This is a genomic window from Dactylosporangium sp. NPDC006015, from assembly GCF_040614215.1.
Lineage (GTDB): Bacteria > Actinomycetota > Actinomycetes > Mycobacteriales > Micromonosporaceae > Dactylosporangium > Dactylosporangium maewongense.
Map to the genome: position 1 here is coordinate 1 of NZ_JBEXUD010000056.1, position 83102 is coordinate 83102.

An 83102-nucleotide genomic window follows, 5' to 3' on the forward strand; every position below is an offset into this window, starting at 1 on the left:
GGCCCCGCGGCGCCGCGCTCGTCACCGGCGGCACCACCGGCCTCGGCGCCCAGACCGCCCGCTGGCTCGCCGGGCACGGCGCCACCCACCTCGTCCTGCTCAGCCGCCGCGGCGAGGAGGCGCCCGGCGCCGCCGCGCTGCGCGACGAGCTCACCGCCCTCGGCGCCGGGGTCACCGTCGCCGCCTGCGACGTCGCCGACCGGGACGCCCTCGCCGCCGTCGTCGAGGCGGTCGAGGCCGAGCACGGCCCGATCCGCACCGTCGTGCACGCCGCCGGCGTCGGCGTCCTCGGCCGGCTCCGCGACACCACCCCCGCCGACCTGGCGGCCGCGACCGCGGCGAAGCTCGGCGGCGCCGCGAACCTCGACGCCGTCTTCGACCGCGACACCGTCGACCGGTTCGTCATGTACGCGTCCGTCGCCGGGGTCTGGGGCAGCGGCGACCACGGCGCCTACGCCGCCGCGAACGCCTACCTCGACGGGCTCGTCCAGGCCCGGCGCGCCCGCGGCCGGGCCGGCACGTCGATCGCCTGGGGCATCTGGAGTCCGGAAAGCGGCGGCATGGCCCGCGCCGACGTCCGCACGTCGGCGAACTGGCACGGCATCGAGTTCATGGACCCCGCCGCCGCCCTCGACGCCCTGCACCACGTCCTGGACCGCGACCCGGTTACTGCCGTCGTCGCCGCCGTCGACTGGGCCCAGTTCGCGCCGCTGTTCACCGCCGCACGGCACCGCCCGCTCATCGTCGACCTGCCCGAGGTCGCGTCGCTGCTCGCCCCGCCCGCCGCGCCCGCCGCCGGCGGGGTGGACGCCCGGCGGCTCGGGCTCGGCGCGCTGGAGGACCTCGTCCGGGCCGGCGCCGCCGAAGCGCTCGGCCACCGGGGCGCCGACGCGGTCAACGGCACCCGCTCGTTCCGGGACCTCGGCTTCGACTCCCTGACCGCCCTCGAACTGCGCGACTCCCTGGCCCGGTCCACGGGCCTGCGGCTGCCGACGACCGTCATCTTCGACTACCCCAACGTCGACGCCCTCGCCGCGCACCTGCACCGGGAGCTCGGCGGCGCGATCACCGCCGCGCCGGCCGCCGCCGTCCAGGCCGCCGCCACCGACGAGCCGATCGCGATCGTCGGCATGAGCTGCCGGTTCGCCGGTGGCGTCGAGTCACCCGAGGACCTGTGGGCGCTGCTGAGCGACGGCGGCGACGCGATCGGCCCGATGCCCACCGACCGCGGCTGGGACGTCGACGGCCTGTATGACCCGGACCCGGACCGGCCGGGCCGCAGCTACGTCCGCGACGGAGGCTTCCTGCGCGACGCCGTCCGCTTCGACCCGCAGCTGTTCGGGATCTCGCCGCGGGAGGCCGTCGCCATGGACCCGCAGCAGCGGCTGCTGCTCGAGGTCGCGTGGGAGGTGTTCGAGGCCGCCGGCATCGACCACACCACGCTGCGCGGCACCCCCACCGGGGTGTTCGTCGGTGCCGCGGGCGGCGACTACGGCAGCCGCCTGCAGCAGGTCCCCGACGGCGCCGAGGGCCACCTCATCATCGGCACCGAGAGCAGCGTCGCGTCCGGCCGCATCGCCTACACGTTCGGGCTCGAAGGGCCGGCCGTCACCGTCGACACCGCCTGCTCCTCGGGGATGGTCGCCACCCACCTGGCCGCCCAGGCGCTACGCCGCGGCGAGTGCGACCTGGCCCTCGCCGGCGGGGTAGCCGTCATGTCGTCGCCGGCGGCGTTCGTCGGGTTCAGCCGGCAGCGCGGCCTCGCCGCCGACGGCCGCTGCAAGGCGTTCTCCGAGGACGCCGACGGCATGGGCCTCGCAGAGGGCGCCGGCATGCTCGTGCTGGAGCGGCTCAGCGACGCCCGGGCCCGCGGCCACCGCGTCCTGGCGGTCGTGCGCGGCTCGGCCCTCAACCAGGACGGCGCCTCCAACGGCCTCACCGCCCCCAACGGCCCGGCGCAGCAGCGGGTGATCCGGGCTGCCCTGCGCGCCGCCGGCCTGGAGGCGTCCGATGTGGACGCGGTCGAGGCGCACGGCACCGGCACCGCCCTCGGCGACCCGATCGAGGCGCAGGCGCTCCTCGCCACCTACGGCGCGGACCGGCAGACCCCGCTGTGGCTCGGGTCGCTGAAGTCCAACGTCGGGCACACCCAGGCGGCCGCCGGGATCGGCGGGATCATCAAGATGGTCCTCGCGATGCGGCACGGCACCCTGCCGCGGACGCTGCACGTGGGGCGGCCGTCGACGCACGTCGACTGGACCGCCGGCGCCGTGGAGCTGCTCGCCGAGGCCCGCGACTGGCCTGAGACCGGCCGCCCGCGCCGCGCCGGGGTGTCGTCGTTCGGGGTGTCCGGCACCAACGCCCACCTCATCCTGGAGGCCGCCGAGGAGCCGGAGGCCGCCCCCGTCCCGGCCGCCGGACCCGCAGCCGTGCCGGTCCTGCTGTCCGCGCACAGCGACGAGGCGCTGCGCGCGCAGGCCGCCCGGCTCGCGGCGCACCTGGCGGCGACCGGCGACGACCTCGCCGACGCCGCCTGGACGCTGTTCAGCGCACGGGCCGCCCTGACGCACCGGGCGGTCGTCGCCGGCACCGACCGGGACGGCGTCGTGCGGCAACTGGACGGGCTCGCCACCGGTACACCATCCGCCGCCACCGTCACAGGAGTCATCCGGGCCGGCGGGAAGGTCGCGTTCGTGTTCCCCGGGCAGGGCTCGCAGTGGCTCGGCATGGGGGTGGAGCTCCTCGACGCCGAGCCCGTGTTCCGGGAGGGGATCGAGGCGTGCGAGGCGGCCCTCGCGCCGTTCGTCGAGTGGTCCCTCACCGCGGTCCTGCGCGGCGACGCCGGCGCGCCCGGCCTCGACCGCGTCGACGTCGTGCAGCCGGTCCTGTGGGCCGTCATGGTGTCCCTCGCCGCGTGGTGGGAGTCCCGCGGCGTCACCCCCGACGTCGTCGTCGGCCACTCGCAGGGCGAGATCGCGGCGGCCTGCGTCGCCGGGATCCTCACCCTGAACGACGCCGCCCGGGTCGTCGCGCTGCGCAGCCAGGCGCTGTCGGTCCTCGCCGGTCGCGGCGGCATGCTCTCCGTCGCGCTCCCGCCGGAGCAGGCGACCGACCGGCTCGCCCCGTGGGCGGACCGGCTCAGCGTCGCCGCCGTCAACGGCGTCGGCTCCGTCGTCGTCTCCGGCGACGTCGACGCGCTCACCTCGCTCGCCGACGCGTGCGCCGCGGACGGGGTCCGGACCCGCCGCGTCGAGGTCGACTACGCCTCGCACTGCGCGCACGTCGAGGCGATCCACGACCGGCTCCTGGAGGTCCTCGCGCCCGTTGCGCCGCGGCCGGCGCGGGTCGAGTTCCACTCCACCGTCGGCGCCGACATCACCGGCATCGACGTCGGCGGCGCCGAGTACTGGTACCGCAACCTGCGCCACAGCGTCCAGTTCGCGCCGGCCGTGCGCGCGCTCGCCGACGCCGGCGTCACCGTCTTCGTCGAGGTCAGCGCCCACCCGGTGGTGACACCCGGCATCCAGGAGACCGTCGACGCCGCCGGGGTCGACGCGGTGGTCACCGGCACGCTGCGCCGCGACGACGGCGGGCCGGTCCGGCTGCTCACCGCGCTGGGCACCCTGCACGCGCACGGCACCGCCGTGGACTGGACGACCGCGTTCGGCGCGGGGCGACGGACCGTCGACCTGCCCACGTATCCGTTCCAGCGGCAGCGGTACTGGCTGGACGTCCCACCAACCATGAGCGCCGGCGACGGTGTCGACGCCCGGTTCTGGCAGCTCGTCGAGCAGCAGGACCTTCAGGAACTGGCCGCGACCCTCGCGGTGGCGCCCGATGCCGTCGAAGGGCTCCTGCCGGCGCTGTCGCGCTGGCGGCGGGAGCAGGCCGGCCGGGCGGCGCTGGACGGGTGGCGGTACCGCATCCGCTGGCAGCCCCTCACCGACCTGCCCACCACCCCGGCAGGACGGTGGCTGGTCGTGCTGCCCGCCGCCGACCGGGCCGACGCCTGGACCGAACACCTCGTCGTCCAGCTGCTCGCCGCCGGCGTGCGCGCGGACGTGCTGACGCTGCCCGCGCAGGCGGACCGGGCGACGACCGCCGCGCACCTGCGCGCCGCCCTGGACGGCAACCCCGCCCCCGACCGGGTCCTGTCGCTGCTCGCCCTCGACGAGCACCCGTGCCGCGTCGGCACCGCGCTGCCGTCCGGGCTCACCGCGACGGTCGCGCTGCTGCAGGCGCTCGGCGACGTGGCGTGCCCCGCTCCACTGTGGACGGTCACCCGGGGCGCCGTGCAGGTCGGCGCCGCCGACGCCGTCACCGCACCGCTGCAGGCGATGACGTGGGGCCTGGGCCGCATCGCCGCCCTCGAACACCCCGACCGCTGGGGCGGCCTCGTCGACCTGCCCGCGGAGGTCACCACCGCGACCGTCGCCAGGCTCGCATCGGTCGTCACGGGCCACGACGGCGAGGACCAGGTCGCCGTCCGTGGCGCCGCGACCTACGCCCGCCGCCTCGTGCGCGCCGGCAGCGGCTCCCCGGCGGCCGGCCGGTGGCGGCCCGACGGCACCGTGCTGGTCACCGGCGGGACCGGCGGGATCGGGGCGCACCTGGCCCGGTGGCTGGCCGCCGAGGGCGCCGGGCACCTGCTGCTCACCAGCCGGCGCGGACCGGAGGCGCCCGGCGCCACCGAACTCGCCCAGCAGCTGCGGGACGCCGGCTGCGACGTCACCCTCGCCGCCGTCGACGTCGCCGACCGCGCCGCCCTCGCCGGCCTCCTCGCGAGCGTTCCCGAGGACCGGCCGCTGCGGGCGGTGTTCCACGCCGCCGCGATCCTCGACGACGGCGTCATCGACGGCATCACCGCCGAGCGGGCCGCCGCCGTCGCCGCGCCGAAGGCGGACGCTGCCCTGCACCTGGACGAGCTCACCCGCGAGCTGGACCTGACCGCGTTCGTGCTGTTCTCGTCGCTCGGCGGCACCCTCGGCGGCCCCGGGCAGGGCAGCTACGCCGCCGCCAACAGCCTCCTGGACGCCCTCGCGCAGCAGCGGCACGCCGCGGGGCTGCCCGCCACCGCCGTCGCCTGGGGCGTGTGGGCCGGCGGCGGCCTCGCCGGCGGTGAGATCGGCGAGTCCGCCCGCCGCCAGGGCATGCTGCCGATGGACCCGGGCAAGGCGATCAGTCTCCTGCACCGCGCTCTCGACGACGGCGACACCTGCGTCGTCGTCGCCGACGTCGACTGGCCCAGGTACGCGCCCGCGTTCACCGCGTCCCGGCCCAGCCCCGCGCTGCGCGACCTGCCCGAGGCGGCACCGGCCGAGGACGGCGCCGCTGCCGGACAGGGCGTCCCGCTCGGCCGCGAGCTCGCCGGACTCCCCGTCGCCGAGCGGGAGGCGCGGCTGCTGCAACTCGTGCGCCGGCACGCCGGCGCCGTCCTCGGCTTCCCCGACGACACCGCCGTCGACCCCGGCCGGGCGTTCCGCGATCTCGGCTTCGACTCCCTCACCGCCGTCGAGCTGCGCAACCGGCTCGGCGCCGCGACCGGGCTCCGGCTGCCGGTGACGCTCGTCTTCGACCACCCGACCGCGACGTCCCTCACCCGGCACCTGCTGGGGGAGCTCGTCGGCGGCGAGGCCCCGGCACCCGAGACCGCCGCGCGGGCGGCTGACGGCGACGACCCGATCGCGATCGTCGCGATGACCTGTCGGCTGCCCGGCGGCGTCGCCGGCCCCGAGGACCTGTGGCGGGTCCTCATCGACGAGATCGACGCCGTCGGCCCGTTCCCCACCGACCGCGGCTGGGACCTCGACGGGCTCTACGACCCGGACCCCGAGCGGTCCGGCACCTTCTACACCCGCGAAGGCGGCTTCCTGCACGACGCCGCCGCCTTCGACCCCGCGTTCTTCGGCATCTCCCCGCGCGAGGCCCTCGCCATGGACCCGCAGCAGCGGCTGTTGCTGGAGACGGCGTGGGAGGCGTTCGAACGCGCCGGGATCGACCCCGCCGCCGCCCGCGGCAGCCGCACCGGCGTCTTCGTCGGCTCCAACTACCACGACTACGTCTGCCGGTTGCACGTCGCGCCCGAAGGCTTCGAGGGGCAGCTTGCCCTCGGCAGCGCCGGCAGCGTCGCGTCCGGCCGGATCGCGTATCTGTTCGGGCTCGAAGGACCGGCGCTGACCGTCGACACCGCGTGCTCGTCGTCGCTGGTCGCGCTGCACCTCGCCATGCAGGCGCTGCGCCGCGGCGACTGCACCCTCGCCCTCGCCGGCGGGGTCACGATCATCTCCTCGACCGACACGTTCGTCGAGTTCAGCCGGCAGCGCGCCCTGTCGCCCGACGGGCGGTGCAAGGCGTTCTCCGCGTCCGCGGACGGCGCCGGCTGGGCCGAGGGCGTCGGCCTGCTCCTGGTCGAGCGGCTCTCCGACGCGGTCGCCAACGGCCACCCGGTCCTGGCCGTCATCCGCGGCTCCGCGGTCAACCAGGACGGGGCCTCCAACGGGCTCACCGCCCCGAACGGTCCGGCGCAGCAGCGGGTCATCCGCGCCGCGCTCGCCGACGCCGGGCTGCGCCCCGCTGACGTGGACGTGGTGGAGGCGCACGGCACCGGCACCAGCCTCGGCGACCCGATCGAGGCGCAGGCCATCCTCGCCACCTACGGGCAGGGGCGCGACGAGCCGCTGTGGCTCGGGTCGGTGAAGTCGAACCTCGGCCACACCCAGGCCGCGTCCGGCGTCGCCGGGCTGATGAAGATGGTCCTGGCCCTGCGCCACGGGACGCTGCCGCGCACCCTGCACGTCGACGCGCCCTCCCCGCACATCGACTGGTCGTCCGGCGCCGTCGAGCTCGCCACCGAGGCGCGGCCGTGGCCGGCCAACGACCGGCCGCGCCGGGCCGGGATCTCGTCGTTCGGCATCTCCGGCACCAACGCCCACGTGATCGTCGAGGAGCCGCCCGCGGTGATCGCCGCGGCGGGCTCGCGCGCCGTGTTGCCGCTGGTGCCGTGGCCGGTGTCGGCCCGCACCGCGGACGCCCTCGACGGCCAGGTGTCCAGGCTGCGTGAGGTCACCGAGAATCCAATGGACGTTGGATTTTCCCTGGCTACCGGCAGGTCGATGTTCGAGCACCGGGCGGTGCTGCTCGATGACACGCAGGTCCGGGGGCGGGTCCGCGACGGCGGCAACGCGATGCTCTTCACCGGCCAGGGTGCGCAGTGGTCGGGCATGGGTCGCGGCCTCTACGAGGCGTTCCCGGTGTTCGCTGCGGCGTATGACGAGGTGTGCGCGCACATCGAGGGGCTGCGGGACGTCGAGGGCGCCGACCTGGATGAGACGCAGTGGACGCAGCCTGCGCTGTTTGCTGTTGAGGTCGCGGTGTACCGGTTGCTGGAGTCCTGGGGTCTGCGCCCCGACTTCCTGCTCGGTCATTCGATCGGTGAGCTGGCCGCCGCCCATGTCGCAGGGGTCTGGTCCCTGGAGGACGCCTGCAAGGTGGTGTCGGCGCGGGGCCGGTTGATGCAGGCGCTGCCGGCCGGTGGTGCGATGGTGGCGATCCAGGCTTCCGAGGAGCAGGTCGGCACAGCGCTGGTGGACGGCGCCGAGATCGCCGCCGTCAATGGCCCGGACGCGGTCGTCATCTCCGGCGACGAGAGCGCGGTCGAGGCGGTGGCGGCGGGGTTCGCCAAGACGCGTCGGTTGAAGGTGAGTCATGCGTTCCATTCGGCGCGGATGGACGGGATGCTCGACGCGTTCCATGAGGTTCTGGCCGCTGTGAAATTCAACGAGCCGGGGATTCCGATCGCGATCACGTCGGCCGGTGATGTCACCGACCCGGAGTACTGGGTCAGGCAGGTTCGGGGGACGGTCCGGTTCGCCGAGGCCGCTTCCAGGTTGACCGCGAGTGGCGTGACCAGGTTCCTGGAGGTCGGTCCGGACGGGGTGCTGTCGGCGATGGTCGACGGGGTCCCCGCGATGCGCAAGGGCCGCGACGAAGCCAGCACGCTGATGACCGCCGTCGCGCAGATGCACGTCACCGGCTGGTCGCCGGACTGGACGCGGCTCCTGGCGGGCGGGCGCCGCGTCGACCTGCCGACGTACGCGTTCCAGCGGCAGCGGTACTGGCTCGACGCCCCCGCCGGCACTGGGGACCCCGCCGCGCTCGGCCTCGGCACGGTCAGGCACCCGCTGCTCGGCGCCGGCGTCCCCCTCGCCGACACCGGCGGTCACCTCTTCACCAACCGGCTGTCGATCGCCGACCAGCCGTGGCTCGCCGACCACCGGGTCATGGACACCGTCCTGCTGCCCGGCACCGCCCTCGTCGAGCTCGCCCTGTCCGCCGGCGACGCCGTCGGCTGCGACCGGATCGAGGAGCTCACCCTGCAGGCGCCGCTGGTCCTGCCGGAGCCCGGCGCGCTGCAGCTGCAGGTGACCGTCGGCGCCGCTGACGGCTTCGGCACCCGCACGGTCCAGGTGCACTCCCGCGACGCCGGCAGCACCGACGACACCGATCCAGCCGCCTGGACCGCGCACGCCACCGGCCGCGTCGCCGCCGCCCGCACCTGGGACGCCCCGGACTTCACGCAGTGGCCGCCCGCGGGTGCCGAACCCGTCGACATCGGCGGCCTCTACGACACCCTCGCCGACGCCGGGTTCGAGTACGGGCCGGCGTTCCGGGCCCTGCACCGGGTGTGGCGCCGCGACGGCGTCGTCTACGCCGAGGCCGCCCTCGCCGACCCCGAGCGCGCCGAGGCCGGCCGGTTCCTGCTGCACCCGGCGCTGCTCGACGCCGCCCTGCACACCCTGGCGTTCGCCGACGGCGTCGCCGGGCGCGGGGTGCTGCCGTTCTCGTTCGAGCGGGTGGCGCTCAGCGCCGTCGGGGCCACCGCCGTGCGGGTCCGGCTCACCGGCAGCGGCACCGACACCGTCGCCGTCGACCTCGCCGACCAGACCGGCCGGCCGTTCGCGGCCATCGGCGCGCTCGCGCTGCGCCCGGTCACCGCCGGCCAGGTGAAGGCGGCCCGCTCGCAGCACCACGACTCGCTGTTCCGGGTCGACATGGTCATGAACCCGGTCGTGCCGGCCCGCGACCACACCGGGCAGCGCTGGGCGGTCCTCGGGCTCAGCCCGGTCAAGCTCGTCAAGGCGCTCGGCGCCACCGGCGCCGCCGTCGAGACCTACCCGGACCTCGACGCGCTCCGCGACGCCGTGGCCGCCGGCGCGCCGGTCCCCGACCGGGCCGTCGTCTCCTGCGCGGACCGGCCCGAGGGCGCCGACATGGCCGCGCGGGCCCGCAACGCCACCTACTGGGCGCTCGACCTCGTCCAGGGATGGCTCGCCGACGAACGCCTCACCGGGTCCCGGCTGGTGTTCGTCACCCACAGCACCGGCGGCGACACCGTCGACGACCTCGCCTGGGCGCCGGTGTGGGGCCTGGTCCGGTCGGCGCTGACCGAGAACCCGGACCGGTTCGTCCTGCTCGACCTCGACGACCGCGACGTCTCCTACGCCGCGCTGCCCGCCGCCCTCACCTGCGGCGAAGGCAACGTCGCCGTGCGCGTCGGCGGCGTCCACGTGCCGCGGCTCGCCCGGGTCGCCGCCACCCCCGGCGTGACCCCGTCGGCGACGTGGGACCCGAAGGGCACCGTCCTGATCACCGGCGGCACCGGCGACCTCGGCGGTCTCATCGCCCGGCACCTCGCCGCCGAGCACGGCGTCCGGCACCTGCTGCTCACCAGCCGCCGCGGCCCCGCCGCCGAGGGCGCCGCCGAGCTGCGGCAGGCGCTGCTCGACCTCGGCGCCGAGGTGACGATCGCCGAGTGCGACGTCGCCGACCGGGACGCCCTCGCCGCGGTGCTCGCCGCGATCCCCGCGGACCGGCCCCTCACCGGTGTCGTGCACACCGCCGGGGTCGTCGACGACGGGGTCGTGTCCGCGCTGACCCGCGAGCAGGTCGACACCGTCCTGCGGCCGAAGGTCGACGCCGCTCTCAACCTCGACGAGCTCACCCGCGGGCTGCCGCTGTCGGCGTTCGTGCTGTTCTCCTCGATGGCCGGCACGTTCGGCGGCACCGGCCAGGCCAACTACGCGGCCGCGAACACGTTCCTGGACGCCCTCGCTCACCAGCGCCGCGCCGCCGGCCTCCCGGCGCTGTCGCTCGCCTGGGGCCTCTGGGAGCAGGGCAACGGCATGACCGCCAAGCTCGACGGCGGCGACCTGCGGCGGATGGCCCGCGGCGGGCTCGCCCCGCTGTCGCACGCCGAGGGGCTCGCCCTGTTCGACGTCGCCTGCGTCGTCGACGAGGCCGTGCTCATCCCGGCCCGCCTCGTCGTCGACGCGATCCGGGCGGCCGCCGGGACCGAGGCGGTGCCGGCCATCATGCGCGGCCTCGTCGGCCGCCCCGCCCGGCAGGCCGTCACCACCGGACCGGCCGCCGCCGAGGCGGAGACCCTCGCCGTCCGGCTGGCCCGGCTGAGCACCGCCGAACGGCAGCGCACCCTCCTGGACCTGGTCCGGGCCGAGGCCGCCGTCGTCCTCGGGTACCCCGGGCCGGACGCGGTCGAGCCGGACCGCGGGTTCCTCGAGCTCGGCTTCGACTCCCTCACCGCCCTCGAACTGCGCAACCGGCTCGCCGCCGCCACCGGGCTGCGGCTGCCGGCGACGCTGCTGTTCGACTACCCGTCGCCGGACGCGATGGCCGGGCACGTCCTCGGCCAGCTCGTCCAGGACGACGCCGACGCGCCGTTCGCCGTCCTCGACGACCTCGAGGCCAGGGTCGACGCGATCGACGACGACACCCGGGACCGCCTCACGGACCGGCTGCAGCTGCTGCTCACGAGGCTCACCGACCGCGGGGTCGGCTCCGGGGCGGGCGTCGCCGAACGCCTCGACTCGGCCAGCGACGACGACATCTTCGCGTTCATCGACAACGACCTCGGTCTGTCGTAGCGACGCCCACCGCTTTCAGAAAGGTCCGGTCACCGATGAACGAAGACAAGCTGCGCGAGTACCTCAAGCGCGTGACGGTTGATCTGCACCGGACCAGGGAGCGGCTCAAGGAGGTCGAGGACCGGGCGCAGGAGCCGGTCGCGATCGTCGCGATGAGCTGCCGGTACCCCGGCGGCGTCCAAACACCCGAGGACCTGTGGCGGCTCGTCGCCGACGGCCGCGACGCCATCGGACCGTTCCCGGACAACCGCGGCTGGGACCTGGAGAACCTGTTCCACCCCGACCCGGACCACCGCGGCACCTCGTACGGCAGCGAAGGAGGCTTCCTCTACGACGCCGACGAGTTCGACCCGGCCCCGTTCGGCGTCTCACCCCGAGAGGCGCTCGGCATGGACCCGCAGCAGCGGCTGCTGCTGGAGACGGCGTGGGAGGCGTTCGAACGCGCCGGCCTGGACGCGGCCACGCTGCGCGGCAGCCGCACCGGCGTGTTCGTCGGCGTCATGTACAACGACTACGGCGCCCGCCTCCGCGAGATCCCCGAAGGCATGGAAGGGTACGTCGGCAACGGCAGTTCACCCAGCATCGCCTCCGGCCGCATCGCCTACACGTTCGGCCTCGAAGGACCCGCGGTCACCGTCGACACCGCCTGCTCGTCGTCGCTGGTCGCGCTGCACCTGGCGGCGACGGCGCTGCGCCGCGGCGAATGCGGCCTCGCCCTCGCCGGCGGCGTGACGGTCATGTCGACCCCGAACACGTTCATCGGCTTCAGCCGGCAGCGTGGCCTGGCCGCCGACGGCCGCTGCAAGTCGTTCTCCGACGACGCCGACGGCACCGGCTGGGGCGAGGGCGCCGGCCTGCTGCTCCTGGAGCGGCTGTCGGACGCCGTCGCCAACGGCCACCCGGTCCTCGCGGTCCTCAGAGGCTCCGCCGTCAACCAGGACGGCGCGTCCAGCGGCCTGACCGCCCCGAACGGCCCCTCCCAGCAGCGCGTCATCAAGGCCGCCCTGGCGAGTGCCGGCCTCGCCCCCGCCGACGTCGACGTCGTGGAGGCGCACGGCACCGGCACGAGCCTCGGCGACCCGATCGAGGCGCAGGCGCTGCTGGCCACCTACGGTCAGGGGCGCGACGAGCCGCTGTGGCTCGGGTCCGTGAAGTCGAACCTCGGCCACACCCAGGCGGCGTCCGGCGTCGCCGGCGTCATCAAGATGGTCCTTGCCATGCGGCACGAGCGGCTGCCGAGGACCCTGCACGTCACCGCCCCGTCGTCGCATGTGGACTGGTCCGCGGGCGCGGTCCGGCTGCTGACCGAGGCACAGCCGTGGCCGTCCACCGACCGCCCGCGCCGGGCGGGGGTGTCGTCGTTCGGGGTGTCCGGCACCAACGCCCACGTCGTGATCGAGGAGCCGCCGGCCCGAGCGGACACGGCCGCCCCGGCGGGGGAGCGGGTCGCACCGCCGGTCGTGCCGTGGCTGCTGTCCGGCCGCACCGCGGCGACGGTGCCCGCGCAGGCCCGCCGGCTCGCCGCCGCCCTGGACGCGGCGCCCGGCCTCGAACCGGCCGACGTCGCGTTCACCCTCGCGACGGCGCGGACCACGACGGAGCACCGGACGGTCGTGCTCGGCACCGACCGGACCTCGCTGCGGGCGGCACTCGACGACCTCACGGTCACGGGTGTCGTGACGCCCGGCCGCTCCGCGATGCTGTTCACGGGTCAGGGTGCGCAGTGGTCAGGGATGGGTCGAGGTCTCTACCAGGCGTTCCCGGTCTTCGCGGCGGCGTATGACGAGGTGTGCGCCCACATCGAGGGTCTGCGCGACGTTCAGGGCGACCTGCTCGACGAGACACAGTGGACGCAGCCTGCGCTGTTTGCCGTTGAGGTCGCGGTGTACCGGCTGCTGGAGTCCTGGGGTCTGCGCCCCGATCACCTCCTCGGTCATTCGATCGGTGAGCTGGCCGCCGCCCACGTCGCTGGGGTCTGGTCGCTTGAGGACGCCTGCAAGGTGGTGGAGGCTCGCGGCCGCCTCATGCAGGCGCTGCCGGCCGGTGGTGCGATGGTGGCGATCCAGGCTTCGGAGGAGCAGGTCCGGGCGGCGTTGGTCGACGGTGTTTCGCTGGCCGCCGTCAACGGCCCGGACGCCGTGGTCGTGTCGGGTGACGAGGAAGCGGTCGAAGCGGTCGCCGCGGGGTTCGCCAAGACGCGCCGGCTGAAGGTGAGTCACGCGTTCCACTCGGCACGCATGGACGGGATGCTCGACGCGTTCCGTGAGGTCCTGGCCGCCGTGAAATTCAACGAGCCGGGGATTCCGATCGCGACCACGTCCACTGGCGACGTCACCGACCCGGAGTATTGGGTGGGTCAGGTTCGCGGGACGGTCCGGTTCGCCGAGGCCGCTTCCAAGTTGACCGCGAAAGGCGTGACCAGGTTCCTGGAGGTCGGTCCGGACGGGGTGCTGTCGGCAATGGTCGACGGGGTCCCCGCCATGCGGAAGGGTCGCGACGAGCCGCTGACGCTGATGACCGCCGTCGCACAGATGCACGTCACCGGCTGGTCCCCGGACTGGACGCGGGTCCTCGGCGGCAACGTCGTCGACCTGCCGACGTACGCGTTCCGCCGCACCCGGTTCTGGCTCGACGACCCCGCCGCCCGCGCCGACGCCGCCGCGGCCGGGCTGCTGCCCGTCGACCATCCGCTGCTCGGCGCCGCGCTCGGCCTCGCCGACGGCGGCGGCTTCGTCTTCACCAGTCGGCTCTCGCTGCGCGACCAGCCGTGGCTGCGCGACCACGTCGTGCTCGGCGTGCCGCTCGTGCCCGCCACCGCCCTCGTCGACCTGGCGCTGCGCGCCGGGGAGATGCTCGACTGCGGGCGCCTCGACGAGCTCGCCGTGGAGGCCCCCCTGGCGCTGCCCGACCCGGGCGCCGTGCACCTGCAGCTCACCGTCGGCGCTCCCGACGACACCGGGGCCCGCCCCGTCGCCGTGTACTCCCGCGGCGCCGACGACACCACCGCCGACTGGACCCGGCACGCGACCGGACGGCTGCAGCCCGGGCAGAACCGGGACACCACCGACCTGACCGCCTGGCCGCCGCCCGGCGCGACCCCGGTCCCCGTCGACGGCTTGTACGACACGCTCGCCGGCGCCGGACTCGACTACGGTCCCGCGTTCCGGGGCGTGCGGGCCGTCTGGCGCCGCGACGGTGACCTGTTCGCCGAGGTCGCGCTCCCCGAGACGGCCCGCGACGACGTGAACCGCTTCGGCGTCCACCCCGCACTGCTCGACGCCGTCCTGCACACCCTGAGCCTGGCGGAGCACGCCGCCGGCGACACGCTGCTGCCGTTCGCGTTCCGTGGCGTCTCCCTGTGTACGACCGGCGCCGTCACCGTCCGCGCCCGCCTCACGCTCACCGGCGCCACGACCGTGGCCGTCGACGTCGCCGACCAGACCGGCCGGCCGGTGGCGTCGATCGACGCGCTCGACCTGCGCCCGGTGACCGCCGGGCAACTGGCCGCGGGCCGCGCCGCCGACCTGTTCCGGCTCGACCTCGTCCCCGCCCGCCCCACCGGCGGACACCGGCACCGCTACGCCGTGCTCGGCGCCGACCCGTCCGGGGCCGCCGCGGCGCTGGCGGAGGCCGGTGCCACGGTCGACGCGTACGCCGACCTCACCACGCTCCGCGCCGCCGTCGCCGGGGGAGCTTCCGCGCCGGGCCGCGTCGTGGTCACCATCGACGACGCCCGCGACGACCTCGTGGCGGCCGTGCACCGGCGGACCTCCGCCGCCCTCGCAGTCGTCCAGGAGTGGCTCGCCGACCCGCCCGCCGGGGCCGCGCTGCGGGTCGTCGTGCCCGCCTCCGGAGCGGACGCGGTCGCGTCGGCCGGCGTGGCCGGGCTGATCCGCTCCGCGGAGGCCGAGCACCCCGGGACGTTCGGGGTCATCGAGGTCCACGACCAGGAGCCCGCCGGCGAGGCCCTCGCCACCGCCTTTGCTGTTGACGAGCCGACCGTCACGGTCCGCGGCGACGACGTGCTCGTCCCGCGGCTCGCCCGGGCCGTCGCCGCCGCGGCGGAAGCAGCGCCGGCAGCCACGTTCCACGGTGACGGGACCGTGCTCGTCACCGGCGGGCTGGGAGGGCTCGGCGCCCTCGCAGCCCGGCACCTCGTCACCGTCCACGGTGTCCGGCACCTGCTGCTCGCCGGCCGCCGCGGCCTCGACACCGACGGCGCCGCCGCGCTGCGCGACGAGCTGGCCGGGCACGGCGCCACCGTCACCGTCGCCGCCTGCGACGTCGCTGACCGGGCCGCCGTCGCCGCGCTCCTCGCCGCCGTGCCCGCCGAGCATCCCCTGACCGCCGTCGTGCACACCGCCGGGGTCGCCGACGACGCCGTCGTCACCGACCTCACCGCCGACCGGGTCGCCGCGATCCTGCGCCCCAAGGCCGACGGCGCCCTGCACCTGCACGAGCTGACCAGGGGCCTGCCCCTGACCGCGTTCGTGCTGTACTCGTCGCTCGCCGGGATCCTCGGCGGCGCCGCGCAGGCCGGGTACGCCGCCGCCAACAGCGTCCTGGACGCCCTCGCCGCCCAGCGCCGCACCGAAGGGCTGCCGGCGCTGTCGCTCGCCTGGGGGCTGTGGGACACCGCCAGCGGCATCACCGCCCACCTGGACGACGCCGACCGCCGCCGTCTCGCTCGCAACGGCGTCGCGCCACTGCCGGCCGCGGACGCGCTCGACCTGCTCGACCTCGCCTGCGCCGCCCCCGCCGCCCTGGCGGTCCCGGCCCGGCTGCACCCCGCCGCCGGCGGTCCCGCGGTCCTCAGTGGACTCGCGGGCGCCGCCGGGCGGCGGGCGGCCCGCGGCGATGACGACGACACGCTCCGGCAGCGGCTGCGGCGGATGCCCGACGGCGACCGGATCCCGGCACTGCTGCGGCTGGTGCGCGGCGAGGCGGCGACCGTCCTCGGGCACGCCGCCGGCGACGACGTCGACCCGCACCGCGGGTTCCTGGAGGCCGGGTTCGACTCCCTCACCGCCCTCGAACTGCGCAACCGGCTCGCCGCCGCGACCGGGCTGACGCTGCCGGCCACCGTCCTGTTCGACCATCCGGCGCCGGCGGCGATGGCCCGGCACCTCCTCGACGAGCTGCACCTGGCGCCCGCCGCGGTCACCGCACCGCCCGCCACCGGCACCGCGCCGGCCGCCGACGAACCGGTCGCGATCGTGGCGATGAGCTGCCGGTACCCGGGCGGCGTCGGCAACCCGGAGGACCTCTGGCGGCTCGTCGCCGACGGCATCGACGCCGTCGGACCATTCCCCGGCGACCGCGGGTGGCCCGTCGACCGGCTCTACCACCCCGACCCCGATCACCGCGGCACCAGCTACGCGCGTGAGGGCGGCTTCCTGTACGACGCGGCGGCGTTCGACGCGGACTTCTTCGGCATCTCGCCCCGCGAGGCCCTCGCCACCGACCCGCAGCAGCGGCTGCTGCTGGAGACGTCGTGGGAGCTGCTGGAGCGCGCCGGGATCGACCCTGCCACGCTGCGCGGCACCTCGACCGGGGTGTTCGTCGGCCTCATGTACAGCGACTACGCCGCCCGCGTCCACGACGTCCCCGACGGCCTGGAAGGGCACCTCGGCAACGGCAGCGCCCCGAGCGTCGCCTCCGGCCGGGTCGCCTACACGTTCGGGTTCGAAGGACCCGCGGTCACCGTCGACACCGCGTGCTCGTCGTCGCTGGTCGCGCTGCACCTGGCGGCGGCGGCGCTGCGCCGCGGCGAGTGCGGCATGGCCCTCGCCGGCGGGGTCACCGTCATGTCGACGCCCGGCACGTTCGTCGGCTTCTCCCGCCAGCGGGGCCTGGCCCCCGACGGGCGCTGCAAGGCGTTCTCCGACGACGCCGACGGCACCGGCTGGGGCGAGGGCGTTGGCCTGCTGCTCCTGGAGCGGCTCTCCGACGCCGTCGCCAACGGCCACCCGGTCCTCGCGGTGATCAAGGGCTCGGCCGTCAACCAGGACGGCGCCTCCAGCAGCCTCACGGCCCCGAACGGCCCGTCGCAGCAGCGGGTGATCCGGGCCGCGCTCGCCGCCGCGGACCTCCAGCCGTCCGACGTGGACGCCGTCGAGGCGCACGGCACCGGCACGAGCCTCGGCGACCCGATCGAGGCGCAGGCGCTGATCGCCGCGTACGGACCCGGCCGGCGGACGCCGCTGCTGCTCGGGTCGGTGAAGTCGAACCTCGGCCACACCCAGGCCGCGTCCGGCGTCGCCGGCGTCATCAAGATGGTCCTCGCCATGCGGCACGGCCAGCTGCCGCGGACCCTGCACGTCGCCGCCCCGTCGTCGCACGTCGACTGGTCGTCGGGCGCCGTCGAGATCCTCACCGACGCCCGGCCGTGGCCCGCCGCCGACCGTCCGCGCCGGGCGGGGGTGTCGTCGTTCGGGATCTCCGGTACCAACGCCCACGTCATCATCGAGGAGCCGCCCGCCGCCGTGCCCCCAGAGGGGGAGCGGGTGGCGTTGCCGCTGGTGCCGTGGCCGGTGTCGGCCCGCACCGCGGACGCCCTCGACGGCCAGGTGTCCAGGCTGCGTGAGGTCACCGAGAATCCAATGGACGTTGGATTTTCCCTGGCGACCGGCAGGTCGATGTTCGAGCACCGGGCGGTGCTGCTCGGCGACGCGGTGATCCGCGGCCGGGCCCGTGACGGCGGAAACGCGATGCTGTTCACGGGTCAGGGTGCGCAGTGGTCGGGGATGGGTCGCGGTCTGTACGAGGCGTTCCCGGTGTTCGCCGCGGCGTATGACGAGGTGTGCGCGCTCGTCGAGGTGGATGATGCGCGGCTGGACGAGACGCAGTGGACGCAGCCTGCACTGTTCGCCGTTGAGGTCGCGGTGTACCGGCTGCTGGAGTCCTGGGGGCTGCGACCCGATCACCTCCTCGGTCATTCGATCGGTGAGCTGGCCGCGGCGCACGTTGCTGGGGTTTGGTCCCTTGAGGACGCCTGCAAGGTGGTCGAAGCGCGGGGCCGGTTGATGCAGGCGCTGCCGGCCGGTGGTGCGATGGTCGCGATCCAGGCCTCGGAGGAGCAGGTCCGCGCAGCTCTGGTGGACGGTGCGGAGATCGCCGCGGTCAATGGCCCGGACGCGGTCGTGGTCTCCGGTGACGAGGCCGCGGTCGAGGCGGTGGCGGCGGGGTTCGCCAAGACGCGGCGGCTGCAGGTGAGCCATGCGTTCCATTCGGCACGCATGGACGGGATGCTCGACGCGTTCCGCGAGGTCCTGGCCACCGTGAAATTCAACAGGCCTGGGATTCCGATCGCGACGACGTCCACTGGGGACGTGACCTCTGTTGACTATTGGGTGGCGCAGGTCCGCGGGACGGTCCGGTTCGCGGATGCGTTCGCCACGCTCAGCGCGCAAGGCGTCAACCGGTTCCTGGAGGTGGGTCCCGACGGGGTGCTGTCGGCGCTGGTCGACGGCATCCCGGCGATGCGGAAGGGCCGCGACGAAGTCAGCACCCTGATGACCGCGGTCGCCCGGGCCCACGTCGCCGGCTGGTCCCCGGACTGGACCCGCGTCCTGGCCGGCGGACGCCGTGTCGACCTGCCCACGTATGCGTTCCAGCGGCAGCGGTACTGGCTGGACGCCGGCACCCCTGCCCTTCCGACCGTCGACGGCTGGCTGTACCACGAGACGTGGACGCCGCTGCCGCACCGGGATGCCACGCTGCACGGCACGTGGCTGGTGGTCGGTGGCGGATCCGAGGCGGTGGTGGCGGCGCTGGCGGCGGCGGGCGCCGAGACGGTCACCCTGCCGGTCCGCGAAGGACGCCTGCGGGAGGAGTCGTTCGCGGGCGTGGTGGCGTTGCCCGCCGATGCCGCCGAGGCGCTCACCTTCGTGCAGACCCTCGGCGACATGGGGCCGCTGTGGTGTGTGACCCGGGGTGCTTCGACGGATCCGGTGCAGCGCGCGGTCTGGGGTCTCGGCCGGGTCGTCGCGCTGGAGCACCCGGACCGGTGGGGCGGCCTCATCGACATCGACGACACGGACGTGGCGCTGCTGCCGGGCATCCTCGCCGGCACCGAGGACCAGGTGATGGTCCGGTCCGGCACGGTCCACGCCCGGCGTCTCGCCCGGGCCGCGACCACGGCCGGGTGGCGCCCCTCCGGCACGGTCCTGGTCACCGGCGGCACCGGCGCCCTCGGCCTCCACGTCGCCGGGTGGCTCGCCGCGGAAGGCGCTTCCCGGATCGTGCTGGTCAGCCGGCGCGGCCCTGACGCCGTACAGGTGGACATCCCCGGCGTCGAGATCGTGGCCGCGGACGTCACCGATCCTGCCGCCGTCGCCGACCTGGTCGCCCGCTACACGCCAAACGCGGTCATCCACGCCGCCGGTGTCCTGGACGACGGCACCGTGGATGCGTTGACGCCGGAGCGGATCGCGACGGTGATGGCGGCGAAGGTCGACGGCGCCAGACACCTTGACGCGGCCACCAGGGATCTGCCGCTGGACGCGTTCGTGCTGTTCTCGTCGTTCGCGGGGTCGGTGGGGTCGGCGGGTCAGGGCAACTACGCGGCCGCGAACGCCGCCCTGGATGCGATCGCCGAGGAGCGCCGCGCCGCCGGACTTCCGGGCGTCTCCATTGCGTGGGGGCCGTGGGCCGGCGATGGCATGGCGGGGGATCTCGGCGAGCGGCACCGCCGCGGCGGCGTACGCCCGATGCACCCCGCCACCGCCGTCACCGCGCTCGCCCGTACCGGAGCCGACGCCACGCTCGTCGTCGTCGACATCGACTGGGACACGTTCGGGCCCGCATTCACCGCGACCCGGCCCGCGCCGCTCATCGACGGCCTCGCCCCGGTCAAGGCACCCGCGTCAGAGCGGCACTTCGCGGACGTGCCCGACGGTGAGCTCGCCGGGCACCTCCTCGACCTGGTCCGCGGCCACGCCGCCACCGTCCTCGGCCACGCCGACGCCGCCGCGATCCACCGCGACCGGGCATTCCGCGACCTCGGCTTCGACTCGCTGACCGCCGTCGAGTTCCGCAACGCGCTGACCGCGGCCACCGGCGTCACCCTGCCGACCACCGTCGTCTTCGACCACCCGACGCCGGAGTCCCTCGCCGGGCTGCTGCTGTCCCAGATCACCGGAGCCCGGGCCACGGACACCGTCCGGGCCGCGGTCCCGGCCGACGAGCCGGTCGCGATCGTGGCGATCGCCGGCCGGTTCCCGGGCGCGGCGACCCCGGAAGCGCTGTGGGAGCTGCTCGCCGAGGGGCGCGACGGGGTCCGCGAGTTCCCCGCTGACCGCGGCTGGGATCTCGACTCCCTCTTCGACCCGGACCCCGACCAGTCCGGCACCTCGTACGCGCGGGTCGGCGCGTTCCTGCCGGACGTCGCCGGGTTCGACGCGGGGTTCTTCGGCATCTCGCCGCGTGAGGCCCTGGCGATGGATCCGCAGCAGCGGCTGCTGCTGGAGTCGTCGTGGGAGCTGTTCGAACGAGCCGGGATCGACCCCGCCTCGCTGCGCGGGACCGCCACCGGCGTGTTCGTCGGCACCAACGGCCAGGACTACCCGACGATGCTCGCCGCCGCCGAGGAGAACGTCGAGGGCTACCTCGGCACCGGCAACGCCGCCAGCGTCGTTTCCGGGCGGCTCTCCTACACGTTCGGGCTCGAAGGACCGGCGGTCACCGTCGACACCGCCTGCTCCGCGTCGCTCGTCGCGCTGCACCTCGCCGCGCAGGCGTTGCGGCGCGGCGAGTGCGGCCTCGCCCTGGCCGGCGGCGTCACGGTCATGTCGACACCGGGCGCCTTCGTCGAGTTCTCCCGCCAGCGGGGCCTCGCCCCGGACGGGCACTGCAAGGCGTTCTCCGACGACGCGGACGGCACCGGCTGGGGCGAGGGCGTCGGCCTGCTCCTTGTCGAGCGGCTCTCCGACGCCGTCGCCAACGGCCACCCGGTCCTGGCGGTCGTTCGCGGAACTGCGGTCAACCAGGACGGTGCGTCCAACGGTCTGACGGCCCCGAACGGCCCGTCACAGCAGCGGGTGATCCGGGCCGCCCTGGCCGCCGCAGACCTGGACCCGTCCGACGTGGACGTGGTGGAGGCGCACGGCACCGGCACCAGCCTCGGCGACCCGATCGAAGCCCAGGCACTTCTCGCCACCTACGGGCAGCACCGGCAGACCCCGCTGTGGCTCGGGTCGGTGAAGTCGAACCTCGGCCACACCCAGGCCGCCGCCGGCGTCGCCGGGATCATGAAGATGGTCCTCGCCCTGCAGCACGAGGTGCTGCCCCGGACCCTGCACGTCACCGCCCCGTCGTCCCATGTGGACTGGTCGGAGGGTGCGGTCGCGCTGCTCACCGAGGCGCAGCCGTGGCCCTCCACCGACCGGCCGCGCCGCGCCGGGGTGTCGTCGTTCGGGATCTCCGGCACCAACGCCCACGTGATCCTGGAGGAGGCGCCCGCGACCCCGCCGGCCGCCGCGCCCGAACCGCTGCCGATGGTGCCGTTGCCGCTGTCGGCGCGGACCCCGGAGGCGCTCGACGCGCAGGTGACCCGGCTCCGGCAGGCGACCCTCGCCGATCCCGTCGACGTCGGCTATTCCCTCGCGACCGGACGGTCGGCGTTCGATCACCGGGCCGTCGTGCTCGGCGACGCGGTGATCCGCGGCCGGGTTACTGAGGGCGCGTCGGCGATGCTGTTCACGGGTCAGGGCGCGCAGTGGTCCGGCATGGGCCGCGGTCTCTACGAGGCGTTCCCGGTGTTCGCCGCGGCGTATGAAGAGGTGCGCGCCCACGTCGAGGTGGACGATGCGCGGCTGGATGAGACGCAGTGGACGCAGCCTGCCCTGTTCGCGGTTGAGGTCGCGGTGTACCGGCTGCTGGAGTCCTGGGGTCTGCGCCCCGACTTCCTCCTCGGTCACTCGATCGGCGAGCTGGCCGCGGCCCACGTTGCCGGGGTCTGGTCGCTTGAGGACGCCTGCAAGGTGGTGGCCGCCCGCGGCCGGCTCATGCAGGAGCTGCCCACGGGTGGCGCGATGGTGGCGATCCAGGCCTCCGAGGAGGCGGTCCGGGAGGTGCTGGTCGGCGGTGCGGAGATCGCCGCCGTCAACGCCCCGGACGCCGTGGTGGTCTCCGGCGACGAGGACGCCGTCGAGAAGGTCGCGGCGGGGTTCGCCAAGACGCGGCGGCTCAACGTGAGTCACGCGTTCCATTCGGCGCGGATGGACGGGATGCTCGACGCGTTCCGCGAGGTCCTGGCCACCGTGAAATTCAACAAGCCTTGGATTCCGATCGCGACGACGTCCACCGGCGAGGTGACCGACCCGGAGTACTGGGTGGGGCAGGTCCGGGGGACGGTCCGGTTCGCCGACGCCGCCGATCGTCTCAAGCAGAAGGGCGTGACGCGGTTCCTGGAGGTCGGCCCCGACGGGATCCTGTCGGCGCTGGTCGACGGCATCCCGGCGATGCGGAAGGGCCGCGACGAAGTCAGCACCCTGATGACCGCGCTCGCCCGGGCCCACGTCGCCGGTTGGTCGCCCGACTGGACCCGGCTCCTGGCCGGTGGCCGGCGCGTCGACCTGCCCACGTACCCGTTCCAGCGGCAGCGGTTCTGGCCGACGGTCCGCCGCGGCACTGCCCCCACGTTCGCGAGGTGGTTGCAGCGGGAATCCACTGTGGATGGCTGGCTGTACCGCGAGGACTGGACGCCGCTGCCGCACCGCGAAGCGACGCTCACCGGCACCTGGCTCGTGGTCGGTAGTGGCTCCGATGCGGTCGTGGCGGCGCTGGCGGCGGCGGGTGCCGAGACGGTCGTTCACAGCGACCTCCCTGACGCTTCGTTCACGGGTGTGGTGGCGTTGCCTGCCGATGCGGCCGAGGCGCTCACCATCGTGCAGTCGTTTGGTGACAAAGGGCCGCTGTGGTGCGTGACCCGGGGTGCGGCGACGGATCCGGTGCAGCGCGCGATCTGGGGTCTCGGCCGGGTCGTCGCGCTGGAGCACCCGGACCGGTGGGGCGGCCTCGTCGACCTCGACAGCGACACCGACCTGTCCCTGCTGCCCGGGGTGCTTGCCGGGGCCGAGGACCAGGTCACCGTCCGGTCCGGCACACCCTACGGCCGGCGCCTCGTCCCGGCGACCGCGACGCAAGGGTGGCGCCCATCGGGGACGGTGCTGGTCACCGGCGGCACCGGTGCCCTGGGCGGGCACGTCGCGAGGTGGCTGACCGCGGAAGGCGCGTCGAGGGTTGTGCTGGTCAGTCGCCGCGGCTCTGACGCTGTACAGGTGGACGGTGTCGAGGTTGTTGCCGCTGACGTCACCGATCCCATCGCTGTCGCCGATCTGGTCGCCCGGTTCACGCCGAACGCGGTCATCCACGCCGCCGGTGTCCTGGACGACGGGACCGTGGATGCGTTGACGCCGGAGCGGATCGCGACGGTGATGGCGGCGAAGGTCGACGGCGCTAGACACCTCGACGCCGCCACCAGGGATCTGCCGCTGGATGCGTTCGTGCTGTTCTCGTCGTTTGCGGGGTCGGTGGGGTCGGCGGGTCAGGGCAACTACGCCGCGGCGAACGCTGCCCTGGACGCGATCGCCGAGGAGCGCCGCGCCGCTGGGCTCCCGGCGGTGTCGATCGCGTGGGGGCCGTGGGCGGGTGACGGCATGGCGGGCGACCTCGGCGATCGGCACCGCCGCGGCGGCGTCCGGCCGATGGACCCGTCCGTCGCCGTCACCGCCCTCGCGCGGACCGGCGCCGCCGCGACCGTCGTCGTCGCCGACATCGACTGGGGACGGTTCGGGCCCGGGTTCACCGCAGGACGCCCCGCACCGCTCGTCAGCGGGCTGTACACGCCGCCCGTACCGCAGAACGACACCGAGACGTGGGACCTGGCCGGCATGCTCGACCTGGTGCGCCGGCAGGCCGCCGAAGTCCTCGGGCACGGCGGCACCGAACTCGTCGAGCCCGGACACGCGTTCCGGGACCTCGGGTTCGACTCGCTGACCGCCGTCGAGTTCCGCAACGGGCTCGCCGCCCGCACCGGCCTGAAGGTGCCGGCGACCGCCGTCTTCGACTACCCGACGCCGGCCGCGCTCGCCGCCCACCTGCACGCCGAGGCGACGGGCGGCGCACCGGAAAACCCCCAGCTATCGATCCTCGCGGACCTCGACAAGGTCGAAAACCTGATTTCGGTGATTTCCCCAGAGGATGACCTGCACGCTGCCGTGCGCACCCGGCTGCATGTGATGCTTTCGAAGCTCGACAAGGCGCGCACGACGGAATCAGAATCGGCCACCTCACTGCGGTTCGACGCGGCGACGGACGACGAGCTCTTCTCGTTCATCCACGAGGAACTCGGTCGGTCATGAGGTGAGCCCGGGGCGACGGGTGGGGTTGTCATGAACGAGGACAAACTCCGGGACTATCTGAAATGGGTGACCGGAGACCTCCACCAGACCCGGTTGCGGCTGCGGGAGCTGGAAGCCGCACAGCAGGAGCCCATCGCGATCGTGGCGATGGGCTGCCGATTCCCCGGCGGCGTCGCGTCGCCGCAGGACCTGTGGCAGCTGCTGGTGGACGGCCGGGACGCGATCGGTGACTTCCCGGCCGACCGCGGCTGGGACCTCGACGCGCTCTTCGACGACGACCCGGACCGGCCGGGCAGCACCTACACCCGGGTCGGCGGGTTCCTGGACGACGCCGCCGGGTTCGACGCCGCGCTCTTCGGCATCTCGCCGCGCGAGGCCCTGGCGATGGACCCGCAGCAGCGGCTGCTGCTGGAGACGTCGTGGGAGGTGTTCGAACGCGCCGGCCTCGACCCGCGGGCCATGCGCGGCACCGCCACCGGTGTCTTCGTCGGCACCAACGGCCAGGAGTACCTGAACCTCCTCACCCACGCCGAGGAGAACGTCGAGGGCTACCTCGGCACCGGCAACGCCGCCAGCGTCGTCTCCGGGCGGCTGTCGTACACGTTCGGGCTCGAAGGTCCCGCGGTCACCGTCGACACCGCGTGCTCCGCGTCGCTCGTCGCCGTGCACCTGGCGACGCAGGCGCTGCGCCGCGGCGAGTGCCGGCTCGCCCTGGCCGGCGGCGTCACCGTCATGTCGACCCCGGGCGTGTTCGTCGAGTTCTCCCGGCAGCGCGGCCTGTCCGTCGACGGCCGCTGCAAGGCGTTCTCCGACGACGCCGACGGCACCGGCTGGGGCGAGGGCGTCGGCGTCCTGCTCCTGGAGCGGCTGTCGGACGCCGTCGCCAACGGCCACCCGGTCCTCGCCGTCGTGCGCGGCTCCGCCGTCAACCAGGACGGCGCCTCCAACGGTCTGACGGCCCCGAACGGTCCCGCGCAGCAGCGGGTCATCCGCGCCGCACTCGCCGCCGCCGGGGTCGCCGCCACCGAGGTCGACGTCGTCGAGGCGCACGGCACCGGCACAAGCCTCGGCGACCCGATCGAGGCGCAGGCGCTGCTCGCCACCTACGGGCAGGGCCGCGACGAGCCGCTGTGGCTCGGGTCGGTGAAGTCGAACCTCGGCCACACCCAGGCCGCCGCCGGCGTCGCCGGGATCATCAAGATGGTCCTCGCGCTCCAGCACGGCGCCTTGCCCCGCACCCTCCACGTCACCGCCCCCTCGTCCCACGTGGACTGGTCCACGGGCGAGGTTCGGCTGCTCACCGAGGCCCGGGCCTGGCCGGACACCGACCGCCCGCGCCGGGCGGGGGTGTCGTCGTTCGGTGTCTCCGGCACGAACGCCCACGTGATCCTGGAGCAGGCGCCCGCACCAGTCCCGGCCGACGCTCCGCCGTCGCTGCCGGTGGTACCGTGGCCGCTCTCGGGGCACACCGCCGACGCCCTCGACACACAGGTCGACCGGCTGCGGACCGTGGCAGGACTCGACCCCGTCGACGTCGGCCACTCCCTCGCCACCGGCCGGTCCGCACTCGATCACCGGGCCGTCCTGCTGGACGACGCGGTCATCCGCGGGCAGGTCACCGCCGGCGGAAACGCGATGCTGTTCACCGGTCAGGGTGCGCAGTGGTCGGGGATGGGTCGCGGTCTCTACGAGGCGTTCCCGGTGTTCGCCGCGGCGTATGACGAGGTGTGCGCGCTCGTCGAGGTGGATGATGCGCGGCTGGATGAGACGCAGTGGACGCAGCCGGCGTTGTTCGCGGTTGAGGTCGCGGTGTACCGGTTGCTGGAGTCGTGGGGTCTGCGCCCCGACTTCCTGCTCGGTCATTCGATCGGTGAGTTGGCCGCGGCGCATGTTGCGGGGGTGTGGTCCCTGGAGGACGCCTGCAAGGTGGTCGAAGCGCGGGGCCGGTTGATGCAGGCGCTGCCGACGGGTGGCGCGATGGTCGCGATCCAGGCTTCCGAGGAGCAGGTCCGTGCGGCGCTGGTCGACGGTGTTTCGCTGGCCGCCGTCAACGGCCCGGACGCCGTGGTCGTGTCCGGTGACGAGGAAGCCGTCGCAGCGGTAGCCAAAGGGTTCGCCAAGACGCGCCGGCTGAAGGTGAGTCACGCGTTCCATTCGGCACGCATGGACGGGATGCTCGACGCGTTCCGCGAGGTCCTGGCCACCGTGAAATTCAACAAGCCGGGGATTCCGATCGCGACCACGTCGACCGGTGACGTCACCGACCCGGAGTACTGGGTCAGGCAGGTCCGCGGGACGGTCCGGTTCGCCGACGCCGCCGAGCGAATCAAGCAGCAGGGTGTCACGAGGTTCCTGGAGGTCGGCCCGGACGGGGTGCTGTCGGCGATGGTCGACGGGATCCCCGCCATGCGGAAGGGGCGCGACGAGCCGCTCACGCTGATGACCGCCGTCGCCCGCGCCCATGTCACCGGCTGGTCGCCCGACTGGACCCAGCTGCTCGCCGGGGGACGCCGCGTCGACCTGCCCACGTACCCGTTCCAGCGACAGCGGTACTGGCCGACCGTCCGCCGGAGCATCCAGGTCGACGCCGAATTCTGGAACGCCGTCGAGTCCGGCGACCTCGACGCCCTCGCCAGGTGGCGGCACCGGAAGTCCACTGTGGACGACTGGTTGTATCGCGAGGACTGGGCACCGCTGCCGCACCGCGAAGCGACGCTCACCGGCACGTGGCTCGTGGTCGGTGGCGGCTCCGAGGCGATAGTGGCGGCTCTGGCGGCGGCGGGCGCCGAGACGGTCACCGTGCCCGCCGTTCACAGCGGTCTCCCTGACGGCTCGTTCGCGGGTGTGGTGGCACTGCCCGCCGACGCGGCTGAGGCGCTCACCATCGTGCAGTCGCTCGGCGACAAAGGCCCGCTGTGGTGCCTGACCCGAGGCGCGGCCACCGACCCGGCCCAGCGCGCCGTGTGGGGCCTCGGCCGGGTCGTCGCCCTGGAGCACCCGGACCGGTGGGGCGGCCTCGTCGACCTCGACGGCGACGCCGACCTGTCGCTGCTGCCGGGCGTCCTGACCGGCACCGAGGACCAGGTCACCATCCGGTCGGGCATCGGTCACGGTCGGCGCCTCACCAGGGCCGCCGCGACGCAAGGGTGGCGCCCATCCGGGACGGTGCTGGTCACGGGTGGTACCGGTGCCCTGGGCGGGCACGTCGCGAGGTGGCTGTCCGCGGAGGGCGCGTCGAGGGTTGTGCTGGTCAGTCGCCGCGGCTCTGACGCTGTACAGGTGGACGGTGTCGAGGTTGTTGCCGCTGACGTCACCGATCCCGTCGCTGTCGCCGACCTGGTCGCCCGGTTCACGCCGAACGCGGTCATCCACGCTGCCGGTGTCCTGGACGACGGGACCGTGGACGCGTTGACGCCGGAGCGGATCGCGACGGTGATGGCCGCGAAGGTCGACGGCGCCCGCCACCTTGACGCCGCCACCCGGGACCTGCCGCTGGACGCGTTCGTGCTGTTCTCGTCGTTCGCCGGGTCGGTTGGGTCGGCGGGTCAGGCCAACTATGCCGCCGCGAACGCCGCCCTCGACGCGATCGCCGAGCAGCGCCGCGCCGCCGGGCTCCCCGCCGTCTCCATCGCCTGGGGCAGCTGGGCCGGCGCCGGCATGGCGGGCGACCTCGGCGACCGGCACCGCCGCGGCGGCGTACGCCCGATGCACCCCGCCACCGCCGTCACCGCGCTCGCCCGTACCGGAGCCGACGCCACGCTCGTCGTCGCCGACATCGACTGGGACACGTTCGCGCCCGCGTTCACGGCCAACCGGCCCGCACCCCTCATCGCCGGCCTGGCCCCCGCCCGCGACACCACCGCCGAGGCGGCGTCGCCGCTCGCCGCGCTGCCCGCGGCCGAACGGCGGGCGATGCTGCTCGACCTCGTCAGGGAACGCGCCGCCGCCGTCCTCGGCCACGCCGGCACCGGCGCCGTCGGCGTCGACCGGGCGTTCCGCGACCTCGGGTTCGACTCGCTGACCGCGGTCGAGCTCCGCAACGCGATCGGCAGTGCCACCGGGCTCAGCCTGCCGTCGACGCTGGTGTTCGACTACCCGACACCCGAGGTGCTTGCCCAGCACCTCTTCGACACCCTCGTCGGTGCCGACCCGGCCGCAGCAAAGCCCGCCGCGGCCACCCGCACCGACGAGCCGATCGCGATCGTCGCCATGGCCGGCCGGTTCCCCGGCGGCGTCACCTCCCCGGAGACCCTGTGGGAGCTGCTCGCCGCCGGCCGCGACGCGATGGGGGAGTTCCCCGCCGACCGCGGCTGGGACCTCGACGGCCTCTTCGACCCCGACCCGGAGCGGACCGGCACCTCGTACACGCGCGCAGGCGCGTTCCTGCCCGGGGTCGCGGGGTTCGACGCGGGGTTCTTCGGCATCTCGCCGCGTGAGGCCCTGGCGATGGATCCGCAGCAGCGGCTGCTGCTGGAGTCGTCGTGGGAGCTGTTCGAACGCGCCGGGATCGACCCCGCCTCGCTGCGCGGGACCGCCACCGGCGTGTTCGTCGGCACCAACGGCCAGGACTACGGCGCCGTCCTCGCCCACGCCACCGAGAACGTTGAGGGCTACCAGGGCACCGGCAACGCAGCCAGCGTCGTCTCCGGGCGGCTCTCCTACACGTTCGGGCTCGAAGGACCCGCGGTCACCGTCGACACCGCGTGCTCCGCGTCGCTCGTCGCGCTGCACCTCGCCGCGCAGGCGCTGCACCGCGGCGAGTGCGGCATGGCCCTCGCCGGCGGCGTCACCGTCATGTCCACGCCCGGCCTGTTCGTCGAGTTCTCCCGGCAGCGCGGCCTGTCCGTCGACGGCCGTTGCAAGGCGTTCTCCGACGACGCCGACGGCACCGGCTGGGGCGAGGGCGTAGGCCTCCTACTGGTCGAACGGCTCTCCGACGCCGTCGCCAACGGCCACCCGGTCCTGGCCGTCGTTCGCGGCAGTGCGGTCAACCAGGACGGCGCCTCCAACGGTCTGACGGCCCCGAACGGCCCGTCCCAGCAGCGGGTGATCCGGGCCGCGCTCGCCGCCGCGGACCTCCAGCCGTCCGATGTGGACGCCGTCGAGGCACACGGCACCGGCACGAGCCTCGGCGACCCGATCGAAGCCCAGGCACTCCTCGCCACCTACGGCCAGGACCGGCAGACCCCGCTGTGGCTGGGATCGGTGAAGTCGAACCTCGGCCACACCCAGGCCGCCGCCGGCGTCGCCGGGATCATGAAGATGGTCCTCGCCCTGCAACACCAGATGCTGCCCCGCACCCTGCACGTCACCACCCCCTCGTCCCACGTCGACTGGTCCGCGAGCCGGGTCGAGCTGCTGCGCGAGGCGGTCGCGTGGCCGGAGACCGGCCGCCCGCGCCGCGCCGGGGTGTCGTCGTTCGGCGTCTCCGGCACCAACGCCCACGTCATCCTCGAGCAGGCCCCAGAACAGGCCCCAGAACAGGCCCCGCAGCAGGATCAGTCCACGGTGGACCTGCCGGCGGTGCCGTGGCTGCTGTCCGCCCGGTCCTCCGGCGGGCTCCGCGGCCAGGCGGAGCGGCTCCACACGTACATCAGCGAACACCCGGAACTCGGCGCCACCGACATCGGGCACAGCCTCGCCACCGCCCGCGGCGCCCTCCCGCACCGCGCCGTCGTCACCGGTCCCGACCGCGACACGCTGCTGCGACACCTCACCGACCTCGCCCACGGCACGCCCACCACCGGCGCCGTGACAGGCCACGCCACACCGGCGGGGAAGGTCGCGTTCCTGTTCCCCGGGCAGGGCTCGCAGTGGGCCGGCATGGCCGTCGACCTCCTCGACACCGCGCCCGTGTTCCGGGACCACATCGGCCGCTGCGAGGAGGCACTCCAGCCGTTCGTCGACTGGCGGCTCACCGACGTGCTGCGCGGCAACCCCGGCGCGCCGTCCCTCGACCGGGTCGACGTCGTCCAGCCGGTCCTGTTCGCCGTCATGGTCTCCCTCGCCGAACTGTGGCGCGCCCACGGCGTCGAGCCGGCGGCCGTCGTCGGCCACAGCCAGGGCGAGATCGCCGCCGCCTGCGTCGCCGGGCTCCTCACGCTGCCCGACGCGGCCCGCGTCGTCGCGCTGCGCAGCCAGGCCCTGCTGGACCTCGCGGGGCACGGCGGCATGATGTCGGTGTCCGCGCCCGTCGAGGAGGTCCAGCGCCGCATCGCCGCCTGGCCCGGGCGGCTGTCGGTCGCCGCGGTCAACGGACCCACCTCGGTCGTCGTGTCCGGCGACGTCGACGCGATCGGCGAGCTGCTGGCCGCCTGCGCGGCCGACGACGTGCGGGCCCGCCGCATCGACGTCGACTACGCCTCGCACTCCGCGCACGTCGAGGCGATCCGCGACACGCTGCTCGACGTGCTCGCCCCGGTGACACCCACCGAGCCGCGCATCCCGTTCCACTCGACGGTCGCCGGCGCGGGCGACGTCGTGCCCGGCTCGGCGGCGTACTGGTTCACGAACCTGCGGCAGACCGTGGAGTTCGAACCCGCCATCCGCGCCCTCGCCGGCGCGGGGTTCACCGCGTTCGTCGAGGTCAGCCCGCACCCCGTGGTGACCGTCGGGGTCCAGGAGACCCTCGACAGCGCCGGGTCCGAGGCGGTCGTCACCGGCACGCTGCGCCGCGACGACGGCGGGTCGGGCCGCTTCCTCACCGCCCTCGCCCAGCTGTGGGCCGGCGGCGGCACGGTCGACTGGAGCGCGGTCTTCGCCGGCAGCGGCGCCCGGACCGTCGAACTGCCCACGTACGCCTTCCAGCACACCCGCTACTGGCCCACCCTCAAGCCTGTCGCGGCCCCGGCGGGCACGCTCGACGGCCGCTTCTGGGACGCCGTCGAACACGCCGACCTCGAAGGCCTCGCCACCACGCTGCGCGTCGAGCCCGAGACGCTCGGGCCGCTGCTGCCCGCCCTCACCGCCTGGCACGCCGAGCAGCGCACCGGCGCCGCGATCGCGGACTGGCGGCTCCGCACGACCTGGAAGCCCTTCGAGCCGCCCGCCCCGAAGGCGTCGGGTCCGTGGCTGGCACTGATCCCGGCGGGGCACACCGCGACCGACGGGTTCGGCCGGCTCGGACTCGACGTCACGCCCGTGACCGTCGACACCGCCACGGCGGACCGCACCACGCTTGCCGTGGCATTGGCGTCGGTACCGGCAACCGCCGGCATCCTGTCGCTCCTCGCCCTCGACGAACGGCCCCACCCGGACCAGCCGCACGTCACCGCCGGGACCGCCGCGACGCTGCTGCTCGCCCAGGCCCTCGGCGACCTCGCCGTCGACGCCCCGCTGTGGTGCGTCACCGCCGGCGCGGTCTCGACCGGCCCGGGCGACCCGCTCCGCGCCGTGGCGCAGGCGGCCGTCTGGGGTCTCGGCCGCGTCATCGGCCTGGAACACCCCGGCCGCTGGGGCGGCCTCATCGACCTGCCCGCGAACCCGGCACCCACGCCCGCCGAGACCGGCGGCACGACGCCGGACGGCCTCGACGACGCGGCGCTGCGCAGGCTCGCCGCCGTGCTCACCGGCGGCGGCGACGAGGACCAGGTCGCGATCCGGCCGGGCGGTGTCTTCGGCCGGCGTCTCGTCGCCGCGCCGCCCACCGACGCCGTCGGCGACTGGCAGCCCTCCGGCACCGTCCTGGTCACCGGCGGCACCGGCGCGCTCGGCGGCCGCGTCGCCCGCTGGCTGGCGGGCCGCGGCGCCACCCACCTCGTCCTCGCCGGCCGCCGCGGCCCGGACGCCCCCGGCGCCGACGAGCTCCGCGCGGAGCTGACCGCCCTCGGCGTGGGCGTCACAATCGTCGCCTGCGACCTCGCCGACCGCGACGCCGTCGCCACCATGCTCACCGAGGTCGAAGCGACCCTGACCGCCGCCGACAGCGCGGCCGTCGGCAGCACCAGCGCCGACAGCACGGCAGCCGGCAGCACGAGCGCGATCAGCACAGGCGTCGGCAGCACAGACGGAGGCAGCACTAGCGCCATCAGCACAAGCGCCGTCAACACAAGCGTCGCCGGTACCGGCGTGGCCGGACCGATCAGGGCCGTCGTGCACGCCGCCGGGCTGCCGCAGTCGCAGGCGCTGCCGGACATGGACCTCGGAGGCTTCGCCGCCGTCTACGCCGGGAAGGCCGCCGGGGCACAGCACCTTGACGAGCTCCTCGCCGGCCGGGACCTCGACGCGTTCGTGCTGTTCTCCTCGATCGCGGCCGCCTGGGGCAGCGGGGGACAGGCCGCGTACGCCGCCGGCAACGCCGTCCTCGACGCCGTCGCCGAGGACCGCCGGGCCCGTGGCCTCGCCGCGACCGCCGTCCAGTGGGGCGCGTGGGCCGGCAGCGGCATGGCCGCCGACGACGCCAGCCGCGACGCCCTGCTCCGCCGGGGGATCCGGCCGATGCCGCCGGAGACGGCCCTGGCCGCGCTCGCCGGTGCCGCCGCGGGCCGCGACGCCGTCATCACGGTCGCCGACATCGACTGGACCCGGTTCGTGCCCGCGTTCACCGCCGCGCGACCCAGCCCGCTGCTGGGCGACCTGCCCGGCGTCGCCGAGCTGACCGCCGCCGGTACAGCAGCCGCCGCCACCGACGGGAACGCGGCACTGCGGGACCGCCTCGCGCCGCTGACCGCCACGGAACGCGACGCCCTGCTGCTCGACCTGGTCCGGGCCGAGGCCGCCGCCGTCCTGCGGCTCGGCGGAGCGGGCGACCTCGAGGCGGGCCGCCCGTTCCGGGAGCTCGGCTTCGACTCCCTCACCGCCGTCGAGCTGCGCAACCGGCTCGGCGCGGCGACCGGGCTGCGGCTGCCGATGACCCTCGTCTTCGACCACCCGACTGCCCGTGCCGTCGCCCGCCACCTCGCCACCGTCCTGCAGCCGGACGGGATCGGCGAGACCGTCATCGCCAACGTCACGAGCGGCCCGACCGACGAGCCGATCGCGATCGTCGCCATGAGCTGCCGCTTCCCCGGCGGCGTCAGCGACGCCGAGAGCCTCTGGCAGCTGGTCGTCGACGGCACCGACGCCGTCGCCGGTATGCCAGGCGACCGCGGGTGGGACGTCGCCGGCCTGTACGGGCCGGGGCACGAAGGCCACAGCACCACCACCGAGGGCGGGTTCCTCGACACCGCCGCCCTCTTCGACGCCGGGCTGTTCAACATCTCGCCGCGTGAGGCCCTGGCGATGGACCCGCAGCAGCGGCTGCTGCTGGAGACGTCGTGGGAGCTGTTCGAACGCGCCGGGATCGACCCCGCGTCCCTCAAGGGCAGCGGCACCGGGGTGTTCGTCGGGGCGTCGCCGTCCGGGTACGCGTCGAACCTCACCACGGTCCCCGACGAGCTCGCCGGCCACCTGCTCACCGGCAACTCGGGCAGTGTCCTGTCCGGCCGGCTCTCCTACACGTACGGGCTCGAAGGACCGGCCGTCACGATCGACACCGCGTGCTCGTCGTCGCTGGTGGCGCTGCACCTGGCCGTGCAGGCGCTGCGCCGCGGCGAGTGCACGCTCGCCGTCGCCGGCGGCGTGACGGTCATGGCGACCCCTGGCGTGTTCGCCGAGTTCAGCCGGCAGGGCGGCCTCGCCGCGCAGGGCCGCTGCCGGGCGTTCTCCGACGACGCCGACGGCACCGGCTGGGGCGAGGGTGTCGGCCTCCTGCTGGTCGAGCGGCTCTCCGATGCCGTGGCGAACGGACACCCCGTCCTGGCCGTCGTTCGCGGAAGTGCGGTCAACCAGGACGGCGCCTCCAACGGTCTGACGGCCCCGAACGGTCCCGCGCAGCAGCGGGTCATCCGAGCCGCGCTCGCCGACGCCGGCGTGCGCCCCGCCGACATCGACGCGGTCGAGGCACACGGCACCGGCACCAGCCTCGGCGACCCCATCGAGGCGCAGGCGCTCCTCGCCACCTACGGCGCGGACCGGCAGACCCCGCTGTGGCTCGGGTCGCTGAAGTCGAACATCGGCCACACCCAGGCCGCCGCCGGCGTCGCCGGGGTCATCAAGACCGTCATGGCGCTGCGGCACGGCGTCCTGCCCCGCACGCTGCACGTCAACGCCCCGTCCAGCAAGGTCGACTGGTCCGAGGGGGCGGTCGAGCTGCTCACCGAGGCCCGCGACTGGCCCGCCCTGGACCGGCCGCGCCGCGTCGGCGTGTCCGCGTTCGGCGTCAGCGGCACCAACGCCCACGTCATCATCGAGCAGGCAGTCGAGCAGGCACCGGCGGCGGATGAGCCGGCCGGCCCGCCGCTGCCGGTCGTGCCCCTGGTGCCCCTGGTGCCACTGGTGCCTCTGCCCGTTGCGGCGCACACCGCGGACGCCCTCGACGCCCAGCTGGACCGGCTGCGCACGGTCGCCGACCTCGACCCGCTCGACGTCGGCTACTCCCTCGCCACCGGCCGGTCGGCGCTGGAACACCGGGCCGTCCTGCTCGGCGACACGGTGATCCGCGGCCGGGACCGCGACGGCGGGAACGCGATGCTGTTCACCGGTCAGGGTGCGCAGTGGTCGGGGATGGGCCGCGGCCTGTACCAGGCGTTCCCGGTGTTCGCCGCGGCGTATGACGAGGTGCGCGCCCACGTCGAGGTGGACGATGCACGGCTCGATGAGACGCAGTGGACGCAGCCTGCACTGTTCGCGGTTGAGGTCGCGGTGTACCGGTTACTGGAGTCCTGGGGTCTGCGCCCCGACCACCTCCTCGGTCATTCGATCGGCGAGCTGGCCGCCGCCCACGTCGCTGGGGTCTGGTCGCTTGAGGACGCCTGCAAGGTGGTGGAGGCTCGCGGCCGCCTCATGCAGGCGCTGCCATCCGGTGGCGCCATGGTGGCGGTCCAGGCTTCCGAGGAGCAGGTCCGCGCGGCTCTGGTCGACGGTGCCGAGATCGCCGCGGTCAACGGGCCGGACGCGGTCGTGGTCTCCGGCGACGAGAGCGCGGTCGAGGCGGTGGCGCAAGGGTTCGCCAAGACGCGCCGGCTGAAGGTGAGCCACGCGTTCCACTCGGCACGCATGGACGGGATGCTCGACGCGTTCCGCGAGGTCCTGGCCACCGTGAAATTCAACAAGCCTTGGATTCCGATCGCGACGACGTCCACCGGCGAGGTGACCGACCCGGAGTACTGGGTCGCGCAGGTCCGCGGGACGGTCCGCTTCGCCGACGCAGTCGACAGCCTGAAGGCGAAGGGCGTGACCAGGTTCCTGGAGGTCGGCCCGGACGGGGTGCTGTCGGCGATGGTCGACGGGATCCCCGCCATGCGGAAGGACCGCGACGAGGTCGTCACCCTCATGACCGCCGTCGCTCGCGCCCACGTCACCGGCTGGTCGCCGGACTGGACGCGGCTCCTGGCCGGCGGGCGCCGCGTCGACCTGCCGACGTACGCGTTCCAGCGGCAGCGGTACTGGCTCGACACCCCCGAGCGGGGCGGGCCCGGCATCGGGCACCCGCTGCTGACGACGGTCGTCCCGGTCGCCGGCGGCGACGGGATCCTCGTCACCGGCAAGGCCTCCGTCCACCGGCACCCGTGGCTGGCCCAGCACGTCGTCCACGGCGTCGCGTACGTGCCCGGCGCCGTCCTCGTCGACCTCGCCGTGCGCGCCGCCGACGAGGCCGGCTGCGACCGCCTCGACGAGCTCGTCCTCGAGGCGTCCCTGCCGGTCCCCGGATCCGGGACGGTGGAGCTGCAGGTCGCGGTCGGCGACCTCGACCGGCTCGGCGCCCGGCCGGTCACGGTGTTCAGCCGCGCCGACGACGGGCCCTGGACCAGGCACGCCCACGGCAGCGCCTCCACCAGCTCGGCGCCTGCGGGAGAGCAGCTGGCGCAGTGGCCGCCGGCGGGCGCGGAGCCCGTCGCCGTGGAGTCGCTGTACGAGCGGTGGGAGGAGGCGGGATTCGCCTACGGCCCGGCGTTCCAGGGGCTGCGCGCCGCGTGGCGGTCCGGCGACAGCCTCTACGCCGAGGTCGACGTCGAGCCGCAGCCCGGCGACGACGAGTTCTGGCTGCGCCCCGCGCTGCTCGACGCGGCCCTGCACGGTCTCGCCCTCGACGTGCTGCCGGGCCTCGACGGTGACCTGCTGCCGTTCGCGTGGAACGGGTTCACGCTCCACGCCACCGGCGCCCAGCGGCTGCGGGTGCGCCTCACCCCGACGGGTCGCCCGGGCGCCGTCACCATCCTGGCCGCCGACCCGACCGGCGCCCCGGTCGTCTCCGTCGACGCGCTCGTGATGCGGCCGACCGGCAAGGCCCCGACCGGCAAGGCCTCGACGGTCGAGGCCCCGACCGGCACGGCCCCGACCGTCGAGGCGGCGACCGTCGAGCCGGCGGTGGCGGTACCGACGCCGCAACAGCGAACAGGAGCAGCCACGGCCCGCAGAAGGACGGCCGCCACGGCACCGGCCGGGAACGCCCTCGGACAACGGCTCGCCGGCCTCACCGAGGCCGACCAGCGCACGCTCCTCACCGACCTGGTCCGCGAACGCACCGCCACCGTCCTCGGCCACGCCGACGCGAGCGCCGTCGAGGCCGACCAGCCGTTCAAGAACCTCGGCGTCAACTCCCTCACCGCCGTCGAACTGCGCAACGCCCTCACCGAAGCCAGCGGGGTCCGGCTGCCCGCAACGCTCGTCTTCGACCAGCCGACCCCGGCCGCCGTCGCCGCGCACCTGCGGCAGGAGCTGCTGGGCCTGCCGGAGGAGGTCGCCGAGCCGGAGACGGTGTCCGCGACGGTCGACGAGCCGATCGCGATCGTCGGCATGGCGTGCCGCTACCCGGGCGACGTCAACAGCGCCGACGACCTGTGGAACCTCGTCGTGGCCGGCGGCGACGCCATCACCCCGTTCCCGACGAACCGCGGCTGGGACGTCGAGGCGCTCTACAACCCCGACCCCGACGCGCCCGGCACCTGCTACGCGCAGGGCGGTGGATTCCTGCACGACGCCGGCGACTTCGACCCCGCGTTCTTCGGCATCTCGCCCCGCGAGGCGCTCGCCATGGACCCGCAGCACCGGCTGCTGCTGGAGACCTCGTGGGAGGCCGTCGAGCACGCCGGCATCGACCCGGTGTCGCTGCGCGGCAGCCAGACCGGCGTGTTCGCCGGCGTCACCTACCAGGACTACGTCGGCCTGCTGATGCTCGCGAAGGAGTCCGCGGAGGGCCTGATCGGCAGCGGCAACTCGTTCAGCGTCCTGTCCGGCCGGATCGCGTACACGTTCGGGCTCGAAGGACCCGCCGTGTCGGTGGACACCGCGTGCTCGTCGTCGCTGGTCGCGCTGCACTGGGCGATCCAGTCGCTGCGCGCCGGCGACTGCACCCTCGCCCTCGCCGGCGGCGTCACCGTCATGTCGACACCCGTGTCGCTCATCGACTACAGCCGGCAGCGGGCCCTCGCCCCCGACGGGCGGTGCAAGCCGTTCTCCGCCGCCGCCGACGGCGCCAGCTGGTCCGAGGGTGCCGGCATGGTGCTCCTCGAACGGCTCAGCGACGCGCGGCGCAACGGGCACACCGTCCTCGCCGTCATCCGCGGCAGCGCCGTCAACCAGGACGGCGCCTCCAACGGTCTGACGGCCCCGAACGGCCCCGCGCAGCAGCGGGTCATCCGCCGCGCCCTCGCCAACGCCCGCCTGGCACCCGCCGACGTCGACGCCGTCGAGGCGCACGGCACCGGCACCCCGCTCGGCGACCCGATCGAGGCCCAGGCGCTCCTCGCGACCTACGGCCAGGACCGCGAGGCGCCGCTGTGGCTCGGGTCGCTGAAGTCGAACATCGGCCACCCGCAGGCGGCGGCCGGCGTCGGCGGCGTCATCAAGATGGTCCAGGCGCTGCGGCACGGGACGCTGCCGCGGACCCTGCACGTCACCGAGCCGTCCCCGCACGTCGACTGGACCGCCGGCAACGTCGAGCTGCTGACCGAGGCCCGGCCGTGGCCGGTGGCCGAGCGCCCCCGCCGCGCGGGCGTGTCATCGTTCGGGATGAGCGGCACCAACGCCCACGTCATCCTCGAGGAGGCGCCTCCCGCCGAGGTGGCCGCCCCGGCGGCGGCGCTGCCGGTGGTGCCGTGGCCGGTGTCGGCGCGGACCGCTCACGCGCTCGACGGCCAGGTCGCCAGGCTGCGCGGAATCACCGGTAATCCAACCGACGTTGGATACTCCCTGGCGACGGGCAGGTCCACGTTCGACCACCGGGCCGTCGTGCTCGGCGACGCCGTGATCCGCGGCAAGGCCGCCGCCGGCGGCGGAAACGCGATGCTGTTCACCGGTCAGGGTGCGCAGTGGTCGGGGATGGGTCGCGGCCTCTACGAGGCGTTCCCGGTGTTCGCTGCGGCGTATGACGAGGTGTGTGCGCACATCGAGGGGCTGCGGGACGTCGAGGGTGCCGACCTGGATGAGACGCAGTGGACGCAGCCTGCGCTGTTTGCGGTCGAGGTCGCGGTGTACCGGTTGCTGGAGTCCTGGGGGTTGCGCCCGGACTTCCTTCTCGGTCATTCGATTGGTGAGCTGGCGGCGGCGCACGTTGCGGGGGTGTGGTCGCTTGAGGATGCCTGCAAGGTGGTGACCGCTCGCGGTCGTCTCATGCAGGCGCTGCCGGCCGGTGGCGCGATGGTGGCGATCCAGGCCTCGGAGGAGCAGGTCCGCGCAGCGCTGGTCGACGGTGCCGAGATCGCCGCGGTTAACGGCCCGGACGCGGTGGTGATCTCGGGCGACGAGGGTGCGGTCGAGCGGGTCGCGGCAAGGTTCGAGAAGACCAAGCGGCTGCGGGTGAGCCACGCGTTCCACTCCGCACGGATGGACGGGATGCTCGACGCCTTCCGCGAGGTCCTGCGGACCGTGACGTTCAACCCACCGGTCATCCCGATCGCCACCACCTCCACCGGTGACGTGACCGACCCGGAGTACTGGGTCCAGCAGGTCCGCGGCACGGTCCGGTTCGCCGATGCCGTGGCATCACTGAAAACAGTCACAAGGTTCCTGGAAGTCGGCCCCGACGGCGTGCTGTCCGCCCTGGTCGACGGCATCCCGGCGATGCGCAAGGGCCGCGACGAGGCCACCACCCTGCTCACCGCCGTGGCACAGGCGCACGTCACCGGCTGGTCGCCCGACTGGACCAAGGTCCTGCACGGCGGCCGCAAGACGGCCGTGCCCACCTACGCGTTCCAGCACAAGCAGTACTGGCCGACCATCGAACTGCCCAAGGCCGGCACCGCGACCGGGCACGCCGACGACGCGTTCTGGGCCGCCGTCGAAGCCGGCGACCTCAGCGACCTGCTCGGCGTCGACGCCGAGCCGCTCGTCCCGGCACTCGCCGCGTGGCGGCGCCGCAAGGACGAACACTCCACCGTGGACACCTGGCGCTACCAGATCCGCTGGCGGCCCGCCGCCCTCGACCAGACCGTCGCCCTCGACGGCAGCTGGCTGGTCCTGCACAACGGTGCCGAGGCCCTCGCCGGCCGGATCGCCGCAGGTCTCACCGCCGCCGGCGCCACCGCGCAGCCGGTCACCGAGATCCCCGACGGCACGTACGCCGGCATCATCGCGCTGCAGGGCGACGACATCCAGTGGACGACGGAGATCCTCCGCACGAGCGGCGACGCGAAGCTGTGGGTGCTCACCAGCGGCGCCGTGTCCATCGGCGCGTCCGACCCGCTGCGCGACCCGGTCCACACCGGCGTCTGGGGCCTCGGCCGCGCCGCCGCCCTCGAATACCCGCAACGCTGGGGCGGCCTCATCGACCTGCCCGAGACCGTCGACGACCGCACCGTCCAGCGCCTCGCCGCCGTCCTGGCCGGGGCGGGCGACGAGGACCAGGTCGCCGTCCGCGGCTCCGGCGTCTTCACCCGCCGGCTCACGCACGCCCCAGCAGCTCAGCGCCCCGCCGGCGGGCCCGCCTGGAAGCCGCGCGGCACCGCGCTCGTCACCGGCGGCACCGGCGCGCTCGGCTCGCACATCGCCCGCTGGCTCGCCAAGAGCGGCGCCGACCACCTCGTGCTCACCAGCCGCCGCGGCGACGCCACCCCCGGCGCCGCCGAGCTGCGCGCCGAACTCGAAGCCCTCGGCGCCCGCGTCACCATCCCCGCCTGCGACGTCTCCGACCGGGACGCGCTCGCCGCGCTCCTGGAAACGCTGCCGGACCTGCGGGTCGTCGTGCACGCCGCGGGTGTGCCGCAGTCGCAGGTCCTGGACGGCATGACCAGGGCCGACTTCGTCACCATCCACGCGCCGAAGGCCGGTGGTGCCGCCCACCTCGATGAGCTGACCGACGGCCGCGACCTCGACGCGTTCGTGCTGTTCTCGTCGATCTCCGCGACCTGGGGCAGCGGCGGCCAGGCCGCCTACGCCGCGGCCAACGCCGTCCTGGACGGCATCGCCCAGCACCGCCGGGCCCGCGGCCGCACCGCCACCGCGATCGCGTGGGGCCCGTGGGGCGGCGGCGGCATGGTCACCGCAGAGGAGGGCACGGAGGAGTTCCTGCGCCGCCGCGGCCTGCACGTCCTCGACCCGCAGCTGGCCGTCAGTGCCCTGCAGGGGGCGCTGGACGCCGACGAGACCACGCTGACCGTCGCCGACGTCGACTGGGCCCGCTTCGCGCCAGGCTTCACCGGCTCGCGGCCCAGCCCGCTGCTCGGCGACCTGCCCGAGGTCGCGGCGCTGGACAGCGCCGACGCGCCCGTGGACGGCACCATCCGCGACGAGCTCGCCGCGCTGAGCCCCGCCGACCGGCACGCCACGCTGCTCGGCATCGTCCGCGCCGAGGCGGCCGCCGCGCTCGGGCACAGCGGCGCCGACGCCGTCGACGCCGAGCAGGCGTTCCGCGACCTCGGCTTCGACTCGCTCACCGCCGTCGAGCTGCGCAACCGGCTCAACGCCGCCACCGGCCTCAAACTGCCGGCGACCCTGCTCTTCGACCACCCGACCGCGACCGCGCTCGCCGCGCACCTGGCGACCGAGCTCGGCGGCACCACGGTCGCGGCGAAGCAGGAAGTCACGGCGTACACCGACGAACCCATCGCGATCGTGAGCATGAGCTGCCGCTTCCCGGGCGGCGTCAGCACCCCCGAAGCGCTGTGGGACCTCGTCGTCAGCGGTGGCGACGCCGTCAGCACGTTCCCCGCCGACCGTGGCTGGGACCTCGACGGGATCTACGACCCGGACCCCGACCACGCCGGCACCTCCTACGTCCGCGAAGGCGGCTTCCTGGACGGCGTCGCCGACTTCGACCCGCAGTTCTTCGGCATCTCCCCCCGCGAGGCGCTCACCATGGACCCCCAGCAGCGGCTGCTGCTCGAGGTCGCGTGGGAAGCGTTCGAACGCGCCGGCATCGACCCGCTGTCCGTCCGCGGCGAACGGGTCGGCGTGTTCGCCGGCACCAACGGCCAGGACTACATCGCGACCCTCGCCGCCGCGTCCGCGTTCGACGAAGGCTACGTCGGCACCGGCAACACCGCCGCCGTCATGTCCGGCCGGATCTCCTACACGCTCGGCCTCGAAGGCCCCGCCGTCACCGTCGACACGGCCTGCTCCTCGTCGCTCGTCGCGATGCACTGGGCCGCGCAGGCGCTGCGCAACGGCGAATGCGAGCTCGCCCTCGCCGGCGGCGTCACCGTCATGACCACCCCCGGGTCGTTCATCGCGTTCAGCCGCCAGCGCGGGCTCGCCACCGACGGGCGGTGCAAGGCGTTCTCCGACGACGCCGACGGCACCAACTGGGGCGAGGGCGCCGGCATGGTTCTGCTCGAACGGCTCTCCGACGCGCAACGCAACGGCCACACCGTCCTCGCCGTCATCCGCGCCGCCGGGATCAACCAGGACGGCGCCTCCAACGGGCTCACCGCCCCGAACGGTCCCGCCCAGCAGCGGCTCATCCGGCAGGTCCTCGCGACCGCCGGGCTGCGCCCCGCCGACGTCGACCTGCTCGAGGCGCACGGCACCGGCACCAGCCTCGGCGACCCGATCGAGGCGCAGGCGCTGCTCGCGACCTACGGCCAGGACCGGCCCGCGGACCGTCCACTGTGGCTCGGCAGCGTCAAGTCCAACATCGGCCACACGCAGGCCGCCGCCGGCGTCGCCGGGGTCATCAAGGCCGTCCAGGCGCTGCGGCACCGGACCCTGCCGCCGACCCTGCACGCCGCGACGCCGTCCAGCCACGTCGACTGGACCGCCGGCGCCGTCCGCCTGGTCACCGAGACCGCCGACTGGCAGCCCGCCCAGGGACCCCGCCGCGCCGGTGTGTCCGCGTTCGGGATCAGCGGCACCAACGGCCACCTCATCCTCGAAGAGGCCCCACAGGTCGCGGCCGCGGCAGGTGTACCGGCACCGGCCGCCGGCCCGGTCGCGCTGCTGCTGTCGGCGCGTGGCGAGGACGCCCTCACCGGACAGGCGGGGCAGCTCGCCGACCACCTCGACCGGCACCCGCACCTGCGCCCGGCCGACGTCGCCGCCACCCTCGCCACCGGCAGGGCGCTGCTCACCGACCGCGCCGCCGTCGTCGGTACCGACGCCGAAACCCTCATCGCCGCACTGCAGGCCCTCGCCGCCGGGACGGGACACCCGGCCGTCGTGCGTGCCGCCACCGCGCGTCCCGGCCGCACCGCGATCCTCTTCACCGGCCAGGGCGCCCAGCGCAACGGCATGGGCGCGGACCTCTACGCCACCTACCCGGTGTTCGCCGCCGCGTTCGACGACGCCTGCTCCCGCTTCGATCTGGCCCTGGACCGGCCACTGCGGGACCTCGCGTTCACCGGCGGCGACGTCCTCGACCGCACCGGCTACACGCAACCGGCCCTGTTCGCGTTCGAGCTGGCGATGTACCGCCTCGCGGAATCCGCCGGGCTGAGTGCCGACGCGCTCATCGGCCACTCCATCGGCGAGATCGTCGCCGCGCACGTCGCCGGGGTGTTCGACCTCGACGACGCCTGCCGCCTCGTCGCCGCCCGCGCCGGGCTCATGCAGGCCCTGCCCGCCGGCGGCGCCATGGTGGCGCTGCAGGCCACCGAGGACGAGGTGCTGCCGCTGCTCGACGACACCATCGGGATCGCCGCCGTCAACGGCCCGCGCGCCGTCGTCGTCTCCGGCGACGAGACCGCCGCCGAACGCATCGCCGCCCACTTCGCCGGGGCCGGTCGGCGCACCCGGCGGCTGCGGGTGTCGCACGCGTTCCACTCGCCCCGGATGGACGGCATGCTCGCCGAGTTCGCCCGGGTCGCCGCCACGGTCACCTACAGCGCGCCGCGGCTGCCGGTGATCAGCAACCTCACCGGCACGTTCGCCGCCGCCGGAGGCCTGACCGAACCCGGGTACTGGGTCCGGCACGTCCGCGACGCGGTCCGCTTCGCCGAAGGGATCGCCGCCCTGCACGCCGCCGGGTACACCCGCTTCGTCGAGGTCGGCCCCGACGCGGTCCTGACCGCCATGGCCCAGGACGGCCTGCCGCAGGACGCCACCTGCGTGGCGCTGTCCCGCCGGGACAAGCCGGAGACCGAGGCGTTCCTGCGCGGCGCCGCACAGCTCGCCACCGCAGGCGTCGCCCTCGACCGTGCCGCCGCGTTCACGGTCCCGGGCGCGGTGCCCGCCGCCCTGCCCACGTACGCGTTCCAGCGCACCCGCTTCTGGCCGCGCCCCGGCACCGGCGTCTCCGCCGGGCTCGCCGGCGCCGGCCTGGCGACCGCCGACCACCCGCTGCTCGGCGCCGCCGTCACCCTCGCCGACACCGGCACCGTCGTGCTCACCGGCCGGCTGTCGACCCGCACCCACCCGTGGCTCGCCGACCACGCCCTGCCCGGCGCGGTCATCGTCCCCGGCACCGCGCTGCTCGAACTCGCGCTGCGCGCCGGCGACGAGGTCGGCTGCCCGGTCGTCGACGAGCTCACCCTCGCCGCGCCGCTGACCCTGCCCGACCGCGGCGCGCTGGAGCTGCAGGTCCGGGTCGACCCGGCCGAAGGCGACGCAGACGCCCGGCCCGTCACGATCCACGCCCGGCCCGCCGACGGCGGCCACCCGTGGACCCTGCACGCCACCGGTGTGCTCACGACCGGTCAGCCGGACGCCGCCACGACGGCGGCGCAATGGCCACCGGCCGGTGCGGAGCCGGTCGACCTGGACGGGTTCTACGCCGGGCTCGCCGTCGCCGGGTTCCGCTACGGCCCGGTCTTCCAGGGTCTCGAAGCGGCGTGGCGGGTCGGCGACGACGTCTACGCCGAGGTCGCGCTGCCCGGCGACGCCGCCGAGGATGCCGACCGGTTCACCGTCCACCCGGCGCTGCTCGACGCGGCGTTGCACGCGGTCGCGTTCACCGGACTCGGTCGCACCGACCGCGGGCGGCTCCCGTTCGCGTGGACCGGCGTCACCGTCCACGCCGCGGGTGCGACCCGGCTGCGGGTGCGGCTGCAGACCCTCGGCGCCGACGCGGTGTCGGTGACCGTCGCCGATCCGGCCGGCGCCCCCGTCGCGACCGTGGCCTCCCTGACCCTGCGGGAACTGGCCGCGACCGCGCCCGCGCACTCCAACGTGGACGGTCTGCTCCGCCTGGACTGGCAGCCGCTGCGGCTGGCAGCCGCCGAACCCCAGGCGCTGCGCTGGGCCGTCGTCGGCGAGGACCGCCTGGGCTTCGGCGCCGCGGCGGACGCCTCGGGGGTGCACCTGGAGTCCTACGCCGACCTCGCCTCCCTCGCGGCCGCCGCCGACAACGGCGCCCGCATCCCCGCGACCGTCTTCCACGTCAGCGCCGGCACCTCCGACACCATCGCCGCCGCCCACGCGCTGACGGCGCGGGCGCTCGTGGACGTCCAGGAATGGCTGGAGAACCCGGCGTTCGGGGCGTCGCGGCTGGTGTTCCTCACCCGCGACGCCGTCGGCGACGACGTCCGCGACCCCGCCGCCGCGGCCGTGCACGGCCTGGTCCGGTCCGCGCAGTCGGAGAACCCCGGACACTTCGTCCTCGTCGACCTCGACACCTCCGCCGACTCCATGGCGGCGCTGCCCGCCGCCCTCGACAGCGGCGAACCCGCGCTGCTCCTGCAGGGCGGCACGGCCAGGATCCCGCGCCTCGCCACCGTCAACGGCACCGAGGAGCTCACCCCGCCGGACGGCCCGTGGCGGCTCACCCCCGGCGAGGACGGCACCCTCGAAGGCCTCACCGTCGAGCCCGCCGGCGAGGCCGCCGGGGAGCTGCGCGCCGGCCAGGTCCGCATCGCCGTGCGGGCCGGCGGCGTCAACTTCCGCGACGTGCTCAACGCCCTCGGCATGTACCCGGGCGAGGCCGGCTCCCTCGGTCAGGAAGGCGCCGGCGTCGTCACCGAGGTCGGGCCCGGCGTCACCGGGTTCGCCGTCGGGGACCGGGTCATGGGCATGTTCCCCGGCGCGTTCGGGCCCGTCGCCGTCGCCGACCACCGCATGATCGTCGGCGTCCCGGCCGGTTGGTCCTACGCGCAGGCGGCGTCGGTGCCGCTGGTGTTCCTCACCGCGTACTACGCCCTCGTCGACCTCGGCGGTCTCCGCCCGGGGGAGCGGGTCCTCGTGCACGCCGCCGCGGGCGGGGTCGGCATGGCCGCCGTCCAACTGGCCCGGCACCTCGGCGCCGACGTCCTCGCCACCGCGAGCACCGGCAAGTGGCCGGTCGTGCGCGGGCTCGGCGTCGACGGCACCCACCTCGCCTCGTCGCGGACCCTGGCCTTCGAGCCGCAGTTCCTGGAGCTGACCGGCGGCGCCGGCGCCGACGTCGTCCTCAACGCGCTCGCCCGCGAGTTCGTCGACGCGTCGCTGCGGCTGCTGCCGCGCGGCGGCCGGTTCCTGGAGATGGGCAAGACCGACGTCCGCGACGCCGACGCGGTCGCCGCCGCCCACCCGGGCGTGCACTACCGCGCCTTCGACCTCATCGAGGCCGGCCCCGACCGGATCGGCGTGATGCTCCGCGACCTCGTCGCCATGTTCGAGCAGGGGGTCCTCACGCCGCTGCCGGTCACCGCCTGGGACGTCCGCCGGGCCAGGGACGCGTTCCGGTACATCAGCCAGACCCGGCACATCGGGAAGGTCGTCCTCACCTTCCCGGCCCCGCTGCGCGGCGAGCACACCGCGCTCGTCACCGGCGGGCTCGGCGGGCTCGGCGCGCAGGTCGCCCGCCACCTGGCGACCAGCGGGATCCGGCACCTGCTGCTGGCCAGCCGCAGCGGCGAACAGGCCGCGGGCGCCGCCGAGCTGCGCGCCGAACTCGCCGCGCTCGGCGCCGACGTGACCATCGCCGCCTGCGACGTCGCCGACCGGGACGCGGTCGCCGCGCTCATCGCGTCGGTGCCCGCCGACCGGCCGCTGACCGCGGTCGTGCACACCGCCGGCATCCTCGACGACGCCACCGTCGGCGGTCTCGACGCGGCCCGCCTGGCCGCGGTGCTGCGGCCGAAGGTCGACGCCGTCACGCACCTCGACGAGCTGACCGCCGGGCACGACCTGGCCGTGTTCGCCGTGTACTCGTCGGTGTCCGGGCTCATCGGCGGCGCCGGGCAGGGCAACTACGCCGCCGCGAACGCCTACCTCGACGCGTGGGCGCAGCGCCGGGCCGGCCGCGGCCTGCCCGCGACCGCGCTCGCCTGGGGTCCCTGGATCACCGCGAGCGGCATGACCAGCGACCTGACCGACGCCGACGTGCGCCGCATGTCCCGCGGCGGCCTGCTGCCCCTCGACCCGGCCCGCGGCCTCGCCCTGTTCGACGCCGCCGTGCGCCGCGCCGAACCCCTCGCCGTGCCGATGCTGCTGGACCTGCAAGCGCTGAAGGGCGACGCCGTCGCGCCGCTGCTGCGCGGGCTCGTGCGGGGACCGGCGAGGAAGGCGGCCGGGCGGGGGACCACGGCCGGGGTGTCGCTGACCGAGCGGCTCGCCGCCGAGACCGCGGAAGGCCGCGAAACCCTGGTCCTCGACTTCGTCCGCGCCCAGGTCGCCGCGGTGCTCGGGTTCACCACCCCCGACGCCGTCCCGCCGGGTCAGAGCCTGCTGGAGGCGGGCTTCGACTCGCTCACCGCCGTCGAGCTGCGCAACCGGATCGGCGCCGCCACCGCGCTGCGGCTGCCCCCGACGCTCGTCTTCGACCACCCGACCCCGGCCGCGCTCACCACGCACCTGCTGCGGCAGCTGGGCAGCGTGGTGGTGCGCAAGGCGGAGCCGGTCCAGGAGAGCCGGGAGGACGGCATCGGGGCGATGTTCCGCGACGCCTGCCGCAACGGCCAGGTCGACCAGGGCTACGCGCTGCTGCGCGCCGCCGCCGCGCTGCGTCCCACGTTCAAGGCCCGCGCCGACTTCGGCCGCGAGCTCCAGCCGGTGAAGCTCACGTCCGGTCCCGCCGACCGGCCGGTGCTGATCTGCTTCAGCTCGTTCGTCGCGCTCGCCGGCGTCCACCAGTACGCGCGGCTCGCCGCCAGCTTCCGCGACACCCACGACGTGTGGGCGCTGTCGGTGCCCGGCTTCCTCACCGACGAGCGCCTGCCCGCCACCTGGGAGACCGTCACCGACATGCAGGCCGAGCTGGTCCGCGAATGCGTCGGCGACCGGCCGGTGGTGCTGCTCGGCTCCTCCGGCGGCGGGCTGCTCGCGCACGCCGCCGCGACCCGCCTGCACGACCTCGGCGCCCCGGCCGCCGGCGTGGTCCTGCTCGACACGTACCCGGCGACCGAGGACTCGCCCCTGGCCAAGTTCCAGGCCGAGCTCATCGACGGCATGTTCGACCGGCAGGGCCTCTTCACCACCCTCGACTCGGCCCGGCTGACCGCGATGAGCTGGTACTTCGACCTGTTCGGCGGCTGGCGGCCCGCGCCGCTGGCCACGCCCACGCTGCTGCTGCGCTCCTCGGAGCCGATCGTCGCCAACGGTCCCGACGGGCCCTACGCCCGGCACGAGTGGCAGACCTCGTGGCAGGACGCGGACACGACGATCGACGTGCCCGGCAACCACTTCACGATGATGGAGCACCACGCCGGCTCGACCGCCCAGGCGGTGCGGCTGTGGGTCGACGATCTGAGAGGTTCACGATGACCAGTGACTTGTGGGTCCGCCGGTACCACCCCCGGCCGGACGCCCCGGTGAGGCTGGTGTGCTTCCCGCACGCCGGCAGCTCGGCGCCGTTCTACGTGCCGGTGTCCGCGAACGCCGGGCCCGGCGTGGAGGTGCTGTCGCTGCAGTACCCGGGCCGGCAGGAACGGCGCAACGAGCCGCTCGTCGACGACCTCGACACGCTCGCCGCGCAGTGCACCGACGCGGTGCTGCCGTGGCTGGACCGGCCGTTCGCGCTCTTCGGGCACAGCATGGGCGCCACCGTCGCGTTCGAGGTGGCGCGGCGGCTCACCGCCAAGTCGCTCGAACCGGTCCACCTGTTCGTGTCCGGCCGCCGCGCCCCGTCGCGCAACCGCGACGAGCAGGTCCACCGCCGCGACGACGCCGGCATCATCGCCGAGATGAAGTCGCTCAGCGGCACCGACGCCCGGGTCTTCGACGACGAGGAACTGGTGCGTTCGCTGCTACCGGTCGTCCGCAACGACTACGAGGCCGCCGAGACCTACGTGTACACCGCAGGCGAGCCGCTGCACTGCCCGATCACCGCGTTCACCGGGCACGACGACCCGAAGGTCAGCGTCGAGGAGGCCGACGCCTGGCGCGAGCACACGACCGGGCCGACGGTGCTGCACGTGTACGACGGCGGCCACTTCTTCCTCACCCGGCACCAGGCCGCCGTCCTCGCCGTCGTCAGCGGGTCGCTCGCGCCCACCACCACCGGCTGAAGGGAGCCAGACAGATGCGGGTCCTGTTCGTCACCCTGCCGGAGAAGTCCCACCTGTTCTGCATGACACCGATCGCGTGGGCGATGCGCGCCGCCGGTCACGAGGTCCGCGTCGCCAGCTCGCCGGCGTTCACCGACGTCATCGCCCGCACCGGCATGACCGCCGTCGGCGTCGGCGACGACAGCAACATCAGCTCCGCGATGGCACAGCACCGCGAGTCGCAGGAGGTCGAGTCCGTCGACTGGAGCGAGCTCGACCCGGCGAAGCTGACCTGGGAGCGGGAACTCGAACGAGCCCAGATGGGCGCCTGGGGCTTCGCCTACTACAACGAGCCGATGATCGGCGACCTCGTCGCGTTCGCCCGCCACTGGCGGCCGGACCTGGTCGTGTGGGATCCGCTCACGTACGCCGGCGCCCTCGCCGCCACCGCCGTCGGCGCCGCGCACGTCCGCTCGATGTGCTTCGCCGACGTGTGGGCGATGAAACGGCAGCTGTTCACCAAGCTCCGCGACGAGCAGCCCGAGGACCGGCGCGAGGACCCGATGGCCGACTGGCTCGGCGCACACGCCGACAAGCTCGGCGCCGCGTTCAGCGAGGAGCTCATCACCGGCCAGGCGACCCTCGACCCGCTGCCGGACCGGCTGTCGGTGCCGTCGGACGTGCGGCGGATCCCGGTGCGGTTCGTGCCCTACAACGGCCCGGCCGTCGTCCCGGACTGGCTCGCCGAGCCGCCCGCGCGGCCTCGCGTGTGCCTGAGCCTCGGCGCCGCCAACACCGAACGCTACGGCGGCGACTACGTGTCGAAGGCCGCGATCCTCGAGGCACTCGCCGACCTCGACGTGGAGGTCGTCGCCGCGCTGCTGCCGGTACAGGTGCAGGAGCTCGACCGGGTGCCGGACAACGCCCGGGTCGTCGAGTCGGTGCCGCTGCACGCGCTGCTGCCCAGCTGCGCCGCGCTGATCCACCACGGCGGCTTCGGCAGCTACGCCACCGCCCTCGTGCACGGCGTGCCGCAGCTGTGCGTCTCCACCGCGGTCGCCGACCAGACCCTGCGCGGCATGGGCCTGCAACAGGCCGGCGCGGGTCTGTTCCTGCCGCACGTGCAGGCGGGGCCGCAGGAGATCCGCGACGCGGTCGCCCGCCTGGTGTCGGAGCCCGGGTTCGCCGCCAACGCCGCGTCCCTGCGCGACGAGGCTCTCGACCGGCCCACCCCCGCCCAGGTCGTCACCGAGCTCGAACGGTTCGCGGAGGTGGCGGCATGAGTCTGGCGTTCATTCTCGGACAGAAGAACCTCGCCTACGACCCGACCGGCCTCATCGCACTGTACGAGCGGCACCAGGCCGTCCGGGACTCCTACGACCGGGCCGCGCAGTGGACCGGCATCGACGTCGCCCTGCTGCTGCGGACCGCCGACGACGCGACGCAGCGCTCCCGGACCACGTCGATCGGGCTGGCCGCGGCCATGCTCGGCATCGCCGACCTGCTCGGCGAGCACGGCGTACACCCGGCGATGGTCGGCGGGATCAGCCTCGGCGCGATGGTGTCCGGGGCCCTGAGCGGCGCGGTGGCCCGTGAGGACGTCATCGGGCTGCTCGGCCACACCGACGGCGACCAGCGTCCCGACCGGGACGAGTTGCCCGAGGGGTGCGTCGCCGCGGTCCTGCCGCTCGGGCAGACCTACGAGTCGTTCTACGGCACCCGGCCCGGGGTCTGGTTCGCCGGCGACTTCGGCATGCACACCAGCGGCGCGTTCCGGATGCTGCTGCTCAGCGGCTACCGTGACGCCCTCGACGAGCTGGCCACCGGCTACCCGCCGGAGTACTTCGTGTTCAGCGAGGAGACCGTCGCGGTGCACAGCCCGCTGCGGCACCGCGCCCGCGACGTGCTCGCCCGCATCGCCGCGGACATCGAGTTCACCGACCCGGCGGTGCCGATGTGCTCGTCGCTGGAGCCGCGGGTGCTGCACAGCGCCGACCAGGTCCGCAGCGAGTTCAGCCGCAACGTCGTTGAGCCGATCCGTGCCGACCACCTCACCGGCCAGATGCGCCGCCTCGGCGCGCGGCTCGGCGTCATCCTCGGCCCGACCCTGCCCCGGGACGGGTTCGAGTTCCCGTTCCCCGTCGTGTACGTCGACGCCCCGGACGACATCGATCAGGTCGTCGCCGCCGTCCGCGAGCACGACGTGCTCCTCCCCACGTGACCCCAGGAAGGCTGCCGGTATGAGCCTCGCGTTCATCTTCGGAACGAACCTGCTCAACTACGACCCGCGGGGCGTCATGGAGTTCCACGACGCCTACCCGGCCATGCAGAAGGTGTACGACAAGGTCAGCGCCTGGACCGGGCTGGACCTGGACCGGCTGCTGCGCCGCCGGGAGGACGACGAGGAGGACCTGGAGGCCCGGTCGCGGCACGGCTCGGTCGCCCTCGCGGCCGCCATGGTCGGCATCCACGACGTCCTCGCCGCGCAGGGCATCCACCCGGCCGCGGTCGGCGGGCTCAGCCTCGGCTCGATGGTCAGCTCCTCCCTGGCCGGCGCACTGCCCCGGGAGCGGCTCTTCGACCTGCTGATGCGGATGGACCACGTCGGACCCCGCGACCCTTCCGGACCCGCCGAAGGCGTCGCGGTCGCGTTCCTTCCCATCGGCGAGGACGAGGCGCTGCTGGTCGAGCCGAAACGCGACGGCGTCTGGCTCGCCGGTGACTTCGGCACCCACCCCACCGGCACGTTCCGCATCCTGCTGCTCAGCGGCTACCGCGAGGCCCTGGAGCGGCTCGCCGAGGAGACTGCCGCGTCCGGCGGGCTGGGTCAGGTCCAGGTGCAGGAGGCCAACTCGGTGGCCGTACACACGCCGCTGCGGCAAGCGGTCGCCGACTCGATCGCCGCCATCGCCGCCGGGGCCGGCCTCGGCGACCCGGTCCTGCCGCTGTGCTCGGCGCTGGAGCAGCGCACCCTGACGAGCGCGGCCGAGATCGCCGACATGTTCAGCCGCAACGCCGTCGAGACGATCCGCATCGACGACATGAGCGCCGAGATGCACCGGCACAAGACCCGCGTCGGGCTGGTCCTCGGCCCGTCGCTGCCGCGTGGCTGGATCGGCTTCCCGTTCCCCGTCGTGCACGTCGAGTCGCCCGCCGACCTGCCCGAGGTCATGGCGGCCATCTTCGACAACGGCGTCGTCCTCCCCCCGAAGCGAGTGTCATGACGGCCCACATCGCCATCTTCGTCTTCCCGGACTACGGGCATTTCAACCCGACGCTGCCGATCGCCAGGCACCTGGTCGAGCGCGGCCACCGGGTCACCTACGTCGTCGACTCGATGTATTCGGCGGCGGTGGCCTCGGTCGGCGCGGACCTGGCCGGCTACACGTCCGTCCGGCGCCGGCTCAGCACCGGCAGCCACGTCGAGAGCGACGAGATCGCCGAGCTCGGCCTGGACATCCTCGCCGACGCCAACACCCGCGTCATCCCGGCCGCGCGCGCCGCGTTCACCGGCGACCGGCCCGACCTGATCGTCTACGACTTCGAGAGCTTCGTCCCGGCCCGGATCCTGGCCCGCGAGTGGGGCACCCGGACCCTGCAGTACTTCCCGTACACGGCCTCCAACGACCACTTCTCCCTGCACGCCGAGACGATGGACCGCGACTCCGACTACGTCCACAAGGGCGTCGAGGCGATCATGGAGATCCTCTCGGAGGTCGAGCCGGACCCGGCGAAGATGTGGGCGATGATGGCCGTCGCCGACGAGCACAACCTCGTCTTTCTGCCCAGGGCACTGCAGCCGCACGGCGATACGTTCGACGAGAAGTTCACGTTTCTCGGCCACTGCCTGCCCTCCACGCCACCGGCGGTCACCTGGACGGCCCCGGATCCCGATGTACCGGTGGCGCTCATCTCCATGGGCACCGAGTCCAACGAACGCACCGGCATGTTCCAGCTGTGCGCCGACGCCTTCGCCGACAAGACGTGGCACGTCGTCATGACCCTCGGCCGCGGCAACGCCCTGGACGAGGGCGTGTCGGCGGTCAACGTCGAGGCCCACGAGTGGATGCCACACCTGGCGGTCCTGCCCCGCGCGTCGGTCTTCGTGACCCACGGCGGCATGGGCAGCCTCGTGGAGGCGCTGTACCACGGCTGCCCGTGCGTCGTCGTGCCACACACCCCGGAGAACGCCGTCAACGCCCGCCGGGTGGACGAGATCGGCATCGGCCGCTACCTGCCCGCCTCGACCCTCACCCCGGCCACGCTGCGGGCCGCGGTCGACGAGCTTACCAACGACCCGGAGGTCCTCGCCCGCGTCGCCGCCATGAGCGCGGCGATGCGCGCCGGCGGCGGCCCCTCCGAAGGCGCCGACGTCATCGAACGCCTCCTCGCCACCTGACCCACCCGTCCGGCCCGGAACCGCGCTCCCGCCTCGGGGGCGCGGTTCTTTTTGCGGTCTCCGGCGGAGCGGCCGAGCTAACCCATCGATCAAGTTGGGCAACCGGATGTTGTCAAGTGATCACAGATCTCGTCTGGGTCGCGGGCATTCAACACGTGTTGCGTGAGTTAACACGCCTGTCACATGATTGCCGTCACATCGGGCGCAACTCGTGTTGACGGAGTTCGGCGTGACTGTTCGGCGCATGGACGTGGCCCGCCTGGCGGGGACGTCGCCGGCGGTGGTGAGCTATGTGCTCAACAACGGGCCCCGCCCGGTGTCGGCCGAGACGCGGGCCAAGGTGCTCGCCGCGATCGAACAGCTCGGCTACCGTCCCAACGGCATCGCCCGGTCGCTGCGGATGAGCCGCACGATGACGCTCGGCTTGGTCGTGCCGGACAACGCGAACCCCTACTTCGCCGAGCTGGCCCGCGCCGTGGAGGAGGAGTCCTTCGCGCAGGGCTACACCCTGCTCATCGGCAACGCGGCCGAGAGCGACGACCGGCAGACCAGCTACGTCCGCACGTTCCTGGCCCGGCAGGTCGACGGACTGTTCATCGTCCCGGCGCACGGACCGGCGGGGTTCCTGCCGGAGCTGCAGCGCTCGCAGACGCCGTGGGTGTCCCTCGACCGGCAGGTGCCGGGGGCCGCCGCGCCCGGCGTCCTGGTCGACAACCGCGGCGGTGCGTACGCCGCGACCCGGCACCTCATCGGGCACGGCCGCACCCGGATCGCCTGCATCGGCGGCCCCGAGGACGTGCTGCCGGCCCACGACCGGGTCAGCGGTTGGCGCGACGCGCTCGACGAGGAGGGCGTGAGCCGCCGGGACATGGCCGTCGTGCACTCCGAGTTCGGGCGGCGGGCCGGCTACCGGGCGGCCCGCGAGCTGCTCGCCCGGCCGGACCGGCCGGACGCGGTGTTCGTGGCCTCCGACGAGCAGGCCGTCGGCGTGCTCCGGGCGATCGGCGAGGCCGGGCTGCGCTGCCCGGACGACGTCGCGGTCGCCTCGTTCGACGGGATTCCCGGCGCCGCGTATTCCACGCCCGCCCTCACCACCATGGCCCAGCCGTTCGCCGCGATCGGCCGGGCCGCCATGACACATCTGCTCGCCCAGCAGGCGGGGACGGCAGGCCCGACGGACGTGCTGCCGGTCGTGCTGGTCCGCCGCGGCTCGTGCGGGTGCGACGACCCGCCCGGCGGCGACGAAACCGCCGTGGCGGAGCCGAACGAAGGAGAACAAGCATGACCCGCGTTGTGGTGGTCGGCAGCGCCAACCTGGATCTCGGAGTGGCCGTGCCGCACCTGCCCGCACCCGGCGAGACGGTGCTCGGCGACGACGTCGCCGCCCGGCCTGGCGGCAAGGGTTCCAACCAGGCCGTCGCGGCCTGCCGGCTCGGCGTCGAGACCCGGTTCTTCGCCGCGATCGGCGACGACGGCTTCGGCGACGACGTGCGGGCCGCGCTCGCCGCGGAAGGCGTGCCGCTGGACCACCTGACCACCGTCGAGGGCGTCGCGACCGGCGTGGCCCTGATCGTGGTCGACCCGGCGGGGTAGAACACCATCGTGGTGGCACCCGGAGCCAACGCCCGCCTCGCCGACGGCGCCCTCGCCGGGCTGCCCGCCGCGCTGGACCCGGCCACGGTGCTCGTCCTGCAGCTGGAGATCCCGCCGGCCACCTGCCTCGCCGCCGCACGGCACGGGAAGGCTGCGGGGGCCAGGGTGGTGCTCAACGCCGCGCCGCTGCCGGATCCGGTGCCGCCGGACATGGCCGCCCTGCTCCGCGAGGTCGACGTCCTGGTCGTCAACGAGGGCGAGGCGCTGCGCCTGAGCGGCAACACCGCGGACTGGCCGGCGCTCGCCGCCGGGCTGCGCACCCTCGGCCCGGCCGCCGTGGTCATCACGCTCGGTGCGCAGGGCGCGGTCCACGCCGACGCCGACGGCACCGACGCACACCCGGCCTACAAGGTCGACGCCGTCGACACGACCGGTGCCGGCGACAGCTTCGTCGGCGCGCTCGCCGCCTCGCTCGCCGAAGGGCTGCCCCTCGGCGCGGCCGTCCGCCGCGGCTGCGCCGCCGGTGCCCTGGCCACCACCCGGATGGGTGCCCAGTCGGCGCTGCCGACCCGAGGCGAACTCGACACCTTCCAAAGCGTTCACGAGGAGCTCCGCCATGCGTGACAGCGGCCTCTGGCACCCCCGGCTGGCAGCACTGGTCGCCGGGATGGGCCACACCGACACCATCGTCGTCGCCGACGCCGGCCTGCCGGTCCCGCCCGGCGTCGAGGTCGTCCAGCTCGCGGTCACCCGCGGCGTCCCGGCCTTCCTACCGGTCCTCGCCGCCATCACCGCGGAGCTGGTCGTCGAGGAGGCCACCGTCGCCGAGGAGCTGACCGACGAGGCGATCCGGGCCGGGCTGGCCGGTTACCCCCTGAGCACCCTCCCGCACGAGGAGTTCAAGGTCGCCACCAGGAGAGCCCGGGCCATCGTCCGGACCGGTGAGGCGACCCCGTACGCCAACGTGATCCTGCGGGCGGGGGTGCCGTTCTGATGACCGGGTTCCCCAGCGACTACGAGGAGCGGGTCTACGCCGGCGTGCTCGGCAAGGTCATCGCGGTGTACCTCGGCCGCCCGTACGAGGGCTGGCGCTTCGACCGCATCCAGGCCGGGCTCGGCGACATCACCGGCTACGTCAACGACCGCACCGAGGTCGCGCTCAACCACCACCTCCTCGTCGTCACCGACGACGACATCAGCGGCACGTTCATGTTCCCGCGGGCGCTGCGCGATCACGGCACCGAGCCGACGTCGGCGCAGATCGGCGACACCTGGCTCAACGAGATCCTCGAAGGCCAGTCGGTGCTCTGGTGGGGCGGCATCGGCAACTCCACCGAGCACACCGCGTACCTCAATCTCAAGGACGGCATCCGCCCGCCGGACAGCGGCTCGATCGCCCGCAACGGCGTCGTCGTCGCCGAGCAGGTCGGCGCGCAGATCTTCGTCGAGGGCTTCGCGATGACCCGGCCCGGCGACCCGGCGGCGGCCGCCGACCTGGTCGAGCGGGCGGCGCGGGTAAGCCACGACGGCGAGTCGATCCACGCGGCCCGGGTCGTCGCGGCGCTGGTCGCCGGGGCGTTCACCGAGCCGGACACCGACCGGCTCCTGGACACCGCGGCCGGGCTCATCCCGAAGGACAGCCTGATCCACCGGGTCATCGCCGACGTCCGCGAGTGGGTCGCCGCCGACGAGGATTGGAAGACCACCCGGGCCCGGATCGACGAGCAGTACGGCTACCACCGGTACGGCGGCAACTGCCACGTCGTGCCCAACCACGCGACCGTCATCCACGCGATCGCCCGCAGCCGCGGCGCGTTCGGCCCGGCGATGACGATCGTCAACACGTCCGGCTGGGACACCGACTCCAACGCCGGCTGCGTCGGCGCGGTCTGCGGCATCCTCGGCGGCCTCGACGGGATCGACGGTGCGGGAGCGGACTACCGCGGCCCGATCGCCGAGCGGATGTACCTGCCGAGCACCGACGGCGGGTCGACCGTCACCGACGCGGCCCGCGAGGCGCTCGCCCTCGCCGCCCACGGTCGCGCCTGGGCCGGGGAGCCGGCCCGCGACCTGGGGAAGCACGCCAGGTTCCACTTCGCGCTGCCGGGCAGCGTGCAGGGTTTCACCGTCCAGGACGGCGAAGGGACCATCCAGAACACCGGCGGGCGCCTCACGGTGAGAACGGCCGGATGCACCGTCGCGACGCCCACCTTCATCCCGCCCGAGGCCCGGGCCATGCCCATCTACGGCCTCATCGCGAGCCCCACCCTGTACAGCGGCCAGACGATCCACGCCCGGTTCACCGCCACCGCGCCGGCCAGGCCCGTCATCGGCGTCTACGCCGGCGAGGACGCGACGATCCGCTGGATCGAAGGGCCGGCGGCAACGGACGGGTGCGCCTGGACCGTGCCGGACACCGGCGGGCAGCCGATCGTCTACGTGGGCTTGCGCTGTACCGGCGACGTCGACATCGACACCCTCACCTGGGACGGCGCGCCGGCCCTGACGCTGACCCGCCCGGAGGGCTCCACCACCGGCCTCGACTCGCCGCCGGACGCCATGTGGCGGCGCGCCTGGGTCCGGGCCACCGACCGGTGGGACCCACACTGGCCGGAGCCGTTCCGCATCGTGCAGAACCGCGGCACCGGCCTGCTCATCCAGGGCGAGCGCGGCTGGCGCGACTACACCGCCGAGGCCGACGTCACCCCGCACCTCGCCGAGGCCGCCGGGCTCGCCGTCCGGGTGCAGGGCCTCACCCGCTACTACGCGCTGCGCCTGGCCGGCCGTGACCGGGCCGAGCTGGTGCAGCACGACACGGTCCTCGCCGCCCGCGACTTCCCGTGGGAGTACGGCACCACCTACCGCCTCACCGTCCGGGTCAACGGCACCCGGATCACCGCCGCCGTCGACGGCGAGACCCTCTTCGACCTGCACGACGACACCCTCACCTGCGGCGGCGTCGCGCTCCTGGTCACCCAGGGACGCACCGCCACCCACTCCGTTCAGATCACCCCCGCCGAAATTGTTGAGGAGCCATCATGACCGCCTCGTTGAGCCGCCGCAGATTCCTGTCCGGGACCGGCATCGCCGCCCTCGGCCTGACCGCCCCGAGCCTGCTCGCCGCCTGCGGCGGGGGCAGCGGCGGGTCGACCGGACGTTCGACGGGAAGTTCACGTTCCTCGGCCACTGCCTGCCCTCCACGCCACCCGCCGTGACCTGGTCCGCGCCTTCGTCCGGTGTACCGGTGGCGCTCATCTCGATGGGGCACCGAGTCCAACGAGCGGACCGGCATGCTCCAGCGCCGACGCGTTCGCCGACAAGACCTGGCACGTCGTCATGACCCTCGGCCGCGGTAACGCCTGGACGACGGCGTTTCCGCGGTCGACGTCGAGGCGCACGAGTGGCTGCCGCACCTGGCGGTCCTGCCCCGCGCGTCGGTGTTCGTGACCCACGGCGGCATGGGCAGCCTCGTCGAGGCCCTGTACCAAGGCTGCCCCGTCGTCGTCCCGCACACCCCGGAGACGCCGGCAACGCCCGCCGCGTGCACGAGCTCGGCATCGGCCGCTACCTGCCGGCGTCGTCACTCGACCCGGCCACCCTCCGCCCGTCGACGAGCTCACCACCGACCCTGCGACCCTCGCCCGCGTCGCCGCGATGAGCGCGGCCATGCAAGCCGGCGGCGGCCCCTCCGAAGCCGCCGACGTCATCGAACGCCTCCTCACCGAACCCGCCGGCTGACCCCGCGGGTGCACCGATGGCGGGCGTCCGCGCCGGCGTGGTAGGACCGTTGCATGACGTACGACGTCGTGCTCACCACCGCGGCGGCGCGGCCGACCGCTGTCGTCAAGGCCGAGACCACCTGGCAGGAGTTCCCGCGGCTGTGGAAGCCGATGCTCGACCAGGTCTGGGCCTGCCTCAACGCGCACGGCATCACCAGCGGGTGCCGCAACGTCATGCTGTACCTCGACGCCACCCCGCGGGTCGAGGTCGGCGTCGAGCTGGCGACGCCGGGCCCGCTCAGCGGCGATGTCGTGGCGTCGGCGCTGCCGGCCGGCCCGGTCGCAACGACCGTCCACCGTGGGCCGTACGTCGGCCTGGCCGCCGCGCACGAGGCCGTCGTGGCGTGGTGCTCGCTGCGGCGGCTCCGGCTCGCGGGGCCGCGCTGGGAGGTCTACGGCCCGCACCACGCGGACCCTGACCAGGTGGTGACGGAGGTGTTCCACCTCCTCGACCACGGAGAGCCGTAGACCGTGCCTCGGTCGGGGGTGACCTTGCAGTCTCGTGAGGAGGGCGACGAGGGCACATCACCCGAAACCGGCGAGGGGCGGGCGCTGATCACCCGCCACACTGGCCTGGTGGCTGTGCCAGCGGTGACGGGGCAGCCCGGCCAGCCGCCCCGGTCGCCCCGGGCGGCTGGGGTCGCGGGCATCGTCTTCGCCGTCCTGTGCGCCGCCGTGATCGTCGGCATCCGAATCGTGTTTCCGGAGTTGCCGCCCACCGCGGACCAGTGGCACACGAGCACGTCCGGCCGCACCGTCCTGCGGGTGGCGCTGGCGCTGCTGCCGTTCGCCGGCATCTCCTTCCTGTGGTTCATGGGTGCGCTGCGGGCCTTCATCGGCGGGCGGGAGGACAAGTTCTTCGCCACCGTGTTCCTCGGCGCCGGGCTGCTGTTCGTCGCGATGCTGTTCGCGCTGGCCACGGCCGCCGACAGCATGCGCGACGTCGCCGACGCGTCGCCGGGCGGACCGCCACCCGAGCTGTGGCGCTACAGCCACCACCTCACGTACACGCTGCTGTCGAGCTACTGCATGCGCATGGCCGCCGTCTTCACCTTCGCGACGACCACGATCGGGCACCGCCTGCACCTGTTCCCGCGCTGGCTGGTGTGGCTGGGCCACATTGTCGGTGCGATCCTGCTCGTCGTCGTCACCCGAGTGCCCTGGTCCGAACTGGCATTCCCGGTCTGGGTCCTGGCCGTCAGCTGCCGAATGCTCTCCGGCCGGCCCAACGGCGGCGTGACGGCACGTCAGCCCCCGTAACGCGCCCGGTCACGACGGGGTGCGGGCCGGCACCCCTTCCCGGGCCGGCCCGCGGACTCGGGTTTCAGCGCGTCGGGGCGGGCACCGCGCGGTCCAGGTACCGGTCCAGCAGCATGTCGAGGTAGCCGGGGCCTGCCGTGCCGAACCCGGGCACGAGGGTGCGCAGGCGGTCCAGGGACACCTCGGTGCGGGAGAAGGGACCCGTCGAGTACACCCGGTCGGGGGAGACGCCGAGGCGCTGGGATACGCCGTCGACGATGTCCTCGACCGGGAGGGGGCGGCCGGAGGCGACGTTGACGACCACGTCGCCCGCGTCGGCGGTCAGCAGGCCGTCGATGGCGTGCATCAGGTCGCGGGCGTCGAGCAGGTCGCGGTGGGCGCCGCGGTACACGGTGACGGTGCCGCTGGCGACCTGGCGCACGATGGCCGGCAGCAGCTGGTGCGGGCGCTGGTGCGGGCCGACCACGTGGCTGAGCCGCAGCACGACGTGGCGCACGCTGGAGGCCCGGATGCAGGCCTCCAGGGCGAGCTTGTGCCGGCCGTACACCGACGGCGGGAAGAGCGGTCCGTCCTCGGTCGCCGGTGCGGTGGTGTGGCCGTACATGGCGAACGACGCGGTCGAGAAGTACAGCAGGGTCCGGTCCTGCGTGGCACACCTGCGCAGGGCGGCGTAGAGCGCCTCGGCCTCCCGGTCGAACTCGGCCGGGTCGGTGACGGACGTGCTGGACACGCCCACCGCGAGCGCCGTCACGTCCGGGAACCGGTCGCCGAACGCCGCGGTGAGGTTCTTCGCCAGGAATCCGTTGCCGATGATCTGCATGTCACCCTCCCGACCGGGACGGCGCCGGCGGGTTGCCGGCGCCGCGACAGCCACCCGCGCGGCTCATCCGACCGGTGTCACCTTCAACAGCCGCTGGGGCGCGATCGCGCCGATGCCGCCACCGTCGACCGCGGTCGAGGACAGGTGCGAGACCACGCGGTCGTCGACCGGGTCGTCGGCCGGGTCCTCCAGCACCCGCAGGTGCTCATACGTGGTGCTGCGCTGGGCGGGGACGCGGCCCGACGCGCGGATCAGGTGGATCATCTCCAGCAGGTTGGAGCGGTGCTTCGCGCCCGCCGAGGAGACCACGTTCTCCTCCAGCATCACCGAGCCGAGGTCGTCGGCGCCGTAGTGCAGCGACAGCTGGCCGATCTCCTTGCCGGTGGTCAGCCACGAGCCCTGGATGTGCGCGACGTTGTCGAAGAACAGCCGGGCGATGGCGATCATCCGCAGGTACTCCAGGGAGGTCGCCTGCGTCTGGCCCTGAAGCTTGTTGTTCTCCGGCTGGTACGTGTACGGGATGAACGCCCGGAACCCGCCGGTGCGGTCCTGCACGTCGCGGACCATCCGCAGGTGCTCGATGCGCTCCGCGTTGGTCTCGCCGGTGCCCATGAGCATCGTGCAGGTCGACTCGACGCCGAGACCGTGCGCGATCTCCATGATCTCCAGCCAGCGCTCGCCGCTCTCCTTCAGCGGGGCGATCGCAGTGCGGGCCCGGGCCGGCAGCAGCTCCGCGCCGGCACCGGCGAACGAGTCGAGGCCGGCGGCCTTGATCCGCAGGATCGCCTCCTCCGGGCTGACCCCGGACACCTTCGCCATGTGCTGCACCTCGGACGCGCCGAGGGAGTGGATGACCAGCGACGGGTAGGCGTCCTTGATGGCCTTGAACATGCCCTCGTAGTACTCGACGCCGTACTCCGGGTGGTGCCCGCCCTGGAACATGATCTGGGTCCCGCCGAGCTCGACGGTCTCCGCGCAGCGGCGCAGGATGTCGGTGAGGTCGCGCTCCCAGGTCTTGTCGCTCTTCGGCGGGGCGTAGAAGGCGCAGAACTTGCACGCCGTCACGCAGACGTTGGTGTAGTTGATGTTGCGTTCGATGATGTACGTGGCGATGTGCTCGACACCGGCGTACCGGCGGCGGCGCACCGTGTCGGCCGCGGCGCCGAGGGCGTGCAGCGGCGCCGAGCGGTACAGCTCCAGCGCCTCCTCGGGGGTGATGCGTTCGCCCGCGGCGGCTCGGTCGAGCACCGCGCTGGCAGATCGGAGCATGGCAGAGCCTTTCATGAAGTGGGTCACGGCGTTGACAGCAGGCGCACCTCGACGTCCGGCGGGAAGCCGGCGTCCGGCCCGCCGACGCGGCGGGCGAACTCGGCGATCCCGGCCAGCTGCCGCGCGCCGAGGCTGAAGTCGAGCGCCGTCATGTAGTAGCGGCGCAGGACCGCCGCGTCGAACGGTTCCCAGCGGGCCGCCTGCTCGCACACGGCGTCGACCTCGAGCAGCGACAGGTCCCGCGACGCCAGGAACGCCCGGTGCACCCGCTGGACGGTCGCGGGTTCGCGGGCCACGAAGTCGCGGCGGGCGGCGAACACCGCGAAGACGAACGGCAGGCCGGTCCACTCCCGCCACATCTCGCCGAGGTCGTAGACGTGCAGGTTGAGCCGCTGCGCGTCGGCGAGCGCGGCCCGCAGCGCGACGTCGCCGATGACCACCGCCGCCGGCGCGTCGCGGAGCATGACGTCCAGGTCCGGCGGGGCGGTGAAGTACCGCGGCCGCACCCCGACGAGATCGCTGAGCAGCAGCGCGGCCAGCCGGACCGACGTGCGGCTGGTCGAGCCGAGCGCCACCGGCGCACCGTCGAGCTGGTCGAGCGGCACCTTGCTCACGATGAGGCACGACATGACCGGCCCGTCGCTGCCCACCGCGATGTCGGGCAGGGCGACCAGATCCCCGGCGTGCTTCAGGAACTCCATCAGGCTGATCGGCCCGATGTCGAGCCCGCCGGCGGTGAGCGCGTCGCTGAGCCCGTCCGGGCTGTCCCGGCGCAGGTCGAGGTCGAGCAGGCTGCCGGTGCGGGCGAGCCCCCAGAACAGCGGCACGCAGTTGAGGAACTCGATGTGCCCGACGCGCGGCCGCACGGGTCGGCGCCACCCGGCCGGTGCGATCCCGCCGGGGTACGTGAGCGTGCCGGTCGGTTCAGGCATCGCGACTCCTGCCGTTCGAGCGTTGGGAAGGCACCCGCGGACGACGGTCACTATCCAGCACCGGCCGGGCCCAGGTCCCTCGATCCACCCGAAGTCTGGGGGTTTCCCGGGTTCTTGCGTCGTGTCCGGCCCGTGACCAGACCCTGCGGCATCCTGGGCGGATGCGCGTGCTGTTCTCCGTGTCGTCCTGGCCCACGCACTACTCGTCGATGGTGCCGCTCGGCTGGGCGTTGCAGGCCGCCGGGCACGAGCTTCGGGTGCTGTGCGCGCCGTCGCAGACCGCGGCGGTGGCCGGGGCCGGGCTGCCGCCGGTGCCGCTGCTGGGCGGGATGGAGGTCGCCGTCCACAATCGACTGTCCTACGTGCGGGAGGCGCTCGCCGGGCAGTGGCCGTACCCGTGGACGCCCCTGCACCCGGTCACCGGCGCGCAGATGTCCACACTGGACGGTTTCGACGCCGCGGCGTACGCGCGCACCGACGGCGCCCGGTTCGCCGAGGCGTCCGCGGCCGGCCACGACGCCGCCGTCGCGTTCGCCCGTGAGTGGCGCCCGGACCTCGTCGTCCACGACCCGGTCAGCACCGAGGGCCTTCTCGCGGCGTTGGCGGCTGGTGTACCGGCAATCCTCGCCCTCTGGGGCCCGGTCGGCACGCACGAGGCGCCGCCGGTCCGCATCCTGCCCGACGACCTCGGCGACTCGTTCGCCCGCCACGGTTTCGGGCCGTTCGGCCCCGACCTGATCCGCCACGTGCTCGACCCGTGTCCGGACGAGGTGGCCCCGCCGGTGGGCGGCGAGCGGCTCCCCGTGCGGTACGTGCCCTACAACGGCCCCGGCGTCCCACCGCCCCGGCAGCCGCGTGGCGGGCGCAAGCGGGTCTGCGTCACGTGGTCCACGGCCCTGAGCACGATGACGGGTCCGCGTTCCTACGCACTGCCGGCGATCGTCGAGGCGCTCGCCGGCCTCGGGGTGGAGGCGGTGCTGACCGCGACCCGCGAGGACGCGGAGGCGCTCGGCCCGGTCCCGCCGGGCGTCCGCCTGCTGGAGCGCTGCCCCCTGTACGCCCTCCTGCCCGACTGCGACGCGGTCGTCCACCACGGCGGCGCGGGCAGCGCGATGACCGCCATGGTGACCGGCACACCGCAGCTGGCGATCACGTTCGCCAGCGAACAAGCCTGCCTGGCCGGCCGGATGGCGGCGGCCGGCGCCGGCCTGCACCTGCCGGGCCACACCGCGACGGCGGAGACGATCGCGGCGACCGTGGCCGCACTGCTGGACAACTCCGCACACCAGCGAGCCGCGACCGCCCTGCGCCGGGCCGCGGTCAGCCGCCCGACCCCCGTGGAGCTGCTGCCGCGCCTGGAGAAGCTGGCCGCCGGCTGGTAGGGCAGCCGCACTTGCCGGCGTGACTTTGGTGTGGCTTGTCGGGCGAGTCGTGAGACGGCGACGCTGGCTGTGGTTCCTGTTCATGCTGGGCCGGGAGGGTGCGCATGGTTCGCAGCGGTGAGAAGAGCAGAGGCAATGCTGGCAGCAGCCCGGCTGCGGCGGCGATCCACAGTGCTGTCCTGGCGTCGAGGAGCTGGCCGAGGATACCGCCGATGATGGCGCCGAGCGGGGCGGTGCCCCAGACGAGGAAGCGCATGGTGGCGTTCATCCGGCCCAACAGGTGTTCTGGGGTGAGGCCTTGGCGGAAGCTGACCTGGGTGATGTTGTTGACCGAGACACAGCAGTAGATGACGAATGACGCGGCGGCCGCCGCCCACAGCAGCCATCCGGGCTGGGCCGCTGGAATCACCAGTTGCAGCGGTGCGGTCACCGCGACCGGGATCCAGATCGCCGGGCCCTGCCCGATCCGCGCGGCGACCCGTCTGGCGGTCAGCGCGCCGATAAGTGCCCCCACGGAGGCGATCGAGAAGAACACGCCGATCGTCCCGGCGGGGAGGTGCAGCACTCCGGCCAGCAGCACGATGAGCATCGCGCTGCGGATGCCGGACAGAAGGTTGTACGACGAAATGGACAGCGCGATCGCGCGTAGCAGCTGATTGCCGAACACAAACCGCAGTCCGTCCATCATGTCCTTGCCGAGGCTGGCGCCACGCCGGCGCTCCGGCGAGTCCTCGCGTCGACGGATGCGCCGCACGAACATCGCCGACCCGGCGAAACTGGCCGCGTCCAGCGCCACGGCCAGCGGAGCGGTCACCGCCTGGACCAGCAGGCCCGCGACGGTCGGGCCGCCGATCTGGGCGACCGCCCGGACCCCCTCGAGTTTGGCGTTGCCCTCGATCAGATGCTCCCGGCCGACCAGGTGCGGCAGGCAGCTCATGTACGCCACGTCGAAGAACACCCTCAACACCCCGACCGCGAACGCCACCAGATAGAGCTGTGACATGCTCAGCACGTCGAACGCCCACGCCAACGGCACCGAGCTCAGCACGACCGCCCGACCGACGTCGGCGATGATCAGCACCTTGCGGCGGCGCATCCGGTCCACCCACGCCCCTGCCGGCAGGCCGATCAGCAGGAACGCCATCATGCCGCAGGCGGTCAGTGCACCCACCTCGAAATTGGAGGCGTCCAACGCGACCACGGCGACCAAAGGCAACGCCAACACACTGATCTGGCTGCCCAACTGGCTGATCGTGTCAGCGACGAACAACTGCCGGAAGTCGTGCTCGCCCAGCAATCCCGGGCTTCCGCGCAGACCCATATCTGCACCATGACCAAAGCGGTTGGAACAAGTCAATCAGTTCGGGGTTTCGGATCGATCGGGCCTTTTCGTGCCGATGAAGGGATGGTCGCCGATGCGCGGCGCCTGCCCGGCGTGTCAAATTTCCGCCGGACACGCGAGGTACTGCGGTTTCGCGGCTGGGGGTAGCGGCCGTGGTGCCAGTGGGTGCGCTGCAGTTGCGGCGCCTCCGGGTGGTCGAGCAGCCAGCGCAGGAACCGGGCCCGCTTCGCCGGGATGGACGACGAGCCGTCGTCGAGGTCGGCGAGCCGCTGCCGGAAGTCCGGCAGGTCCACCGCTCTGGCCAGCCGCGCCCAGCTAACGTCCTCGACGTGGTAGTCGCGGCGGATCACCAGCACGATCAGCTCGACGAGACGCCGCTTGGCCGCCACCGGCAGGTCCGCGAACTCGCGCGTGAGGTGGCGCAGCAGCACCTCCTTGGCCGTCCAGTCCTTCGCGGTCGCGAACCACTCGTCGGGGTAGCGGACCTCCCACTCCAGGTACCGGATCAAGTAGGGCAGACCCGGCCACGTGCCGAACGGCTCCTTCAGACCCAGGCCCTCGGGGAAGGAGAAGCTCTGCCGCAGCCGGTAGTGCTCCCAGCGGGACTGCCGCTCGGGGTCGTCCCGCCGGCTCCACACCTCGTTGTACCGCCGCAGCGAGGCGTGCATGAGCCGCCGCATGGCCACGAGCCGGCGGCGCGCCCGCAGGCGCACGACGGGGTCGTCGGCGACCAGTCCGGCGGTCCAGCCCAGTCGCGCCTCCCACGTCGTGTCCACAGCGACGTTGGTAGCCGGTGACCGGCCACCCGCGCAAACGGTTTGGCCCCCGTCAGTGGCGGCGCTCGGCGAACTCGCGGATCGAGGCGACCATGTAGTCGATCATCTCTGCGGTGACGCCCGGGAAGACGCCGATCCAGAAGGTGCGCTCGGTGATGACGTCGCTGTTCTCCAGGGTGCCGCTGACGCGGTAGGGCTCGTCGCGGTATGCGGGCTGCCGGGCCAGGTTGCCGGCGAACAGCAGCCGGGTGCCGATGTTGCGTGACTGCAGGAAGTCCACCAGCGCCCGGCGTTCGAAGCCCGCGTCGGCGGTGAGGGTGATGACGAACCCGAACCAGCTCGGGTCGCTGCCCGGCGTCGCCTCCGGCAGCAGCAGGCCCGGCGTGCCGTCGAGGCCGTCGCGCAGCCGCTGCCAGTTGCGCCGGCGGGCGGCCACGAAGTCTTCCAGCTTCGTCAGCTGGGTCAGGCCCAGCGCGGCCTGGATGTCGGTGGCCTTCAGGTTGTAGCCGACGTGGGAGAAGATGTACTTGTGGTCGTAGCCGTACGGCAGGTCACCCATCTGGTAGTCGAACCGCTTGAGGCACTTGTTGTCCTGCCCCGGCTCGCACCAGCAGTCCCGGCCCCAGTCGCGCATCGACTCGGTGATCCGCGCCAGCTCCAGGCTGTCGGTCAGGATGCAGCCGCCCTCGCCCATCGTCAGGTGGTGCGCGGGGTAGAAGCTGACCGTCGAGTAGTCGCCGAACGTGCCGGTGGTCTGCCCCTCGTAGGTGGACAGGACCGCGTCGCAGTTGTCCTCGACCAGGAACAGGCCCCGGTCCTTGCACAGCTGCCGGATCTCCGCGACGGGGAACGGGTTGCCCATCGTGTGCGCCATCATCACCATGCGGGTCTTCGGGCTCAGCGCCGCCTCGACCCGCTCGACGGTGGTGTTGTAGGTGCCGAGGTCGACGTCGACGAAGACGGGGACGAGACCGTGCTGCAGCAGCGGGTTGACGGTCGTCGGGAAGCTGGCCGCGACGGTGATCACCTCGTCGCCGGGCCGCAGCCGCCGGTCGCCGAGCTCCGGCGCGGCCAGCGACGCGACGGCGAGGAGGTTGGCCGAGGAGCCGGAGTTCGTCAGGTGGGCCTTGCGCACGCCGATCGTGCGGGCGAAGAGCCGCTCGAAGCGCAGCGCGGTCGCGCCGGAGGCGATGCGCATCTCCAGCGCCTGCTCGACCAGCGCGGCCCGGTCGTCCTCGTCGAGGACCGCGCCGGACGGCATGATGTGCGTGACGCCCGGCACGAAGCCCTGATCGGCCGCCGCCCGGTCGCGGTGGAGCTTGCGGGTCTGCTCCAGGATGAGCTGCTTGACCTCGTCAGCCATGCGTGGGATCTCCGTTCGGTGCAGAGCTTCAATGGAAGGCGGTCGCGTGCGCCCGCGCCTGCAGCCACAGTGCGGCGACGGCGTCAGCGAGCGGCCGGGTCGGCTCCCAGCACAGGGCGCGCCGGGCGGTGCGGAGGTCGAGCGGCTGTGCGGTGATGCCCGCGTCCCGGCGTTCGCCCGGCGCGGCCGGACCTGCCGCCCGGGCGGCGCCCCCGGCGCACCGCAGCAGCAGGTCCACGAGGTCGGTGACGGCGGTCAGCCGCCCGCCGCCGACGTTGACGACGGACGGCACCCGGCGGGCCGTGGCGGCGCACAGGACGGCGTCGCCGACGTCGCGGACGTCGACGAAGTCGCGGTGCCCGGCCAGCGGCGGCAGCACGACATCCGAGGGGTCGGCGGCGATCCGGCGCGCGATCCCGCCGAGCAGGCTGTCCGCGGGGGCCCACGGACCGATGGCGGTGGAGATGCGCAGGACGACCGCGTCGAGGCGTCCCGCGTCGGCGGCGTCGGCCACGGTACGGGTCCCGGCCAGTTTGGTCTGCGCGTAGCGGCTGACCGGGCGCTCGGCGAGGTCCTCGATGAGCGGCGTGCCGACCGGCTGGTCGCCGTACTCGTACGCGGACCCGATGTGCACCAGCCGGACGCCCGCCCGGCCGGCGAGGGCGCCGACGAGACGCTCGACCAGCAGCACGTTGCCGTCGTGGAGCCGGCGCTCGTCGCGGCCGTCGGCGCCCCACAGCGCCCCGGCGGCGTTGACGACGAGGTCCGGCGCGGCCCGCAGCAGCGCGGCGGCGAGGTCCTCGGGGCGGTCGCGGACCGGGTCCATGGGCAGGGGCCGGCAGCCGGGTTCGAGCCGTTCGCCGGCGGTCCCGGGGTCGCGGACGGCGGCGGTGACCCGCCAGCCGGCGTCCAGCAGCGCCGCGCTCGCGTTGCGCCCGACGAACCCGGTCGCACCGAACACCACCGCGTGCGGCGCCGGATCGCGGGTGGGTCCGGTCGAGTGCATGACGGCCTCCTCAGCGCGTGCTGCCATCCTGCGGCAGGCGTCGCGGGTCGGCGCCGCACTCAGACGAAGTCTGGGGGTTTCCCCGGTCTCGGGGTCGCCGCCGGTCACGCCGCCACCGGCTGCGGCTCAGGCGAAGGGTCCGGCGAAGGCGCGGGCGGGGGCGAAGGGTCAGGCGCGGGGGCGTCGGGCAGCTCCCGCTCGAGGAGACGCACCCGCGGGCGTAGCGCGGTGAACGCGACGATGCCCAGCAGCAGCGGGGCGGCGGCCAGGAAGACGAGCGCGATCCCGCCCGCGGTGCCGCCGCCGGTGACCCGCCCGAGCGTCCCGTGCAGGGGGCCACCCGTGTCGACCAGCGGCGTCGCCGCGTACTGCGCGAGCGGGCCCGCGGTCGCGTACGCGAGCGGCTGCGCGGACCAGGCGATCATCCGCCGGACGGCGAAGACCCGGCCCTGCACCTCCTGCGGTGTCTTGCGCTGCCACAGGGTGGCGGTGACCGCGTTCGTCACGGCGTACCCGGCGAGGATGCCGAACATGCCGGCGGCGGCGGTCCACACGGCGTGCCCGGCGCCCATGGCGACGACGAGGACGGCCTGCACGGTGGCGACGGTGAGGACGGCCCGGATCCGGTGCCGTGGCTCGCGGGTGACGCTGATGACGGCGCCGCCGAGCACCATCCCCGCCCAGCCGACGGCCTCGACGATCCCGTAGGCGGCCGCCCCGGCGAGGCTCAGCACCAGCGGCGGGACCAGCACGATCACCCACTGCATGCCGAAGTTGTGCACCGCGAAGAACAGCAGCAGGCCGGACAGGCCCGGCCGGGCCCGGATGTACCGCCACCCGGCGCTGAGCTCGCCGGTGAGCTTCGCCTGGTGTTCCCGGGCCGGCGGGGACGGCATCCGCCGCAGCGACCACAGCATCGTGCCGAGCGCGGCCGTGAACGTGAGCACGTCGAGCAGCAGCAGACCGCGCAGCCCGAGCACGCCGTACAGGCTGCCGGCGATGACGGCGCCGAGGACCTCGCCGACGGCCTCGGCGAGCCCGACCCGGCCGTTGGCCTTGCTGAGGTGCTCCCGGGGCACGATCTCGGCGACGAGCGCGGAGAACGCCGGCCACTGGATCGCCTTGAACACCGACAGCAGGACCGCGACGATGTACACCATCCAGATCGCGAACATGCCGGTGCTGACCAGGATCAGGGCGACGAGCGTGACGGCGGCGGTGCCGGCGTCGCTGAGCAGCATGGCCCGGCGGCGGTCCCACCGGTCGACGAGGGCGCCGGCGAGCGGCAGCAGCACGATCCCGGGCAGCGTCGCGGCAAGGATCATGAACGTGAACGCCGCCGGTGAGCCGGTCCGGTCGTACACCCAGATGCCGGCGGAGAACGCGGTCACCGACGAGCCGATCAGGGAGACGGCCTGGCCCGCCCAGAGGACGTGGAACAGCCGCATGTCAGGCACCTTCCGTCAGATCGGCGAGCAGCTGGAGCAGGTCGGCGAGGCGGCGCTCGACGGTCGCGGCGTCGTACAGCGCGGTGCTGTACTCGATCCAGCCGCTGATGCCGTCCGCGGTCTCGCGGCAGCGCAGGTGCAGGTCGTAGCGGCAGGTGCCGCGGTCCACGTCGACCCGTTCGAGCCGCAGCCCGGGCAGGTCTTCCGCGCCCGGCGGCAGGTTCTGCATCGCGAACATGAACCGGCACAGCGGGGGCCGGTCCCCGGCGCGCGCGGCCGGGTCGTAGCGGTCGGCGAGCACCTCGAACGGGGTCCCCTGGTGCTCCCAGATCGCGAGCATCGTGCCACGGACCCGCGCGACGAGCTCCGGGAACGTGGGTGCCCCGGTGACGTCCGCCGGCACCGGCACGACATCGGCGAACGGGCCGACCTCGTCCTGCGTTGCCGTGTCCCGGCCGGCGACGGGCACCGCGATCAGGAACCGTTCGGCGCCGGACTGCCGGGCCAGCCACATCTGTACCGCGGCGAACAGGACCATGAAGGTGGTGGCGCCGGTCGCGTCGGCCGCCGCCCGCACGGCCGCGGACAGCTCGGCCGGGAGCGCGAAGCGGTGGGTGGCGCCGGCGAGGGACCAGGTCGCGGTCCGGGGCCGGTCGGGTGCGGCGGCCACGTCGACGGGTATCCCGCCGACACGGTCGTCCCAGAACGCGAGGTCTGAGGCGACGTGCGGGGAGAAGCCCGCGACCGCGGGCAGCGCCGGCCGGGCGCCGCCGGTGAAGTGGGCGTAGTACGCGGCGACGTCGCGCTGGATGACGCTCAGCGACCATCCGTCGGCGACGGCATGGTGCACGGCGATGCCGAACAGGTGCGTGCCGTCGCCGGCGCGGACGACGGTGGCCCGGACCATGGGGCCGTCGTGGAGGTGGAACGGGCGGCGCAGGTCGGCTTCCAGCAATGCTGCGTCGCCGGTCTGGTGGACCGTGATCTCGGCCGGCAGCACCGGCTCGACGACCGTGCTCAGGTGCCCGCCGGTGACCGGGAACCTGGTGCGCAGCGCGGGGTGCCGGGCCACGACGGCGTCGACGGCCCGCGCCAGGGCGACGACGTCCAGGTCGCCGTGCAGCCGGGCGGCGAAGCCGATGTGGTACGCGGCGCCGCTGTCCTTGTGTCGCAGCATGACCTCCTGCGCCGGCGTCGGTCGGCCGGCACCGGACTCCACTGTGGAACCGTGGGTGTCCACAGTGGAGGCGGACGGGATCGCGGCCGCGATCGCGGCGACGGTGCGCAGGTCGAAGACCGCCCGCAGCGGCACGTCCCGGCCGAACGCCGCCCGCAGCGCCGCGGCGAGGCTGGCGGCGAGCAGCGAGTGCCCGCCGAGGGCGAAGAAGTCGTCGTCGCGCCCGCACGGCCCGCAGTCGGGCAGCTCGGTGCCGAGCACCTCCTGGAACACGGCGGCGACCCGGCGCTCGGTCTCGGTCCGCGGCGGGTCGGCGACCGGCGCCGGGAGCGGCACCGCTGCCAGGGCCTTCCGGTCGACCTTCTGGTTGGTGGTGCGGGGCAGCGCGGCGACGGCGTGCAGGGTCGCGGGCACCAGGTGCTCCGGCAGCAGCTCGCGCAGCGCGGCCCGGAGCGCGGCGGCGTCGACCCCGGCGGGTGCCACGAAGGCGGCCAGCCGGGCCGGCGACCCGGTGACCACGACGGCCGCCTCGGCGACGCCGGGCAGGCCGCGCAGGACCGCCTCGACCTCGCCGGGCTCGACCCGGTTGCCGCGGATCTTCACCTGGTCGTCGTCACGGCCGACGAAGTGCAGCACCCCGCCGGCGTCGCGGACGGCGGTGTCGCCGGTGCGGTACGCGCGGGCGCCGGGCACCCCGGAGAACGGGTCGGGCACGAAGCTCGCCGCGGTCAGGTCCGGCCGGCCGTGGTAGCCGTCGGCGAGCCGGTCGCCGCCGATCCACACCTCGCCGGGCACGCCGGTGGCGGCGAGGTCACCGGCGGCGTCGACGAGCCACACCCGGGCGCCGGGCGCGGGCCGGCCGATCGGGGCGCTGCCGCGCTGGTCCAGCGAAGCGTCGACGGGGTGCCAGGTGGTGGTCATGGTGGCCTCGGTCGGCCCGTACTGGTTGACGACCGCGGGCCGCCCGGCGAACAGTGCCCGGGTGCGGGCGGCGTCGTGCCGGTCGAGGACCTCCCCGGCGGTGAGGACCAGCCGCAGCCGCTCCCCGGCGCCGGGCCGGGACGCGGCCTCGGCGAGCAGCGCCCGCAGCAGGGTCGGCACGACGCTGAGCAGGCAGGTGACGCCGTCGCGGTCGATCGCGTCGAGGACGGCGGCCGGGTCGGTGGCCTGCTCGTCGGCGAGCAGCACGACGCGGGCGCCGGCCGCGAGCGGCCCGAGCAGGTCCCGGACCGACGCGTCGAAGGCGAGCGCCGGCAGCTGCAGGATGGTGTCGCCGGCGCCGAGCCGGAACGTCGGCAGCAGGTAACCGGTGAGATAGCCGGCCGCGGCGGCGTGCGGGGTGCGGACGCCCTTCGGTGTCCCGGTCGAGCCGGAGGTGTAGGCGAGGTAGGCCACCGACCGCGGCCTCGGCCGGCCGTCACCGGACAGGGCGGGGGCGGCGGGGTCGAGGCGCCGCACGGCGAGGCCCTCGGTGACGAGGCTGTGGGCGCCGCTGTCGCGCAGGACGGCGTCCCGGCGGGCCTGGGGGTGGCGCAGGTCGAGCGCGACGTACGCGGCGCCGGTCCGTAGCACGGCGAGGACCGCCACGACCTGGTCCGCGCCGCGGGGGAGCGCGATGCCGACGACGTGACCGCCGCGCACCCCGTTGGCGCGCAGCCGTCCCGCGAGGTCGGCGGCGCGCTCGCCGACCTGCCGGTAGGTGACCGCGCCGGCGGCCGTGCACAGGGCCACGGCGTCGGGGCGGCGGAGGATCTCGTCGTCGACGAGCGTGTGCAGGCAGGTCGGCGTGGGCCGCTCCGCGGGCTCCTCGCCGGTGAGCGCCTCCCGCTGCGCCGGGTCGAGCAGGTCGAGGCGGGACAGGGGCGTGTCGGGGTCGGCGGCGGCGCGGTCGAGCAGCGTCAGCAGGTGCCCGGCGGTGCGGGCGATACGGGCGGCGTCGAAGCGGGCGGTCTGGTACACCAGCGATCCCGCGAGCCCGTCGGGCCCGTCCTCGAACGACAGGTTGAGCTCGGCCTTCGCCGCGGACGGCACGAACGGCTCCGGGTGCAGCGTCACCCCTCCGGCCAGGGTCGCCGCGGCCGGCGCCTGGTCGATGGTCACGGTGTACCGGGTGAGCGCCGCCGCGTCCAGCCGCAGCGCCTCGACGAGACGGGCGAACGGCAGCTGACGGTGCTCGTACGCCTCGACGACCGCGGCCCGCACGTCGCGCAGCAGCTCCCGGAACGTCCCCGCGGCGGGCACCCGGACCCGCAGCAGCACGGTGTTGAGCAGCGCGCCGACGACCTGCTCCAGCTCCGGGCGGGCCCGGTCGGCGACCGGCATCGCCAGGACGACGTCACGGCTGCCGGTCCACCGGTGCAGCAGCGTCACGTAGCCGGCGAGCAGCACCATGAACGGGGTGCCACCCTCGGCCGCCGCGAGGTCCCGCAGCGCGGTCGCGACCGGCGCGGGCACGGTGAAGCGGTGCGCGGACCCGGCGGGGTCGGCTGCGGCCGGGCGGGGGCGGTCGGCGGGCAGGTCGGGTCCGCCGGGCAGGTCCCGCAGGCGGTCCCGCCAGTAGGCGAGCTCCGCGCCGAGCCGGTCGCCGCCGGCGAGGCCCTGCTGCCAGCGCGCGTAGTCCGCGGGCGTGCGGCGGGCGGGCACCGGCGGCTGCGGCCGGCCCTCGGCGGCGGCCTCGTAGGCGGCGACGAGGTCGTCGTGCAGGACGTTCATCGACCAGGCGTCGACGACTGCGTGGTGGAACGCGAGCGCCAGGACGTGTTCGTCGCCGGCGACGGCGATCAGGGCCGCCCGCATGAGCGGCGCGGCCGCCAGGTCGAACCCGGTGCCGGTGACGTCGCCGACGAGCGCCGCGAGCGCGGCCGCCCGGTCCGGCTCCGGCAGGTGCCGCAGGTCGTGCCGGTGGACGGTGGCGTCGATCCGGTCGGCGACGACCCGGCGGGGTGTGCCGCCGTCGGCGGTGAACGCGGTCCGCAGCGCCTCGTGCCGCTTCGGCAGCGCGGTCAGCGCGACCACGAGCGCGTCGGCGTCGAGCGGGCCGCGGAGCCGGCTGACGACCGGCACCACGTAGGACGGGTCGGCCGGGTGGAGCTGGTCGACGAGCCACATCCCGGCCTCGGTCGCGGACAGCTCCGGCACCGGGCCGGTCGCGGCGGTGACCGCGGGCAGCGGCGGGCCGGCGGCGGCCGCCCGGTCCAGCAGGACGGCGAACCGGGCCGGGGTGGGCGCGTCGAACGCCCACTTCAGCGGCGCGTCGACGCCGAGGGTCTGCTGGACCCGGGCGAGGAGCCGCACCGCGAGGATCGAGTGCCCGCCGAGGGCGAAGAAGTCGTCGTCGCGGCCGGCCCGTTCGAGGCCGAGGACCTCCGCCCACAGCGCGGCGAGCGCCGCCTCGGTGTCGCCCCTCGGGGCGGCGTAGGCGACGGGGTCGGGTGCCGCGTCCGGCGGGTCGGGCAGCTGCCGGTGGTCGACCTTGCCGCTGGACAGCTGCGGCAGCGCCGGCAGCACCATGATGACGGCGGGCACCATGTACTCCGGCAGCCGGGTCCGCAGCCAGCGCTGCAGTTCGGCGGGGTCGGGCGGGGTGTCGCCCGGGGTCACGTACGCGACGAGACGGTCGTCGCGGGCGACGACGGCGGCGTGCCGGACGCGTTCGGTGAGCACTGATTCGATCTCGCCGAGCTCGACCCGGAAGCCGCGCAGCTTCACCTGCCGGTCGAGCCGGCCGAGGAAGTCGATGAGGCCGTCGTCGCGCCACCGGACCAGATCGCCGGTGCGATACAGCCGGCTGCCGGGCGGACCGTACGGGTCGGGCACGAACCGGTCGGCGGTCAGGTCGGGCCGCCCGAGGTAGCCGCGGGCCAGCTGCACCCCGCCGACGCACAGCTCGCCGGGCACGCCGACGGGCTGCGGTTGGAGGTCGGCGTCCAGCACGTAGCAGCGCACGTTGGTGGTGGCGGCGCCGATCGGCACCCGCGGGTCGCCGTCGAGCCGGCAGCGGTCGGCGGTGACGTTGACGGCGGTCTCCGTCGGGCCGTAGGCGTTGTAGAGCTCCGCGCCGAGCGACGTGAGGAACCTGGCCCGCAGGTCGGGGGTCAGTGCCTCGCCGGCGCTCTTGACCACCCGCAGCGCGGGTAGCGGGGTGTCGCCGCTGTACGCCAGCAGCGCCGCGAGCATCGTCGGCACGAACCGCACGTAGGTGACCTGCTCGGCGGCGAGCAGCGAGCGCAGGTAGGCCGGGTCGCGGTGGCCGCCGGGCTCGGCGATGACCAGCCGGGCGCCGCTGCTCAGCGCGGCGAAGATCTCCACCACCGAGTCGTCGAACGTGACGTTGGTCTTGAACAGCACGGTCGCGTCGGGGCCGAGCGCGAACCGGTCGACCTGCCAGTGCACCTGGTTGTGGGCGGCGCGGTGGCTGACCATGACGCCCTTGGGCCGGCCGGTGGAGCCGGACGTGTAGAAGACGTAGGCGAGGTGCTCGGGCAGGATCTCCGGGTCGGGGCACCGGTCGGGCCGGGCCGCGATCCGGTCGCGCTCGGCGTCGACGCGCACGGCCGTCACGTCAGGAGCGAGGATCCCGGCGAGGGTGGTGTCGGTGACGACGAGGGCGGCGCCGGCGTCCCGCACGACCGTCGCGGTGCGGTCGGCCGGGTGGTCGGGGTCCAGCGGCAGGTACGGCGCGCCGGCCCGCACGATCGCGACGATCGCGACGACGAGGTCGATGCCGCGGTGCAGCAGCACGCCGACGGGCCGGTCCGGGGTGGCGCCCGCGTCGCGCAGGTGGGCGGCGAGCCGGTCGACCCGGGCCATCAGCTCCCGGTAGGTGACCTGGCGGCCGCTCTGCACCAGCGCCACGGCGTCGCTGTCGCGGCGGGCGGCGATGCGGGCGGTGAGGTCGGGACGGTCGGCGTGCGGCTTGACCGGGCCCTGCCACGCCGCGGTCACCAGCGCGCGCTCGGCGTCGTCCAGCAGCGGCAGCCGGTCCACCGGCAGCCCCGGGTCGGTGGCCGCGGCGGCGAGCAGGGTCAGGTAGTGGCGCATCGCGCGGCGCGCCGCCGGCTCGTCCCACACGTCGCGGCGGTGCTCCAGCTCGACCTCGAGCCCGTCGGCGAGCTCGCTGACCGCGACGACGAGGTCGAACTTCGCGGTGTCCGGCCGGAACCGCTCGACCAGGGTCATCCGGGCGTCTCCGAGCCGCACCGTGGTGCCGGTCCGCGCGGCGGAGCTGTTCCAGTCGAACATGACCTGCACCAGCGGCGCCGCGCCGGTGTCGCGGTCGACCGGCAGCGCCGCGACCACCTGCTCGAACGGCACGTCCTGGTGGGCCTGCGCGGCGGCGGCCGCGTCGCGGACCTGGTCCAGCAGCGCCGCGAACGGCAGCAGCGGCGCGACGTCGGCACGGACCACGACCGTGTTGACGAACAGGCCGATGAGCGGCTCGACCTCCGGCAGGGCGCGGTTGGCGACGGGGGTGCCGACGAGGATGTCGCGCTGGCCGCTGTAGCGGTGCAGCAGCGCGTGCAGGGCCGCCAGCAGCACCACGTGCGGGGTGGCGCCGTGGGCGCGGGCGAGGGCCCGGACCGCGGCGGTGACGTCGGTGCCGACCCTGGCCCGCAGCCGGCCGCCGCCCGTGTTCCCGGCCGGTCCGGGGCCCGGCGACGGCAGCTCGATGCGCTGGGCGGCGTCGGCGAGTCGGCCGGTCCAGTACGCCAGCTGACCGTCGAAGCCGCCGGTGGCGAGGCGGTGCGCCTGCCAGGCGGCGTAGTCGGCGTACTGGACCGCCGGGGCCTTGACCGCCGGGCCGGTGCCCAGGGCGGCGGCGTAGCCGGCGGACAGCTCGCGGGCGAAGACGTCGACGGACCAGCCGTCGAAGGCGATGTGGTGCACGGTGAGCACCAGGTGGTGCCGGTCCTCGGCGGTGCGGGCGAGCACGGCCCGCCACACCGGTCCCTCGCGGAGGTCGAACGGCCGCTCGTATTCGTCGCGGGTCAGCTCGTCCAGCCGTGCTTCGGTGGCGCCGGGCAGGTCCAGGCGGCGCATCCGGAGCCCGACCGGACCGGTCACCTGCTCCTCGCCGGTGCCGGTGCGCCGGTACGTCGTGCGCAGGACCTCGTGCCGCTCCTCGATGCCGCGCAGCGACGCCTCCACGGCGTCCGGGTCGAGCGGGCCGTCGATGCGCAGCGTGAAGATCACGTGGTAGGTCGGCGTGCCGGGGTCGAGCTGTTCGAGGAAGAGCAGGCGCTGCTGGGCGGGGGAGGTCGGGCGGGATCCGCTGCCGGGTGTGATCGACGGCTTCGGCGGGCCGGCGGCGAGCCGCGCCAGCCGCTGCTCCACCAGGGTGCGCACGTCCGTCGACAGGAACTCCGGGCTGGTGCTGGTGCTCATCGGGGGTCCCTCCGTCGCGGCGCGGGGCGCCGGCACGCCACGTCTGCAGACAGGCAACACGACGTGGACTAGGGAACTTGTTAATACCCACCGCCTACGGTCAGTCGCGGGCACCATCGAGACGGGGGACCTGTGCGGCCGACGGATGACGGGACGTTACGGACCGAGCTGGAAGCATCGGTCGAGCGGCTGCTGGACGTGCACGCGCGCGTCATGGCCCACGTGTACGCGCTGATCAGCGAGGCGCCGGCCGAAGCGCCAGTCGCGGCACCAGCCGAGGCGCCCGCGGTACAGCCGCCGCCGCTGAACGAGGCGCCTTACCCCCTGTCGTCGACACAGCGGGAGATCTGGTTCCTCGACCAGCTCGGCGACGCCTCCTCGCAGGCCTACAACGAGACCGTGCTGCTGGACCTCGCCGGACCGCTCGACCCCGAGACGCTGCGCCGCGCGCTGGAAACGGTGGTGGCACGGCACGACAGCCTCCGCACCGTGTTCGCCGCGGACGGGTCCTGGCAGCGGGTGCTCCCACCCGCGCCGGTCGAGCTGCCCGTCGTGGACGCCGGCACCGGGCGCGCCGAGTGGCTCGACGGCCGGGTCCAGGAGACGTTCGACCTGACCCGGGGGCCGCTGCTGCGCGCCGCGCTGCTGCGCCTCGCGCCCGAGCACCATCAGCTGCACCTGCTCGTCCACCACAGCGTCGTGGACGGATGGTCGTTCGTGGTCGTCATCGACGAGCTGCTGCGCCTGTACGAGCAGCTGCGCACCGGCGTCTCCGTGGGACTGGTGCCCGCCCCTGCCTACCGCGACCACGTCGCACGCCAGGCGGCCCGCCGCGACGGCCCGGCCGGGCAGGCGGCGGCGTCGTACTGGACCGAACGGTTCCGCGGGCCGCGGCCCGTGCTGCAGCTGCCGCTGGACCGGCCCCGGCCCGCCCGCGGTGCCGGCCGCGCGGCCCGCATCGACCTGCCCCTGGACCCGGCCGTCGCCGGCCTCGCCGCGACCCGGGCCCGCGAGCTGCACACCACCCTGTTCACGGTGCTGTTCGCCGCGTACGCGCACCTGCTGCACCGGCTCACCGGCGACGACGACATCGTCGTGGGCATCCCGGTGGCCCATCGCGACCACCCCGGCGCGGACGTGCTCGTCGGGCACTGCAACACGGTGCTGCCGGTCCGGCTGGTCCGCGACGGCGCCGCCACGTTCGCCGAGCAGGTGCGGGCCGTCCAGCAGGCGCTCGTCGGCGCCTACGACCACCCCGACTTCAGCATCGAGCTGCTCCGCGGCGAGGGCGCCGACCCCGCGCCGCTGCTGCGGACGTTCTTCAACCTCGACCGGGCCCGGGTCATGCCGCACCCGACCGGGCTGCACGCCTCCGTCGTGACCCCGCCCGCGGCGGTCGCGAAGGTCGACCTGTTCGTCGACATGCTCGTCGTCGAGCGCGACCTCACCGTCGTCTTCGAGTACGACACCGCCCTGTTCGACGCGGTGACCGTGCGGGGCTTCGCGGCCATGTACGAGCACGTGCTGCGCGGCCTGACCGCCCGCCCCGGCGACCGCGTCGACACCCTGGAGTTGACCCCGCCGGGGCAGCGCCGGGAGCTGCTCGCCGCCGGGCGCGGCCCACTGACGGCGCCGGTCGCCGCCCGCAACGTCCTGGAGCTGATCGAGCGGCAGGCGGCGGCGAGCCCGGACGCGATCGCGGTCGTGCACGGCGCCGAGCGGCTGTCCTATGTGGACCTCGACGCGCGTGCCGACGCGCTCGCCGGGCGGCTGCGCCGCGAAGGCGTCGGGGCCGAGGACCGTGTCGGCGTGCTGCTGCCCCGCGGCGCCGACCTGGTCGTCGCGGTCCTCGGCGTGTGGAAGGCCGGGGCGGCGTTCGTCGCCCTCGACCCGGACCAGCCCGCCGCCCGCCGCGCCGCGGTCGCCGCCGACGCCGGGGTCCGCGTCGCGGTCACCACCGCCGCCCTGGCCGCGCAGTTCGACGGCGTCAGTGTCCGCGTCGACGACCTCACCGCGGAGAACAGCCCCGCGAAGGCCCGGCGGCCGGAGGGTGCCCTCGCCTACGTCATCTACACGTCCGGGTCGACCGGCCGGCCCAAGGGCGTCATGGTCGCCGACGACGCGCTGCTGGCCGTGCAGCGCGGCTGGGACCAGGCGTACCGGCTGCCCGGTCGCGTCACGTCGGTGCTGCAGATGGCGAACTTCGGCTTCGACGTCTTCGTCGGCGACCTCACCCGCGCCCTGTGCAACGGCGCCCGGCTCGTGCTGTGCCCGCGCGACCTGCTGCTGCAGCCCGAGCCGCTGCTGGAGCTGCTGCGGCGGGAGGCCGTCGACTGCGCCGAGTTCGTGCCGCTGGTCGCCCGCCGCCTCGCCGAGCACGCCGCCGCGACCGGCGCGCGCCTGCCCGACCTGCGGCTGCTCATCGTCGGCTCCGACCTGGTGCACGCCGACGACCTCGGCAGGATGCGGGCGCTGCTCGGCCCTGGCGGGGAGGTCGTCAACTCCTACGGCCTGACCGAGGCCACGATCGACAGCACCTACCTCGTGCACGACCAGGCGGCGGACGGCGGCGCGCTGTGCCTCATCGGCGGGCCGTACCCCAACGCCGAGGCCTACGTGCTCGACGACGAGCTGCGGCCGGTCCCCGTCGGCGTGCCCGGCATGCTGTACGTCGGCGGCGGCCTCGCCCGCGGCTACGCCGGCCGCCCGGACCTCACCGCGGCGGCGTTCGTCCCGCACCCGTTCCCGCCGACGCCGGGCGCGCGGCTGTACCGCACCGGCGACCTGGCCCGCTACCGCCGCCGCGGCGACGGCCTCACCATCGAATACCTCGGCCGCCGCGACCACCAGGTGAAGATCCGCGGCTACCGCATCGAGCTGGGCGAGGTGGAGGCGGCGCTGCGCGCGGTCACCGGCGCGACCGAGGTCGTCGTCCTGCCGTACAGGGGCGAGACCGACGGCGACGACCGGCTCATCGCCCACGTCGCCACCGGCGACCCGGACGCCGGCAGGCAGCTCGCCGGCTGGCACGAGCGGCTCGGCGGGCGCCTGCCGCGGTACATGGTCCCCGACGGCTACGTGCTGCACGACGCGCTGCCGGCCAGCCGCAACGGCAAGGTCGACCGGGCCGCGCTGCTGGCCCGCGGCACCGACGGCGTCCAGGTCGCCCGGCGCGAGTACGTCGCCCCCCGCACCGACCTGGAGCAGCGGCTCGCCGGCGTGTGGTCCGACGTGTTCGACCGCGAGCGGATCGGCGTCGAGGACGACTTCTTCGCCCTCGGCGGGCACTCGCTGCTGGCGACGCGGCTGGTCAGCCGGGTCCGCACCGCACTGGGCCTGGAGCTGACGATCCGGGCGCTGTTCGAGACGCCGACGATCGCCGGACTGGCCCGCGGCATCGGCGCGGCCCTCGGCGCCGCCCTCGACGCGGGTCGCGGCAGGGTGGTCGCCGGGGTCAGGCCCGCGCTGACCGCCACGGCCGTCCGCCCGCCGGCCGTGCCGCTGTCGCCGGCGCAGCAGCGGCTGTGGTTCCTGCACGAGTTCGAGGGGCCGGCCGCGACGTACAACATCCCCCTCGCGCTGCGGCTCACCGGCCCCCTGGACCGCGACGCGCTGCGGGCCGCGTTCCACGACGTCGTCGCCCGGCACGAGACGCTGCGCACGACGGTGCGCACCGTCGACGGCACCGCCGTGCAGCAGGTCGCGCCCGCCGCCGCGGTCCGCGTCCCGTTCCTGACCTCGTCGGTCCACCCCGCCGACCTGCCGGCCGCGGTCGCCGCCGCCGCGGACGGGCCGTTCGACCTCACCGCCGAGCTGCCGCTGCGGGTGCACCTGTTCGCGCTCGGCGCCGGCGAGCACGTCGTCGTCGCGGTGCTGCACCACATCGCCGCCGACGCGTGGTCGATGGCGCCGCTGGCCCGCGACCTCACCGCCGCCTACGCCGCCCGCCGCGACGGTGCGGCGCCACGGTGGGCACCGCTGCCGGTCCAGTACGCCGACTACACCCTCTGGCAGCAGCGGCTGCTCGGCGCCGGCACCGACCCCGACAGCGTCCTGAGCCGGCAGGTCGCGCACTGGCGGTCGGTCCTGGCCGGCGCGCCAGCCGCCCTCGACATCCCCGGCGACGGCACCGGCGCATTGAAAGAGGGCGAGAATGCGGGCGCGGGCGTGGGCTTCGCCGTCGACGCCGCGCTGCACGCCGGCCTGGCCCGGCTGGCCCGGGACGCACGGGGCAGCGTCTTCATGGTCGTGCAGGCGGCCCTCGCCGCGCTGCTCACCCGGCTCGGCGCCGGCACCGACATCCCGATCGGCAGCCCCGTCGCCGGCCGCCTCGACGAGGCCCTCGACGACCTCGTCGGCTTCTTCGTCAACACCCTCGTCCTGCGCACGGACACCTCCGGCGACCCGACGTTCCGGGAGCTGCTGGACCGGGTCCGCGACACGGACCTCGCCGCGTTCGCCCACCAGGACGTGCCGTTCGAGCACCTCGTCCTCGCGCTGAACCCGCCCCGCGTCGACGGCCGGCACCCGTTCTTCCAGGTGATGCTCGTCGCCGACGGCACCGAGCAGGTGCACGCCGAGCTGCCCGGCCTGCGGGTCACCGAGGAGCCCCTGGCGGCGGCGACCGCGAAGTTCGACCTGGTCCTCGTGCTGCGCGAGCGGCACGGCCCCGGCGGGCGCTGCGACGGCATCCGGGCCGAGCTGCGCTACCGCACCGACCGTTTCGACCACGCCGACGCCACCCGGCTCACCGCCCGCCTGCTGCGGGTCCTGGCCGCGGCCGCCGCCGACCCGGACACGCGCTGCGCCGACCTGGACGTCATGGACGACGCCGAACGGGACCTGGTGCTGCACCGGTGGACCGGCACGACGTCGCCCTCGTCGCCGGCTCCCGCGACGCTGCCGGCGCTCGTCGAGGCGCAGGTCCGGCGGACCCCGGACGCGGTGGCGCTGGACGGTGCCGAGGGCAGGGTCACCTACGCCGAGCTGAACGCCCGGGCCGGTGCGCTCGCGGCCAGGCTGCGCGCGGCCGGCGCGGGCCGGGACGGGCGGGTCGCGCTGGCGCTGCCCCGCGGCGCCGGTCTCGTCGCCGCCGCGCTCGCCGCCGGCAAGGCCGGGG

At 74.6% G+C, this 83102-nt stretch carries 26 protein-coding genes and 1 pseudogene; 18 read left to right on the plus strand and 9 right to left on the minus strand.

The window, feature by feature from the left end; all coding sequences use genetic code 11:
- From ABZ321_RS50515 to ABZ321_RS50590, 16 genes and pseudogenes are all read left to right on the plus strand, one after another.
- A partial coding sequence (locus tag ABZ321_RS50515; protein ID WP_354903545.1) for a type I polyketide synthase occupies positions 1 to 10940 on the plus strand: 10940 nt, incomplete at its 5' end.
- Positions 10941 to 10975: 35 nt separating this feature from the next.
- Positions 10976 to 24304, plus strand: a complete 13329-nt coding sequence (locus ABZ321_RS50520; protein WP_354903546.1) for an SDR family NAD(P)-dependent oxidoreductase — start codon at positions 10976 to 10978, stop codon at positions 24302 to 24304.
- Between the two features lie 30 nt (positions 24305 to 24334).
- Positions 24335 to 48331 (plus strand): type I polyketide synthase, encoded by a 23997-nt coding sequence (locus ABZ321_RS50525; RefSeq protein WP_354903547.1) that lies wholly within the window; start codon positions 24335 to 24337, stop codon positions 48329 to 48331.
- Positions 48328 to 49074: an alpha/beta fold hydrolase gene (locus tag ABZ321_RS50530; protein WP_354903548.1), complete on the plus strand. Its 747-nt coding sequence runs from the start codon at positions 48328 to 48330 to the stop codon at positions 49072 to 49074. The genes ABZ321_RS50525 and ABZ321_RS50530 overlap by 4 nt, the downstream gene beginning before the upstream one ends.
- 14 nt (positions 49075 to 49088) lie before the next feature.
- Positions 49089 to 50336, plus strand: coding sequence for an activator-dependent family glycosyltransferase (locus ABZ321_RS50535; RefSeq protein ID WP_354903550.1), 1248 nt, complete (start codon positions 49089 to 49091; stop codon positions 50334 to 50336).
- Positions 50333 to 51274, plus strand: a complete 942-nt coding sequence (locus tag ABZ321_RS50540; protein WP_354903552.1) for a hypothetical protein — start codon at positions 50333 to 50335, stop codon at positions 51272 to 51274. Before ABZ321_RS50535 ends, ABZ321_RS50540 begins: the two co-directional genes overlap by 4 nt.
- Positions 51275 to 51293: 19 nt before the next feature.
- Positions 51294 to 52277, plus strand: coding sequence for a hypothetical protein (locus ABZ321_RS50545; protein WP_344506608.1), 984 nt, complete (start codon positions 51294 to 51296; stop codon positions 52275 to 52277).
- Entirely contained in the window at positions 52274 to 53452 is a 1179-nt protein-coding gene (locus ABZ321_RS50550; RefSeq protein ID WP_344506607.1) for a macrolide family glycosyltransferase, read from the plus strand. The genes ABZ321_RS50545 and ABZ321_RS50550 overlap by 4 nt, the downstream gene beginning before the upstream one ends.
- A 229-nt stretch (positions 53453 to 53681) precedes the next feature.
- Positions 53682 to 54737, plus strand: coding sequence for a LacI family DNA-binding transcriptional regulator (locus tag ABZ321_RS50555; protein WP_354903553.1), 1056 nt, complete (start codon positions 53682 to 53684; stop codon positions 54735 to 54737).
- Positions 54734 to 55669, plus strand: a pseudogene (locus ABZ321_RS50560) (ribokinase). The gene ABZ321_RS50555 and the pseudogene ABZ321_RS50560 overlap by 4 nt, the downstream one beginning before the upstream one ends.
- Positions 55662 to 56039, plus strand: a complete 378-nt coding sequence (rbsD, locus tag ABZ321_RS50565) for a D-ribose pyranase (protein ID WP_354903554.1) — start codon at positions 55662 to 55664, stop codon at positions 56037 to 56039. The pseudogene ABZ321_RS50560 and the gene rbsD overlap by 8 nt, the downstream one beginning before the upstream one ends.
- The gene (locus ABZ321_RS50570; RefSeq protein ID WP_354903555.1) at positions 56039 to 58087 is read left to right on the plus strand and encodes an ADP-ribosylglycohydrolase family protein; all 2049 of its coding nucleotides are present in this window, start codon (positions 56039 to 56041) and stop codon (positions 58085 to 58087) included. The genes rbsD and ABZ321_RS50570 overlap by 1 nt, the downstream gene beginning before the upstream one ends.
- Complete coding sequence (locus tag ABZ321_RS50575) at positions 58084 to 58260, plus strand: hypothetical protein (RefSeq protein ID WP_354903556.1); 177 nt, start codon at positions 58084 to 58086, stop codon at positions 58258 to 58260. The genes ABZ321_RS50570 and ABZ321_RS50575 overlap by 4 nt, the downstream gene beginning before the upstream one ends.
- Positions 58261 to 58449: 189 nt before the next feature.
- Entirely contained in the window at positions 58450 to 58827 is a 378-nt protein-coding gene (locus tag ABZ321_RS50580; RefSeq protein WP_354903574.1) for a hypothetical protein, read from the plus strand.
- 9 nt (positions 58828 to 58836) lie between these two features.
- Positions 58837 to 59292 carry a GyrI-like domain-containing protein gene (locus ABZ321_RS50585; RefSeq protein WP_354903557.1) on the plus strand — a complete coding sequence of 152 codons (456 nt, stop codon included), beginning with the start codon at positions 58837 to 58839 and terminating at the stop codon, positions 59290 to 59292.
- 108 nt (positions 59293 to 59400) lie between these two features.
- Positions 59401 to 60084, plus strand: coding sequence for a hypothetical protein (locus ABZ321_RS50590; RefSeq protein ID WP_354903558.1), 684 nt, complete (start codon positions 59401 to 59403; stop codon positions 60082 to 60084).
- Between the two features lie 64 nt (positions 60085 to 60148).
- Here the strand turns inward: ABZ321_RS50590 and ABZ321_RS50595 are convergent, their stop codons facing one another.
- The 3 genes from ABZ321_RS50595 to ABZ321_RS50605 form a co-directional block, all read right to left on the minus strand.
- Positions 60149 to 60904, minus strand: a complete 756-nt coding sequence (locus ABZ321_RS50595; protein ID WP_354903560.1) for an NAD-dependent epimerase/dehydratase family protein — start codon at positions 60902 to 60904, stop codon at positions 60149 to 60151.
- A 63-nt stretch (positions 60905 to 60967) separates the two neighbouring features.
- Positions 60968 to 62173: a cyclic dehypoxanthinyl futalosine synthase gene (mqnC, locus tag ABZ321_RS50600; protein WP_354903561.1), complete on the minus strand. Its 1206-nt coding sequence runs from the start codon at positions 62171 to 62173 to the stop codon at positions 60968 to 60970.
- Between the two features lie 23 nt (positions 62174 to 62196).
- Complete coding sequence (locus tag ABZ321_RS50605; protein ID WP_344506591.1) at positions 62197 to 63105, minus strand: menaquinone biosynthesis protein; 909 nt, start codon at positions 63103 to 63105, stop codon at positions 62197 to 62199.
- Positions 63106 to 63266: 161 nt separating this feature from the next.
- On the opposite strand from ABZ321_RS50605, the gene ABZ321_RS50610 reads away from it, so the two are divergent.
- Positions 63267 to 64487 (plus strand): nucleotide disphospho-sugar-binding domain-containing protein, encoded by a 1221-nt coding sequence (locus tag ABZ321_RS50610; RefSeq protein WP_354903562.1) that lies wholly within the window; start codon positions 63267 to 63269, stop codon positions 64485 to 64487.
- Here the strand turns inward: ABZ321_RS50610 and ABZ321_RS50615 are convergent.
- From ABZ321_RS50615 to ABZ321_RS50640, 6 genes are all read right to left on the minus strand, one after another.
- On the minus strand, positions 64426 to 65808 hold the full coding sequence (locus ABZ321_RS50615; RefSeq protein WP_354903563.1) for an MFS transporter: 1383 nt from the start codon (positions 65806 to 65808) through the stop codon (positions 64426 to 64428). The two genes, ABZ321_RS50610 and ABZ321_RS50615, sit on opposite strands and share 62 nt — an antisense overlap.
- A gap of 32 nt (positions 65809 to 65840) precedes the next feature.
- Positions 65841 to 66605, minus strand: coding sequence for a hypothetical protein (locus tag ABZ321_RS50620; RefSeq protein ID WP_354903565.1), 765 nt, complete (start codon positions 66603 to 66605; stop codon positions 65841 to 65843).
- Positions 66606 to 66657: 52 nt separating this feature from the next.
- Positions 66658 to 67968, minus strand: coding sequence for a lipopolysaccharide biosynthesis protein RfbH (gene rfbH, locus ABZ321_RS50625; RefSeq protein ID WP_354903567.1), 1311 nt, complete (start codon positions 67966 to 67968; stop codon positions 66658 to 66660).
- 28 nt (positions 67969 to 67996) lie between these two features.
- Positions 67997 to 68974: an NAD(P)-dependent oxidoreductase gene (locus ABZ321_RS50630; RefSeq protein ID WP_354903569.1), complete on the minus strand. Its 978-nt coding sequence runs from the start codon at positions 68972 to 68974 to the stop codon at positions 67997 to 67999.
- 104 nt (positions 68975 to 69078) lie between these two features.
- A complete protein-coding gene (locus tag ABZ321_RS50635; protein ID WP_354903571.1) occupies positions 69079 to 70422 on the minus strand; it encodes an MFS transporter in 1344 nt (447 codons plus the stop codon).
- Between the two features lies 1 nt (position 70423).
- Positions 70424 to 77983 (minus strand): amino acid adenylation domain-containing protein, encoded by a 7560-nt coding sequence (locus ABZ321_RS50640; RefSeq protein WP_354903572.1) that lies wholly within the window; start codon positions 77981 to 77983, stop codon positions 70424 to 70426.
- Between the two features lie 132 nt (positions 77984 to 78115).
- On the opposite strand from ABZ321_RS50640, the gene ABZ321_RS50645 reads away from it, so the two are divergent.
- On the plus strand, positions 78116 to 83102 hold a 4987-nt coding region (locus ABZ321_RS50645; protein WP_354903573.1), incomplete at its 3' end, for an amino acid adenylation domain-containing protein.

Excerpts from the sequence above, each read along its gene's own strand:
- ABZ321_RS50520 (WP_354903546.1), top strand. The coding sequence starts at position 10,976 with ATGAACGAAGACAAGCTGCGCGAGTACCTCAAGCGCGTGACGGTTGAT.
- ABZ321_RS50525 (WP_354903547.1), top strand. The coding sequence starts at position 24,335 with ATGAACGAGGACAAACTCCGGGACTATCTGAAATGGGTGACCGGAGAC.
- ABZ321_RS50530 (WP_354903548.1), top strand. The coding sequence starts at position 48,328 with ATGACCAGTGACTTGTGGGTCCGCCGGTACCACCCCCGGCCGGACGCC.
- ABZ321_RS50535 (WP_354903550.1), top strand. The coding sequence starts at position 49,089 with ATGCGGGTCCTGTTCGTCACCCTGCCGGAGAAGTCCCACCTGTTCTGC.
- ABZ321_RS50540 (WP_354903552.1), top strand. The coding sequence starts at position 50,333 with ATGAGTCTGGCGTTCATTCTCGGACAGAAGAACCTCGCCTACGACCCG.
- ABZ321_RS50545 (WP_344506608.1), top strand. The coding sequence starts at position 51,294 with ATGAGCCTCGCGTTCATCTTCGGAACGAACCTGCTCAACTACGACCCG.
- ABZ321_RS50550 (WP_344506607.1), top strand. The coding sequence starts at position 52,274 with ATGACGGCCCACATCGCCATCTTCGTCTTCCCGGACTACGGGCATTTC.
- rbsD (WP_354903554.1), top strand. The coding sequence starts at position 55,662 with ATGCGTGACAGCGGCCTCTGGCACCCCCGGCTGGCAGCACTGGTCGCC.
- ABZ321_RS50570 (WP_354903555.1), top strand. The coding sequence starts at position 56,039 with ATGACCGGGTTCCCCAGCGACTACGAGGAGCGGGTCTACGCCGGCGTG.
- ABZ321_RS50575 (WP_354903556.1), top strand. The coding sequence starts at position 58,084 with ATGACCGCCTCGTTGAGCCGCCGCAGATTCCTGTCCGGGACCGGCATC.
- ABZ321_RS50585 (WP_354903557.1), top strand. The coding sequence starts at position 58,837 with ATGACGTACGACGTCGTGCTCACCACCGCGGCGGCGCGGCCGACCGCT.
- ABZ321_RS50595 (WP_354903560.1), bottom strand. The coding sequence starts at position 60,904 with ATGCAGATCATCGGCAACGGATTCCTGGCGAAGAACCTCACCGCGGCG.
- mqnC (WP_354903561.1), bottom strand. The coding sequence starts at position 62,173 with ATGCTCCGATCTGCCAGCGCGGTGCTCGACCGAGCCGCCGCGGGCGAA.
- ABZ321_RS50605 (WP_344506591.1), bottom strand. The coding sequence starts at position 63,105 with ATGCCTGAACCGACCGGCACGCTCACGTACCCCGGCGGGATCGCACCG.
- ABZ321_RS50610 (WP_354903562.1), top strand. The coding sequence starts at position 63,267 with ATGCGCGTGCTGTTCTCCGTGTCGTCCTGGCCCACGCACTACTCGTCG.
- ABZ321_RS50615 (WP_354903563.1), bottom strand. The coding sequence starts at position 65,808 with ATGGGTCTGCGCGGAAGCCCGGGATTGCTGGGCGAGCACGACTTCCGG.
- rfbH (WP_354903567.1), bottom strand. The coding sequence starts at position 67,968 with ATGGCTGACGAGGTCAAGCAGCTCATCCTGGAGCAGACCCGCAAGCTC.
- ABZ321_RS50630 (WP_354903569.1), bottom strand. The coding sequence starts at position 68,974 with ATGCACTCGACCGGACCCACCCGCGATCCGGCGCCGCACGCGGTGGTG.
- ABZ321_RS50635 (WP_354903571.1), bottom strand. The coding sequence starts at position 70,422 with ATGCGGCTGTTCCACGTCCTCTGGGCGGGCCAGGCCGTCTCCCTGATC.
- ABZ321_RS50640 (WP_354903572.1), bottom strand. The coding sequence starts at position 77,983 with ATGAGCACCAGCACCAGCCCGGAGTTCCTGTCGACGGACGTGCGCACC.